The sequence below is a fragment of the Paractinoplanes toevensis genome (assembly GCF_018332695.1).
GTDB classification, from domain to species: Bacteria; Actinomycetota; Actinomycetes; order Mycobacteriales; family Micromonosporaceae; genus Actinoplanes; species Actinoplanes toevensis.
Genome location: NZ_BOQN01000102.1, coordinates 1 through 113446, shown reverse-complemented (window position 1 = coordinate 113446; position 113446 = coordinate 1). Strand labels below are relative to the sequence as shown.

Here is a 113446-nt window from a genome sequence, read left to right as displayed (position 1 = left end):
GCCAACCCTCGCCTGTGCAGTCTCCTCCGGGGTGGCAAGTTCTGCGGCCAGGTCAATGAGGCTGCTGACCAGGGATGTCTCATCCCGTGCGCTGATCCACCAGACCAGGGCGCCGGACCGTCGTGCGGCGTCGGCCGTGGACAACGCCACGGTGGTCTTCCCCGAGCCGCCGAGCCCGCACAACACATGCAACTGAGCCTCATGCGCGACACCCGGGTCGAGCACCGCGGAGAGCGTCCGCAGGACCTCGTCGCGACCGTGCATCTTTGCCGGCAGCAGCCCCCACGGTGGAACTACGGAGCGTCGCTGTGGGGTCGGCGCTCCGGCGGGCGGCGCAGCCGGTCCGCCGGCGTCGTCCCTGCTCGCCCGCCATATCTCGTATCCGACGTAGACGCCGATGAGGACGGCAAAGGCGATCGCCAGCGGCCAGCTCCAGCCGGAGGTCAAGAGATTGGTCAGCAGGCCGGCACCGACCGCAAGCAGGGCGGACAGACCCGCCGGCAAGCCCTGTCGGGTCAACCTCGCCACCGCCCGTCCCTTCCCCGGCGCAGGCCGGCTGTCATCCGTCTCCCGCAACGGCATGAACCGTATCCGTCCGCGCTTCCAGGCTCGCAGCACGCCGCCACCCGCGCCACCTCGTTCAGGCGGAGAGGGCGCCGTCCGGGCCGAGGGCGAGGATGACCATCTCGCCGTGGTGGTCGGTGGCGGTCAGGCGGTGGTCGTCGAGGCGGGTGAGGGCGGCGATGCCGTAGCCGAACTCGCCGATCAGCCGGGGACCGGCCGGCATGCCGGTCCAGTCGAGGGTCCAGGAGAACAGGCGGAAGTCGTGCGAGGCGGCCACCACGACCGGGGCCTCCGGCGCGCCGAGCACGGCCACCGCCTTGACCGGTTCGGGGGCGTGCAGGGTGATGCCGAGCTCGATGACCAGATCGTGGTCGGACAGCAGCATCACCCGGACCGAGCGGTGGGCGGCCGACACGATCACCCGGTCGCCGACGGCGGCCACCGCGGTCACCCGGGTGTCGTGTTCCCACAGCGGATGACGTTCGCCGGCCGGGCCGGCGGTCACGATCCGGCCGGTGGCGGCGACCACGCCGCCGCGGAACGGTGCGCTCGGCTCGGCGGGGGCCTGCCCGGGCCCGGCGCCGAGCGGCTGCCCGGTCGACCGGACCAGCAGGTGCGGGCGGCCGCCGAAGGTCGCGGCGGCCACGGTGCCGCCGGCGGCGGCCAACGAACGGGGCCAGAGGCGTACGTCGGTGTGCCGCCACTGTGGACGGCCGGCGATGTCCAGCGCGACCAGCCCGGGATCGTAGGTGCCGGCGATGATGCTGCTGCCGTCGGTGGACCAGGTGACGCCGCGCAGGGGTGTGTCGCCGACCCGGACCGACCGGATCGGCAGCAGCTCGGCGTTGAGCAACTCCAGCGACCCGTCCGCCCCGGCCAGGGCCAGCGTGGCGCCGTCGGGTGACCAGGCGCAGTCCTCGACCGCGGCGGCCGGCAGGTAGGTGATGCGGCCCGGGTCGCGCCACAGGTCACGGACGGCGACCAGATTGTCGGCACCGACGGTGGCGACCAGGCCGTCGACGCTGACCGCCAGGCGTACGCAATCGGTCAGCTCACCCAGGTAGGTCTCGCCGAAGGCGTTCCACACGGCGGCCCGGCTCTCGGCGATCTGGCAGATCAGGTGCTGGCCGTCCGGCATCCACGCGACCGAGGTGACCGCGCCGGGGTGGCCGCCCAGGACCTTCATCTGCGAGGCCGGCCGGTCGTCGACGACCCGCCAGACGGCCGCCGTCCCGTCGGCCGAGCCGGTCGCGAGCAGGTCGGCGGCGGCCGGGTTGAAGGCCACCGACAGCACCGCGGCATGATGGCCGAACTCGGTCACCATGGCCGGGCGGGCCGGATCGGTGGTGTCCCACACGATGACACTGCGGTCGTGGGAGCCACTGGCCAGGCGCCCACCGTCGGCCCGGAAAGCGACACAACTGACCGGGGCGGCGTGGGCCGGCCCACCTGTTCCGACCGTCACCCGGACAATGCTGGACATCAACTCTGCGTGAGTCAATACAGTCGACAGCAGAGATCATTACGTCAAGCGTCAGGAAACCGGCAGAAGCTTCAGCAGGTCCGGTTTCCGGTGCGGGGCGCGGGCCGGCAGCGAGGTGTCGGCGACCGCCCTCTCGATGGCGGCCCGCAGCCGGGCCTGTTCGCCGGCCCGGTCGCGGTACCAGGCGGTTCCCCACACCCGGTGCAGGGTCCAGCCGAGGCCGCCGAGCACCTCGGCGCGCAGCCGGTCGCGGTCCCGGGCCACCGGGCAGGCGTGGTACATCGCCCCGTCGCACTCGACGCCGATCGCGTACACCGCGCCCTCGTGCGCGGGGTGCAGCACGCCCAGGTCGAGCCGGTAGCCGCCGGAGCCGATCCGGCTGTGCACGGTGTAGCCCCACGACTCGACGGCCTCGCGGACGGACGTCTCCAGGGCACCGAGGGACCCGGCCGCGTCGGTCCGGACGATGCCGTCGTGCTCGGCGAAGTCGAGGTACGCGGCCAGGTGCCGGACGCTCTCGTTGGCACTCTCCGGGATGTCCCGCGCCCGGATGGAGGACACGATCTCCACCCGCTGCCGGGCCCGGGTGATCGCCACGTTGAGCCGCCGCCACCCGTTGGGCCGGCTGAGCGCGCCGAAGTTGGTGCTGATCTTCCCCTGCTCGTCGTGCCCGTAGCCGATCGAGAAGATCATCACGTCGCGTTCGTCGCCCTGCACCGATTCGAGGCTCTTCACGAAGAACCCGTTGAGCCGGTCGGTGTCGAGCAGCCGGATCAGCCCAGGGTGCTGCGCGGCCGCCCGGTCCAGGGCGGCCTCGATCGCCTCGGCCTGGGCCACCGAGAACGTGACGACGCCGAGGGACAGGTCGGGCCGGGCGGTCAGCGACGCGACGACCCGCTCGGCGACGATGCCGGCCTCGACCGGGTTGTCGCGGGTGGTGCCGCGCCGGTAAACACCGCCGGCCGGGATCAGGTGCACCCCGGCGTCGGGGCTGTGCTCGTCGGCGGACGGGAAGGTGACCAGCCGGCCGCCGTAGAAGGCCTGGTTGACGAAGGCGATCAGCGCCTCGTGCCGGCTGCGGTAGTGCCAGGCCAGGGGCATGCTCGGGAACGCGCCGCAGGCCTTGGCCAGCTCCAGGATGGACTGGAAGTCGCTGACGTCGCTGTCGTTCACGGTCTCGAAGAACGACGTGGGCGGCAGCTGCTTGTCGTCGCCGGCCGCGACCAGGGCACTCCCCCGGTAGATGCAGTTGATCGCATCGGCCGGCGTGACCTGCGACGCCTCGTCGAAGATCACCACGTCGAAGCCGATGTCCGGCGGCAGATACTGGCTGACCGCGAGGGGCGACATCAAAAAGCAGGGCTTCATGGCCAGCACGGCGGTCCGGGCCCGGTCGATCAGATCCCGTACGGCGAGGTGGCGGGTCTCCTTCATGCCCTCCCGGCGCAGCAGGGCGGTCTCCTCGGCCGGGAGATTCGCCGCCCGGCGCTCGTTGAGCACGGCCGCGATCCGGGCCGGCGCCGACGCGACGAGTTCCCGGTCCAGCGCGCGGAACTCGTCGACGAGGTGGCTGCGTTCCTCGGCCCGGACCGGGCGCAGTCGCTCGTCGCGATGCAGCACGTCGTCGGCCCAGGCCCGCAGCACGGCCCGCTCGAGAACCGGCCGCAGCTGCTCCGGCGGCACCGCGACGTCGGCGCAGTAGGCGACGGCCGCGTCCAGGCCGAACCCGGTGAGCACCTCCCGGGCCGCCACGTGGCTGAACCATTCGTCCTGGCCGGCGGCGTCCTCGCGCAGTTCCCGCAGCAGCGCCGGCCCGCGCTCGTAGTCCTCGAGGGCCTCGACGAGCCCGGCCCGGCGGGCGGCACCGAACGCGGCGACGACCGCGTCCCGGGCCTGCGTCCAGGCGGCAGCCCGGGCGGCGAGTCCGCCGGCCGGGCGAGCGGCGGCGAGGGCGGCGGCCTGCTTGGCGGTCAGCGGCTTCTCGGCGCTGCCGGTGGCGATCTCCCGGGCCTTGGCGGCCCAGTCGATCGCGCTCTCGTCGATGTCGGCGTCGCCGTCCGCGCCGGCCAGCGCATCGGCGACGGCCTGCCGGAGGCCGGCCAGGCGTTCGGCGCCGGCCAGATCGAGGGTACGGCCGGTGGCCTCGTCGTACGCGCCGATCAGTCGCGCCGCCGCGGTCAGCGGGGCGGCGTTGGCCCGCAGCCAGGCGATCGCGTCCCGCACCCCGGCCTGCGCGAGCTCCGGCCGGGCGGCCGCCTCGGGCGCCGGGCGCAGGGTGGACTGCCAGCGGGCGATCGCCGCGTTCACCCCGGCCGCGGCGCGCAGCAGCCCGTCGTCCGGCACCGGCGCGCAGACGTGGTCGATGACCGCCGGCACGGCCTGCGGCGGGGTCCAGCGCAGCAGTTCGGCCGCCACCTGCAGGGCCTCGTTGAGCGCGGTGAAGTCGGTGGTGGCGCCGCGCCAGAACCGGCCGAGCACGGCGGCGTGCTCCTGTTCCAGGGCGGCCAGTTCGCGGCGGGCGGCCCGCCACGCGACGGCGGTGCCGAGGTGGGCGACCGCGTCCGAGGAGGAGATCGACGGCAGGGCGAACGCGGCGACCGACTCGTAGTCGCGCCGGTACGCGCCGAACAGCTTGCGGAACAGCCCGCGGTGCACCCGGGTGAGCCGGTCGGAGAGCTGCTCGACCGGCTGGTCCAGGATCGACTCGTGGAAGTACCGGCGGGCCTGCCCCTCGGCGGCGGTGAGCGCCTCCACGCCCCGGCGCAGCGCGGCCGTCGCGGCGTTCGCCTTGGCCAGCACGCCGGCGCCGAACCAGTACGGCTCCGGGCGGTTGGCCCGGCCGCCCAGTTCGCAGATCGCCACCGCCCGGGCCACGTCGGCGAAACTGCCGGCCGCGGGCAGGGTCAGCGCCGAGGTGATCCGGGTGACGTCGCGCATCCGCTCCTCGAGCAGGGTGGCGTCGTCGTCGAAGCGGCGGGCCAGCCCGGTCGCGGCCTCCGCGGTGAGCGGGCCGGGGTCGACCGCGGCCGGCCGGGTCTCGGCCCGCCGCACCGGCGGCACGTCACCGGGCGCGGGCAGGTCGTCCCAGGCGACGCCGGCCGCCGCCCGGACCGCCTCGCGGGCCTGCCGCACCGTGGCCAGGTGCCGGCCGCGCTCGGTAGCGGCCTTGCGCACCGGGCGCAGGCTGGCCGTGGTGAGCCAGTCGTCGTCCACCCCGGCCGGGCGGCGGGCCGCGTGTTCGGCGAGGGCGGCGAGCGCGGCCGCACCGGACGGCCGGGCCAGGCCGAACGCGGCGGCCAGCGCGGCGTTGCGACCGGCCGCGCCGGACAGCTCGCGCAGCGCGTGTTCGGCCCGCTGCAACCGGCCGTCGAGCGGCTCGGAGTCGGTGACCTCCCGCCAGGCGAAGTCGTCGCCGAGCGCGGCCGGCCGCCACGAGCGGGCCAGCTGCTCGGCGGCCTCGCGCACCTGCCGCAGCGTGTCCGGGGTCAGGGTGACCGGCTCGGGGGCGGGCGCGGCGGGCACCCCGGCCAGTTCGGCGCAGCGGCCGAGGATGTCGTGCAGGCTGGCGCCGAGCGGCTCCCGTACCTCGTTCATCGCCTCGGCGTACGCGGAAAGGGCCTCGCGGGAAGCACGGGCCGCACCGATCCGCCCGGCCGCCGGCGAGGCCGGTGGCTTGTCCACCGCCGCGGCCAGGCCGCGGGCCACCTCCTTGCGGGTCGCCTTGTGGCTGTGCAGTTCGAGCAGGTAGTCATCAAGGCCGGCATCGGCGAGGCGGTTGCGCACCACCTCGAGCGCGGCCACCTTCTCCGAGACGAAGAGCACCCGCTTCCCGGCGTGCAGCAGGCAGCCGATCATGTTGGCGATGGTCTGCGACTTGCCGGTGCCGGGCGGGCCGTCCAGCACGAAGCTGTGCCCGGCGGTGGCCGCCGCGATGCCGGCCCGCTGGGACGCGTCCGCGTCCAGGACCAGCGGCACCTCCTCGGGCGGGGCCAGCCGGTCCACGTCGGCGGCGGCGATCGGCGCGAAGCCCGGCTCGCCGTCGAGCGACGCGAGGCTCCGGATCACCGGGTGAGCGAGGATGCGGTCCTCGTTGTCGTGCAGGTCCCGGTACATGGCCTCCTTGTGGAAGCTGAACGTGGACAGCAGCACGGTCTCGTCGACCCGCCAGCCCTCCCGGCCCGCGGTCGCCGCGCGCACCCGGGTGAGGAACTCGGCCAGGTCCAGATCGGCCAGGGACGCCACGGCCGGCAGCTCGATGCCGACCAGCCGCAGCCGCAGCACCAGCGCCGGGTTGACCACCGGGTCGTCGTCGCGGCCGGTCAGTTTCGGCAGGTCGGCCGGGCCGGCGGCGGTCAGTTCGACCGGCAGCAGCAGGAGCGGACTGCCCAGCGAGGTGCCCTCCTCGTCCCGCCAGTGCAGCATGCCGATGGCCAGGTGCAGCGCGTCGACGCCCCGGTCGAGGAAATCCTGCCGGGCCTTGCGCATGAGCCGGCGCAGCACCGTGCCGAGGGGCTGGGCGCCCAGGCCGGTGCGGAAGAACTCGCCCTCGCCGGCGAACCCGTGCTCGCCGCCGGAGCGCAGCGCGCCCACGATCACCCCCGGTGGTGGTCCGGCGATCTCCACCATGCCCGTCTCGGACCGCCGGAAGTTGATCATCCGGTTGCCGGCGTCGAGGTTCACCAGGCCGTCGCGCCAGGCCCGCAATGCGGCCCTTGTCGACTCGGTGGCAGTTTCGGGCGTCATATACCGATTCCAGCAAGCGCGGAGGTGATTCCGCTGGCGATTCGCGGGAAAGGAGCAAAGTCATGAGTACGCGACGCTGGCTCACCTATGCCGCAACGACCGCCGCCGTGACCGCCACCGCGGTGGCCGGATCCACCCAGGTGAACACCGGGACCCGCTGGTACCGCACCCTCGACAAGCCGGACTGGCAGCCGCCGTCCTGGGCCTTCGGGGCGGTCTGGACACCGCTCTACGCCAGCATCGCGTGGGCCGGCGGGCATGCCGTGCTGCGCACCCGCGGGGCGGCCCGGCGGGAGGTGGCGGCCGCGTTCGGCGCCAACCTGGCCGCCAACGCCGCCTGGAACTGGCTGTTCTTCGGGCGGCGCAGCGTGCTCGGCGGGCTGGCCGGGACCCTCGCGCTGGACGCGAGCAATCTCGACCTCATCCGGCGTACGGCCCGGCACGACCCGGCGGCGGCGCGGGCCCTCGTCCCGTACGCGGCCTGGTGTCTCTTCGCCACCGCGCTGAACGCCTCGATCGCCCGGCGCAACTCTCAGAAGTAGGTGTCCTCGTCGGTCTTGCGGTAGCGAACGCCGCGGCCGGCCCGGGCGAGCTCGACCCAGTCCGGGTGGGCGAGCAGCACCCGGCCCAGCGCGACCAGGTCGTAATCCTGCGTCGCCAGGTCCGCGAGGCGGTCCCGGTCCAGGCCCACCGAGCCGACCGTGATCGTCGGCAGGCCGGTCAGGCGCTTGGCCCAGCCGGCCAGGTTGGCCGGGTCGCCGTCGAACGCGGGCTCCCAGAACCGGCGCTGCGACGCGTGCAGGACGTCGGCGCCGGCCTCGGCGAAACTCGCCAGGATGTCGCCCAGCTCGCCCGGCGTGTCGGCGATCCGGGCCGCGTAATCTCTCTCCTTGAACTGGGAGAAACGGACGATGAGCGGCATCTCCGCCGGGATGTTTTCGCGCACCGCCCGGATTACGTCGGCGGGGAAGGCAGCGCGCTCCTTCGGGCTTCCGCCGTAACGGTCGGTGCGGTGGTTGGTGCGCGGCCAGAGAAACTCGTCCAGCAGGTAACCGTGCGCGGCATGGATCTCCACGGCGTCGAATCCGGCCCGCACGGCCGTGCGCGCGCTTTCGGCGTACGCCCGGAGCAGTTGATCGAAGCCGTTGCCCTTGATGGTGTCCGGGGTCCAGGCGGTCCCGGCCGGCCGGCGCTCGCCGCCTAGGTGCCAGATCTGCGCGGCGATCCGGCCGCCGGCCGCGTGCACCTCGCCGACGACCAGGCGCCAGCCCTCCTCGGCCGGGCCGGGGGTCAGCCGCGGGACGTCGTCCTCGTGGCTCGCCGACGGGTGGCCGATCAGGGCGCCCTCGGTGATGATCAGCCCGATGCCGTGCTCGGCGCGACGACGGTAGTAGGCGGCGTTCTCCGCGGTGGGCACGCCGCCCGGTGATCGCTTGCGGGTCATCGGCGCCATGACGAAGCGGCTGCTCAGGTCCAGTTTGCCGAGGGAGATGGGCCGGGCGAGGGTGTCCAATGCGGTGCTCATGCCGGTACGGTAAAACCTCACACGGATGTGAGCTTCAAGGGGTTTGTGATGCGGATCGGAGATTTGTCGGCGGCGACCGGGGCATCGGCCCGCTCGCTGCGCTACTACGAGGAGCAGGGGCTGCTGGCCTCCACCCGCACACCCGGCGGGCAGCGGATCTACCCCGCCGGAGCGGTCGAGCGGGTGACGCTCATCCAGTCGCTGCTGGCGGCCGGGCTCAACAGCGTCACCATCGCCGACGTGCTGCCCTGCATCAGCGACGCGACGCTGCGCACGCCGTGGCTGGCCGGGCGGTTACGCGGCGAGCTCGACCGCGTCTCGGCCCAGATCGAGAGTCTCAACCGGACGCGGGACATCCTGGCCGGCCTGGTCGATCAATACACCGTCACGCCCGCGTCAGCCTGATCACCGGGATCTCCCGGTCGGTCTTCTGCTGATAGCCGGCGAACTGGCCGGCCGTACTGGTGATCATCTGCCAGGCCGCCGCGTAGTCCTCACCGTGCAGCTGCTCGGCGGTCACCGCCGTCGTCTCCTCGCCGATCTGCACCCGGACCTTGTCCGGATTGGCCTTGAGGTTGTAATACCAGGCCGGGTTGGCCGAGCCGCCACCCGCCGACGCGACGATCAGCCAGCCCGCCGGGTCGGGGAACCAGCGCAGCGGGCTCTGCCGCTCCTCACCGGACTTGCGGCCGACCGTGGTCAGGATCAGCAGAGCGCCGGGCTTACGCCGGATCTTGCCCATGGTCAGCTTGTTGGCCAGCTTCAACAACAGCCCGCCGGGCTGCCGGGCGCCACGGGTCCCGTTGCGGGAATCGAAGGTCATGTAGCGACTTTCCCAGAAGTCCGGCGGAAATTCTTCCCGGTTCAGGTCGTCGTCGGTCCACAAGGGTGAGGGCGGAGCCTAGTCAGCGTCCGCACCCAGGGCGCGCAGCGCTCGCAGGGTGTTCCAGCGGCTCGGGCGGCCCTCCTCCTCCATCCGGAAGTGGACCTTGCCGGGGTGGGTGTGTTCGAGCAGCCAGGTGCCGTCGGGCTGCCGCTTGTCGCGCAGGAGCTGCCGGGCCTCGTCCAGCCGTGGGTCGTCGCGGCCGGCGAAGTATTCGAGGGCGCGCAGCACGTCGTAATGCCAGCGCACCGGGAACGACAGCCTCAGGTAGCCGGGGCTGACCACCTCGCCGGTGGACAGCCGGCGCAGCAGGCGGCGGTCGAGAAGATATTCCTCGCCACGCCGACGGGCGGCGGTCAGCGATGGGGTCGCGCCGTGCTTTTTCTCGTACGCCCTCAGGCCCTCCAGGACGTTGATCGTGGTGTCGAACGAGGAGCGGGTCGAACCGGACTCGGCGTAGCAGTTCCAGCCGCCGTCGTCGAGTTGCTCGGACAGCAGGCGGGTGATGATCGGGGTGACGTCGCGGTCGAAGTAGACGCCGAGGGCGACGACCCGGCCGTTGATGCACGGCTCGGTCTCGCCGGTGAAGAACGGCTGGTTGTCGTTCTCCCAGCGGCATTCGGTGGCGATCCGGTCGACCAGCCCGGCCGGAAGCTGCGCACCCATCTGCATCAGGAGAGTGAGGGTGGGCTCGGTGGCGGTCCACGGCTGCGGTTCCGTCTCCCGGTCCCAGCCCTCCCGGGGAGTGTGCGCGCCACCCGTCCAGTCCTGCGCGGCCAGCAGGCGCGCGCCCCACCCGGTGGTGGTCACCCGGGCCCGCACGGCCGGGTCGCCGAGCACCTGCCAGCGGATGGCCGGGTCGCCCCCGAGGAGCCAGTCCTGCACGGTCATCGAGTCAGGTTAACCGTCCGGCCGACCGTTTTCGTGGTTGCGGTTGGCTATCGTGTGGTCACTGTGAACTCGTCCGACATCGATATTCGTGTCATCGCGCCCGGGCTTGACGCCGACGCGGTCGCTGAGTTGGGCCAGGGGCTTCGGTCCGAGCTGCTCGACCTCGACGTCGAGGACGTGCGGGCCGCCGACGCCGGGGCCGCGCCCGACGGGGCCAAGTCGGCCGAGGCGATTGCCTGGGGTGCCATGGTGGTGGCGCTCGCGCCGCAGGTCGCGCAGGGGGTCATGGCCGTTGTCGGGTCGTGGCTGAGCCGGCAGCCCTCCGACGTGGAGGTCGAGATCGACGGGCAGCGGTTCAAGGGGAGGTTGACCAAGGACCAGCAGGCCCAGCTTTTCGGCGCCTACCTGCGGCGCATCGAATCGCCTTGACCCGCCATGCGCTGATCATCGCGACGTCGCTGTACGACGATCCGGCGTTCGCGGGGTTGCGCGCGCCCGCCAAGGACGCGGTCGAGATGGCCGATGTGCTGGGCGATCCGGGGATCGGAGGGTTCACGACGGTCACCGTGCAGGACGGGTCGGAGGCGCGGGTGCGCCGGGAGATCGACGCGTTCCTCGACGACCGCCGGCCCGACGACCAGGTCTTGGTCTATCTGTCCTGCCATGGGCTGCGCGACGAGTGGGGCGCGCTGCATTTCGCCGCCACCGACACCGTCAAGAAGCGGCCCAGCTCCACCGCGATAGCGTCGTCGTGGCTCCGGGAACGCATGGAGAAATGCCGGGCCAGCCAGCAGATCCTCATTCTCGACTGCTGTTTCAGCGGCGCTTTCGCCCGGACCAAAGGTGACACCGACGTGGGCGTCACCTCGCTGCTCGCCGGGCGCGGCTGGGTGGTCATGACGGCTTCCGGCTCCGCCGAATATTCGTACGAGGGTGAGCCGTTGCCGGGCGCCGACTCGACCCGTTCCGTCTTCACCGCGGCCCTGGTGGACGGTCTGCGCAGTGGTGAGGCCGACCGGCACGGACGCGGTTACATCACCGTCGACGACGCTTATCAGTACGCCTACCGGCGCATCCGCACGCTCGGCACGGCGCAGACACCCCAGTTGAACGTCACCCAGGGCCAGGGCGAGATCATGCTCGCCCGCAGCCGGTCCGGGCCGGTGACGGCGGCCGAGCTTCCGGCGACGGTGCTCACGGCGTACGCAAGCAAGGACCGTGATGTGCGCCGGGCCGCCATCGCCGCGATGAGCGAATGGATCGACTCGCCGGATCCGGGCCGGCGGCTTGCCGCCGAGACCGCGATCCGGCGCCTGCTGCCGGCGGCCGAGCCACCGCCTGCGTCCGCACCCCCGCTGGCCGGCCTGGCGCCGTCGGAGGCGGAGCCGGTCCTCGCCGCGGCCGAACCGGCCGATGCGGCCGCGATGCTGGGTGACCTGGATCCGCGGCGGGAGTACGCGCGGATCGCCTCGCTCTCGCCGGCCGAGGCCGCACCGATCCTCGCGGCGATGGACCCGGAGGCGGTGATCGCCCTGTTCACGATGCACGGCATGGCACCGCGGCGGGTGGCGGCGATCCTGAACGCGATGCCGGCGGACCGGGCTCCGACCCTGGTCGCCCTGCTGAACATCATGTCCCCGTCGACGGCCGGCGATATGGCCGCGTGGTTGAGCCCTCGGCTGACCGCCGCCCCCGATTTCGAACAGGCCCTCGGCGCCGTTCTCCCGGCGCCCGACTACCTGGCCGGGCACGTCGATCCCGGCACGATGTTGCAGGCGTTCCAGCGCAGATCCCGGGAGTGCCACCGCACCGGACAGCCGGTGCCGAACGTCTTCCACGCCCAGTTCGCCGAGGCCGAGTACGACCACCTCGCGCCGATCGGCAACACCCTGGCCGGAGTGCTCGCCGACTTCCAGGCCGAGTTCACCAGGGCGGAGGGATACGAGGTCGCCGGCGACATCACGGTGGAGCTGTCCGGGACCGCCGACCTGCTGGGCACCCAGTTCCGAGTGTCCACGTCCTCCCGGGCGGCCACCTCGGCCCGGTTGACCTCACCGCAGGGCCTGCTGTTCCCCGTCCCGATCGGCACCACCGTCCTCGGCAGCGGCCCCGACGCCCACCTGCGCCTGGACGGCGTGCGGATCGCGCCGATCCAGGCCCGCATCGAGTACGACGGTGGGAGCGCCCGGCTGACCAACGTGGCTCCCGCGCACCGCCAGATCACCGTGAACAGCAGCCCGGTGGCATCGGCCGACCTGCACAACTACGACCTGATCCGGATCGGCCCGCACACGCTGCACTACCGCGACGACTGAACGTCCCGAACCGCGGCCTCGGCGTCCAGGAACCGGCCGATCGGCTTGTCCGGCTCGGTGATCACCGGCCGCCCGGTGTCGTGCAGGATCTTCCGGATCCGGGCGTGCGTCAGGCCCGGATCGGCGTTCAACATCAGTGCCGCCACGGCCCCGACCTTGGGGGTCGCCCCGGAGGTCCCGCCGAACCCGTTGGTGTACGCGAAGTCGCTCCCGTTGCTGCACGTCAGGTCGTGCTCGCCCGAGCCCGGCGCGCAGACACCGATCCGGCCGCGATGGCGTGGCGGATCGCCGCGTTGAGGGCCGGCATCGCCTCCGAGTTCCACCCGCTGTTCTGCACCTCGACCAGCACGACCTTGCGCCGGCCGCCGCTGCTCGTGGTGCGCACCCAGTCCACGCCGTTGGCCCACGCGTTCCCGGGCAGTTCCGGCCCCCGCCCGTCGTTGGCCTGAACCACCCACAGCGCCGCGCCGAACGCCATCCCGACCATGCCCAGGTCGTTGGCGCTCGCCCCGGCGAGACCCAGCACACCGGTGCCGTGATCCCAGTCCTTGCCGCAGGCCACATCGGTCCCGCCGTCGAAGCTGTTGACCACGCGGTCCGGCTCGATCGCACCGGCCAGGTCGAGGTGGGTGATCCGGCAACCGAAATCCACATCGGCCACGACCACCCCGTCACCGGAGGCGCGCGTGATCGTCGCGCAGGAGGACGTCGGCGCTGACCCGCTTGCGCGCCTGCGTGCGATTACCCTCGGCGAGATGCTCGCGCCAGGCAGCGGGATCGCGCTCGAACAGCGGCACCTCAGACGTCACCGGTCTTGCGTATCACGTCCTGCGCCATCGATGGCCTGGCGATGGACGCGGCGAGGCGATTGACTCGGCGCAGGGCTCGGGGCGGGTGCCGAGTGGGCAACGACGGCTGAACGGCCGCCATTGCCAGCTTCTCCGCCCGCCTCGACGCCCAGCCGAAACGGTCAGCGCTTGCAGCGTGGGGCCAGGTGGGACAGGACTCGGGTCCACATCGGGGTGAGCAGGTCGTGGTCGCCGGCCGGGTTCATCTCCAGGCGGGCGTTCGGCAGGTGCCTCTGCCACCAGGTTCCGTGGCGGGAGCCGGTTCGCGGCTCCTTGGCGCCGAACAGCAGCAGGGCCTTGGCGGTCATCTCGGACAGGTCGAACGCCGGGTCGCCGTCAGGAATCGGGGTCGATACCAGGGCGACGCGGTCGACCGCGCCGGGATGCCGGGCGGCGAAGGCCAGGTCGTCCAGACCCGCGTCCGACCAGCCCACCACCCCGACCGGGCCGGCTCGGTCCCACCCGGCGCCGGTGCCGTCGCCGGCCAGGAGCGTGACCCCGCGGGCTCAGGTCTGCGCGGGCCCGGGATCCTCGCCCGAGCCGAACAGGACCACCGCCCGATCTGCCGTTCCCTCCGCCAGAAGCCGCATCGGCGCAGATTACTCGCCGACCGGGCCGCCGGAGAGCTCCGCGACGATGTCCAGGTGGCCGACGTGCCTCGCGGCTGTCGCCCCACGGTGCAGGGGTCGGGTTGCCCTCGAACCCCCAGGAGATCCAGCGCAGTTCCACGTACCGCAGATGTTTCAGCAGTTCGAGCGGCGTCCAGCCGGACGGGAGACGGCTGCTGTGCTGCGCGGATGCCGGCGGGCCGGACACCTTGGCCAGGGCGGTCTCGCGGAAGTAGTCCAGATAGCCGAGGAAGACTTCGGCGCGGCCGGCGGCCGGGATCGTCGGAGAGGGGAAAGTCATTCCGGCATTGTGCGGGGACCGGCGGGGCGGCGGGGCATCAGCAGCAGGGCGGCGAGGCCCAGGGTGCAGCAGGCGATGATGTACCAGCTGATGCCGGTGCTGGAACCGGTCTCCTGCAGGATCTTGGTAGCGATCAGCGGGGCGGGGCCGCCGGCGATGACCGAGGCCAGTTGGTAGCCGAGCCCGGCGCCGGAGTAGCGCAGGTTGGTGCCGAAGCCCTCGGCGATCAGGGCGGCCTGCGGGCCGTACTGCATGTCGTGGACGATCAGCGAGACCACGACGGCGATCAGGATCAGCGCCGATTCCTTGGTGTTGAGCAGGCCGAAATACGGGAAGGCGAACGCCCCGGTCAGCACGATCCCGGTGCCGTACACCCGCCGGCGGCCGAAGCGGTCGGAGAGGTGGCCGAACAGCGGCACGCTGATCAGGCCGATGGTGGCGGCGATCAGGATGTTGTCGAGCAGGCTGTCCCGGGTCAGGCCGAGCTGTTTCGTGCCGTAGGTCAGCACGAAGCTGGTGAACAGGTAGAACGGCGCCTGCTCGCCGAGCCGCACGAACGCCGAGCTGAGCACGGTGCGCCACTCGGTGCGGATGACCTCGAACAGCGGCCGGCGCACGACCTCGCCGGCGGAGACCACCGAGGCGAACTCGGGGCTCTCCACGACCCGCAACCGAACATAGAGACCGACCCCGATGAGTACGACGCTGAGCAGGAACGGGATGCGCCAGCCCCACGACTCGAAGCTCGCACCGGTCCAGTCGCTGGTCAGGCGCACGACCCCGGTGGAGAGGACCAATCCGAGGGGTACGCCGAGCTGCGGCCAGCTGGCCATCAGGCCACGCCGCTCCCGGGTTCCCCATTCCATCGACATCAGCACCGAGCCGCCCCACTCGCCGCCGACTCCGATGCCCTGGCCGATGCGCAGCAGGGTGAGCAGGATCGGCGCCGCGTAGCCGATCGACGCGTAGGTCGGCAGCACCCCGATCAGCGCGGTGGCGATGCCCATCAGCAGCAGCGTCGCGATCAGCGTGGCCTTGCGGCCGATCCGGTCGCCGTAGTGGCCGAAGATCGCGGCGCCGACCGGCCGGGCCGCGAAGCCGACGAACTGGGTGCCGAACGACAGCAGGATCCCGGTGTAGGCGGCCTGCCCGGGGAAGAACAGGGCCGGAAAGATCAGCGACGCGGCCGTGTTGTAGAGGAAGAAGTCGTACCACTCGATGGTGGTGCCCACCGTGCTGGCGACGACGGCCCGGCGGCGCTGGATATCGACATCCATGACTTCAAGTCTTCACCGACTTGGTGAATCGCGCACGGTAGGTGGACGCACTCAACCCGTAGTGCGATTTGAAGCGGCGGGCGAAGTAGTTCTGGTCGGGCCAGCCGACCGATTCGCCGATCCGGTTGATCGGCTGGTCGGTGTGCAGGAGGCGGGTGGCGGCGAGCTCGACGCGGTGCCGGGACAGGTACGCCATCGGCGGCAACCCGGTCGCGCCCTTGAACAGCCGCACCAGATAGCCCGGGGCGACGTGCAGCTCGGCCGCCAGCTCGGTGAGCGTCCACTGGTAGGCGGGCCGCTCCTCCATCATCCGCATCGCCTCGAGCACGGCCTGGTGGGTGGCGCCGGGCGACACCGAGATCAGGGCGCGGGCGAGGCCGGCCAGGAACAGCGTGAGCCGGCCGACGAGGTCGCCGCGATGGGTGGCGACCGGCGCCCCGCGCAGGTCGTGCAGCGCCTCCAGGTGGGTGAGGCAGGCCGCGAACGCGTCTCCGGAGAGGTGCCCGGTGAGGATGCCGCGGCGCTGTTCGGCGTACGGCCCGGTCCACAGCAGGTGCCCGAGCTGCGGGTCCTCGCGGGTCCAGGCCAGCTCGTTGCGCAGCAGCTCGGGCGAGAAGCAACAGTTGTAAAGATCGAGCGCCCGGCAGTCCTCGTAGCCGTGCCAGACGCCGGGCCGCAGGATCAGCACGTCCCCGACCTTCAGCACCTGACGGCCGGCCAGACTCCGTTGCGCGCCCGACCCACCCATCACCACGGCGATCTCCACGAAGCTGTGCGTGTGGATCGGATGGGTGTCTTCGTGCAGGTAGTGGCCCGCGAACGCCAGTGACCCGTCGATGAAATGGAGCAGCGTGCGGGTGTTCTCGACGGGGAACTCGTCCATGCCTCACCGTACGGCCAAGGTGAATTTCGTGCTAGGTCCGGTGAACCTCGGGCTATTTAGTGGCGTGGGCCACACCGCAGGATCGGGTGCAGGCGAAACGTCTTCGCCATCCAGCCGAAACATTGTGACCCCGCAACCTCGCAACTGTTCTTGAATCGTTTCACCTCGATGGAGTGTCATGCCAGAGCTAGCCGCCCCGTCCGCCCTCCGCTTCGAACACCACCCCGCCGGCCGCCCGGTCCTCGGCATCGGAACCGCCACGCCGCGCCTGTCCTGGCAGGTCACGGCTGCTCCGGACGACTACCGCCAGGCACGGTACGAGCTGGAGCTCACCCGCGGCAACCGGACCGAGGTGCACGCGGCCGCCTCCGGCGAGCAGATCCTGGTGCGCTGGCCGGGTGCGCCGCTCACGGCCCGCGAGTCGGTGAGCGTACGGGTCCGCGTCGGTGACGACACCACCTGGAGCGGGTGGAGCGAACCGGCGGTCGCCGAGGCCGGCCTGCTGGACACCGCCGACTGGACCGCCCGGTTCGTCAGCCCCCGCGACATCGCCGGCCTGGAAGCCCCGGCCCCGATCCTCGCGAACTCGATCGAGCTGCCCGGCGAGGTGGTCAGGGCCCGGCTGTACGCCACCGCGCACGGCCTCTACGTGGCCCGGATCAACGGCGAGCGGGTCGGCGACGAGCAACTCGCCCCGGGCTGGACCGCCTACCGGCACCGGCTGCGCTACCAGACCCACGACGTCACCGCGCTGCTCCACGAGGGCCGCAACGACGTGGAGATCCTGCTCGGCAACGGCTGGTTCCGCGGCCGGCTCGGTTTCCAGGGCCGCCGCGCGATCTACGGCGACCGGCTCGCCGCCCTGGCCCAGCTGGAGGTCACCCTGGCCGACGGCAGCACCCACGTGCTGAACACCGACGGCTCGTGGACCGCCCGGGAGAGCCGGATCGTCGCCGACGACCTCTACGACGGCCAGAGCACCGACCTCACCCGCGCCGAGGGCGGACCGACCCCGGTGGATGTGCTCGACGCCGACCTGTCCCTGCTGGTCGCGCCGGACGGCCCGCCGGTCCGGATCACCGAGGTGGTGCCGGCCCGGACCGTGACCACCTCCCCCAGCGGCAAGACCCTGGTCGACTTCGGCCAGAACGTGGTCGGCTGGGTCCGGCTGCGGACAAAAGCCACCGGAGAGGTAACGATCCGGCACGCCGAGGTCCTTGAGGACGGCGAGCTCGGCGTACGGCCGCTGCGCACCGCCGACGCGACGGACACCTGGATCCTGGACGGCACGGAAACGACCCTGGAACCGGAGCTCACGTTTCACGGCTTCCGCTATGCCGAGGTCACCGGCGCGGAAGTGACAACGGCCGACATCGAGGCCGTCGTCGTCGGCTCGGACCTGCGCCGGACCGGCTGGTTCGACTCCGACCACGAGCTGCTCAACAAGTTCCACGACAACGTCGTCTGGGGCATGCGCGGCAACTTCGTCGACGTGCCCACCGACTGCCCGCAGCGCGACGAGCGGCTCGGCTGGACCGGCGACATCCAGGTCTTCTCCCCCACCGCGAGCTTCCTGTTCGACACCGCCGGCTTCCTCGGCAGCTGGCTCGCCGACCTGGCCGCCGAGCAGTACAAGGACGGCTCGGTCCCGTACGTCATCCCGGACGTGATCCGCCGGCCCGGCCCGGCCACCGCGGCCTGGGGCGACGCCGCCACCATCGTGCCCTGGGTGATCTACCAGCGCACCGGCGACCGCGACCTGCTGGAGCGGCAGCTGCCGAGCATGCGGGGCTGGGTCGACCGGATGGCCGCCCTGGCCGGGGACAACCTGCTGTGGGCGGGCGGCTTCCAGTTCGGCGACTGGCTCGACCCGACCGCACCGCCGGCCGACCCGTTCCGGGCCAAGGCCGACCCGGACGTCATCGCCACCGCCCACCTGGCCCGCTCGGCCGAGGTCGTCGCCCTGGCGGCCGAGGTGACCGGCGACGCCGACACCGCCCGGGAGTACGCCGAGCTGGCCGCGAAGGTCCGGGACGCGTTCGCCCGTGAATACGTCACCCCGGACGGCCGGGTGCTCAGCGACGCGGCAACGACGTACGCCCTGGCCCTGCAGTGGGCTCTGCTGCCCGAGCCGGAGCAGCGCAAGCACGCCGGGGGCCGGCTCGCCGACCTGGTGCGCACGGCCGGCTTCCGGATCAGCACCGGTTTCGTCGGCACCCCGCTGATGACCGACGCCCTGACCGACGCCGGGCATCCCGGTCTCGCCTACCGGCTGCTGCTGCAGACCGGGTGCCCGTCCTGGCTCTACCCGGTGACCATGGGCGCCACCACGGTCTGGGAGCGCTGGGACAGCATGCTCCCGGACGGCAGCATCAACCCGGGCGAGATGACCTCGTTCAACCACTACGCGCTCGGGGCGGTCGCCGACTGGCTGCACCGGCGGGTGGCCGGCCTCGCCCCGGGCGCCCCCGGTTACCAGCTCATCGAGGTGCGGCCGCTGCCCGGCCGGGCCCTGCGGCGCGCGGAAGCGCGGCATCTCACGCCGTACGGCGAGGCGTCCGTCGCCTGGCGGCGCGACGGTGGTGAGCTGCGGGTGGACCTCACCGTTCCGGTGGGTGCCACCGCGGTGGTCACGCTGCCCGGTCAGGACCAGCAGATCGAGGTACGCCATGGGCAGCACCACTGGACGCTTCCCGACCCGTACGCGCACGAGGAGCAACCGGCCGCCGACCCGAGCATCCGGCAGTTGATGGACCACCAGCCCAGCTGGGACCGGGTCGTCTCGGCCGCGGCCGAGGCGGGCGTGGCGGCCGACGAGGCCGCCCTGGCCGACCGGCTCAAGCCTTTCCTCGATGCGCCGGCGACGCAGATCGTCGACGCCGCGACCGCCGACGGGTTCGTTCCCGGCGCCGATCGCTTCCGCACCCTCCTGGAAAACGCATAATCCCTCTCTCCCCTCGGAGGAACCGATGAGAACACGGCACATAGCGATCACCCTGCTCGCCACCGCGTCGATGGCCCTGACCGCGTGCAGCGCGGGCAGCCTCGGCAGCAGCGACGATTCGGGCGGCGACGGCAAGGTCACCATCTCGTTCCTGTACGACAACGGGTCGGAGACCGCGAAGATCGGCGACCAGCTGGTCAAGGACTTCACCGCGAAGAACCCGAACATCACGATCAAGACCGAAACCCGGCCGCAGGGTACGGACGGTGACAACCTGATCAAGACGCGGTTGTCGACCGGCGACATGAGCGACGTGTTCATGTACAACTCGGGCTCGCTGTTCCAGGCCCTGGCGCCGGAGAAGAACCTGGCGCCGCTCGGCGACACCGAGAACATCGGCAACCTGGACAAGAACTTCACCACCACGGTCAGCTCGAACGGCAAGATCTACGGCGTACCGTGGGGCGGCTTCATGGCGGGCGCGATCCTCTACAACAAGGACGTGTACGCCAAGCTCGGCCTGCAGATCCCGAAGACCTGGGACGACTTCATGGCGAACAATGCCCAGATCAAGGCCGGCGGGGTGGATCCGGTGATCCAGACCTACGGCGAGACGTGGACGTCGCAGTTGTTCATCCTGGGCGACTACGCCAACGTGAACACCGCCGACCCGCAGTGGGCCGAGAAGTACACGAAGAACCAGGCCAAGTACGCCACCACCCCGGCAGCGCTGGCCGGCTTCCAGCACCTGCAGGATGTGCACGACAAGGGCTACGAGAACAAGGACTTCGCCTCGGCCAAGCTCACCGACGGCCTGCGCTACCTGGCGACCGGCAAGGGCGCGCAGTACCCGATCCTGTCCGCGATGGTCAGCCAGCTGATCGCCGACAACCCGGGCAGTGAGGACAAGGTCGGCCTGTTCCCGATCCCCGGCACCGACGCGGCGCAGAACAAGCTGACCGTGTGGAGCCCGAACGGCGTCTACATCCCCAGCAGCACCACCGGCGCGAAGCTCGAGGCGGCCAAGAAGTTCCTCGCCTTCATCGCCAGCACCGACGGCTGCAACTCGCAGACCACCGCCTCCACCCCCACCGGGCCGTACGCGGTGAAGGGCTGCACGGTCGGTGACAAGGTGCCGCAGGCGGTCAAGGACATGCAGGGCTTCATCGACTCCGGCCAGTCCAGCCTGGCCCTGGAGTTCCTCTCCCCGGTCAAGGGCCCGGCGCTCGAGCAGATCTGCGTCGAGGTCGGCTCCGGCATCCGCAAGGCCGACGCGGCCGCCAAGCTCTACGACGAGGACGTCAAGAAGCAGGCTCAGCAACTCGGGCTCGAGGGCTGGTAGGAACTGATCGTGGCAACCACCACCGTGCACCGGTCCGCCCGGACGCGCAGCGACGCGTCCGCGGCGGGCCGGGTACGGGCCCACAGCCCGTACACCAACTGGTTCTATCTCCCGGCGGCCGTGATCTACGGCGTGCTCTTCCTGGTCCCGACGGTGATCGCCTTCTACTTCAGCCTCACCCGGTGGAGCATCTTCGACTCCAAGTTCATCGGCTTCGACAACTACAAGACGTTCTTCCAGGAGCCGGCCCTGGTCAGCAGCCTCTGGCACACCCTGGTCTACGCGGTGCTGACGTCCGGCCTCAAGGTCGTCCTCGGTCTGGGCCTGGCCATGCTGCTGACCTCGCAGATCATCGGCCGGGGTTACCTGCGCTCGGTCGTGTTCTTCCCGGTGCTGGTCTCGACGATCGGGGTCGGCCTCACCTTCACGGTGCTGATGAACCCGGAACGCGGCCTGATCAACCAGTCGCTGGACCTGGTCGGCATCAGCGGCCCGGGCTGGCTGACCGACCCGTCCCTGGCACTGATCTCGGTCGGTCTCGTGGACGTCTGGAAGGGCGTCGGCCTGGCCACCCTGATCTACATCGCCGGGATCGTGTCGATCCCGCAGGAGTACTTCGAGGCGGCCCGCGTGGACGGGGCCGGGGCCTGGGACAACTTCCGGCACATCGTGCTGCCGCTGGCCCGGCCGGCCACCGTCACGGTCATCATCCTGTCGCTGATCGGCGGCCTGCGGTCGTTCGACCTGATCTGGGCGATGACCAAGGGCGGGCCCGGTTTTACCTCCGACGTCATCGCCTCGGTGATCTACAAGCAGTACCAGGCCGGCTTCTACGGGCTGTCCACGGCCGGGAACGTCGTGCTGTTCCTGGTGGTCACGGCGATCATCCTGCCGCTGTCGCGGTTCCTCAACCGCAAGGAGGTCGAGCTCTGATGCCGCGCAAGAACTTCGCGCTCAGCGCCGTCGCGATCCTGCTGTCGATCGTGGTGTTCCTGGTGCCGTTCGCCTTCATCCTGCTCACCGCGATGAAGACCCGGCAGGAGGCGTCGCTGCTGGACTTCAGCTGGCCCACCCAGTTCCGGTTCGTGCAGAACTTCATCGACGTCGTGCAGGCCCGCGACTACATGCTGATCATCGCGTTCATCAACAGCACCATCCTCACCGTCGCCAGCGTGACCCTGATGGTGGTGTTCGGGGCGATGGTCGCGTTCACCCTGCAGCGCAAGCGCTCCCGGTGGAACGGCCTGATCAACGGTTTCGTGCTGGCCGGCCTGATCATCCCGCCTGCGGTCGTGCCGACCATCTGGGTGCTGCAGAAGGCCGGACTGTTCCGGACGCTGCCCGGCCTGATCCTGGTCGAGATCGCGTTCGGCCTGGCCTTCGTCATCCTGCTGTTCCGGGCGTTCATCGGCACCATCCCGCGCGAGCTGGACGAGGCCGCGGTGATCGACGGCGCCGGCCCGGCCCGGCTGTTCTTCCGGGTGATCCTGCCGCTGCTCAAGCCGGTGATCGTCACGTCGATCGTGGTGCAGTCGGTGGCCGTCTTCAACGACTTCACCAACCCGCTGTACTTCCTGCCCGGCGACCAGAACGCCACCGTGCAGCTGACCCTCTACAACTTCTCCAGCCAGTACAACACCCAGTACAACCTGCTGTTCATGAACATCCTGCTGATCACGATCCCGCCGCTGATCATGTTCCTGTTCTTCAACCGGCAGATCGTCGCCGGCATGACCTCCGGCGCCGTGAAGGGCTGACACCGCTCGGTCCGGGCACTCGGTGCCCGGACCGCGGGACTTGTGTATACCGAGTATGCTACCGGGCATGAGCATCCGGCACGCACTGCTCGCCCTGCTGAGCGAGGGCCCGAAATACGGTCTGCAACTGCGCGAGGAGTTCGAGGCGCGCACCGGTGAGGTCTGGCCGCTCAACGTCGGCCAGGTCTACACGACCCTGCAACGCCTCGAACGCGACAGCCTCGTCGAGTCCGACGACGACGCCGAGCCCGGCCCGCAGAAGGGTTTCCGGATCACCGCCGGTGGCGCCGAGGAGCTGGCCGCCTGGCTGCGCACGCCACCAGACCTGTCGTCGCCACCGCGCGACGAGCTGGTCATCAAGGTCCTCATCGCGGTGCGCCTGCCCGGCGCCGACGTGCACGAGATCATCCAGGTGCACCGCCGGCACCTGGTCGAGCTGATGCAGCAGTGGACCCGGCTCAAGGAGGACGAGGGCGACCTCGACCTCGGCCTCGCCCTGGTCGTCGACGCCGAGCTGTACCGGCTGGACTCCCTCGTCCGATGGCTGGACACCGCGGACGGCCGGCTCAAGCGGGCGCCGGCGCCGGCCCGGACAGCGGCCCCGCAGATCCGCCGGCGGACCGGAGTGCGCCGATGAGCGCGGCACTGGAAATGCACGGGGTGTCCAAGACCTACCTGGACGGCACCGACGAGGTGCACGCCCTGCGCGAGGTCGACCTGACCGTCGAGCCGGGCCGGATGGTCGCCGTCATGGGGCCGAGCGGCTCGGGCAAGAGCACCCTGCTCACCATCGCGGGCGCACTCGAGACACCGACCGAGGGCGGGGTGCGGATCGCGGGGCAGACGCTCGCCGGGATGACCCGGGACGACCGGGCCCGGCTGCGCCGGCGCACCATCGGCTACGTCTTCCAGGACTTCAACCTGCTGCCCGGGCTCACCGCCGCCGAGAACGTGGCGCTCCCCCTCGAGTTGGACGGGCTCGCGGCCGGAAAGGCGCGCGCCGCCGGCCTGCGCGTGCTCGACGAACTCGGCCTGGCCGACCGGGCGTCCCGGTTCCCCGACCAGCTCTCCGGCGGCGAGCGGCAGCGGGTGGCGATCGCCCGGGCGGTCGTCGGGGACCGCCGGCTGCTGCTCGCCGACGAGCCGACCGGTGCCCTCGACTCGGTGAACGGCGAGGCGGTCATGCGCATGATCCTGAACGCCTGCAAGGGCGGGGTCGCGGCGGTCGTGGTCACCCACGACGCGCAGCTCGCCTCCTGGGCCGACCGGGTCGTGTTCATCCGCGACGGCCGCCTGGTCGACCACACCGCGCCCCGCCCCACCCCCGACACTCTGCTGCCCCGATGAGCCTCGCCCAGTTGGAGAGGCCGGCCGCGCACGGCGGGATGCCCGCCCGGCGGGCCGTGCTGCGGTGGGCGTGGCGGATGTTCCGGCGCGAGTGGCGCCAGCAGTCGATCATCGTCGGCCTGCTGCTGGTCGCGGTGGCGGCCACCACGGCCGGCCTCGGCATCGCCGCCAACGCTCCGTCCGACGCGGCCGCCTTCGGCACCGCCGACCACATCCTGACCACGAACGGCACCGTCGATCTTGCCGTCCTGCGCACGTCGTTCGGCACCATCGACGTGATCACGCACGGGGCGAAGATCCCGTCGCCCGGTTCCGCCGACGGCTTCGACCTGCGCGCTCAGGACCCCGCCGGACCGTACGGCCGGACGATGTTGCGGCTCGACCAGGGTCGATGGCCGCAGGGCCCGGGCGAGGTTGCCGTCACCGACCGGGTCGCGGCGGCCTTCCACCTGGGCGTCGGTTCCCGCTGGGACGCCCGCACCGTGACCGGCCGGGTGGAGAACCCGCTCGACCTGAACGACGAGTTCGCCCTGGTCGCGCCGGGCCGGATCACCGCCGTGGCGAGCACCGACGTCCTGCTGCGGGTGTCGGCGTCCGACCTCGACACGAAACCCCGGCCGGACAACCTCTCGATCCGGGAACGCTTCGGCGACGGCAACACCTCCAGCGTCCTGGTCCTCGCCTTCGCCACGATCGGGCTGGTGTTCGCCGGGCTGATGGCCGCGGCCGGCTTCACCGTGCTGGCCCAGCGCCGGCTCCGCGCGCTCGGCATGCTCGGCGCGATCGGCGCGAGCCACCGGCACGTACGCCTCGTCCTGCTCGCCGACGGCCTGGTCGTCGGCGCGGCCGGCGCAGTCGCCGGTGCCCTCGTGGGCGTCGCCACGTGGATCGCGTTCAGCCCTCGCCTCGAGGAGCCGCTCGCCCACCGCATCGACCGCTACCAGCTGCCCTGGACCGCGGTGCTCGTCGCCGTCGTCCTGGCCACCGGTACGGCCGTCGTCGCCGCCTGGTGGCCGGCCCGCGCCGCCGCCCGCACCCCGGTCGTCGCCGCGCTCTCCGCGCGACCGGCGCCGCCCCGCCCGGCCCACCGGTTCGCGGCCGCCGGCACCGTGCTCCTGGCCGCCGGGCTGGCCGCCGTGGTGCAGTCCAAGCACACCAGCAAGCCGCTGATCCTGGCCGGCGTCGTCGCCACCGCGGTCGCGCTGATGCTGCTCGCCCCGGTCGGCGTCGCCGCCATCGGATGGTTCGCGAGCCGCCTTCGGGTGGCACCCCGACTGGCCCTGCGCGACCTGGCCCGCTACCGCTCCCGCTCCGGCGCGGCCCTCGCCGCGATCGGGCTGGCCATCGGCATCGCCGCCGTGGTGACGCTCAGTGCCGGCGTCACGGTGGCGAAGGCGGCCGCACCGGCCGGCGGCAACCTGCCCGCCGACCAGATCATCGTGTGGCTGTCGGCGGAGAAGCTGAACGGGACGGTCCCGATCCTCACGCCGGCCCAGCTGACCGCGAAACAGGCCCAGGCCGAAGCGATCGCCGCCGGCCTGAACGCCACGGTGCTGCCCCTGACCGGCGCCGCCGCCGCCGACCTGCCGCCCGACCACGGCGGCCGGGCCGCCGTCATGCTCGGCAAGCCCACCGCCGTCCCCGGCCGGCCCGGCATGACCGGCTACCACGACGCGGAATCGATCCCGGTGTACGTCGCGACCCCCGAACTGCTCGCCCACTACGGCATCACCGCGACCGGCGCCGACCTGCTCACCCCGCGCGCCGACATCGACGGGTACGACGTGATCCACCGCAAGCGCAGCACCTGGCAACCCACCCTGCAGCACGTGTCGCTGCCCGGCTACACCTCGGCGCCGAACGTCCTGATCAGCACCGGCGCCATGACCCGGCAGGGGCTGATCCCGATGCCGGTGGGCTGGCTGCTCCAGGCGCCCGGCGCGATCACCGCGGGCGGGATCGATCGGGCGCAGCAGTCCGCGGCCGCCGCCGGGTTCAGCGTCGAATCCCGCCCGACCGGGGCCGACCAGGCCCGGGTGGCCACCTGGTGCACGGCCGGCGGCATCGCCGTCGCCCTCGGCGTCCTCGCCATGACCGTCGGCCTGATCCGCAGCGAGACCGCCCGGGATCTGCGCACGCTGACCGCCGCCGGGGCGCGGCGGCGAACCCGGCGGACCCTGACCGCCGCCACCGCCGCTGCCCTCGCCCTGGGCGGGGCGATCATCGGCACCGCCTGCGCCTACCTCGCACTGCTGGCCTGGTACTGGCGGGAGGCACACTGGCTGGCCCACCCGCCGGTGCCGGAGCTGACCGCGATCCTGGCCGGCCTGCCCCTCGTCGCCTACGCCGGCGGATGGCTGCTGTCCGGCCGGGAGGCCCGGGTGATCGGGCGGCAATCTCTGGACTGAACCGTGGTTGTAGCGGTTGCGCCGATTGGGTACTCCTGAGACATGCGGGCGCTACGGATCGGACTGGTGGTAACGGCGGTGGTCGCGGCCGGGTGTGGGCTCGCGCCCTCCACCCGGCCGGAGGTCGACTCGGCACCCACCGGGTCGTCCGACGATGTGGTGACCAAGTCGCTGCAGGACGTCGAGCGGTTCTGGAAGGCCACCTACCCGGACGTCGCCGGCGGGCAGGCGTTCACGACGATCCAGGGCGGCTTCCACCCGTACACCGAACGGACTCCCCCGCCCGACTGCGGCGGGCAGCCGTTCGAATATCAGCCCAACGCGTTCTACTGCCCCGACGGCGATTTCATCGCCTGGGACGCCCAGCAGCTCATCCCGCAACTGCAGGACAATTTCGGTCCGCTGCTGGTCGGGGTGGTGATGGCCCACGAGTACGGGCATGCCGTCCAGGCCCGGCTGGGCGACACCGACCAGCCCACGGTCGTGCTCGAACAGCAGGCCGACTGCTTCGCCGGCGCCTGGCTGGCCGACGTGCAGGCCGGCCGCTCGACCGCGTTCAAGAAACCGGACGCCGGTCAGGTCGACAACACCGTCGCCGGCATCCTGATGCTGCGCGACCAGCCCGGCACCCCCGCGCTCGCCGAGGGCGCCCACGGCAACGCGTTCGACCGGGTCCGCGCCCTGCAGGAGGGCGTCGAGCAGGGCGCCCGGAAGTGCGCCGGCTACCGGGAGGGCAACCTGCAGGTCACCGAGGTGCCGTTCAGCAGCCGCGAGGAGGCGGCCACCGGCGGCGACCTGCCCTACGACCAGGCGATCGAACTGCTCGCCAAGGACGCCCAGGACTACTGGGCCCGCACCTTCGGGTCGCTGCCCGGCGGCGGCGAATGGCAGCAGCTCCAGGTCCAGGGCTTCGCGGCGGGCTCCCCGCCGGACTGCCAGGACCCGGACGAGTCGGCCGAGGGGGCCGCGCTCTACTGCCCGTCCGGTGACTTCGTCGCCTTCGACAACTCCGACCTCGGGCCGAGGCTCTACCAGCGGATCGGCGACTTCGCCGTCGGCATGCTGCTCGGCGACCTGTTCGCCCGCGCCGCCCAGGACCGCCGCGGCGCCTCCACCAGCGACAGGAACGGCCAGCTCACCGTCGACTGCCTGGCCGGTTCGTGGACCAACGACCTGCTCACCCGGGACGACCAGGAGAACCAGGGGGTCCGCCTCTCCCCCGGCGACCTGGACGAGGCCGTGTCGGCGCTGCTCGCGTTCGGCCGCGCGGGGGACGACAAGGGCCTGTCGGCATTCGACCGCATCGCCGCGTACCGCAAGGGTGTGCTCGAAGGCCTCGGCGTCTGCGTCTAGGCCTCGCCGACGCGGGGTTTCGGGATGGTGGCCGTGGCCGGGACGGCCGCCGTCGCGCGGCCGTTCAGCACGGCCGCGACCAGGCCGAGCAGCACCATCGCGACGATCGCGTCGAGCCAGTAGTGGTTGCCGGTCACCACGACCACGAACAGGGTGATCGCCGGGTGGACCAGCCACAGCCAGCGCCACCGGCTCCGGCTCCGGGTCGCGCCGATCATCGCCAACGCCACGACGACGGCCCAGGCGACGTGCAGCGACGGCATCGCCGCGTACTGGTTGGTCAGGGTGTCCGTCGACGGCGAGCCGTAGACGGCCGGGCCGAACAGGCGGCCGGTGTCGACCATGCCGATCGCGGTGAGCATGCGCGGCGGGGCCAGCGGCATCAGCAGGTGCACGACCAGGGCGCTCGCGGTCAGCCAGGCGAGCAGCCGGCGGGTGGGCACGTAACGGTCCCGGCGCCAGATGTAGAGGAAGATCAGGCAGGCGGCGGTGGCCGGAAAATGGACGTACGCGTAGTAGCAGTTCGCCGTTTTGACGAGCCATTCATGGCTGAGGAACAGGTGCTGCAGGGAGTATTCGCTGGGCAGGTGCAGAATCCGTTCCAGATGCCACACGTGCTGGGCGTTGGCGAGCGCTTCACCGACATGCCCGTCGGCCGCGAGACGCCCGAACTTGTACGCGATGAACAGCACCGCCACCAGCAGAATCTCGCGAGCCGCCCGCTTGGCCTCCGCCCCCCTTTTCCCGATTTTTCGGGATCTCTCGGCGTTTGGAGCTTTCTCCTGCAGCAGGCTCATCCGCGTCTCCCCCTGGTCACGGCAGGCGTCCTGGTAACCCCTTGCCCACCGCCCCGGCGAAGATCGGAATCGGTGACCGGCCTGCGATCTTCGCAGACCCGCGCCACCCACCGGTATGACCCCCTTCACCTGCGATCCGCACGTCGTTAACCAGCACCCGGACGAACCACACCTATCGTCCGAACCGGTCATAGCGCCACGGCTCGCAGCGGCTAGGATCGCCGCGTGCCGGAGATCGTCGAACTGCTGGCCTCGCCGGTCCACCGCCTCCAGGGCCGCCCCTCGGACGGCCCGGCCCCCGCACCACCGGGCGAGCTGGTGCTGTCGGTGCGGATCCGCGCCGGTCTGGGCATCGTCGGTGACCGCTACTTCGGCCGACCGGCCCACCGCGACGCGAACATCACCGTGATCGCCCAGGAGTCCCTGCCACCCGGCGTCGGCCTGACCGAGGTGCGCCGCAACATCTTGGTCGCCGGCATCCCGGTCGACGACCTGGTCGGCGAGATCCTCACCCTGGACTCCGGCGACGGCCCGGTCCGCCTGCGGGTGAACCGCCGGGCGAACCCCTGCGCCTGGATGGACGTGACGATCGGCCCCGGCGCGTGGAAGGCCCTGCGCGGCAAGGGCGGCATCCGCTGCACCCCACTCGACGACGGCATCCTGCGGGTCGGCCCGGTGATCACGACGTCGCGGCCGTGACCAGGGTTGCGAGTCGCGCGGCCAGGCGGCCCAGGCCGTCGTGGGGCGGGCCGCCGGGCTCGGTCATGTAGCCGTCGCGGCGGATCTCGATCATCAGGGACGTGACGCGCGGGTCCTGCTGCCAGTGGTCGCCGGGGACGTAGCAGCCGGCGAACGGGGTGTTCAGGGCCACCTCGCCGAAGGCTGTCGTCGCGGCGGTGATCAGCGGCGGCGGGGTGTGGAACGGGTCGGTGCCCAGGCAGACCGGCGGGCGGGGGCCGGCGCCGTGCAGTTCATACGGGAGCGGGGCGGTGGGGTACGAGTGCACGTCCAGGATCACCGCGCGGCCGGTGGCCTCGACGCGGTCGGTGACCAGCTCGGCCAGCCCCCGGGCGTACGGGTGGTAGTGCGTCCGGAGCGCGGTCTCCGCCCGTACCGGATCGTCGTCTCGCAGCCGGCGCCCCGCGTAGCCGTGGGTATAGACGGCGCCCATGCCCACCGCCCGCATCTCCTCTTCCTCGCCGACGAAGCGTTCCGGATCGACCACCAGCCGGGACCAGAGGTTCTCGAAGATCCATGGGCGTCGCGCGGCGCCCTCGGCCGCTCGTGCGGCCAGGACGTCGGTGTGCGCGTCGGTGAGGTGGTCCAGTTCCTCCGTCAGCTCACTGCCGGTTATCAGCAGACTGTCGCGTGCCGCCGAGGTCAATGCCCGGGAGGCGTGCGGGACGTGCAGGATCACCGGGGACTCCGGGGCGCCCGGGCGGACGTCGAAGATCATCCGAGGAGGGTAGCCGCCGGCGCGCTGCGTGAGCTCGCCGGCGGCCGAGGCTCAGACCTGGGCGAGGGCCGAGCAGCAGGTGTTCACGATCAGGCGGGTGACGACGTACGGGTCGCAGTTGGCGTTCGGCCGGCGGTCCTCGATGTAACCCTTGCCGTCCTTCTCCACCTGCCACGGGATGCGGACCGAGGCGCCGCGGTCGGAGACGCCGTAGCTGTACTTGCTCCACGGCGCGGTCTCGTGCATACCGGTGAGGCGGTGCTCGATGTCGGCGCCGTAGCCGGCGACGTGCTCCTCGACCTTGCCCTCTCCACCGAGCGACTCGGCGGCCGTGATGATCGCGTCGTAGCTCTTGCGCATCGCGTTGGTGGAGAAGTTGGTGTGCGCGCCGGCACCGTTCCAGTCGCCCTTGACCGGCTTCGGGTCGAGGGTGGCGGACACGTTGTAGTCCTCGGCGATGCGGTAGAGCAGCCACCGGGCGATCCACAGCTCGTCGGCGACCTGCGGCGCGGCGACCGGGCCGACCTGGAACTCCCACTGGCCGGGCATGACCTCGGCGTTGATGCCGGACAGGTGCAGGCCGGCCTCGAGGCACAGGTCCATGTGCGCCTCGACGATGGCGCGGCCGAAGACCTCGTCCGAGCCGACGCCGCAGTAGTAGCCGCCCTGCGGGGCCGGGAAGCCGCCACCGATCGGGAAGCCGAGCGGGCGGCCGTCCTTGAAGAACGTGTACTCCTGCTCGATGCCGAAGATCGGCTCCTGGTCGGCGAACTTCTCCGCGACGGCGGCGCAGGCGGCCCGGGTGTTGGTCGGGTGCGGGGTGCCGTCGATCAGCAGGACCTCGCACATGACCAGGACGTTCTTGCCGCCACGGATCGGGTCGGGACAGGTGAAGACCGGCTTGAGCACGCAGTCGGACTTGTCGCCCGGCGCCTGGTTGGTGCTGGACCCGTCGAAGCCCCAGATCGGCAACTCGGCCCCGTCCTCCACGACCTTGGTCTTGGAGCGCAGCTTGGCGGTGGGCTGGGTGCCATCGACCCAGATGTATTCGGCCTTGAACGGCATGCGTCCGACCTCCTGATCGTGGTTTGCACGGAAGTTGCCGGACGGCGCTGGCTCGGCGGCGCCTAGGTTAGCGACTCGCCGATCGAGGCCGGAAACCGTGCACACCCTTTTAACCGCCCCGAAACACCCGTCAGGGATGAGGCCGCCCCGGTAGATCGCCGCTGATGATTCCCCGGACAACCCGCTGAGGGAGGGAGTCCGGCGTGAGCACGAAGGATGTGCCCGCACAACGGTCGCCGGCCGCACCGCGGCCGCGGCCCGTCCACTACATCTCCTGGATCGCGCTGGCGCTGATGACCACCAGCTCGGTGGCCAGCCTGCGTGCCGCACCGACCATGGCCGTCTATGGCCTGGCCTGCATCTTCCTCTACATCGTGCCGGCCATCGTCTTCCTGCTGCCGACCTCGCTGGTCTCCGCCGAGCTGGCGTCCGGCTGGACCGGTGGCGTCTACAACTGGGTCAGCCAGGGTCTGTCGAAGCCGATGGGCTTCCTCGCGGTCTGGTGCCAGTTCGCGATGACGATCTTCTACTACCCGAGCCTGCTGGGCTTCGTCGCCAGCACCCTCGCGTACGTCATCAATCCGGACCTGGCGTCGAGCGGGATCTGGACGGCGATCGTGATCATGGTCTGCTACTGGTCCGGCGTCTGGGTCTCCTCGCGCGGCACCGGCTCGGTGGCCGGGCTCGCCAGCGGCGGCCTGATCATCGGGACGCTGATCCCGGGCGTCGTCCTGGTGCTGCTCGGCACCGTCTTCCTCGGCCAGGGCAACGAGTCGGCGGCGCCGATGACGGCGGGCAATCTGCTGCCGGCCTGGGCCGGGCTGGCCAGTCTCGTGCTGATCGTCAACAACTTCCTGTCGTACTCCGGCATGGAGATGAACGCGGTGCACGTGGGCTCGCTGAAGAACCCGGGCAAGGAGTTCCCGAAGTCGATGTTCCTGTCCATGGGCCTGGTCCTGCTGATCTTCATCCTGCCGGCCCTGGCCATCAGCTGGGTGGTCCCGGCCGATCAGTTGTCGCTGACCGCGGGCGTGATGCAGGCGTTCGACGCCATGTTCGCCCAGTTCGGATCGCAGTGGCTGACCCCGATCGTCGGGATCATGCTGGTCGCGGCGTCGCTCGGCGGCATGCTCACCTGGCTGGCCGGCCCCTCCAAGGGCCTGCTGATGATCTCGCGCCAGGAGGGCTACCTGCCGCCGTTCCTGCAGAAGCTGAACAGGCGGGGCGTGCAGCAGAACATCCTGGTCACTCAGGGCCTGGTCACGACGGTGATCGCGCTGGCGTACGCGTTCATCCCGGACGTGTCCAGTGTGTACTGGATCTTCTCGGTGATCACCACGCAGGTGTACCTGATCGTCTACCTGCTGATGTTCGTGGCGGCCGTTCGGTTGCGGCGCACCCAGCCGGATCATCCGCGCGGTTACCGGGCGCCGATGCTGGTCGGCCTGTGCGGAGTCGGCTTCGCCGCCTCCCTCGCCGCCCTGCTGATCGGCTTCATCCCGCCGTCGCAGTTCGGGAGCGGCGACGTCGGGGTGTACGTGGGGATCGTCGCGGGCGGCGCGCTCGGGCTCGGCCTGCTCGTGCCGTACCTCTTCTTCCGCTTCCGCAAGCCGTCCTGGAAGACCGCTCAACCGGAGGAGGAGGTGGCGGCGTCGTGAGCGTCGTGACGGTGAACGACCCGCATCGTGAGCGCCGGATCACCTACTGGGTGCTGGGCATCATCTTCCTGCTGATGGCCGGCACCGGCGTGGCGATCTTCCACACCAACAAGGAGAGCGACGAATCCCTGGACAAGGCGGCCCAGCTGTCCGCCGCGCTCGCCTCGGCGGGCATCCGGGCGCCGTCCACCAACCAGATCGTGGGGGTGCTCGGCAACGACGGCGGCGCGGTCTGCGCCGACCCGGCGAGCGCGCTCAACAAGGGCATCCTCTACGGGCAGCTGACCAACGGAGCGGCCGGACCGGGACAGCGGCCGGTCATCGCCGACAACAACGTGCTCCACGGACAGCTGCTGATCATGAAGATCTACTGCCCGGACCAGCTGGCGAAACTCCAGGAGATCGCCGACGACCTGAAGCTGGCCGACGTGGCGTGACCCTCAGCACGATGTCGATGAGCCCGGCGTGGACGCCGGGCTCATCGGTATCTGGACCAGCGCGGGCCCACCTCGAGCCACTCCCGCTGCCAGTCCCGCATCCGCCGCCGGTCCAGCAGGAAGCGGCCCAGGAAGCGGATCGCCAGCAGGCCCAGGGCCAGCGCGAGCACCACGGCGACGGCCATCTCCACCGCCGCGGTCACCGGGCTGCGGCGGGTCGGCGGAGCGGCCACCGTCCCCTTCTCGTCCACCCAGATCGTCACCCACGCACCGGTCTGCATCTCCGGGCCGACGATCAGCGCGCCGGTGCGCGGCGTGCCGTCCGGCGCCTTCCACCGGGCGGCCGCCGCCGGCGACGGCGCCGACAGCAGCACGGCCCACACCTCGAAACGGTGCTGCCTCTCCCAGGCGCTCACCCGGGCCTGCTCCCGATAGGAGGTCCGGGCGGCGTGCCCGGCCAGCGAGCTGCCCACCACGGCCAGCAGGAGGAGCAGCACCACGTTGAGCCAGCCCTCGATCCGGTCCTCCCGGCGGCGCAACGGATTCCAGCCCCAGCACAGACGCGCAGCCAAACGTCGCATGAGACCGAGGATCGTGCGCCGGCCGGCCCGGGACTTCATCTCGGCGGAGTGATGTTCGGGCCGGGGGGGCGGGTCACCCCGACCGGATGAGGTGATCAACCGGCATCCGGCGGGACGGTTCGACGGTGGCCCGCCCGGGCCCGCGAAAGGAGCGAGACCGATGGCCATCGGACCCGTCCAGCTCATCGTGCTGGGCTTCACGCACCCCGACTTCCACGGCGAGGTGATCGCCGAGTTGGAGCGGCTTCGCGCGAGCGACGAGATCCGGGTGATCGACGCGCTCGCCGTCTACAAGGACCCGAAGGGTGAGATCGAGGTCGAGCACCTCAGCAACCTGACCCCCGACGAGGCCGTCGAGCTGGGCAGCAAGGTGGGCGCGCTGGTCGGTCTCGGCATCGCGGGTGAGGAGGGGCTGGAGATGGGCGCCGCGCTCGGCGCGGTCGCGGCGGCCGACGGCGTCCGCATCTTCGACGACGGTCAGGCTTGGGACGTGCTCGCCGAGATCCCCGACGACAGTGCCGCCGCCCTGCTGCTGATCGAGCACCAGTGGGCGGTGCCGCTGCGCGACGCCATCGCCCGGGCCGGCGGATTCCGGCTCGCCGACGGCTTCGTGAGCCCGCTCGACCTGGTCGGCATCGGCCTGGTCACGGCGGAGGAGGCGGCCCAGCTCGACGAGCTGGAGAACGCCGCCTCGGCACCGTCGTGAACCAGTTCGGCCGACTACGCGACGCGATGGTGGGCGCCGCCTTCCAGGCCGTCGACGCCACCGATCTGGCCCTGGCCGCGCTGCGGTTCAGCGTCACGCACACGGTGGTCACCTCCACCGCGTCGACCCGGCAGCGGCTGACCGACCTGGCCGGGCGCGGCGCCACCGAACGGGCCAGGGCGCAGCATCGGGCCGCGCAGGCGCTGGACACGGCGGTCGTCGCGCTCGCCACCTCGGCCGTCGTGGACCGGATGGTCGATGCCCAGCTGGAACGGGTGCTGCGGCCCCTGGTCCGGGGCATCCTCGACGACGTGCTGTCGATGCTGGAGCAGGAGCCGGACCGGATCCAGGCCCTCGTCCGCGGTCAGCGCGACACGATGGTCGACGAGCTGATCGGCCGGATCCGCAGCGGCGCAACGGCCGGCGACGAGGCCGTGGACCGGCTGACCGCCCGGGTGCTGCATCGCGAACCGCTCTGACCGGCGGATCCTCCCCCGCGGATGAAAAGTCGCCGCGGGGGTCCGGGCACATTTTCCGTACCGCATACGAATAGAAACATGTCAACGGCTGCGAGCCTGATTGGCTTCGCGTAGTGACAGGGTTACTCAGCGCTTAATCCGTTTCGGACGATGCGAAACGCCGTTGCCCCGGACCACGATGATCCAGTCATTCGAAGCCCGTGCCTGCGGAGGGAGCATTGTGACAGCTGAGCTCGTCATCCCGGCACCGCTCTCGACCCCGGTCGAGTCCCGTGCCACCGGCGGCGATCCGTTGCTGCAATCAAAGTTCGCCATGCCGGAACCACCCAGTTTCCTGGTCGCCCGGCCCCGCCTGACCGAACGCCTGGCTCGTGGGGTCCGTGAGCCGGTGACCCTGGTGGTCGGCCCCGCCGGCGCCGGCAAGACTCAGCTCGTCGCGGCCTGGGCCGCCGACGGCAAACCCGGCTATCCGATCGCGTGGGTGACCCTCGAGGAGGAGGACCGGCAGTCCGACACGATGTGGGCCTACCTCCTCGGAGCGCTCCGGCGGGCCGGCGTGGAGATCTCGGCTTCGCTGACCGCGCCACCCGGCGCGACGGCCGAGCGCTCGTTCCTGGTCCGCCTGGCCGCCGCCCTGGCCGAACAGCCCGCACCCGTCGTGCTGGTGCTCGACGGGGTGTCCAACCTGGCCGGTCAGCAGTGGGCCACCGATCTCGAGTTCGTGCTCCGACATACCGGCCGCATGCTGCGGCTCGTGCTGGTGGGCCGATGGGACCCGCCGCTGCCGCTGCATCGCTATCGACTCGCCGGCCGCCTCGAGGAGATCCGCAGCGAGGACCTCGCCTTCACCGCCGAGGAGGCCACCGAGCTTCTCGCCCTGCACCGTCTGCCGCTGAGCCGGGGCGCGACGGCCTCCCTGCTGCAGCACACCGAGGGCTGGGCCGCCGGGCTGCGGCTGTTCGCCATGGCCCTGAAGGACAGCGGCGACGCCGAGAGCCTGGTCGCCACGATCACCGGCAACGAGGCCACCATCGCCGAGTACTTCGTCGACGAGGTGCTGCGCATCCAGCCTCCGCACGTGCGGACCTTCCTGCTGGAGACCAGCATCCTGGACACCTTCACGCCGGAACTGGCCGGCGCCGTCACGCAGCGGTCCGACGCACAGTGGCTGCTGGCCGCACTGTGCCGGCAGAACGCCTTCGTGCAGCCGGCCGGCGACGGGCTCTCCGCGTACCGATGCCATCGCCTGTTCGCGGAGCTGCTGCAGGCCCAACTCAGCCGGGAAGCGCCGGATCTGATCCCGGAGCTGCACCGGCGCGCGGCCAGCTGGTTCGCCGGCACCGGGCAGGCGATCGAGGCGGTCGCGCACGCCGTCGCCGCCGGCGACGGGGCGATGGCCGCCGCGATCGTGGTGGAGGACTTCGCGGTCGGGCGACTGCTGGTGGAGGGCCGGCGAGGCCGGATCGGCGAGCACCTGTCCATCGCGTCACCCGATGTGGACAGTCCCGAGGGCGCGGTCGCCGCCGCCGCGCTGGCCCTGTCCGTCCGGGACGTCGACACGGCGGCCGCCCACCTGGACCGGGCCGAGGAACTGATGATCAGCCGGACCACCGGGTACACCCCCGCGCTGGCGCTGGCCCATCTGGTCACCGGCGTGGTGCTGGCCCGGCTGCGGGACGACATCGCCGGCGTACTGCACGCGGCCTCCGCCGCCGAGGACCTGCTCTCGCAGATGCCGGCCATCCATGCCGACCGGCACCGCGAGCTGCGGGTGCTGGTCCTCGGAGCCAAGGGCGACGCGCAGAGCCGGCTCGGCGCGGTCGACGCGGCGGCGGTCACCCTCACCGAGGCGGCCAACGCGGCCACCGGCACTTTCGACCAGGTGCACATCGGGGCACTGTCCCACCTGGCCCTGATCGAGGCGCACCGCGGCCGGCTACGGCACGCCGAGAAGCTGGCCGACCAGGCCACCGAGCTGGCCGATCGACTCGGGCTCGACCCGGCCAACCGGCCGGTCGGCGCGGAACTGGCACTCGCCTGGGTGGCGATGGAGCGGTACGACATCGACACCGCCGGCCGCCACCTGCGGGCCGCCGACCCGCGCCGGATCCCGCCGGCCGACGGAATGATCCACGCCGCGTTCGCGCTGATCCGCTCCCGCCGCCTGCAGGCACGCGGCGAGCTGCGCAGCGCACTCACCGCGCTCGGGGACGCGGCGCCGGCGCCCGGCGGTCTGGCCGCACCGGCCTGGCTCACCCGGCAGCTGACCCTGACCAGGGCCCGCCTGCTCATCATCATGGGCCGGCCGGACGAGGCCATCGAGATCCTGGCCGGCCTGGCCGACCCGGGCGCCGACGACGCGGCCGTCGTCACCGCCGCCGCGCTCACCGCCGGTGGCGACACCGACCAGGCCCACGAGATCGTGCAACCGCTGGCCGGCGCGGCGGGGGTCGCCGCACCGGTCAGTCTGGAGGCATGGTTGGTGCTGGCCACGGTCGCGGCCCGGCGGGGCGAGCTCGACGACGCCCGCGCCGCGCTGCGGCAGGCGCTGCGGGCGGCCACCCCGGAATCGCAGCGGCGTGCGGTCCAGCAGGTATGGGCCGATCTGCGCCGGGTGCTGCGCGACGACGACGAGCTGGCCGCGCTGTACCGCCAGTTGCAGGGTGCGCCGGCCATCGACCGGCCGGCCCTGAACTCGGGCGGGGCCATCGTGGTGTTCGAGCAGCTCAGCAAGCGTGAGATGGAGGTGCTGGAGGGAATGGCGGCGATGCTGCCGACCGAGGAGATCGCCGCCACCCTGTACGTCTCGGTGAACACGGTCAAGACGCACGTACGCAGCATCCTGCGGAAACTCTCCGCGTCGCGGCGCAACGAGGCGGTGCGGCGGGCCCGCGCACTCGGCCTCATCTAGGTCCGATGCGGCCCCCCGCCCTGCCCGGGTGGTTGCTGGCGTCGTGGTTCGGCCGAACCGTGCTGCACTGCTTCACCGGTGTGCTGCGGGTGCAGATCTTCGACCGGGCCATGACCCTGGCCGCACAGGCCTTCACCTCTATCTTCCCACTGCTGATCATGCTCGGCACGCTGCTCGGCACCAAGTACAGCGCCGGGCTCGCGGACTCGCTGGACCTGCCGGAGACCTCCCGGCGACTGCTCACCGAGGCACTCACCGATCAGGGGATCAGCCCGTTCGGCGTGGTGAGCGGCCTGATCGTGCTGGTCTCGGCGACCGGGCTGGCCCGGGCCATGGTGCGCACCTACGCCGCGGTGTGGGACGTGGGCAAGGTGCGGTCCGGGGTGGGCGCGGCCGCCCGCTGGGTGGTCACCGTGCTCATGCTGAGCGCGTTCGCGATCATCAGCAAGCTCAGCGGGCACATCCCGCTGCCGCAGGCGGCCCTGCTGGTGGCCGACACCGTGATCGCCGTGACGCTGCCGATGATGCTGCTCGGCGGCGCCGTGCCGGCCCGCCGGCTGATCCCCGGCGGGCTCGTCTTCGGGGTGGCCATGCTGTTCGTACGGCCGGCCGGGCACCTGTACCTGCCGCGCGCCCTGCGCGCCAGCGACGAGCGGTACGGCACGATCGGCTTGGCCTTCACCTACATCGGCTGGCTGTACGTCATCTCGTTCTGCCTGATCGCGGCGGCGGTGATCGGCCAGGTGCTCGCCGCGGACCCCGGGCCGGCCGGCCGGATGATCCGCGGCGAGACCCGGCTGTCAGTGGCGATACGCGGCGGTCAGTTCCTTGCCGTGCACCGCCACCGCGTACAGCGAGACCAGGCTGAAGCCGATGGCGATCACCGACCAGACCGGATAGACCGCCACGAAGGCGAAATTGATCAGCAGGGCCACGAGGGCCAGCCCGATCGCGGTGAACCGGGCCCAGACCCGCCCGAAGATCAGGGCGCCACCGACCACCATCAGGGCGATCCCCAGCAGCAGGTGCACCCACCCCAGAGCGGACAGGCCTACGTCGAGCAGCAGGTCTGAGCGGGTGCCCGCGAGGGCCTCGGGACGGAACAGCGCGAGCGTCCCGACCGTGATGTGCGCGCCGCCGAGCAGCACCATGATCAGCCCACCGAACAGGACCCACGCCACCCAGGCGCTCGCCTCGCTTTTCTCCACAATCATGCGTCCAGCGTCGCCCGCGAGGGTTCGGGAGCGTTCATCCCACTCGGATGAGGTCGGTCCATCGGCATCTCGCGATGCTCGACCCCATGACCACCCCCTACCGGCCCGCGGGGTCTCCCCCGCGGCCAGCACTCAACACCGGCCGGCTGTGGGCCGGCGGCGCCGCCACCGCCGCGGTGGCCGCCCTCATCGCGATCTGCGGCATCCTGTTCGGACGCGGCATCTTCGACGTCGAGATCCTCGCCCCCAAGGGTGAGGGCGTCTGGGGCGATGCCTCCACCGGCTGGTACGCGGTCGGCGCCGGCGTGGCCGCGCTGCTCGCCACCGGCCTCGTCCAGCTGCTCATCCTCACCACGCCCCGGCCGATGCGATTCTTCGGCTGGGTGATCGGGCTGGCGACGGTGGCCGCCATGCTGGCGCCGTTCGTCACCGACGCGTCGCGGGGATCCCGGTTCTACACCGCCGGACTCAACCTCGTGCTGGGTATTGCGATCGGCACGCTGGTCGCCGGTGTCGCGAAGAGCGCACTGCGCCCGGTCCTGGCGGCCCCCTCGATGCGGCCGGCTCCGCCGCCGCCCTACCGGTGATGGCCCAGCACGCGGCGCGCTCCGGCGGCGGCCTCACCAGATGGATCGGGTGGATCTTGTTCATCGGCATCGTGATGATCATCAGCGGACTGATCGGCCTGATCCAGGGCCTGGTGGCCCTGTTCGACGACGACTTCTACCTGGTCACCGCGGCCGGGCTGCCGATCGGCACGGACTACACGATCTGGGGCTGGACCCTCGTCGCGTTCGGCGCGCTGCTGATCGGCGCCGGTTACGCCCTCCTGTTCGGCCACACCTGGGCCCGGCTGATCGCCCTGGTCGTCACCGCCGTCAACGCGTTCATCAACCTCGCCTTCCTGCCCGCGTACCCGATCTGGTCGGTGCTCGCCATCTCGCTCGACCTGATCGCCATCTACGCCATCGCGGTGCACGGCGCCGAGGCCAAGCTGCTCCGGCCCCGGCGGGAGTGACGCCGTGGCCGTGCGGATCCGCCTGACGCACGACACCGCCGAGGGCACCGCGGCCGGCATCTACGGACTCATCGTGAGCTCGTCGGTGCTGGTCACGGCGCACGCCCGGACCGCGGCCGCGCTCGACGCGATCGTGCTGGTGACGCTGGCCATCTACTGGGTGGCCGAACGGTACGCGCGGATCGTCGCCGAGCGGATCCACGAGGGACACCGGCCACGGTGGCACGTGATCCGCGAGCAGCTCACCAGCGGGTGGGAGATCATGAGCGCCTCGGTGCTGCCGCTGATCGTCCTGCTGATCGCGCGGGCCGCCGGCGCCGGGATGAACCTCGCCATCCTGGCCGCCCTGATCTGCAGCACCGTCCTGCTCTGCCTGGCCGGCTGGCGGATGGGCGCCCGGCTGCACCCCGCCGAGCGCGTGGTGGCCACGCTGATCGCCGGCACGTTCGGCGCCGCGATGATCCTCCTCAAGATCCTGCTCCACTGACACCTCACCAGATCAAACGATCAAGGCCTTTCCGGTACGGGCAACACCGTCAACAACCGCAACCGCCTCCGACCGCCGCCACCCCGCGACCAGCCTGCAACACCGGCACGTGCCGCGTCTCTCGCGCAACGAGACACCCACCCCGCAGGGCCGGCCGGTATCCCGCATCGCGGGCCTTTGCTCCCACCTTGCGGGCGACGCTTCCACATCGTGGCCACGGCACCCGGGCATGCCGCTTATATCCGGCAGCAACCGGGCGGCCCGTGGCGACTCTGTCGAGTTTCCACCCGCTGGGTGCCGTACTTCTTCAAGATCTGGACTTGCTGGCGCGCAAAGCTGGCCGCTCGGGTCCGCGCGTATGGGTGAGCAGCGCAACCGGTTGCGCGAGAGGCGCGGCACGTGCCGGTGTTGCACTGCGGTCGCGCCGGCTCGGCGGTCGGGTGCTGGTGCGTTTGTGGACGTTGTCTCGCGTACCGGAAAAAGAGCGCGACCTTCCTCACCCTCCTCGGATGAGGCGGGCTGTGCGCCCGAAGGGTGAGCATCAGCCGAGGTCAAGGAGGTGTGGACATGTTCGGATCCCGCCGGGTGGCCCGGCGCACCAGCAGGAGAACGGCTCGCCGGGTGACCCGGCGCCGCCGCTGATGCAGCCCGCGGGCGCGGCCGGGACGTGCGACCCGGCCGCGCCTTTCGATGAGCAGGAGAAGCCGATGGACACCCTGACCCCACCCTTCCATGTCCTGTCGGTCGACGAGGCGCTACAGGCCGAGCAGGTCGACCAGCAGTCCGGCCTGAGCAGTGCCGAGGCCGATCGAAGACGCGAGAAGCACGGCCCCAACAAGTTCACCGAGGGCCGCAAGGAGCCGTGGTGGCGGTCCTTCGTCCGGCAGTTCGCCGATCCGATGCAGATCGTGCTGCTGGCGGCCGGCATCGGCAGCATGGTCCCGCTCAAGCAGTGGGGCACCGGCATTCTGCTGATCGCGCTCACCCTGCTGAACGCGGCCCTGGGCCTGCACCAGGAGGGCAAGGCGGCGGCCGCGATCGGCGCCCTGCAGAAGATGATGATCGTCAAGGCCAAGGTCCGCCGCGACGGCACCCTCGTCGAGCTGCCCGCCGAGGAACTCGTGCCCGGTGACGTCGTGCTGCTCGAGGCCGGTGACCTGGTGCCGGCGGACGGGCGGCTGCTGCGGGCCGCCACCCTGGAGATCGACGAGTCGGCGCTGACCGGCGAGAGTCTGCCGGTCAGCAAGAGCGTCGAGCCGATCGGCGTCATCGAGACCGACCTGGGCGACCGGGCCGACATGGCCTACATGAACACCAACGTCACCCGGGGCGCCGGCGAACTGCTGGTCACCGCGACCGGGATGGCCACCGAGGTCGGTCACATCTCCGGCATGCTGCAGAGCGAGAAGCAGGACGACACGCCGCTGACCCGGCAGCTCGGCAAGCTCACCAACCAGATCCTGGTGATCTCCGGCATCGCCCTGCTCGCGTCGGTGATCATCAACCTGGCCCGGGGCAACGAGTTCAACGTGGTCTTCACGGCGGCCATCGCGTTCGCCATCTCGGCCATCCCGACCGGCCTGCCCGCGGTGGTCACCACGATCCTGTCGCTCGGCACCACCACGCTGGCCAAGGCCAACGCGATCGTGAAGCGGCTGCGCTCCACCGAGACGCTCGGGTCCACCTCGGCGATCAACTCCGACAAGACCGGCACGCTGACGCTCAATCAGATGACCGCCACCGAGATGACCATCCCGGGCCGGCGGTACGTCGTCTCGGGCAGCGGCTACTCCACCGACGGGACCATCAAGCGGGTGGCCGGGCAGCCGGACGTGCCGCTCGACGACTTCCTGCTGCCGATGGCCCTGGCCGCCGACGCTGTGGTGCGCGACGGCACGATGATCGGCGACCCGACCGAGGGTGCCCTGGTGGTGCTGGCCGAGAAGGGCGGCATCGACGTGGCCGCCACCCGGGAACGCTACCCGCGGGTGGCCGAGCTGCCGTTCGACGCCGCGTACAAGATGATGGCGACCTTCCACCGGATGACCACGACGGACGGCCGGGAGGTGGTCCGGGCGTACGTCAAGGGCGCGCCCGACCAGCTGCTCGCCCGCGCCGCCCGGGTGCCCGGCCCCGACCTCGCGCTGCGCACGGTCGACGAGGATTTCCGCGCCCGCTATCTCGACGAGAACGAGCGGCTCGCCGCGCAGGGCCTGCGGGTGATGGCCACCGGCAGCAAGGACTTCGACCCGGCGGCCTTCGACGCCGGCGGTGACCTGCTCGCCGCGCTCGACGGCCTGACCGTGCTCGCCCTGGTCGGCATCGTCGACCCGCCCCGGACGCAGGCGAAGGCCGCGATCGTCGAGGCACACGCGGCCGGCATCCAGGTCCGCATGATCACCGGGGACCACGCGGTCACCGCCGCCGCGATCGCCGGCAAGCTCGGCATCCGCGGCCGGGTCATCACCGGCGCCGACTTCGCGGCGATGACCGACGCGCAGGCCGACGAGCAGATCGACGACATCGGCGTGATCGCCCGGGTCACCCCGGAGCACAAGGTGCGCCTCGTCGAGGTGCTCAAGCGCAAGGGCCACATCGTCGCGATGACCGGCGACGGGGTGAACGACGCGCCGGCGCTGAAGAAGGCCGACATCGGCATCGCGATGGGGATCACCGGCACCGAGGTGAGCAAGGAAGCCGCCGCGATGATCCTCACCGACGACGACTTCGCGACCATCGTGAAGGCCGTGCGGCTCGGCCGCGAGCTCTACGACAACCTGAAGAAGTACATCTTCTTCCAGATGGGCGTGCTCGTCGGCATGGTGGTCACGTTCCTGAGCGCCAGCATCTTCAACATCGCGGCCGGCGTGCCGTTCGTGCCGCTGCAGACGCTGTGGCTGAACTTCACCACGCAGGTGTTCCAGTCGGTCGGCCTCGGCTACGGCAAGGGCGACCCGGACATCATGGAACGGCGGCCGCGCCGCTCGGACGAGCCGCTGCTCAGCCGGTCCGCGCTCGGCTGGCTCAGCATCGTCGGCCTGGTCATGGGCATCAGCACGCTGCTGGTGATCTGGTGGGCCGACCGGGAGTGGAACCTCGACACCGGCCGCACCATGGGCGTCACCGCGTTCGCCTTCATGAACCTGTTCTTCTCGTTCACCGTCCGCAGCGACACCCGCTCGGTGTTCAGCCTGGAGACGTTCAACGACCGCCGCTTCGTGATCACCAGCGGGATGTCGCTCGTCGCCATCTTCCTGGCCACCCAGCTCGACCTGCTGCAGCGGCTGCTCGGCACGACCAGCCTCAACGCCGGGCAGTGGCTGATCTGCCTCGGCTCGGCCCTGACCGTCATCGTCGCCACCGAGCTCCGCAAGGTCGTCCTGCGCCGCCGGCTCACGGCGTGACCGGCGGCCCGGTCAGCCGGACGCTCGCCTACGTGCTGGACGCCCTGGTCGTGGCGGTGGCCGCGGCCGCCGTCGTAACCGGGCTCGGCATGGTGGCGTCGGTGGTCGGCAGCGAGGCACGTGACCTGGCCCGGGCGGTGACCGCCGCGTACCTGGTGGTCCTGCCCGGGCTGTTCGCGCTGTACTGCGCGGCGTTCTGGGCGCTCGCCGGGCGTACCCCGGGAATGGCCGTCCTCGGCCTGCGGGTGGTCGGCCTCGGCAACCGGCGGATCCGCTGGTCCGCCGCGCTGCTGCGGGCCGTGCTGCTGGCGTACTTCCCGATCGGCGCCCTGTGGCTGCTCGTCGACCGCCGCCACCAGGCCATCCACGACAAACTGGCCCGGACCTTGGTGGTCCGGGCCAGTCATTGAGCGGTCACCAGGTCGGTCACGACGGGTCCTTCGGGTGGAAGGCGCCGAGCTCGTCGGCTCCTTTCTGAACGACACCCCAGCTGGACTCGGGCAACGGCTGCCAGGCGCCCTTGAGCTCGCCCAGTGGTTCGGAGACGACGATGCGGGTCTCGTCGGACACCCGGCTCAGCTGCTCGTTCTCGGGGTAGAGGGCGCGCAGGGCGCTCACCGCCGTGCTGACGTACAGCGTGCGGCTGTGGCGTTCGCTGGAGTAGCGGAACGCCCACACCCGGTCCCCGTCGGTGGTGCCGACGGTCATCTGCAACGGGTCTGCGATCCCGTGGGTGCGGGCCACCGCCTCGACGAAGCCGGCCATCCGCTCGACCGCGTTCACCGGGTCGTCGCGCAGGCCGAAGGTCAGTGCGAGGTGGAACATCAGCTCGGAGTCGGTGGAACCGGCCACGCCCGGGAACAGCTCCGGGTCGACTGCGAACAGCAGGTCCCGCCGCAGCCGGCGGAAGCCGCGGATCGCCCCGTTGTGGCACCACAGCCAGCGGCCGTAGCGGAACGGGTGGCAGTTGGTCTGCTGCACCGGAGTGCCGGTGCTGGCCCGGATGTGCGCGAGGAACAGCCCCGACGTGGTGACCCGGGCGAGTTCGCGCAGGTTGACGTCACCCCAGGCCGGCCCGACCCCGCGGAACAGGGCGGGAGCGGGCTGGTCGTCGGGGCCGTACCAGCCGACGCCGACCCCGTCGCCGTTGGTGGTCTCCACCCCCATCCGGGAGTGCATGCTCTGGTCGATCAGCGAATAGCGGGGCTTGTAGAGCAGTTCGTCCAGCCCGATCGGCGTTCCGGAATAGGCCAGCCACCGGCACACGGCGGTCCCCTTTGCTCGGAGTCCAGGTCAGGGTGCGCGCCGAGGGTCCGGGTGCTCCTCATCCCGGGAGAATGAACGCCACTGGCGCAACTGGGCGTGCACGGCGTCGGCGCTGTTCAGCTCCACGCCGACCGGCCAGGCCCGGGGGTGGATGAGGACGGGACGGTTCTGCGGCCCGCCGAGGCCGCCGTGGCAGCCGACAAGCTCCTCGAACGCGGCGACCTCGCCGGTGACCGGGTCGTACACGCTGTTCACCAGGATGTCCGGGGTGTGCTCGAGACGGTCGTGCCGGCGCAGGTCGCCGGCGGCGCGGTCGCCGAAGCCCAGCAGCGGGTCGGCGCCCTCGACGCGGTCGTCATCGAGGTAGTGCCGGCCATGCCGGCCGAGGACGACCGGGCCGTCCGCCCCGGAGCGTACGGCGATCCAGCCGATGCCGGGGTGGGCGACGAGCCGGTCGAGCAGCCCGGGGTCGTTCTCCTCGATCTGTTCCATGCTCTGCCGGCCGGGCCGCCGGGCCAGGTAGATCAGGCCGAGGTTGCCGGAGGCGAGCACCACGTGCTCCGGCCGCAGCTCGCCATCGCCGTGGCCGGGCGAGTCGGCGGCGGACGGCAGCAGACCGGCCCGCAGCGCTTCGGCCCGCCCCTTCTGCTCGTCGTCGACGGTGCCCGTGGCCGGTGCGACGACCGTGCCGCGGACCAGATCGTCCAGGCCGATGCCGTACCGCTGGCGGAACGTGGCGCCCTGACTCTGGCCGTGGTCGGAGAGCACCACGAACTCGTACGGCCGGGGCGCGGCCGCCGCGACCTCTTCCAGGTTGGCGAGCACGCCGTCGATGCCCTCGAGCGCCGCCAGGGACTCCGGCCGGGCCGGGCCGGCGTGGTGGGCGATCTCGTCGTAGTCGACGAAGTCGCAGTAGATCACCGGGGCGCCGCGCATCAGGTGCTCCGCCATGATCGCCAGGTTCAGGTGCCGGAGCAGCACGTTGGTGACGCCGCGCAGCAGCACGTAGGAGGGTGCCCGGCGGATCCGCGGCTCGATCCGGCGCAGCCGTTGCCGGCGGGCCTGGTAGAGCTCCTTGACCACCTCGCCGAGGGTCAGCACCAGCGAGCGGGTCAGCCCGAACGGGTCGAGCAGGTAGGCGCTCACATAGCGGGCCGGCCCGCGCCGCGCCCGGGCGGTGCTCATGGTGAGCAGGCTGGTCGGCGCGTCGCCGGAGAACACGTTGCTGACGCTCACCCCGCCGTCGGCCAGCAGCCCCTTGCCGTCCGAGAACCGGGCCTCGACCTCGGCGGCGTCGGCGGGCCGGTTCGTCACGATCAGCCGGCCGGCCGGTTTCTCGTACCATCGGAACGCCGGAACCCGGTCGCTCGCGCCGTGCAGCAGGCCCGCCTGGCTGGCCGGCGTGGTCGCCGGCAGCTGCGCGTGCCACTCGGTGAGGAGGTGGCTCCCGGAGCGCAGCCACCGGCCCAGCGTGGGCAGGTTCCCGGCCTCGACCGCCCAGTGCGCGAGGGGCGCGGAGAGCCCGTCGATCTGCACGATCACCAGGCCGGGCACGGCGGTGGGCGACACCTCGCGGCGGAACCGGCGGTTGACCCAGAGCAGGTGCCGGGTGACCGCCTCGGTGCGCCCGGCGGTGATCAGCCAGAGTGCCGCGCTCATCAGCCCCGAGTAGATCCAGGACGCCCAGAACGCGGTCCAGAACCCGTCCACGTGCATCCCCGGGGTGATCGCCAGGGCCGCGTACACCAGCGCGGCCTGCGCCAGCAGCCAGCCGGCCAGCACACCCGCCCAGCCGATCCGCGCCATCAGGCCGGCGATGGCCGGCCGCAGCACCATGCCGAGCAGGCCCAGCAGCAGGGCCGCGGCGAGGACCGCCCAGCCGTCGTCCGCGGACAGGCCGGGCAGCAGGGCAACGGTCAGGGCGAACGCCACCCAGCCGAGCGGCAGCAGTTTCATGTCAGGCCGGGCGCCGGCGCAGCATGAAGGCGAGGACGACCTCGGAGGCACCCACCACGAGGCTGCTGACCCCGGCCAGGATCACCAGGGTGGCCAGCGACAGGCCCGGGGTGAAGACGAAGACGGTGCCGGCCAGCAGCGACAGCACACCGAGCAGGATCAGGGCGATCCGCTCGCCGCCGTCGCGCTGCACCCCGATGAGCACCGCGCTGAGTCCGGTGAGGATCCAGGTGATCGCGAAGAGCAGCGCCAGCAGCACCAGCCGGGTGACCACGTTGCGGAGACAGATGATCCCGGCGACCAGCACGATGATGCCGACGATGCCGGACAGGACCCGGCCCACGATGCTGACGCCGGTGCCGGGCAGGAACGCCCCGATGATCCGGGCGGCACCGGCGACGAAGAGCCAGATCCCGGCCAGCGCGGCCATGATCCGCAGGCTGATGTCCGGCCAGACCAGCACGGCGACCCCGAACGCGACACCGAGCAGGCCGGTGATCAGCACCGTCCACCAGGGAAACGGCTGTTCTCGGGTCTCGGCGACCGCGGTGTTCCACAGGCTGGGTGCGGAGGTGTCGGCCATCGGCCTCCCCTTTCCGGTACGAGGTGAGCACCAGCAAACGCCTCGGCGGCGCCCGTGGTCGTCATCCCGGTCGGGTGAGGGCTTTCTAGATGAGGCCGATCTGGCGGGCCCGGACCACCGCCTCCCGCCGCCGGGCCGCGCCCAGCTTGCGGTAGATCGAGCGCATGTGCGCCTTCACCGTGTTGATCGAGATGCTGAGATGGCCGGCGATCTCCCCCGCGGTGAGCACGGTCGGGAGGTATCGCAGCACATCCCGCTCCCGTTCGCTGAGCACCTCGGACGGCGCCGGCTCGGACGTCTCCTCGGCCAGCACGCCGACCGTGGGCAGGTCCTGCTCGTCGAGCCAGCGCCGCCGGTCCAGCAGGGCGTTCATCCGGCGCGCGTCGAACCGGCGGAACGGGCGGCGGATGCCCTCCCGCTCGGCGGCCTGCACCGCCCGCGACAGCGCGTCGATCGATCGATTGCCGTGCCCCTCGGCGTCGGCCGCGAACGCGGTGGCGATCCAGGCCGTCACCGCCGCGACGTGGTTGGTGCCCTCCCGCACCCGGGCCAGCAGCACCTCGGCCTCCTGATGGTTGCTCACCGCGAGGTGGGCCCGGGCGGTGCAGACCTGCTCGGCCTGGGTGAGCGTGCCGCGCGGCGGCGCCGGCCGGTAGCGGGCGATGATCTCGCGCGGGCTGCCGAGAGCCAGGTCGGTCTCCGACTCGGCCAGGCTCAGCCAGCGGTCGAGCAGCGGTGCGACCAGGGTCGGCGGCGCCTCCTCCCGCGCCTGCTGCAACTGCGAGCGGGCCGCGGCCGGCTCGCCCGACGACAGCAGCAGATAGGCGCGCACCAGCGCGGTGACGACCGCCATCACGGCGGACGGTTCCTCGCCGCCGGCGTGCTGGCCGCGCCGCAGCGCCTCCTGTGCCTCGGCCACCCGGTCGTACTCGAGCTCGATCAGGGCCAGGGTGAGATTGGCCAGTCCGGCCTGGGCGGAGCTCTCGAAGCCGTGCCGGCGAGCCAACTCCAGGGCGGCGACCACGAAGCCGGCCGCCTCGCGCAGCGAGCCCTGCAGAAAGACCAGCAGCGCGAGATGCGCCAGGGCGCTGATCTCGATGAGCGTGACCCCGACGCTGCGGGCGGCGGTCGCGGCCGCCCACAGGTAGCGGTCGGCGTGGTCGGGTTCGTCCAGCCAGAGCAGGCCGGACCCCTTCTCGTCGAGCGCGATGGCCCGGTAGTGCAGCAGCGACGGCAGCTGATCGAGGCGGAGCGCGCTGAGCTCCTTGAGGGTGTCGGTGGCCGCGCCGACCAGCCGGGGCATGTTGCCGGGCCGCCAGAACCGCAGGCCGGCGTCCATGAGCTGCAGCGTCAGGCCGGTGGCGACGCTCAACCCGGCCGGCGACCGGACCAGGGCGAGCATGCCGGCCGCACCGGTGCGGTCGCCGCTGTCGTAGCGCACGGCCGCCGCGCACAGGGCCAGTTCCGGGGTGTCCGCATACCGCTCGACGGGGACCTGGCGCAGCACGTCGATCAACCGGGCGCGCTCGCCGGAGAGGACGGTGACGATGACGTGGTCGACACACAGCCGGCCGAGCAGGTGCCAGGCACGGGCGGCGGCGGCATGCCGCAGGGAGTCCATGATCGACTGTTCCCGGGCGTACCACTGGGCGGCGATCAGGTGCAGTTCCGCTTCGGCACCGGGCCGGTCGAGGGCGAGCTGGTGGTGCAGTGCCTCGCGCAGCAGCGGGTGGTAGCGGAACCAGCCGGGCCGCGCCGGGTCGCGGGCGACGAACGCATTGGCGTTCTCCAGCCCTTCGAGGATGCGACGGCTGTGCGTCTCGCCGGTCAGCGCGTCGGCGAGCGGGCCGCAGACCGTCTCGGTGATGCTGGTGTGCAGCAGGAACGTCCGCGTCTTCGCCGGCAGCGCGGACACCACCTCTCGAAACAGGTAATCGGTGATGGCCCGGACCTCGCCGTGCGTCTGTCCGGCCAGCATCTGCAGGCCGACCACCCAGCCGTCGCTGCGGTCGAGCAGCTCGGCCAGCTGCTCGGCGGGCAGCCCCTGGTGGCGCACGACCGGCAGTTCGGCCGCTTCGGAAGCACGGAACGCGAGATGCCGGGCTCGTATCTCGGTGAGGTCACCGGCGGCGCGGAACCGGTGCAGCGGGAGGCTCGGCTCGCTGCGGCTCACCAGGACCAGGCGCAGCGACGACGGCGGGTCGTGCAGCAGCATCGACAGTCCGCCGATCACCCGCACGTCGTCCACCTCGTGGAAGTCGTCCAGCACCAGCACGACCGGCACGTCCAGCGCGTCCAGGCCGGACCGGAGCGCTCCCGCCTGATCCCCGGTCCGCAGGTCCAGCCGGTCGAGCGGGGAGCCGCAGGGCACCGCACCGGCCTGGCGCAGGGCCTCGACGACGTCGGACCAGAACACCCGCGGGTCGTTGTGCCGGGAGTTGAGCGCCAGCCACCCGACCCGCCCGGTTGCGGCCCGGTCCTCGGCCCAGGCGGCGACCAGAGTGCTCTTGCCCCAGCCCGGCCCGGCACAGACCAGCGTCACGGCCCGGCTGACGCCGGCGTCCAGCATCTCCCCCAGCCGGCGACGTGGCACCAGGGACTGCCGGACCGCAGGGCGGCCCGTCCGGCTCGGTGACGTGATCCATCCGGTCTCTCTCACGCAATAACCACCCCCGCGGTCGCGACCCGCCGGCGGCCATGAGCAAAACTCCGAGCGACGACGATCGCCTTCACGGACTGCCACGCGCGCCGCCGATTTCGCCGTGGTCCTCTGTGGAATCGCCACGGCTCGCGAGTGACAATGCATTCTCGTCGTCCTGCGTGAATTGCGTACCCGCCCGACAGCCCAGCACATTACCTATCGGGAACGCAACCGTGTGTCATAGCTTGGCTGCCGGGCGTCGCTGCCGACTCATCCCACCGGTATGAAGCCGCGAGCACGCACGGCGGGCGATCCTCACGACGATGCTCACTCTGTGTCCACCCGCAAGGAGGAGTCGTGACGAGGTCCACCGGTGCCCCACCACTGCCCGAGCGACGGCTGCGCCACCCGGTCGAGGTGCCGCTGTTCGTCTTCATGGTGGTGCTCAACGTCCTCATCATCCTGGCGATCCTGAACGCCGCGGCGACCCTGCCGTTCGTACCGGAATCGGTCCGCGAGTCGGACTGGGGCACCGCGATCCGCTCGGCCTTCATCGGATTGCTCCTGCTCATTCCCGGTCTGGTCATCGTGCGCGAGACCCAGCGGGCGGCGGTCCGCGGCGGCGCGGTCGAGCTGTCGCCGCGGCAGTTCCCGGACATCTACCGGACCGCGGACGAGTTCGCACACCGGCTCGGCCTGCGCCGCCGCCCGGTGATCTATCTGGGTAACGGCAACGGCGCGCTGAACGCGTTCGCAGCCCAGGCGACCGGCCACGACTACGTGGTGCTCTCCAACGAGCTGTTCGCGAACCTGTACAACAACAACCGGGACGGGCTGCGGTTCATCCTCGGCCACGAGCTCGCCCACATCCGGCTGCACCACGTCTCGCTGTGGTACCAGCTCTCGGTGGGGTACTCGCAGCGCATCCCGCTGCTCGGCCCGGCGCTGTCCCGGCTGCGCGAGTACTCCTGCGACCGGCACGGCGCCCACCTCTGCCCGACCGGCGCCAACGGACTGATCGTGCTGACCGCGGGCCGGTACGTCGAGAACGACGTCGACGTGGACGAGCTTCTCCGGCAGGGGCAGCGGCTGCACGGGTTCTGGACCGGGATGGCGCAACTGCCGATGTCGCACCCGTTCACCGTGCGCCGGCTCGAGCACCTGTTCCGGCTCGGCCTGCTGCACCGGCAGGTGAGCGAGGCCAAGGCGCAGGCCTGAACCACGGGAACAACGCCGGCCGCCGATGGTCTCCCTCCATCGGCGGCCGACGCCTCCTACCCCCGGAATCAGGTCTGCAGAATCCTCGACTTCTCCTGCTGGAACTCGGCCTCGCTGAGCACGCCCTGCGCCTTCAGCTCACCGAGCTGCTGCAACGCGGCCATCCGGGCCTGCGGGTCGTCCGCCGGCGGCTCGGGCGGCGGCTGCTGCTCGTACGCGTCGGCCTCCTCCTGCCGGGCCCAGCGGCCGGCCTGGCGGCGGGACACCCGGTTCGACACCGCGGTGGCGGTACCCGCGATCATCGCGGTCCGGGCCACTCCCCTGAGCAGTCCCATCATCAGCTCCTCACGTAGTCGGGCTCGGAGGCGTCCAGCGCCGCGAGCATCGCCTGTACCGGAATCCGGCCGCCGGCCACCAGCTGAGCGCCGGCCCGGCGCAGCGTGGTCGCGAGCGGCGCCGCCCAGGTGTTCTCGTAGACCAGCAGCACCGCGGCGCTGCCCGGCACGAGGGCTTCGGCCGCCTCGCCGAGGTCGTCGTTGCCGAGCATCCCCGAGGACGCGCCCTGGAACAGGGCCAGCCCGTCCCCGATCTGGGTGCCGTCCAGTTCGCTCACCGTGCCGTTCAGGCCCTTGCGCAGGAAGCGCAGGTCGAGGATGCGGATGATGTGCCGGTCGACCAGGTCGGCCAGCATCGGCAGGCCCTCACCGGTGCGGCTGCCCGGTGGGAACTCCACACACAGGTAGTCGACCGGGCCCATCTCCCGAATGTCGTCCATCGACCCTCTCCTTCATGTTCCGGCGATGCCGGCCAGCGCGTTCGCGCGTACCTCCTGGACCGACGGGATGTGCAGCAGGGCCAGGAGGGTGCCATCGGTACTGGAGACCTCTTCGGCGAGGTCGCTCACCCACAGGTGCTGGACGAGGACGGCGAGGGCGTCGGTCTCGTGGTCGACCAGCGCACCGACCTCGTCGATGTCGGTATCGGTGATCAGCCCGGTGGCCAGGCTGGCCAGGGCCACCGGGTCGCCGCCCAGGCCGGGCAGCTCGTTGAGCTCCACCCCGCAGGCGCCACCGACCGCGTCGGTGCGGACGACGAGCACGTCGACCACCCGTACGCCGGGCGCGCTCCCCAGTCGATCCAGCGTCGCGATGACGCCGTCGTTGAGGCGGGGCGCGGGGAAGGACAGGACGATGAGTTCCAGCGGACCCAGTGCCATGTCCTCAGCATGGGCCGCGCTCACTCACCGGGAATCACCCGCGACGGATGAGCGGGAAGGAACGCGGCGGCCAGCAGGCCGAGCAGCGAGATCCCAGCGAGCAGGCCGAGGGCGATCGCGAACGGCGCGCCGCCCGGGTCGGCCGCGGCCACCAGGACCGATCCGGCGATCGCCACGCCCAGCGAGGAGCCGAGGTTGGACACGCTGCGGGACAGCCCGGAGATGTCGGCCTGGTCCTCGTCGCCGAAGCTGGACTGCACGACGTTGACCGAGGCGGTCAGCATCACGCCGACGCCGAAGCCCATCAGGAACAGGCCGGGCAGGAACGTCCACACCGGCGAGTCGGCCCGGACCAGCAGCGGGACCAGGATCATCCCGATCGTGGTGATCATGAAGCCCCAGCGGACCAGCAGCGCCTGCGGCCGCCGCCGGGCCATCCGCCCGGCCACCGCCGAGGCCAGCAGCACGCCCACGGTGGCCGGGGTGAGCAGCAGACCGGTACGGACGGCGTCGTAGCCGCGCACCTGCTGGATGAAGACCGAGATCACGAAGAACGAGCCCTGCAGGATCAGCCACTGCACCAGCTGGGTGGCCAGGCCGAGGTTGGAGACGCGGTTGCGGAACAGCCGGGGCGACAGCAGCGGCTCCCGGCCGGACCGTTCCCGCCGGCCGAGGTAGGCCAGGAACAGGGCCAGCACGGCCAGGCCGGCCAGCACCGGCAGGAAGACCTGCCAGGAGAACATGCCGTACGTCGAGGCGAACAGGATCCCGGAGACCAGCAGGATCAGGCCGGCCGCGGACAGCACGGCCCCGCCCGGGTCGAACGCCGGCACCGGCCCGGTCCGCGCCGGTTCGACGATGCGGCGGCCCAGCAGCAGGATCACCGCGACCACCGCGAACTGGAGCAGGAACGAGGCCCGCCAGCCGAACGCGCTGGTGACCAGGCCACCGATCAGCGGACCGGACGCCGAGCCCAGCCCGGCCGCGCCACTGACCAGCCCGAAGTACCTACCCCGGGAGGCCACGTCCTCGAAGGCGACCGTGATCAGGATGTAGATGGGCGGGATCATCAGGGCCGAGCCGATGCCCTCGAGGATCGAGTAGCCGACGAACATCACGCCGAGGCCCGGCGCCACCGCGGCCAGCAGGGCGCCCGAGCCGTACACGATCAGGCCGAGGTTGAAGCAGAACTTGCGCCCCCAGATGTCGGTCAGCTTGCTCCCGGGGATCATCAGGGCGGCCATGGTGAGCGTGAAGAACGTGATGGTGGTCTGGATGCCGCCGACGGTGGTGCCGAGGTCGTCGGCGATCGTGCTGATCGCGACGTTCATGTTGCTCGCCGCGTAGCTGGCGATGAACTGGGCGAGGGCCAGCGGCAGCACCATGGTGCGCGCCGCGGCCCCCGTGGACCTGGTTCCGGTCACGGGGTCACCTCGGAGTTCGGGATCAGGCGGGGGCGACCGCCAACAGGTGCCCGCCCCACGGGGGCAGGTCGACGTAGAGCCCGTCGCGGGCCAGCTCGTCGCCGGCCCGGTCGAAGCCGCGGCCGTCGAGCAGGTCGATCAGCCGCCACCCGCGGCCCGCCAGGTCCGGCCAGGGCAGGGTGACGCGGCACTGGCTGGGGTGGGCGGCCAGGTTGACCACGGCGATGTGGTGCGGCAGGTCGTCGTGCCACGCCCAGGCCAGGACGTCGTGATGGGTGGGATTGTCCGGCCACCCGCGGGCGTCCAGCTGGGACCAGTCGCCACGGCGCGAGCCGGCGACCACGGCCAGCAGACGGTGGTGGAAGGTGCGCAGGTCCTCGTCGACCGGTTCGTCGGGGAAACGGCCCAGGAAGACCGGCAGACGCGTACGCCGGCCCTCGAATTCGCCGTCGTGCCAGAGGGTCGCGCCGGGCAGCGTGGCGATCGCCAGCGCGGCGGCGCGGTCCCGGCCGCCCGGCAGGGCGGCCGCGGCGCGCGGCTCGTCATGGTTCTCGATGAAGCGGAGGAGCTTGTCCTGGTAGTCGCGGCCGGCCGACAGGTGCTTGCGGACCGACTCGGCGTCCTCATGGGCCAGCCGGTCGTAGAGCCGCTTGTCGTAGCAGAAGTCGAAGCCCTGCTGCTGGAGGGTCCATTCCATGTCCCAGTACGCCTCGGCGATCAGCACCACGTCCGGGTGCTCGCGGCGCAGCTCGCCGATCACCTCGGGCCAGAACTCCCCGTCCGGTGCCGGACCCGCGTGCGCACCCCAGGTGCGGGCGAAGACCTCGGTGGTGAGCAGCATCGCCATGTCGCAGCGGATGCCGTCGCACTGGGCGGCGATCCCGGACAGGGCCCGGACCGTCGCCGCACGCAGGCCGGGTGCGAACGCGTTCAGCTGGGCGACGTCCGGCCAGGGCGGGAAGTACGGGTCCCGGCCGTGCGCGATGATCCGGCCGGCCACCTCGAACCACGCGGCCGGTTCACGGGCCTGGTCGGCCTCGTCACCGGTGATGAACCACTCCGGGTTCTCGGCGATCGCCGGGTGGTCGGGCGCCACGTGGTTGGGCACGTAGTCGAGGATCAGGCGGACCCCGCGGCGGGCCAGCTCGGCCCGGCAGGCGCCGAGCGCGGCCGGGCCGCCCAGGTGCTCGTCGACGACGTACCGGCGGACGCAGTACGGGGAGCCGACCAGGTCCGCCGGCCGCATGTCCGGCAGCGCCTCGCGGAAGGACCGTTGCAGGTCCGGGTTGGCCCGGGCCACGACGAGTCCGGCGGGGCTGCGCTCCCAGACACCCATCAGCCAGACCGCGTCGGCGCCGGCCGGGATGCTCTCGTCCCAGACCTCACCCGGGATGTCGGCCAGGGTGATGTCCTGACCCCACCGGCGGCGCACGTCGGTCAGCCAGGGCCAGGTGTCGATCTCGTACACCACCGGGGCGGCCATCATTGCGACTCCTCGTCGTCGATCTTCTGGAAGATCCCGGTCATGCCGTGCTCCAGCAGGTCGGGGCCGGTGACCCGGGCGAACAGCAGCGGGAAGACGGCGGCCAGCCCGGTCCAGCCGGTCTGGTGGGCGGCGCCGAGGCCGGCGCCGTTGTCGCCGTGGAAGTACTCGGAGAACTGGATCAGGTCGCGCCAGTGCTCGCCGGCGAACGTCTCCTGGCCTCCGTAACAGGGGCGGTGGCCGTCCTCGCCCGGCAGGAACAGCCGGGTCAGCCGGTCGGAGAGTTCCTTCGCCACGTCGTACAGGGTCATCTTCACGCCGGAGCCGGTCGGGCACTCCACGGTGAACTCGTCGCCGTAACCGACGTACAGGTTGAGCAGGGCCCGGATCATCAGCGCGTTGACCGGGAACCAGACCGGGCCGCGCCAGTTGGAGTTGCCGCCGAACATGCCGCTGTCCGATTCGGCGGGCGTGTAGGCGACCCGGTACCGCTGCCCGTTCACGTCGAACTCGAACGGGTGGCCGGCGTGGAAGCGGGACAGCGAGCGGAGGCCGTAGGGGCTGAGGAACTCGTCCTCGTCGAGCATCCGGGCCAGAATGCGGCGCAGCCGGGTCTCGTCGAACAGGGCGAGCAGGTGGCTGCCGGGCCGCCCGGCAAAGCGGCCCGGCGGGAACACGGCTCCGACGCTCGGGTGGTTCCGGAGGAAGCGGTTGGCCTCCTCGATCAGCTGCGGATAGCGGGCACTGACCGAGGCGTCGAAGACGGTCGCGGCGGCGAGCGGCAGCAGGCCCACCATGGACCGCACCTTGAGCCGCACCCCGCTCCCGTCGGGCAGCCGCAGCAGGTCGTAGAAGAAGCCGTCCTCCTCGTCCCACATCGACGCCAGGGCCGGGGCGTTGACCGCGGCCGCGATCCAGGCGAAGTGCTCGACGTACGCCTGCGCCGACTCCAGGTAGGCCGGGTCGTCCCGAGCGAGTTCGAGGGCGAGCTGCAGCATGTTCTGGCAGTACAGGGCCATCCACGCGGTGCCGTCGGCCTGATCGAGGTGGCCGCCGGTGGGCAGTGGTGCGCTGCGGTCGAACACCCCGATGTTGTCCAGCCCGAGGAAGCCGCCCTGGAAGACGTTGCGCCCGTCGAGGTCCTTGCGGTTGACCCACCAGGTGAAGTTCCGGGCCAGCTTCTGGAAGGCGGTGGCCAGCCAGACCCGGTCGCCGCCGTCGCCGCGGTGCGCCTTGTCCAGCTCGTAGACCAGGTAGGTGGCCCAGGCGTGCACCGGCGGGTTGACGTCACCGAAGTTCCACTCGTACGCCGGGATCTGGCCGTTGGGATGCAGGTAGCGGCGGCTGAGCAGCAGGTCGAGCTGGCGCTTGGCGAAGTCGAGGTCGATGACGCTGAACGCGACGGTGTGGAACGCCAGGTCCCAGGCGGCGAACCAGGGGTACTCCCAGGCGTCCGGCATCGAGATGATGTCGTCCGCGCGCAGGTGGTTCCAGTCGCCGTTGCGGATGTCGCCGGCGTCGAGCGGGTCGCGGCCGTGCTGGGTGAGCCAGCGTTCCACGTCGTAGCCGAAGTACTGCTTGCTCCACAGCATCCCGGCCAGGGCCTGGCGGGCGACCTGCCGTTCGCCGTCGGTAAGGCCGGGCCCGAGCCGCTCGGCGTAGAAGTCGTCGGCCTGCTGCCGGCGCCGCCTGATCACCTCGTCGAAGCTGGGCGGGGAGAGGCGTTCGCGGACGGCCTCGGCCGACACCGGCTCGTCGGTGAGCCGTACCCGCACCACCGCTTCCCCGCCGGCCGGAACCTCGAGCCGCACCCACTGCGCGGCTTTCGTCCCGGCCGCCGAGGTGTGCACGGCGTCCCGGGCGCCGTCGACCACGTACCGGCCGATGGCGTCCTTCTGGCCGTCCTCGTTGTCGGTGAACAGCAACGGGTGGTCGCCCTGGCAGAGCAGCCAGCGGCGGCCGAGCTCCGGGTGCCGCGCCTCGATCACGGCCGCGTCCCGCACCCCCGGCACCTGGAAGAGGCTGGGCCGCCCCTCCCCCGATCCGTTCCAGGTGTTGCGGAACCACAGGGTCGGCAGCAGGTGCAGGGTCGCGGCGTCGGGGCCACGGTTGTGCACTTTGATCCGGCACAGGATGTCCTCGGGCGCCGCCTTCGCGTACTCGACCTCGACGTCGAAGTAGCGATCCTCGGCGAAGACCCCGGTGTCGAGCAGTTCGTACTCGAAATCGTCGCGGCCGCGGTTGCGGTTGGTGGCGACCAGATCCTCGTACGGGAAGGCGGCCTGCGGGTATTTGTAGATCATCCGCTGGTACGCGTGCGACGGGACGCCGTCGACGTAGAAGTAGTACTCCTTGACGTCCTCGCCGTGGTTGCCCTCGGAGTTCGTCACCCCGAAGAAGCGTTCCTTGAGGATCGGGTCCCGCCCGTTCCACATGGCCAGGGCCAGGCAGAGCAGCTGGTGGTCGTCGCTGAAGCCGGCGATGCCGTCCTCACCCCAACGGTAGGCCCGGCTGCGGGCCGCATCGTGGCTCAGATAGTTCCAGGCGTCGCCGCCCGGGCTGTAGTCCTCGCGAACCGAACCCCACTGCCGTTCGCTGAGGTAAGGGCCCCATCGCCGCCAGGGGAACACGTCGGCGAGACGCTGCTGCTCGACGTTCGTCATGCCCTCATCGTCGGCCCGGTGCCCCTGGCCTGCGTCATTCGAGACGGATGAACGACGCAGGCCGCGAATCGATCAGACCGTCGCGGTCTTCTCGGTGCCGTGCAGTGCCTCCTGCAGCTCTTCCTCGTCCTCCTTGGAGAGCGAGGACTTGAGCACGGTGCCGCCGAACCTCTTCAGCGCGTCGACGGCCTTGTCCGGGGTGACCTTCTCGACGATCAGGAACAGCGCCGACGTGCCCGGCTGAAGCATGTCGCGCACCTGCTCCTGGAACTGCTTGTCGACCGAGTTCTTGGTCAGCTTGCCCATCAGTGCCCCCAGGCCGGCACCGACCGCCATGCCGATCACCGGGATGAAGAACAGCAGACCGAACAGCAGACCCCAGAACATGCCCCAGGTGGCACCGCCACCGACGGCACCGTGGTTGGTGGTCACGTGGAACTTGCCCTCGCGGTCACGGATGATGACGGCGATCGCATCCGGCTGGATGATCAGGTCCTTGGCCAGCCGATTGGCCTCCAGTGACGCGGCCGTCGCCGTGGTCTCGTCGGGATACCCGATGGCGACCAGTGTTGACATGATTCACGCCCTTTCTCGGTGTGTCGCGATGCCAGCCCAGTCAGCCACACCGCACCGCCGCCCTCCTCATACCGGGGGAATGAACTGCGGCGTTCACTCGTCCCGGATGACGCCCCCGCCGCCGGTCGCGACGAGCCTGGTAGCGCCAAGTCCAGGGAGCGGTGATGACCCATACAGAAGAGCCTTTTACCGACGTACGCCCGCAGGAGCCGGACCACGACGAGGTCGCTCGCCTGCGCGCCGAGCTCGCCACCCTCCAAGGCCGTCTGGAGGACCGGCGGCGCCGGGAGTTCGCACTGCTCTCCCTGCGTCGCGTCGCCGCGGCCGTCTTCATCACCATCGCCGCGTTCGCCCTCGTCGCCGGCGTCACCGGGCTGTGGGCCGCGACGACCGTGCTGAACACCGACCGCTGGGTCGCCACGGTCGCGCCCCTGCCGAAGGACCCGCAGGTGTCGGCGGCAGTCGCGCAGTACGCGACGACCGAGGTGTTCGAGGTGCTCGACGTGCAGCAGCGGATCGAGTCGGTGCTGCCGCAGCAGGCCGGGTTCGTGGCCGGGCCGATCACCGGGCAGCTGCGCGAGGCGGTCGACCGGACGGTGACGAACGTCCTGCGGAGCGACCGGTTCCAGGCGATCTGGACCGAGCTGAACCGGCGTGCCCACCAGCGGATCCTGACCATCGTGGAGGGCCGCAGCGAGGTGATCACGGCGGCCGCCGACCACGTGGACATCGACCTGCTGCCGCTGATCAACCAGGTGCTGCGCGAGCTCAGCGCCCAGCTGCCCACCCTGTTCGGCAAGCAGATCACGCTGCCCGACCTGAGCAGCGGCGCGATACCGGACAACCTGCGAGCGCGGGTGCAGGACGCGCTCGGGGTCACCCTGCCGGCGAACTTCGCCCAGTTCACCATCTACGACTCGGGGCAGCTGTGGGCGCTGCAGGAGAGCGTGGCGACCGCCAAGCGGTCCCTCGCCCTGTTCGTGACCGCGACGGTCGTGCTGCTGGCCCTCGCCCTGATCATCTCGCCGGCCCGCCGCCGGACGATCCTGCAGCTGGGCCTGTGGCTGGTGGTCGCCGCGGTCGCGGTGACCGTGGTGCTGCGCGGGGTCCGCGACCAGGTGCTCGCGGGCGTGCCCGAGGGCGTCTACCGGGACGGCGTGGCCGCGGCCATGACCAGCGTGTTCAGCCTCCTGCGGCTGCGCGGGCAGCAACTGCTGTGGATCGGCGTGGTGCTCGCCGTGGTGGCCTACCTCTGCGGACCCGGACGGGGCGCGGTGTGGCTGCGGCATCAGGTGCGGCGCGGTGCCGCCGGCGCCGCCCACGGAGCCTCGCGGGCCGGGACGCACGCGCCCGGCTGGATCGCGGCGCACGCCGACGTACTGCGGGTGGGCGGCCTGGTGGCCGCGGCGATCGCGGTGCTGCTGCTGTCGTCGTGGACGTCACTGTTCGTCGTGGTCGTCCTTCTCGCGGCGTACGAGGTGGGCGTCACCCTGGTTGCCCGCGGCCGTTCACTCCCGCCGCATGACGCGCCGACCGCACCCACCGCGGCAGGGTGACGGGATGAGGGAGCGCTACGAGATCCGGATCCGTGGCCTGATCGGGCCGCTGGTGCGGCGCATCTTCGGCGACCTGAGGGTCGAGACGCTCCCCTGCCAGAGCACGATCCGGGGCCGCCTCTCCCCCGAGGAACTCGACCATCTCCTGCAACGCCTGCAGGAATCCGGCGTGGAGCTCGTCTTCCTGGAAGGGAAAGGATCATGACCGCGACCAACTACCAGGTGAGGGTGTCCGGCACGATCCCGAGCGATCTCCTGGACGAGCTGTCCGACATGACGATCTCGGTCGAGCCGCCGGAGACCGTGCTGTACGGCGAACTACCCGACCAGTCGGCGCTGTTCGGCCTGATCTCCCGGATGCACGGGATGGGCCTGCGGCTGATCGAGATCCGCCGGCTGCCCTGAGATGCGCGTCCCGCCGATCTGGTCCGCGGACAGTTACGGCCCGGCGATCCTGCTGATCGCGGCGACCTATGTGATCGGAACCACGGCCACCAGCCGCTGGGCCGTGTCGCTGCTGCTGTTCGCCCAGATCGGCACCGTCTTCTACGCGTTGCGGGTCTCCCGGGCCCGGCCGTCGATCCGGCTCGCCGCCGCCCTCGTCTTCGTGCTGGCCGTGCTGGCCAGCGTGTGGAACCTGTTCGCCCACGGCCGCACCCTGGTCGGCATCACGTTCCTGGCCGGCAGCCTGCTCTACCTGCTCGCGCCGCTGTCCATCCTCGGCGACCTGGGCCGCCGGCTCGACGTGGACCGGGAACTGCTGATGGGGGCGCTCTCGACGTACCTGATGCTGGGGATGGCGTTCGCGTTCGCGTACAAGTGCATCGCCGCCTTCCAGCCCGGGCCGTTCTTCGGCTCGCACGGCGACGGGACGCTCGCCGACACCCTCTTCTACAGCTTCGTCACGCTCACCACCACCGGCTACGGCGACCTGGTGCCGGCCGGCGCGCCCGGCCGCACCCTCGCCGTCCTGGAGGCCCTTCTCGGCCAGCTGTTCCTGGTCACGGCGGTGGCGAAGGTGGTCAACGTGTGGAGGCCCCGGGGCTGGCGCGACATTCATTCGCCGGGGATGGCGCCCGGCGATCCGGACTCGGCGAGCGTGAGGCCGACCGACCGCTCTAATGAGGAGTAGGAATGTCCGAGACACAGCAGAGGCCGACGGCCTCCGATGAACCGTACGTCCCGGCGCGGCGCCCGGAGCCGACCGGGTGGGCCGGCTATGTCGTGTTCGCCGGTGTCATGCTGATGATGCTGGGCGGCTTCCAGGCGATCGAGGGGCTCGTCGCCATCTTCCGGGACGAGTACTACCTGGTCACCCGGAGCGGGCTGCTGCTCACGATGGACTTCACCACGTGGGGCTGGGTCCATCTGGTCCTCGGCCTGATCGCCGTCGGCACCGGTATCGGAGTGCTGCTCGGGCAGACCTGGGCCCGGGTCGTCGGCATCATCATCGCGGTGTTCAGCGCGCTGGCGAACCTGGCGTTCCTGCCCGCGTACCCGATCTGGTCGACCATCATCATCGCGCTCGACGTCCTGGCCATCTACGCCCTCGCCGTGCACGGCCGTGAGGTCCGGTACTGAGCCGGCCCCGGCGGGCCTGCCGCGCGGGGTCGTAGTCCTGCTCGGCACGGCCTGCCTGGTGGTCGTGGTCGGCGGCATGCGGATCACGGCCGAACTGCTCGGGCCGGTCTTCCTGGCGCTGATGCTGATCGTGACGATCAGCCCGATCGCGGTGTGGATGCGCAGCCGGGGGGTTCCGCTGTGGCTGGCCATGGTGACCAACGTGCTCGCCGTCTATCTGCTGCTGGTGTCGCTGGGCGCGGCCATGGCTCTGTCCCTGGCCCGCCTGGTCGATCTGATGCCGGAGTACCAGCAGCAATTCACCGACCTGCGGGCCGACCTCACGAGCACGCTGGCCGGCCTCGGGGTCGATCAGGGGCAGGTGCTGCAGGCCCTGCACGAGGTCACCGACCCGGGGTCGGTGGCGCACCTGGTCGGATTCATCTTCGGCGGGGTCACCGCGGCCCTGTCCAACACGGTGTTCCTGCTGGCCGTGCTGCTGTTCATGTGCATCGACGCGGTGGACTTCCCGGCCCGGCTGCGGGTCAGCGCGACCCAGCGGCCGGAGGTGGTGGGTGCGCTGCGCTCGTTCGCCACCGGCACCCGGCGCTACCTGTGGGTGACCACCGTCTTCGGCCTGATCGTGGCCGTGATCGACACCCTGGTCCTGTGGGCGATGGGCATCCCGCTGCCGTTCCTGTGGGGGCTGCTGTCGTTCATCACCAACTACATCCCGAACATCGGCTTCATCGTCGGCGTCATCCCGCCCGCGCTGCTCGGGCTGCTGCAGGGCGGTGTGCCGGGGATGCTCTGGGTCATCGTGCTGTACTGCGGGATCAACTTCTTGATCCAGTCGGTGATCCAGCCGAAGATCGTCGGCGACGCGGTGGGCCTGTCGGCCAGCGTGTCGTTCCTGTCCCTGGTCTTCTGGGGGTGGGTGCTCGGCCCGCTCGGGGCGCTGCTGGCGATCCCGCTGAGCCTGCTGGCCAAGGGATTGCTGGTGGACATCGACCCGGCCACCCGCTGGATCAATCCGCTGCTGTCGGGTGGCCCGGGCGAACCGGCGGCTACGCCGACAACTGCCGCAGAGCCTGGTTGATCTTTCCGGCGGCCGAGACGAGCCGGGCCGTGCCGACGAGCGGAGCCAGCTCGACGAGCACGGCCTCGATCGCCTCGGCCTTCATCCCGGCCTCGTCGGCCAGGCCGAGGTGGACGACGTAGGAGGCGGGTGCCGCGTCCAGCGCGATCAGTGCGGCGATCCGGACGAGCAGGGCGGTCCGGGGTTCGATCCCGGCGTTCCGCAGCGCGCCCTGGGACTGGCGCGCGATGGCCTCGAGCACCGGTCCCCCGCCGTCGGCCAGTTCGCGCAGGATGTCATCGAAGCTGGTGTTCTCAGTCTTTTCCATGAACGTAGCCAACGCGCCCACCGCCCACTCGGGCCTCATCCCGCGCGGATAGTACGCACGTGCCCCTCCCACTGTCCCTGTTTATGCGATTTATCCCTCGAATGCTGATCCGAATCTAAAGTTGATCGCGTTCGGCGGTGCGCCGAAAGGGACGGGCCATCGGGGGGACACACCATGCCTAAGGCGCTTCAGGAGGGCGATTCGCCGATCACCGTGCAGCGGAACGTGTTCGAGGCCCTTCTCGGCGACCGCAGCCTCACCATCAAGACCGTCATCGCGGCGGCCTGCGTGGCGGTGGTCGCGCTGCTGGTGGCAATCCTGTCGATCAACCGGATGTCGCACCTCAACAGCGACCTGCGGGACATGAAGACGAACCACGTGGACACCCTCCAGGAGGTCGCCAACATGCGCGGCCAGGTGGGCTTCATCTTCCGCGGCATGCTGATCTACTTCGTGGGCAACAGCAGCACCGGCGCCGCGAAGACCGCCCAGCTGAAGCAGGGCCGCGACCAGGCCGCCTCCGCCGACGCCGCCCTGGACAGCGCCATCACCAACTACGGAGCCCTCACCACCGGTTCCGCCACCCGGCAGGCCGCCCTCACCAAGTTCACCGACGCGCTGCACTACTACCAGGCGCTGCGCGACACCGTCATCTTCGGCGAGCCGCTCGCGGCGGGCTACACGATGCCGGCCGCCGACCAGATCCTCGTCGAGTTCAACAAGGCCGAGGACGGGATGAGCGAAGGGGTCGCCACCATGCAGCAGGTGGAGGACACCGAGTCGGACGCCATGGCGAAACGCGGCACCGAGGCCTACAACCGGGCCAAGATGGTCACCCTGATCGCCCTGATCGCCGGCTTCGTCATCGCCGCCGCGGTGTGCGTCCTGGTCATCCGCCTGATCCGCAACCAGCTCACCACCGTCTCCACCGCACTCGACGCGGTCGCCGCCGGCGACCTCACCGTCGCCGCCCAGGTCCGCTCCCGCGACGAGCTGGGCGCCATGGCCGGCGCGGTCAACCGGGCCCGGGAGGGCCTGCGCACCTCGGTGCTGGCGCTCACCCACGGCGCCGAGACTCTCGGGGCCGGCACCCAGCGGCTGACCAGCGTCACCGCCCGGCTCTCCGACCAGGCCCGGCAGGCCGCCGACCAGGCCGGCGTGGTGGCCGGCAGTGCCGGCGACGTCTCCTCCAGCGTGCAGTCGGTGGCAGCCGGCAGCGACCAGATGGGCGCGTCGATCCGCGAGATCGCCGAGAACGCCAACAACGCCGCCCAGGTCGCGTCCAGCGCCGTCGGCGTCGCGCAGAGCACCAACGACACCGTCGCCAAGCTCGGCACCTCGTCCGAGGAGATCGGCAACGTGGTCAAGGTGATCACCCAGATCGCCGAGCAGACCAACCTGCTCGCGCTGAATGCGACGATCGAGGCGGCCCGGGCCGGCGAGGCGGGAAAGGGCTTCGCCGTGGTCGCCACCGAGGTCAAGGACCTCGCCCAGGAGACCGCGAAGGCCACCGAGGACATCTCCCGGCGGGTCGAGGCCATCCAGGCCGACACCAGCAACGCCGTCGAGGCCATCGCCGAGATCTCCCGGATCATCTCGGAGATCAACGACTACCAGGTCACCATCGCGTCGGCCGTCGAGGAACAGACCGCCACCACCAACGAGATGAGCCGCAGCATCGGTGACGCCGCCAGCGGCAGCTCCGCCATCGCCGGCAACATCAACTCGGTGGCCGCGGCCGTGCAGGCCCAGACCGGTGCCCTGCAGGAGGCCGATCAGTCGGTGACCGAGCTGACCCAGGTCGCCGATGAGCTCCGGGGTGTCGTCGCCCGTTTCCGCGTCTAGTTTCCAGGAGTCCCGATGCGCCTGTTCGGCAACATCAGGATCGGGGCGCGGCTGGCCGGCGCGTTCACCGGTGTCTGCGTCTGCATGGTGATCGCCCTCGGCGTCGGCCTGTGGGGACAGAACGCGGCCGACGACGCCACCGGCCGGCTCTCGGCCGCCGCCGACCTGCGGAGCACCGCCCTCACCGCGAAGTTCCGCACCGCGGACCTCAACGGCTGGCAGAACGCGTACGCCTTCGACGTCCAGCGCGGCATCAGCGGCGCCACCTCCGACACCGCCGAATCCCGGAAGACCTTCCTGGCCTCCACCGCGTCGTTCAAGGACGACATCGCCACCCTGGAGGGCAAGGAGCTGACCGCCGACGAGCAGTCCGCCCTGACCGACGCGTCCACCGCGTTCGACAAGTACATGGACGTCGACGACCAGATCATCGCCGCCTTCCGGCTGGGCACGAAGGCCGGCCTGGCCACCGCCGGCGACCTGGTCAGCGGTGCGGCCAACACCTACATGAACGAGATCTTCGACGGCATCGACAAGCTCACCGACCTCACCGACGCCGCGGCCACCGCCGCCCAGGCCGACGCCGCCTCGACCGCCTCGACCTCGCGCACCCTCATGCTGATCGCCGGTGGCCTCAGCCTCTGCCTCGCCGCGGCGCTGGCCGTGCTGGTCACCCGCAGCATCACCGGGCCGCTCGGGATGACGGTGGCCACCCTGCGCGCGGTCGCCGCCAAGAACCTCACCGTGCAGGCGCCCGCCGAGGGCCGCGACGAGCTGGGCACCATGGGCCGGGCGGTCAACAGCACCCTCGAGGTGCTGGTCACCGCGTTCGGCCGGATCAGCGACCACAGCCGTACGCTGGCCGGCGCCTCGCACGAGCTCACGATGGCCTCCGGCCGGATCGCCGAAGCCGCCGGCAATGCCACGGGCCAGTCCGAGCGGGTCTCCTCGGCGGCCGAGGAGGTCTCGCACAGCGTGCAGACCGTCGCCGCCGGCACCGAGCAGATGAACGCCGCGATCCGCGAGATCGCCGACAGCGCGAGCCTGGCCGCCGGGGTCGCCGCGACCGGTGTGGACAGTGCCCGCGAGGCCGGCGAGACGATCGGCCAGCTGGGCCGGTCCAGCGCCGAGATCGGCGAGGTGATCAAGCTGATCACGTCGATCGCCGAGCAGACCAATCTGCTGGCCCTGAACGCCACCATCGAGGCCGCCCGGGCCGGCGAGCAGGGCAAGGGCTTCGCGGTGGTCGCCTCCGAGGTCAAGGATCTGGCCCAGGAGACGGCCAAGGCCACCGACGACATCTCCCGGCGGGTCGAGGCCATCCAGCACGACACCACCGCCGCGATCGGCGCCATCGACCGGATCACCGAGATCATCGGCCAGGTCAACGAGCACTCCACGACGATCGCCGCGGCCGTGGAACAGCAGACCGCGACGACCGCCGAGATGGGCCGCAACATCGTGGAGGCCGCCACCGGCTCGAACGAGATCGCCGAGGGCATCCACGGGGTGGCGACCTCCGCGCAGATCACCTCCGCCGGCGTGGGCGAGGCCCAGGAGACCGCAGAGAACCTGGAGGTGATGTCCCGCGAACTGCAGGAGATCGTCGACCAGTTCCAGATGGCCCGCTAACCGCGCCGGCCCTCCAGCACCAGGGCGGTGAGCAGCAGGGCGGCACCGGCGATGCCGGCCGGGCCGAGCCGGTCACCCAGAACCAGCACCGACAGGGCCGTGCCCACCAGCGGTTCCAGCAGGGCCATCAGCGCGGCCGTACCGGCTCGGGCGGTGCGCAGGCCACGGAAGTACGCGGCGTAGGCGATCGCGGTCGGCCCGGCCCCCAGCAGCAGCAACAGGCCCAGCGCCGGACGGTCCGGGGTGAAGCCCAGGCCCCCGCCGAGCGCGCTCGTCCCGGCCGCCAGCACCGCGGCGCCGAGGGTGAAGGCGAAACCCGTCGACGCCATCTCGTCGAGGCCCGGCACCGGCCGGCTGCCGATCACCGTCATGGCGGCGAAGCCGCCCGCCGCCAGCAGGGCAAACCCGGCGCCGGACAGCACGGTGGTCAGGTCCTGCCCGCTTGACGGTACGCCGATCAGCAGCGTCAACCCGATCACCGCGAGGCCGGCCGTCCCGAGTGCGCCCCGGTCGGCCTTTCGCCGGCCGGTCAGGCTCTCCACGGCCAGCACCAGCACCGGTGACGCGCCGATCGTGATCAGCGTGGCCAGGCTGACCGACACCTTCGACACCGCGGCGAAGTAGCAGGCCTGGAACTCGGCCGCGAGCAGGCCGAGCACGACGATCCGGGTCCAGGCGGCCCGGCCGCGCGGCCGGTTCCGGACGAAAAGGAGGAGGATGAGGCCGCCCACGGCGAGCCGGTAGGCGGCGATCGACGGGGCGGCGAGCCCGGTGTGCCGGGCGAGAAGGCTGCCGGTGAGACCGCCGGTGCCCCACAGGCAGCCGGCGAGAACGAGGAGCCAGGTCTTCCGGCCCTCCAGAGTTTGTGTGGTCACGTGCTGGTGCTCCTGCTTCTGCGATGTCGTGGTCAGATCGCGGAAGCGGGCCGGGTGTTCGCATTTGGTGCGCGTCAGCGCGCGCCGAGGCGTCAGCCGGTCGGCGCGGTGGTCCCCGTCCCGCTCAGGAGAGCGGCGGGGAGATGCTGGATCGGCGCATCCGGCGATGGTACCGGAGTTTCGGCCGGCCCCGGACGATAGCCTCACCGGTATGAGTGACGAGGAGGCCGGCCGGCGCAGAGCCCGCGGCGAGCTCGAGTCCGAGGTGATGACGGCCCTGTGGGCGGCCGGGGAGCCGCTGACCCCGGCCGGCGTGCAGGCCGCGCTGGACAGCGGTCTCGCCTACAACACGGTGCAGACCATCCTGATCCGCCTGCTGGAGAAAGACCTGGTCCACCGGGGCCCGGCCGACCGGGGCCGGGGCCACGCCTACTGGCCGGCGCAGGACGCCGCCACGCTCACCGCCACCCGTATGCGGGCCGCACTCGACGAGCGCCCCGACCGCCAGGCCGTCCTGCAGCAGTTCGCCGCCGGTCTCCAGGCCGATGACGTGGAAACCCTGCGCGCGCTCCTGGCGGAGCGCGACTCATGACCGTCGCCGTCTACCTGCCGCTGCTCCTGCCGGTGCTGGTCGCCCTGGCGGCCCGTCACCTGGCCGACCGCGCCCGCCCCCGGACCGCCGTCCTGGCCCTGGTCAGCGCCTCGGTGCTGACCGCCGCCGCGTCCCTGTGGTCGCTGCTGCTGCTGGTCCTGACGTTGTTCGACGACCTTCCCGCGATGGAGGCGCTCAACAGTCGCTCCGGCATGCACCTGCCCGAGCCGGTCCCCGACTGGGTGGCGGTCACCGCGGCGGTGATCCTGGCCGCCTGCCTGATCAACCTGGCCCGCGACGTCCACCTGCGCCACGGCACGGCCCGCCGGCTGCGCTCGGCCGGCCCCACCGCCGACGGCGTGGTGGTGGCCGACTGGTCCGAGCCGCTGGCCGTCGCGGTCCCCGGCCGGCCCGGCCAGGTGCTGCTGACCACCGGCATGCTGCGGGTCCTCGACGCGGACGAGCGCCGGGCGGTGCTGGCCCACGAGCGCGCTCACCTGGCCCACCGCCACCACCTGGCGGTCCTGCTGAGCAGCGCGGCCGCCTCGGTCAACCCGCTGCTGCGCCCGGCCCGCGACGCGGTCACCTACCAGGTGGAGCGCTGGGCCGACGAGGAGGCCGCGGCCGGCCTCGGCAACCGCGATCTGGTGGCCCGGGCCGTCGCCCGGGCGGCCCTGGCCACGGCCGACTACCGCACGCCCGCGCCCGCGCTGGGCGTGCACGGCGGCGTCATCGTCCGCCGGGTCAAGGCCCTGCACCGTCCCGAGCCGGCCGGTGCCCGCTGGCAGCTGGCCCTGCCGGCGGCCGCCGTGATCGCCTGCATCGTCCTGGAGGCGACCGCCACCCTGAGCTTCTTCGAGCTGCTGAACGCCTGGCTGATCGGCTGACCCGGCCACCCGCCGTCATCCGCCGTCATCCGCCGGGAGTGATGACCGGCCGGCGGGGTGTCCCCCAGACTTCGGCGAACGGGCGAACCACGCCCGCACGCCGCGGAGGAGCGGGACATGGGACTGTTCGCGCACGGGCGGCCGATCGCGCTCGCCGTCGCCCTGGCCGGCCTGCTCTGCGGCGCCGCGGCCTGCGAGGACGGCGGCGCGGTGGCCCTCCCGTCGACCCTCCCGTCGATCGAGCGGGCCACCGGCCGCGCGACCACCGAGGCCACCACCAGCTCGACGCCGCGCGTCTCGCGCAGCACCGGCACGGCCCCGGCGGCCGCACCCGAACCCACCACGAGGGAAGCCGCCGGGGATCCCGACCCCACGACCGAAGGCACCACCAAGGCCGCCGAACCGATCCGGACCACCGCTCCGGAAACCACCAAGGCCGCCGAGCCGACCCGGACCACCGCTCCGGAAACCACCGAGGCCGAAGCTCCGCCCATCGCGCCCACCCCGTCGGCGAACCCGTCGGAGGTGGCGGCGACCAGCGCCGACACCGGGATCGGGACGCTCGGGTGGCTTCTGGTGCTCCTGGTCGTCGGCCTGGCGGCGCTGCTGGGAGTGGTCCTGGTCAACCGCTCACGGCGTACGGCGGAATGGGAATCGGAGGCCGTGCGGCTCGCCGCCGGAACCCGCGCGGTGACCGCGACCCGTCTCCCGCCGGTCCTGGCCGCCCGCACCGCCCAGCAGCGCTCCCTGGCCTGGACGCCGGTGCGCGCCGACCTGACCGAGCTCGACGGCCGGTGGGCGCTGCTGGCCGGCGGCACCGGCGACGAGTACCGCCGGATGTCGGCCGGACAGATCAGCACCATGCTGCAGGACCTGGTGGCGGCGGTCGACACCGAGAACCAGGCGCTCGCCACCGGCCAGGATCCGAGGCCGTGGGCCGACCGGATCCAGCAGATCGACGAGGCGCTCGACTCGGCACTCGCCGCCTTCGTGGCCCAGCCCGAACCGGACCCCGGCCCGGATCCCTACCCGGCCTGATCGGGAGGCCCGGCCGGCCGGCGCTCCAGCCACACGGTCGCCGGCCAGCCGGCCCGCTCGCCCGGCTCCCGGGCGCAGTTCGGTGAAGCCCCGGCCCGCGTAGAACCGGGCCGCGCGGGCGTTCCCTTCCACGTATTCGAGCCGTACCGCGAGTCCCGGTGCCCGCACCAGCAGACCGGCCATCAGCGCCGACCCGGCGCCCGTGCCCTGCGCCTCGGGAAGCACGTACAGCTTCCAGATGATCGGCACGTCCCCGCGCAGATCGATGTTGCCCACTCCGGCGAGCACGCCACCGTCCTCGGCGACCAGCACCGTGGTGTCCCGCAGACTCCGCGCGATCGCGGCCGCCGACCACCACCGGTCGAGGCCGTCGCGCACATAGTCGTGGCCGGCGAACGCGTAGGTCGCCGGCCAGGTCCGATGCCCGATATCCATGATCGCCTCGACGTCGCCGTCCCCGGCCGCCCTGATCCGCATCCGCCGATTCTGCCCGCCCGGCGCGGACCGGTGGGGTGCGGTCTCAGGGGGTGAAGGCGGCGGCCTGCGAGGCCGGTGCCGGCGACTCCTCGGTGGGTGCCTCCTCGGCCCGGTGCCCGAAGAAGCGCTCCGCGGCGAGAGCGGCCAGCGCCCCGCCGAGCGTGGCGACCACCGCGGTGAGGGCGATCGCGCGCCGGCTCCGCCGGCGGACCCGCTGCCCGAGCATCACCTGGTAGGCCAGGCCCATCCGGTCCCCGTACATCGGGGCCAGCCGGACGAACCGGCCGCCGGTCACCCGAGCCGCCGTCCAGGCGTCGCTCATCGCATCCCGCAGTTCGTAGTCCCGTCGTCCCATGGTTCATCCCCTTCGGCGTGGTCCCGGATCACATCCTCACAGTCGCGTCTGCCCGCACGTCCTGCCTCACCCCGGCCGGATGAACCGAAGTCAGTAAGATCGCGGTCGATGAGTCTGCTCCGTGACCACGGCTTCCGGAACCTCTTCCTCGCCGACGCGGTGAGCCAGATCGGCACGCAGGTCAGCATGCTCGCCCTGCCGCTGGTCGCGGTGATCGTCCTGCGCGCCTCGAACTTCGAGGTCGGCCTGCTGAGCGCCTGCGAGACCCTGGCCTTCCTGCTGGTCGGGCTGCCGGCCGGCGCCTGGGTCGACCGGGTGCGCCGGCGCCGGGTGCTGATCGTGAGCGACCTCGCCCGGGCCGCGCTGCTGGCCTCGGTGCCGGCCGCCTGGGCGCTGGGCGGGCTCACCCTGGTTCAGCTCTGCCTGGTCGCGGTGGCGACCGGGGTGTTCACGGTCTTCTTCGACGTGGCCTACCAGAGCTACCTGCCGCACCTGGTCGGGCCGGACCGGCTGGTGGAGGGCAACGCCAAGCTGGAGGGGGTGCGGGCGTCGAGTCAGATCGTCGGCCCGACCCTGGCCGGTTTCGTCATCCAGTTGATCACCGCACCGTTCGCGCTGGTCCTGGACGCGCTGAGCTTCGCCGGGTCGGCCCTTTTCGTGGGCCGGATCGCCGCCCGCGAGGCGCGTCCGGAGCGGCGGCCGGACCGGCACCTCGGCCGGGAGATCCTCGAGGGTCTGCGGTTCGTGTTCGCCAATCGGGTGCTGCGGGCGATCGCCATGTGCACCTCCACCTACAACCTGCTGTCCGCGGCGCAGACGGCGATGCTGGTGGTGCTACTCGCCCGGGACCTGGAGGTGCGGCCCGGCCTGATCGGCGTGTTCTACTCGATCGCCTCGGTGGGCGGCCTGGCCGGCGCGCTGGTGGCCCGCCGGGTCGCGGCCCGGATCGGGCAGGGCCCGGCGATCTGGGTGCCGATGGCGATCTGCGTGCCCGTGCAGCTGGTCATCCCGCTGGCTCAGCGAGGCTGGCTGCTCTGGGCGGCCGCGGTCGCCTATCTGGTGATCTGGGCCTGCGGGTCGGTCTACAACATCACCCAGGTCAGTTTCCGCCAGGGCCTGACGCCGCCGCCGCTGCTGGGCCGGATGAACGCCACGATGCGCTTCCTGGTCTGGGGCACCATGCCGATCGGCGCGTTCGCCGGCGGCCTGCTCGGCGAGGCGATCGGTGCCCGGAACACGCTGTGGATCGTCGCCGCCGCCGGCGTCGTCCCGCTGATCCCGCTCCTGGCGTCGCCCCTGCGCACCGCTCGCGAACTGCCCGTCAGTTGAGGGCGCGGACCGCCGTCAGGATCGTGGCCGGGTCGGGGTGCGGGGCACCGTCGGCACGGACGTCGGCGAAGCGGACCGTGCCGGCCCGGTCGGCGATCACCACGGCCGGGAACGGCAGCACCGAGCGGCGGGCGCCCAGCACGGCGTCGGCGCCGGGCTCGTGGAAGCCGAGGTTGAAGGCGTCGATGAGGCTGTGCCGGACGTCGGCCGCGACGAAGTAGGTCAGCTCGTGGCGGCGCTTGATCTCGGCCAGGCGCAGCGGGATCTGCGGGCTCACCGCGACCAGGTGGGCGTCGGTGCCGGCCAGGGCGGGGACCAGCTCGTGCTGGTAGGCGGCGAGGGCGGTGTTGCACGGGTCGGACGACGCGTACCGGAAGAAGACCAGCACGATCGGGCCGGTGAGGCGCAGCCGGTCGAGGTGGATGGGACCGAGGTCGGCTTCCAGCAGCGGCTGCGACGGCAACCGGTGACCGGGTTTGACCATGCGGTGCCAGATGGCGTCGCGGTCGAACTGGCGGCGCAGCGCTTCGTCGTCGGCGGGCCGCCGGGCCGACGGCACACGCCGGTGCACGGCTGTACTCATCAGTGCCCTCCCCGTCTCCTGTAATGCCCATCTTACCTATAGGAATGATAAGCATAGCGCAGCCATGCAAATCACCCTTCCACAGTGCTCGGTCGAGTTACCCGGCACCAAGTCCACGCACCGAGACGCGCGTCACCAAGCATCGCCGTCCGCCTCTCATGGAATGAGACGGTCCCGGTCAGAGCTCTCCGAATGTCCCAGCAGGCGAGATCGAGGCTTCGCGGGGCGCAGGACGATCGCCGCCACGGCGGCGATCACGGTGGTGAGCACGGCGGCGGTCAGCGCCATGACGGCGAAGGCACTGGTGTACGCCGGGACCGCGTACCCCAGAAGCGATTCCCCCGCCCGCGCCGGGAGCGAGGCCGCGGTGGCGACCGCCTCGCCGAAGGTCGCGTCGGGCGGCAGTCCGAAATCGGCCAGGGCCGGGCCGGCCACGCCCCGGTACACCGCGACCATCAACGACCCCAGCACCGCGATGCCGAGCGCCCCGCCCAGCTCACAACCCGTCTCGGCGAGGGCCGCCACCATCCCGGCCCGGGCCGGCGGCGCGGTCGACACGACCAGGTCGGTGGTCAGGATGTAGGCCGGGGCCAGCCCGACGGAGAACACGATCGCTCCGGCGATCACGGCGGTCAGCCCGCCCACCGCCATGATCCCGAGGCCGGCCGCGATCGCCCCGAGCCCAGCCGCGATGACGTAACCGGCCGGGATCCACCGGGCCAGGGCCGGCCCGAGGAACGACGCCACGAGGTAGGCGATCACCGACGGCAGCGTCCACAGTCCGGCCTGCAATGCCGACAGACCGAGCGCGAGCTGCAGGTACTGGGCGACCGCGATCTGGGTGCCGTAGTGCACGAAGAACGACAGCGCGTTGCAGGCCAGCGCCACCGAGGTGCGGGCGTTGCGGAAGATCGTGAGGTCGAGCAGCGGATGCGGGATCCGGCGTTGCCGGCGCAGGAACAGCCCGAACAGCAGGACCGAGGCGCCGATCGTCAGTACCGGCACGGCCTGCCAGCCGGAGGCGGCCAGCCGCTTCACGCCGTACACGAAAAGAAGGACGGCGGCGAGGCTCTGCAGCGCCCCGGCCACGTCGAAGGCCGAGGGCGCGCGGTCGCGCGACTCGGGCAGCAGAACCGGGCCGAGCGCGAGGAGCAGCAGCACCGCGGGAACGGCGATCACGAAGACCGAACCCCACCAGAAGTACGCGAGGAGCGTCCCGCCGACGAGCGGGGCCGCGATGCCGCCGAGCGAGAAGCTGGCGCTCCACACGCCGAGGGCGACCGTGCGGGCGCGCGGATCGGGGAACATCGTGCGGATCAGCGCGAGCGTCGAGGGCATCAGCGACGCACCGGCCAGCCCCATCAGCACCCGGGCGGCGATCAGTTGGCCCGGCGTGGTGGCGAACGCGGCCAGCAGCGACGCGCCCCCGAAGCCGGCGGCGCCGGCGAGCAGCAGCCGCCGCCGGCCGATTTGATCGCCGAGCACGCCCATCGCGATCAGCGCACCGGCCACCACGAACACGTAGCTGTCCATGATCCACAACAGCTGGACGCTGGTGGGCCGCAAGGCCGCGGTGAGCTGCGGCGTGGCCAGGTAGAGCACCTCGGCGTCGAGGGACACCAGCAGGCAGGGCAGCGCGAGGACGGCCAGTCCGGCCCAGCTGCGCGCGGTCGCGGTCATGTCCACTCCCCTTTGATCTGTGTCACGCGATGAAGGCGCTCATGACGTTACGCAGATCGTTCCTCCCGCGCAACGCGAAGAACGGAACTAATGCGTTATGCTCGGGTCGTGGCGACAAGGATCGCGGCGATGGCGATGCCGGAGTTGGTGGCCCTCATCAACGAGTGGGGCACGATGCCGCGCACCCTCGACCCGGCCAAGACCGGCGACGATCCCGTCCGGACGGCCCTGGCCGACGATTTCCACCCGGTCTTCGCGGCCGGCGGGGTCGCCGAGCGGGCCCGCCTGATCACCGACCTGCTGACCGGCACCGGCGTCCGCCCGGTGCTGACCGCCGACGACAACGGCACCCTCACCGAGGAGTGGACGGTCGACGACCCGGCCCAGTCCGCCCGGGCCGCCGCCGCGCTGGCGCTCCGGCACCACCTGGCCGAGCACCCGGGCCGCATCGGCGTCTGCGCCGACGACCAGTGCGCCGACGTCTACGTCGACAACTCCCCCGCCGGCCGTCGCCGCTTCTGTTGCCTGACCTGCCAGAACAGGGCCCGGGCGGCCGCTTTCCGACGCCGCGGCAGAGCCGGCTGACCCGCTAGCGGAGGTAGGACAGCGACGGCAGCCGGGAGACGTAGCCGTCGATCAGGCGGCGGGCGACCGGCACCGAGTCCACCAGCGGGTGCGACGCCATCGCGCGCACCGCGACGGCCCGCGATTGTTCGGCCGCCGCGGTGAGCACCGCCCGCTCGGTCGCCTTGATCCGCCGCACGAGTTCGACGCCGTGCGACGGCAGCACGGCGCCCGGATATGGATGCGCGCCCGCGGAATCGGCCCGGCACGGCACCTCGACCACCGCGTCGTCGTCCAGCTCAGCGATCGTTCCGCGGTTGCGCACGTTGAGGATCAGGTCGGCCGGCTCGTCCCGTGCGATGGCCATCATCAGTGCCAGCGCGATCCGCTCATATCCGCCGCCCTCGGCGTCGTCGCGCTCCCCCAGGCCTTCGAGGGCCATGTAGGTCGCGTCCCGCTGCCGCAGCGCCGCCTGCCACGCACGGAGCGGATCGTCCGACGCCATCTCCCGATAGCACTCCTCCTGCTGCCGCAGCAGGAACTCGCCCCGGGTCTCCGGCGCCTTCAACTCGGCCCGGACCGTCTCCTCGGTGTCGTAGTAGTAGTGCAGATATTCGTTCGGCACGGCGCCGAGCTCGCGCAGCCGCGCGGCCCCGAAAAGCCGCCCTTCTTCGAAGGACGCCACCCCGCCGTCATCTCCCAGCAGGCGGGGCAACAGGTTTTCCGACCCCAGGCGTACGCCGGTGAGCCAGCCCAGATGGTTCAGCCCGGCGTACTCGATCCGAGCCGCCGCCGGGTCGCCGAGGGCGCGCACCACCCGGCGGGCCAGGGCGGACGGGGAGTCGCAGATGCCGATCACCCGGTCGCCCAGGTGGCCGGCCATCGCCTCGGTCACCAGGCCGGCCGGGTTGGTGAAGTTGATGACCCACGCCGACGGGGCCACCAGGGCGATCCGGCGGGCGATGGCCGTGGCCACCGGGACCGTCCGCAGCCCGTACGCGACGCCGCCGGCCCCGGTCGTCTCCTGGCCGAGCACCCCCTCGCCGAGGGCGACCCGCTCGTCGACGACCCGCCCGGCCAGCCCCTCCACCCGGATGGCGCTGAAGACGAAGTCGGCGCCGGTCAGAGCTTCGGTCAGGTCGGTGGTCGCCTCGACCACCGGCGGGTTCGGCACCGACCCGGCCTGCGCGGCCAGGACCCGGCGGATGGCGGCCAGCCGCCCGTGGTCGACGTCGTGCAGCACCACCCGGCCGATCGGCGAGTCCTCGCCGAGCAGGGCGCCGTAGACGAGCGGCACCCGGAATCCGCCGCCGCCGAGGATGGTGAGCTGAAGCCGGTCAGTCGTGGGCATGGGCATCCGAGAGGCGTGCGATGGTGGCCCCGGCGCGGCGAACGGAACGCTGCTCACCGCTGGGGATGACGTCGTCGAGGAAGTCGTAGCGAGGATCGGGCCGGGCCGCCCGCCACCAGTCGGCGATGTCGCCCCAGCCGGGCGCCGACAGCGACCCGCCGAAGTGCTGCACCGACAGCGACGCGATCAGGTTGGCGAAGGCGAGCCGCTGTTCGAGGGGCCAGCCGTCGAGGGTGCCGAGGATGAACCCGGCCATGAAGACGTCCCCGGCCCCGGTCGGGTCGAGCGCCTCCACCGGTACGGCCGGCGAGTGCACCATCTCCCCGGTGGCCGAGTCGATGGCGATCGCGCCGTCCGACCCGCAGGTGACCACGACGACCGGCACCAGGCCGGCGAGCCGCCGCGCCGCCTCCTCCGGGGTGGAGGCGCGGGTGTAGCGCATCGCCTCGACCGAGTTCGGCAGGAAGGCGTAGCAGTCGGAGAGCATGCCGAGCGCCTCGGCCGGCCATTCGGCGCTGGCGTCCCAGCCGACGTCGGCGAAGACCAGCGTGCCGGCCTCCGTGGCCTTGCGCACCCAGGGCAGCCGGTCCTTGGTGAGGCTCACCGAGGCGGCGCGGGCGGGCGGCAACTCCCCGACGAGGCCGTCCGCGTTCAGCGGCGGAGGATGATCGTGGGTGATCATGCTGCGGTCCCGGTCGTAGGAGAGCGACACGGTGACCGGCGAGTGCCCGGCGATCCGCCGCGACGCGCTCAGGTCGACATTTTCCTGGGCGCAGAGGATGTCGGCGCAGAAGTCCCCGTACGCGTCGGTGGCCAGCGCCGTGCCCAGCCCGGTCTCGAGGCCGAGACGCGCGGCCGCGACCGCCAGGTTGGCCACCCCGCCCGGGCACGAGCCCATGCCGGTGGCCCACACCTCGGTGCCCGGCCGGGGCAGTTCCCGCAGGCCGGTGAAGACGATGTCGAGGTAGACGACTCCCGGGACGAAGAGGTCCATCCGATGATCGTAATTCCTACTCACCGCCGGGATACGGGTGATGGCCTCCGCACCGGGGTGATCCTGCTTCCAGTTCGCGGGTACGGTCGATGTCATGGCAGAGGACTTCGTCGGTGCCAGGGTCCGCTCCTGGCGGCTGAAGCGCGGCGTAAGCCAGCGAACGCTGGCCGGCCTGGCCGGCATCAGCCAGGGCTATGTCTCCCAGATCGAGGCCGGCCTCAAGGAGATCGACAAGCGCTCGACCCTGATCCGCCTGGCCGACGCCCTCCAGGTCTCGGTCGCCGACCTCACCGGCCAGCCCTACGCGCCCGGCGACGCGACCCATGCCCGCGCCCTCGCCTTCGTGCCGGCCATCCGCGCCGCGCTGATCTCGCTGGTCTACCTCGACCTCGCCGACGCCCCGGCGCGCCCGATGGAGGAATTGGCCGACCACACGCGGCGACTCATGGCCGCGCGGCAGGCCTGCGACTACGCGGAGGCGGCCGGCCTCATCGCCCCGCTGCTGCTCGACCTCGGCGCCGCCGCCTACTCGCCCGCCTCGACCCATCGGCCGGACGGGCTGCGACTGCTGACGCTGGCCACCTATCACGCGTCCTTCCTGCTGAAATACCTCGGCTTCGTCGATCTGCCGCTGGCCGCGGCGGAGCGATGCAGCGACGCCGCGCGCGAGCTCGGCGCGCCCGAGTTCATCGGCCTGTCCGACTATGCCCGGCTGCATCACCTGCCGCCGGAGAGCCGCGGCGTGGGCCGCAAACTGGCGGCCGCGGCAACCGAGCGCCTTGCGCACGAGTCCTCGCCGGAGGCCCTGCAGACCTACGGCATGCTGCATCTGACCTGCGCCTGGACGGACGCACTGGCCGATCGGCCCGGCGACGCGCAGACCCATCTCGGCGAGGCGGCCGCGGTGGCGGCCCGGCTGGGCGGCGACCCCGCGGACGGCGGCTTCGCGGAACTGCAGTTCGGCCCGACCAACATCGCCCAGTGGCGGGTGAGCCTCGAGCTGGAGACCGGCTCGCCGGGCCGAGCGGTCGAGCTGGCCCGCGCCGTGGATCCGAAGCAGATCCTGTCCCGCTCCCGCCGCACGCAGTTCCACATCGAGCACGGTGCCGCGCTGGCCGCCACCCGCCGCGCGGACGGCGAAGCCCTGACCCAGTTCATCACGGCCGAACGCATCGCCCCGCAGCGCGTCCGCCTCTCCCCCATCGTGCGCGACAACGTGGGCGTGCTGCTGCGGCGAGCCAGGGCGAACGCCGGCGTAGACCATCTTCGTGAGCTGGCGGCACGCGTCGGGGTGGCCTGATCACGAGGCATCGGCGGGACGCAGGGACGGTGACCAAACCGTCCCTGCGTCTCCGCGCTCCCTCTCCCCAGAGGCTCAGTCGGTCACCCAGGAGGCCTCGCCGGCACCGAGGTCGGCGGACGGGCCACCGGCCACCTCGACGCGCCAGGGCAGGGCCGGGCCGTCCCGGTCGACGCGGATCGCCGGGCCGTCGCGGGTGACGGTGAACGTGCTGTTGCCGACCGGCACCGTCGTACTCCCCTCGGCCGGATCGAAGAGCCGGAGGGTGACCCCGTCGGCGTGGTCGTAGTCGGGGCGGTCGGTGCGGTTGCCGATGGCCAGGACCGCGCCGGGGCGCACGAGCAGCGGCACGCTGTCGAAGCCGTGGGTCTCGGTGACCCAGCCCGGGCCCTCGACGATCTCGCCGTTCTCGAAGCGGGTCCAGCGGCCGGCCGGCACGTAGTAGGTGACCTCCCCGGTGGCCGAGAGCACCGGCGCGACCAGCAGGTCACCGCCGAGCAGGTACTGCCGGTCGAGGTGGGTGACCGCGGGATCGCCGGGGAAGCCGACGATCATCGGCCGCATCACCGGCAGCCCTTCCTCGTGGGCCTGCCGGGCGGCGCCCAGCAGGTACGGCATCAGCCGGTACTTGAGGTGGGTGTACTTGCGCAGCACCTCGACCGACTCCTCGTCGAACAGCCACGGCACCCGGTAGGAGTGGTTGCCGTGCAGCCGGCTGTGCGAGGAGAGCAGGCCGAACGCGATCCACCGCTTGAACACGGCCGGGTCGGGCCGGCCCTCGAAGCCGCCGATGTCGTGGCTCCAGAAGCCGAAGCCGGACGACATCAGGGAGAGTCCACCGCGCAGCGACTCGGCCATCGACTCGTAGGTGGCCGAGTTGTCGCCGCCCCAGTGCACCGGGAACTGCTGGCCGCCGACGGTGGCCGAGCGGGCGAACAGCACGGCCTCACCCTCGCCCCGGGCCTCCTTGAGCACGTCGAAGACGACCTGGTTGTAGAGCTGAGTGTAGTAGTTGTGCATCCGTTCCGGGTCGGAACCGTCGTGCCAGACGATGCCGTCGACCGGGATGCGCTCGCCGAAGTCCGACTTGAACGCGTCGACGCCCATGTCCACCAAAGCCCGCAATTTCCCGGCATACCATTCCCGCGCGGCCGGATTGGTGAAGTCGACCAGGCCCATCCCGGCCTGCCAGCGGTCCCACTGCCAGACGTCCCCGTTGGCATAGGTGACGAGGTAACCGTTGGCCACGCCCTCGGCGAACATCGAGGACCGCTGCGCGATGTACGGGTTGATCCACAGGCAGGTGCGCAGGCCCCGGTCGGAGAGCCGCTTCAACATGCCCGGCGGGTCCGGGAAGATCCGCGGGTCCCACTCGAAGTCGCACCAGTGGAACTCGCGCATCCAGAACGTGTCGAAGTGGAACACGCTCAGCGGCAGGTCCCGCTGCGCCATCCCGTCGACGAACTGGGTGACCGTTTCCTCGTCATAGGGGGTGGTGAACGAGGTCGTCAGCCAGAGACCGAAGGACCAGGCCGGCGGCAGCGCGGCCCGCCCGGTCAGGGCGGTGTACTTGCGCAGCACGTCGGCCGGGGTCGGCCCGTAGATGACCACGTAGGAGAGGGTCTGCCCGGCCACGCTGAACTGGGTGCGGGACACCATCTCGCTGGCGACCTCGAACGACACCTTGCCGGGATGGTCGACGAGAACGCCGTACCCCTTGTTCGTGAAGTAGAACGGCACGTTCTTGTAGGCCTGTTCGCTGCTGGTGCCGCCGTCCTCGTTCCAGATGTCGACGCTCTGCCCGTTCTTCACGAACGGCCCGAAGCGTTCGCCGAGGCCGTAAACGGCCTCACCCACCCCAAGATCCAATTGCTCGTGTACGAAGTGGGAGCCGTCGGCGCCGTCGACGATGCCGATGCCCTTCCAGCCGCTGCCGGTGAGTCGCTTGCCGTCGGCCAGGAAGTCGAGTCCCCACTCGTCGCCGGGCCGGAAGCGGGCGGTCAGCGAGCCGGACGTGATCTCGTTGTCCGAAATCGAGACCTCGTGCTCTTCACGGTTTAGCGCGAAATTTGGTCCTTTGGCGACGCCGCCGAGGAAGTGCCCGATGGTCACCCGGATGACGTCCGGCGCCGGCGCCTCCGCCGTGATCGTGATGATCGGGGCGTCCAGGGTGTCGCTGCGCGTCTTGACCTTCTTGGCGGCGGCGTACGCGGTCAGCGTCGCGCCGTCCGAGGAGGTGTCGTGCAGCTGGGCCGGGTGCAGCACCGTGAACCCGTCGCGCTTGCGCCAGTAGCCGTCGGTGAACTTCATGTGTGTCCCTTTACTTGATGGCGCCGGCGGTGATGCCGCGGGTGAGGGTGCGCTGGAAGATCACGAAGAACAACATCGCGGGCAGGATGCCGATCAGCGCGCTCGCACTGGTCGTGGTGGCATCCATCAGGCGATCCCCCTGCAGCACGCCGAGCGCGACCGGCACCGTCTGGTTGTCGTTCGAGACCAGGAAGACCAGGGGCAGGAAGAACTCGTTCCAGGTCCAGATGAAGAAGAACGTGAACAGCACGCCGAGGGTGGGCCGGCTGACCGGCACCACGACGCTCCACAGGGTTCGCCACTTCCCGGCGCCATCGACGGAGGCGGCGTCCAGCAATTCGGTCGGGAACTCCGTGTACACGCTGGTCAGCAGGTAGGTGCCGAACGCGCTCTGGATGACCGTGAAGATGATGATGATCGACCACAGGCTGTCGTACAGGCCGACCTGCTTGGACAGGTAGTACAGCGGGTAGACCAGCACCTCCTGCGGCAACAGGTTCGCCACCAGGAAGAACACCAGGAACCAGATCCGGCCTTTGACCCGGCCGATGCCCAGAGCGTACGCGTTGAGAATGCTCAGCAGCACGCCGAGGACGGCCACGACCAGGCTGGTGAAGAAGCTGTTCCACAGTTTCTGGCCGAAGTTGACCCGGTTCCAGAAGTTGACGATTCCGTCCCAGTACAGGTGCCCGGGAATCGACAGCGGGCCGTTGCCGGCGTAGTCGGCCGGGCTCTTGACCGCGTTGATCGCGACCACGAGCAGCGGCGCGAGCATGAGCAGCAGCAGAACCAGCAGCGCGATCAGAATGGCGAAGCGGAGCGGGTTGCGGCGCTTGGCCGCCTTGACCGGCTCATCGCTGGCCGGGGCCTGCTTTTCCACAGCGGTAACGGTCATATCAGGCTCCGGCCTTCTCGGCCCGGTTCTGCAGCCGCAGGAACACGAACGCCAGCACGATGATGATCACGGTGAGCACCGTCGAGATTGCCGACCCGTACCCGACCTGGGCTTTTTCAAAGAAGTTCTTATAAGCGAAGTACGACGGTACGAGGGTGGAGTTGCTCGGTCCCCCGCGCGTCAGCACGAAGATCTGCCCGAAGATCTTCAGCGCGGCGATCGTGGTGGTCACCAGGACCACATAGAACTCCGGCCGGATCATGTAGATCGTGATCTTGCGGAACCGCTGCCACCAGGACGCGCCGTCCAGGTCAGCCGCCTCGTAGAGGGACGGGTCGACGCGCTGCAGGCCGGACATGAACATGACGATCGGATAGCCCAGCTGGAACCAGATCATCACGCCCATCACGCTGTAGAGCGCGTAGTTCGGGTCACCCAGCCAGTTCTGGGCGAGCCCGCTCAGCCCGATCGTGTCGAGGATCTTGTTGAGCGCGCCGTAGTCGGGGTGCAGGATCCAGCCCCAGACGATGCCCGTAACGGCAACCGGAATGACCTGCGGGATATAGAAACCGCTGCGGAACACCGAGGCCCAGCGGTTGTTGAAGGTCTTCGCGATGTAGTCGAACAGCACCGCCGCGAGCACCAGGCCCAGCAGCGTCGGCACCACGGCCATCGCGATGATCAGCAGGAAGATGTGCCCGAACGACGACCAGAACAGCGTGTCCTCGAAGAGCCGGGTGTAGTTGTCGAACCCGATCCACTTCTGGTCGCCGACGCCGTTCCATTTCGTGAAGCTCGTGTAGACCGTCATGATCAGCGGCACGACGATGATCGCCACCGACAGGATCACGCCCGGGATCAGGTAGACCGCGTAACCGCCGGTCCGGCTCGTACCCTTGCCGGCCATGGTCACGTCCTTTCGGGGGGAGTTCCGCGGGCGGCGCTGTTCACGCCGCCCGCGAAGGGACGTCGATGAGGTTTATTCAGGGCGGTGGAGACGTCCGTGCGAACCCTCGGCAAATCACCGGTCAAGGTGGGCCCTGAATAAACCTCACTTGCCGAGGTCGGCCAGGTTCTCGTTGTACGGCTTGGCGATCTCGTCGAGGAACGCGTCCGGCTTCTTCGAGCCGTTGATCAGGCCCTGCACGCCGGAGACCAGCACGTCGTAGTAGCCGGGGGCCGGCCAGTCCGGGTAGAACGCCAGACCGTCCTCCGACGACACCTTGTTGAAGGTCTCGATCAGTTCCTTGTTCTTCGGGTCGGTGATCGCGGTGGGGTCGGCCGCGATCGGGAGACCACCGCTGTTGCCGAGCAGGTTCTGCACCTCGGGCTGCATGGTGATGTCGATGAAGTCGTACGCCAGGCTCTTGGCCTTGCTCTTCTCCGGGACGACCCAGAGGTTGCCGCTCGAGCCCGGGTGCAGCTTGTTGCCCGGGAAGAGGAAGGTGCCCCACTGGAAGTTCTTGACCTCGGTGGCGAACCGGCCGTACCACCAGCTACCCGAGATCAGGATCGGCGACTTGCCCTGCTCCCAGGCCACGCCCATGTCCTCGGCCTTGATGCCGGCCGAGTTCTTGGCGATGTAACCCTTGCTCACCCAGTCGGCGAACGTGTTGGCCGCGTACGTCAGCTTGGCGTCGTGGAAGTCGATCTTGTTCTTGTAGAGCTGGTAGTCGTCCACCCAGGCACGGTCGGCCTGCGACAGGGCCAACTCGTAGAAGATCTGCTGGGCCGGGTACTCGGCGCCACCGACCGCGAGCGGGGTGATGCCCTTGGACTTGAAGGTGTCCATCACCTTGGTGAAGTCGTCGAGCGTGGTCGGGACCTGCAAGTTGTACTTCTTGAACAGGTCCTGGTTGTAGTAGACCTCGACGAACTCGCCGTAGTTGGGGATGCCGAAGGTCTTGCCCGAGCCCATGATGCCGTCGTCGTCGTACTTGGCGGTGGTCGCCAGGCTGGAGCTCAGTTTCTTGTCCCAGCCCCGCTTCGACGCCTCGTCGGTCAGGTCGGTGAGCAGGCCCTGCTTGGAGAGCAGACCGGCGGTCGCGTTGCCCTTGTTGTATTCGAGAATGTCGGGTGCGCTGTCGGAGTTGAGGATCATCTGGGCGTTCTGCTGGATCTGCTCGAAGGACTTCTCCTCGAACTTCACCTCGACGCCCGGGTGCGACGCCTTGAACAGCTCGATCGCCTTGTTCCAGGCGACGCCCATGGCGCTGGTCGGACCCTCGTAGTGCCACAGGGTGAGCGTCTTGGCGTCACTCCCCTGATCGCTGTCGGAGTCCGAACCGCTGCATGCGGTCAGGGCAAGCGACGTAGCCAGCAACATTGCACCGGCAGCGACGCCGGCTCGTGATCGGAACATGCCGTCCTCCGGATGGGGGTCGTCGAAGCGCTTCGACGATAGAGTGTCGAAGCGCTTCGACGCGGGACTTTCCGGGGACGTTAGGCTTCGCGGCGCTCGCATGTCAACGGTATGACGAACAGATTTCGCAACGATCGTTAACCGGTTCAGGTCTAGGCCTGACGAGCCGGGCTCCCGCAGCTGTCGCGCTCCACCAGGGTGGGTGGGAGGAGTCGGATCGACTCCGTGTGGCGGCCGTCCAGCAGCTTCATGACGGTTTCGACGGCGAGACCGCCAACGTCGTGGGAGGGGATGTCCACCGACGTCAAGGGGATCGGCATGCCCAGGGCTACATCGCGCGGGCAGACCGCGACGACCGAGATGTCCTCGGGAACCCGGCGGCCGGTCGCCCGCAACTGGTCGAGCAGGGGGCGCAGGGCCTCCTCGTTGTGCACCACCAGGGCGGTGACGCCAGGCAGCTCGGCGTCGATGTCGGCCAGGCAGGACTTCACGCCCTCCTGACCCGGCTCGCACGGGTGGGTCATGGTTTCCAGGCCCAGTTCGGCCGACGCCTCGGTGAAGCCGGCCAGGAACCGCTCGGCGTAGCTGGTGCCGCGGCGGTAGACCGCGGGCGACGGGCCGACCAGGGCGATCTTTCGGTGGCCGTGCCAGGCCAGGTGGCGCAGGGTCTCGGCCGCGGCGGCCGCGAAGTCGAGGTCGACGCAGACGATGCCGGACGGGTCGCCGGGCAGGCCGATCAGCACCGTCGGCTGCTTGAGGCGGCGCAGTGCCGGGATGCGCACGTCGTCCTTCTCCACGTCCATGACGATGAGCGCGTCGACCATCGTGCTGTGCGCGACGCGTTCCAGGCCGCTCGTGCCCTCGTCCTTGGTCAGCAGCAGCACGTCGTGGTTGTGCGTGCGGGCCGCGGTGACCACCGCGGTCGCGAACTGCATGATGACCGGCACGTTGACGTCCACCCGCAGCGGCACCACGAGCGCCAGCACGTTCGTCTTGCTGCTGGCCAGCGCCCGGGCCCCGGCGTGCGGGTGGAACCCGAGCTCGGCGATGGCGGCCTGGACCCGTGCCCGGGTCTGTGCCGAGATCGGACGCCGGCCGCTCAGCACGTACGACACCGTGCTCGGCGACACCCCCGCGGCCCGGGCGACGTCGTTGATCGTCGGCACTGGCCCTCCCCACGTGACCCGTTCGCGTTCCATGACGTTCCCTGACTAGAAGGGATCCTAGCTACCGGCGTGATCACGGCGGTCCGGTGCGGGAACGTCCCGCACCCGCACTCCGCCCCATTGACTGCCCGCGACGACCAGGTGCGGAGTCGTGACCGTCGACGGCCGCGCGGCGATGACCGCCACGGCCAGGGTGTTCGTCCCGTTCTGGTGCAGCACTCCGGCCGGCAGCACGAAGTCGGTCTGCGGCCCGATCTCGGCGCCGTATTGACCCACGTTCCAGCCGTTCAGGTACAGAATCGCCCGGTATCCGGCGGGGACGGCCCCGTCGAAGCGAAGCGCCACCGAGGTGTCCTGCCCGGCCGGCAGGTCGACCCGGAAGTCGTCGCGCAGCCAGGCGACCCCGGCCGCCACCGTCTTCGAGGCCGCCGGCCAGCGTCCGTCGGCGAAGCCGGGCAGCGACCAGCCCGCCCGCTCGCCGTAGAGGCCGCCGTTGTTCAGGCCGCCCCGGATCGGATCGATCCGGGCCGTGCCCTGGATCCGCCAGTCGATGTCGGCGGTGCCGATGCGGGCTCCGACCAGGCCGCGCGGCTGGCGGAAGCGGTTGTCGTCGGCGGTCCAGTCGTCGTTGTGGCCCATGTTCTGGACGAGCACCGAGAGCACGGCCGGTGAACCCGGCTCGAGCAGGCCGGCCGGCACCACGAACGAGCCGGGGCCCGGTGCCGGGTTGGCCGGCGGCTCCGAGTCGGCCTCCACGCCGCCCGCGGCGGCGCCCAGGTAGCGGCCGTTGAGCCAGACCAGGTAGTTGCCCCGCTTACCGGTGATCGCGTTGAGGTCGACCGTCGTCTCGGCGCCGGTGGCGGTGAACCGGCCCCGGTACCAGACGCTTCCGGTGTGGAAGCCGTACTCGTCGCTGAACAGCACCGGCTGCGTCAGGGGCTGGAACGGGCTCAGGCTCGTCGTCCGGTCGGCGGCCGTCCAGCGCGAGTCGTCGAAGCCGGGTTGCGCCTCCGGTGCCTCGGTCCTCTGCCGCCAGCCGGACAGCGCCGGCAGCGCGACCGTGCGCGGGCCGGGCAGGTTGCCGACCAGCGAGCCGCTGGGTGACGTCCGGGTCGGGACGAGTCTGCCGTTGACCGTTACCGATCGAGCTCCGGCAAAGACCTCGATCGATCCGGCGGCGGCGGTGTCGGCCCGCAGCGCCGCGGTGCCGTGCGCGACGGCGGCGGACCGCAGCAGGTCGGTGCCGTGAACGAGCACCGGCCCGCCGGCGGTGTCGTAGCGCCAGAACGAGGCGGTGGTCTCGTCGGTGCCGAGCAGGAGCAGCAGCGGCCGGCGTCCGCCACCGCTGATCAGCACCCGGGCCAGGCCGCCGTGGGTGTAGTCGAGCCGCAGCCGACCACCGTCATAGCCGGCGCGGACCTGCCCATCCAGGACCTTCACCGCCGGCCGGGACGAGTAGGAGAGAACCGTGGTACCGGGCGTTCCGTCCGTACCGTAAAAGATCCCGACGTCGCGGCCGGCGAGAGTCGCCGTCGTCAGCAGTTCCGAGCTGGAGGCCGCGAGTTCCTGCCCGCCGAAGGCGAAATCGGTCAGCAGGATCTTGGCGTCGTGCCCGGGCAACCGCAGCGGCAGCGGGTAACCGGCCAGGTCGATGGTGGACGTCACCGGCGTGACACCACTGTTGCGCACAAGGACGAACGACGTGCGAGTGTCCGGGTTGGATCGGGCCGCCGTCTCCAGGCCGGGCGCGGCCGGCGCCACCACGGCATCGGTCCTGGTGAACTGCGGGACGGCTCGCAGGAAATAGCCCTGCCGTTTGTACTCGAAGTACTTGTCGGTGAGCTGCCGATCCTCGGAGATGGCGGCGCCGTAGTCATAGGACGTATAGACGTCGTTCGGTTGCGCGAGCCAGCCCCAGTTGGTGCCGCCGAAGCCCATGTAGTAGTTGAACGCGGTGGCCCCGGAAAGGATCATGTTCCCTTTCTGGAAGTACTTCGTGTACTGCACGCCGGTCAGATCCCGGCACGCGTCGTAGCCCGCGTTGTTCAGGTCGATCGCACCGGCCTGGTATTCGGCGGCGAAAACCGGCGCGTCGTCGCGTACCTTCTCGGTGACGCCGGCCCCCCACGGACCCCACACCGTCGCGGCATTGCCGCAATCGAAGGATTGCGGGTAATCGTCGACCCCGGGAATCTGCACGGCCCCGAGCCCACTCCCCCACGTCGACGACCAGGAACCGGCGTCACAGCAGTTGTTCGTGGTGATCGGCACGTCGATGCCGTCGGCCCGCGCGGTGTCCTGCAGGTCCTGCATGTAGGCGGCGTCGGTGTTCACCGCGTACTCGTTCTCGACGTTGTAGAGCAGCACCGATCCGCCCCGGGTCACCTGGTGCCGCGCGATGATCGGATTGATCCGCGCGAGCCACTCGTGATAGGCGGCGGTGTATCCGGGCGCGCTGCTGCGCGCCCGGCCCGGCACCGTTTTGAGCCAGCCGGGGAATCCGCCACCGGTGGTCTCGGCATTGATGTACGGGCCGGGCCGCGCGATCACGTAGAGGCCGACCTCGGCGGCGATCCGCAGCAGCCGGTCGACGTCGCGAACGCCGGTGAAGTCGTACTGCCCGGGCGCCGGCGAGTGGAACGCCCAGGAGAAGTAGACACTGATGCCGTTGAATCCGGCGGCTTTCTCCTTCTCCAGGATGTCGCGCCACAGATCGGGGCTGGGCAGCCGGAAGTAGTGGAATTCGGCGGCCTGCAGAAGAACGCGCTCACCGTCGACCATCACCGAATACTTGTCGTAGGTGACGGTGTGCTTGCCCGCGGCGGACACCGGGCCGGCGAACCCGGAGATGATCAGGGCCAGGACGAGCAGGATCTTCATACGACCTCCCGAGGACGGTGTGACCCGCCCGCCGGCTGACCAGGCCGGCGGGCGGGTTCCCCTCTCACCGAATGGAGAATGTGGACACCCGCAGTGCGTCGCCGAACACCAGGTAGACGTCCTGATGCCCGCTCGCCCGGCCGAGCGGAACGGTCGCCGCGGCGTACTTGTAGACGTCACCGGTCGCGGCGACCGGGGCGGTGCCGAGCAGCTTGCCGGTGGGCGATCCCAGCCGTACCTGAATGGTCGTGGCCTTGAGCGAAGCGACCTGCGCCGTGAAGGTGGCGCCCAGGCGGGCGTCCTTGAAGGCGATCCACTGGCCGGCCGCGGACGAACCGACCGAGGTGCCGGCCGCCTTGCTCTCGTCGAGAAGTTTCACCCCCGGCGCGTAGTCGTCGAACGTCTCCGCCCGGGTCGGCCGGGCCAGATCGCGGGCCGGGATCGTCTCGCCGCGCACGGCGATCGAGGTGCGCTGCCGGATGTCGCCGGACGAGGCGCCGATCAGGATGTCGTAGACCGACGATTCGACGACCCACCTGCTGCGGGTCTGATCCCAGCGTTTCAGGTCGGCCGGGCTGAGCGCGAGGCTCACGGTCTTCGTCTGGCCGGCTTTGAGGTGTACGCGCTGGAAGGCGCGCAACTGCTTGACGGCCGTCGTGTCCCGGGAGGTGCGCTGGTGGGTGTAGAGCTGGACCACCTCGTCCCCGTCCCGCTTCCCGGTGTTGGTCACCGTCAGGGTCACCTTGCCGTGGCCGACACCGGGCTTGCCGTACCGGAAGTTGGTGTACGACAGGCCGTAGCCGAACGGGTAGAGCGGCGTCTGCCGGCTGTAGAGGTAGGTCTGCCGCGACTTGATGATGTCGTACTCCAGCAGATCGGCCGGCAGCTGACTGTCGGACCGGTACCAGGTCTGGGTGAGCCGCCCGGCCGGGTTGTAGGAGCCGTAGAGCACGTCGGCGATCGCGTGCCCGGTCTCGGCGCCGGCGTGCGTGGTCCAGATGATGCCCGGCACGTTCTGCTGCTCCCAGCCGATGCTGTCCGGGTAACTGGTCTGCAGCACCACGATCGTCCTCGGGTTGGCCGCCTTCACGGCCTTGACCAGGGCGGCCTGGCCGGCGCCGAGCGCGGTGGTGGTGCGGTCGTGCGCCTCCCGGCCGTTGATGAACGGCTGGCTGCCCACCACCAGCACGGCGGTGTCGGCCGTCCGGGCCGCGGCGACCGCCTCGTCGATGCCGCTGCGCAGCACCTCCTTGGTGAACCGGGCCGCGCCCGCCACGTCCGGCGAGCCCAGGGCCAGCTTCCCGTCCGGGTCGATGGTCAGGTACCGGTTCGGCCCGAACCAGCTCTCGGTGGTCTCGTAGCCGGCGTACCGGATCGCGACCGTGCCGTCGGCCTGCGGTTCCAGCTTGAACTGCTGCTGCACGAACCAGCCGTTGGGCTGGTCGTCCCGGGTGACGAACGGTCCCCAGTTGTAGCCGAGGTACTTGCCGTTGGCGACGTTCTTGAGGGTCAGCACGTCCTGACCCCAGTCGTCGGCGTCGAACTGGGCAGCAGCGCCGGCGCTGTCGGCTATCACCGAGGCCGCGTCGTCGGTCGCGGCGAGGTATTTGCCGGTGGCCACCGAACGCAGGGCGATCCGGTCGGAGCCGGTCGCGCTCACCACGCTGCCGGCCCGCTCGGCGATCCCGTCGACCGCGGTCACCTGGTACGGGAGCTTCCCGCCGTACCAATCGGTGTAAAGGGTGTCGGCCAAGGGGCCGACCACCGCGACCTTGCCGCCCGGCTTCAGTGGCAGCGCGTTGTTCTGGTTCTTCAGCAGCACGATCGCCTTGTCGGCGGTCTCCCGCGCGAGCTTCCGGTTGGCCGCGCTGTTGATCACCGAAGGACCGATCCCGGCGTACGGGCCGCCGTCCGGGTCGAACTCGCCGAGCCGGAAGCGGACGCTCAGGGCCTGCCCGACCGCCACGTCGATGTCGTGGACGGTGAGCAGGCCGTGAGCGAGGGCGGCCTGGATCGCGGTGACCGTGGGTGTGCCGTTGGCGTCGTCCACCGTGAAACTGTTCAGGCCGGCCTTGATGACCGCGGCGTCCGCCTCGGCCTGGGTGCTGAAGTACTTCTGCGAGCCGGTCAGGTTGGTCGGTGCCCACGCGTCGGAGACGTTGAACAGCGGGTAGTCCGACCAGCCGCGCTCGAGCGTGGCGAGGTCCGGGTCGACGGTCGCCGGGCGGCCGTTGACCAGGTTGTAGGAGGCCATCACGCCGGTGGCGGCGTTGGCCTCGAGGGCGGGCCGGAACGCGGCGCGGTCGTACTCGTTGAGCACCCGCGGCGGCACGTTCGACGAGGTCACGTCGCGGCCGGCCTCGTTGTTGTAGGCCAGGTAGTGCTTGAGGGTGGGCGCCGACTTGAGGTGGTCGGGGTCGCCGCCCTGCAGCCCGTCGCCGTAGGCGGTGGAGATCGCCCCGGTGAGCAGCGGGTCCTCCGAGTAGCCCTCCTCGTTGCGGCCCCAGCGCGGGTCCCGCAGCAGGTTGACCACCGGCGCCCACAGGTTCAGGCCCCAGACCCGCGGGTTGGTGGCGTGGAAGCCGCGGGCCTCGTCGCCGACCGCGGAGCCGACCCGCTCGATCAGCGCGGTGTCCCAGGTGCTGGCCAGCCCGACCGGCTGGGCGAACGAGGTGCCGTCGGCGGTGACGACCGCGCCGCCGTTGTCGATGTCGCTGGACCAGGCGACACCGTGCAGGGCCTCGGTGCCGGCCTTGAACAGGCTGATGCCCAGCCGAGGGATGGCCGGCTGGTACTGGTGCAGCAGGGAGACCTTCTCGTCCAGGGTGAGCCGCCCGACGAGATCGTCGACCCGCGCCTGCAGCGACAGATGTGGATCACGGAAAGGGTAGGACGGATCCGCGTGCGCGGCGCCGGGAATGGCCGGTACGACCAGTAATGCGGCGGCCAGCAGCGGCAGTAAACGCCGTCGCATGGGCGTTTCTCCTCATTTATGGGAACGACGAATCACCTGCTCAGCGCGGGTGGATCGACCGAGCAGGCCATCTCTCGAAGTGTTTGTCGAAGCGCTTCGATTCAGCGGTATCGCCCACGATAGATGCCCTCCTATCTCGTGTCCACAGTCTCCCGGAAATCGCCCGGTAACATCGACCGAAGTCATCCTCCGGCCCTGGTGGCGGCATGATCACGGGCTATCCGGTGCCGCAGGCGCTCGTGCCGGAACTGGTAGCTCTCGCCGTTGCTGCGCAGCACCCCGCGGTTCACGTGGGCGTCGTGCAGGAAACGCATGAGTCGCCACGGCAGGTCGCCGCGGGCGGCGGACATGGCCACGGTTACCGCGAAGACGCCGTACCGGGTCGTGGCCGCGGCGATGACCAGGCCGGTTGTCGTCCCGAAGGTCAGCGTCGTGGTCACTGCGGCCAGGACGCCGGCGGTCCACGGGCCGCCGCCGGCAATCGTGCGGCTGCCCAGGGAAAAGCCCAGAGCGGTCGCCACCACGGCGGAGATGGTGAAGAACGCGCGCCGGTCGCGCCGGAACAGCGTGCGCGGGGAAGCCACCAGGTCCTCGGGGCCGCTCTCCATGCGGATGCCGAACGTTAGCGACAGGGCGATCGCGCTGGTGAGACCGGTGATGACGAGCCATGGCAGCGCCATGCCGTTGAAGGCGGCGGCCAGCGCGGTAACGGTGCCGACGGCCGCGCCACCGACAGCGCCGCCCCAGGACGGGACGACTCCGCGGGACGGCTGTCCGCGCTGCCAGATCGCCCGGGACACCCGGCTGCCGAGCCCGGCCGCCAGGCCGAACAGCAGGCCGTAGCCGAAACCGGCCACGATCCCGACCACGACCAGGGCGAAGACACCGGCTCCTGCCGGGCCCGGCATTTCGGCGCCGGGACGGTGTCGCCGGCACAGAGCGAAGAGGACGACCGTGCCGATGCCGAGGCCGGTGGCGATCCCCCGGGCCACCCCGCTGGACAACCCGTGCACCACAGCGACCGCCCCCGCAGTTCCGGCGGCCGGAGCGGCGATCCGCAGCCAGGTCGTCAACGGTGTTCGCATCATCCTGGTCGCCGGGGCGCGTCGATCGGTGAGGGCGATCCACAGCAGCACCCCGAGGCACAGGCCCTCGGCCGCCGCCCGGGCCAGATCGGCGGAGATGTCGGTCTGGGCGCGGTAGCTCACGAAGTTCAAGCCCGTGCCGAGGCAGGCCAGCAGAGCACCGGCCAGGACCGGGCGGGCGGTTCCGCGGGAGTGCGGCCGGTCGCGAAATTGGGCTGCCCAGAAGGTGACGTACCAGACGGCGAAACCGGCGGCCAGGCCGTCGGCCGGACCGAGCAGCCACGCGTCGGTGACGCCGGCTCGGAATCCGTCGGCCCAGCAGTCGATCCCGGCCACCGACCCGCCGACGGCCAGGGCCGGTAGGAGCGGCTTCGGGGAGCTGTTCGCGCTCACGGCGGTCCACACGATGATGCCGGCGACCAGCCCGGTTGCCAGCCACCCGTTGACGTCCTCGTCCCAGCGGTTGACGAAACCGTCGAGCGCGCCGGCCGCGAACCCCCGCGTCAACCCGGGCGTGAACAGCGTGGACCACAGCCGGCTCGCCGCACGGATCGCCACGGGAACTGCCACCACCAGCAGCGTCACGAGAACCGCCGACCGCGGCCCGGAACGCTTCAGCGGGAGTGGACGCCAGGAGAAACCGGTGATCAGGCCGACCCCGACGCCGAGGTCGTAACTGCCGCTCAGCGTCCCCGCGACGTACGCTCCCACCGCGCCCATAACGGCCGCACCGTAGGTCGTCGTGAGAATTCGCATGGCGAGGTAACAGACCAGCGCGGCTCCGCTGATCCGTACCCCGTCGGTGAAGCCGTACCGCGGGTCGAGGGAGAGCCACCCGTTCAGCAGTCCGGCGGACAGGGCGGTCCACACCAGCACCGCGATCGACATGACCGCGTCGGCGACGGCCGGCCTGCTCCACGCCGAGGCCCGGCCGTCCAGCTCCCACCAGCGCAGGTCGGCGCGGCCACCGGCCATCCGGGCGAGGTTGCTCAGCCAGTGCCCGGCCTCGGTGGCGGTCCAGGCCGTACCGACCACGGCGGGATACCGGGCGGGCAGGAACCCGGCCAGGAGGAACTCCTCCAACTCGGCCCTGGTGCCGAAACGCCGCAGCTCATCCGGGTCGGGCGCGGCCCGGCCGTCATGGTTGTACATCGAGTTGACCAGCATCACCATCAGTGGCGTCCGCACCGTGCGGGCCAGCACCGGGGACTCCGTCAGCAGGCGGGACCAACGGCCGGGCTCGTCCGACCGGCAGGCCAGGTATCTGGTCACCGCCGGCAGCGGCTGCGGCAGGAGAACGATCCCCCGGGCGCCTCGCATCGGGTTCGCCCGGGCCCGCGTGTCGACCGCAGCCCGGTATTCGGCGGGCCGGCTGCTCAGCAACGTCCGGGTGCAGCCCGGGAGTTCGTTGATCTGCCGGAGCGCCTCCGTCCGGAATTCCGGGGCTATCTCGTCGAACCCGTCCAGCATCAGCGCCAGTCGGCCTTCCGCGAGGACCGCCTCGGCCAGGTTGCGCCCGGGATGTTCCGGCGAGGCACGGGCCAGGAATCGATAGTTGGCCCGTATCCAGTCCACCAGCCACGGTCGCAACCGCTGCCGCGGATCCCACGAAGCCAGCGGCACCAGCACGGGCACCGGGTCACCCGGCCGCCCGTTGGTGAGCAGGAATCGCAGGGTCTCCACCAGCAGCTCGGTCTTCCCGGAGCCGCCGTCGCCGAGGACGACCAGTTTGCTGCCGGCTTCGCCCGGCACCCAGAGTCCGGCCAGTGCCTCTCCCGGAGCCGTTGTTGCCTTGCCGGTCGCGGCATCCAGGGAAGCGTTGGCCTCGAACCAACCGGACCCCGCCGGCCGCCACGCGGTCGGCAGGCGTCCGGCCTCTTGGACACTCCGCCAGATCGGATCGTTCTCCCACCGCAGACCCACGGCATTGCGCAGGCGCTCCGCCACCTCGTCCAAGCTCGAGCCGGTCCGCGGCCAGTTCTTGGCGGCCAGGGCACCGGCCACACCGGTCAGCGCGGTGACGGTGGTCCACACGGCGATCTGCGCCGGGGTGGACAACGCCGTGACCAGGTTCGAGGCCAGGTTGGTGGCGAAGCTCAGCGCCGTCCCGACGACGGCGCTGAGCAGACCCCAGTGCAGAACAGTCCGATCCGGGAATCTCATGCGAGTGACCACCTAGATCGGCACGCCCCACCAGGTGAGAGAAGTTTGCTTCACCGCCTGATGAGCGGCGTGGGCGGCGGTTTCACACGACACGGCCGGAAGCTTCCCGTTCTTCACCTTCGGATTGCCGAGCTTGGTGCAGATCGACAGCATGTCGTCCAGGAAGACCTTGTTCACCCGGTTGAGACTGTCCGTCCGCGGGTCGAGTCTCAGCGCCTTGGCACCGAAGTTCCGGGCGCCGAAATCGTGGCGCACACAGGCGTCGTAAAAGACCTGGTCGAGTTGGCCGTAGGTGGGGCCGGAGCAACCGTCGGTGGTCATTCGCAGATACCTCTTCAACCAGTCCGAACCACGAGACACGGCCATGAAATCGCTGAGTTTGATCGCCTGCAGTGTTCGAGCCTGGGCGTAGAGGTCGTCGCGGGAGGGTTGTCCGACGTGGGCCGTTGCGCCGTTCCAGATGATGGTGCCGCCGACGAAGAACGAATACCGTCCGCCGGCACCGGCCAACTCGTCGGTGAGGGGCAGGCCGAGGCGGCCCTCGGCGTAGTTGTTCTCGGCGTAGACACGGTGGATGTCGCCGTGCACCTCGTGCACGTAGGTGGCGCTCGAGAAATAGATGGAACCGTTGGCGAACCGGCTGCCGAACCGGTCGTTGGCGAAGAACTCCCCGCTGGTCGGCATCCCCAGAACACCCCGCTCGGCGCCGAGAGCGAAATACTTGTCGCGAATCACGCCGCGGACATCCCAGGCACCCGTCCGCGCCGACCAGTAGATCGAGCCCCGCTCGAAGTGCTGGCCGAGGCCGCCGTCGATCACACCGAACTCGTCGCTGGTCGGCTGCCCGAGCGGGCCACCCGGCCCGCCGGTCGTCAGGAAGCGGGCCCGGATGTCACGGCAGACCGGCCGGCCGGAGTACGTCGTGCACCCGGAGTCGCCATTGCCGTAGTACCGCGCGGTTCCGTAGGCGTAGACCTGCCCGGTGCTGGACAGAGCGACCACACCACGCCCGTCCCCGGTCAGGTCGAGCGCGACCATCTCGCCGGAGAAGTTACTCGGATTCGACTGGGCGGTGGCCGTACCGTAGGCGTAGAACTGCCCGGCCGAGCTGAGTGCCATCGCACCCCGGCCGTCGCCGGTGATCGACAGACCGACGATCCGGCCGCTGAACCCGGCTGGATTCCGCTGAGCGGTCGCCGTGCCGTAGGCATAGAACTGCCCGGCCGAACTGACCGCCATCGCACCCTGTCCGTCCGCGGTCAGCGCCACATCGACGATCTCACCACTGAAACCGCTCGGATTCGGCTGGGCTTTCGCCGTTCCGTACGCGTAGAACTGCCCGGCCGAACTGACCGCCATCGCGCCTTTTCCATCGGCGGTCAGTGCCACGCCGACGATGCGGCCGCTGAAACCCCTCGGATTCGGCTGGGCCTTCGCCGTACCGGAAGCGTAGAACTGCCCGGCCGAGCTGACCGCCATCGCACCCTGTCCGTCGGCGGTCAGCGCCACATCGACGATGTCCCCGGTGAATCCGGCCGGATTACGGACGGCCGCGGCGCCGCCCAGGGCGTACATCTCGCCCCGAGCCGAACTGAGCAGGTAGCCGTCGCCGCCGGACCGGGCGTCGATCCCGGTGAAGACGCGGGTCGCGGCCGCGTCGGCGGTCGGTACGACCAAGGGGACCAGCGCGGCGGCGAACAGGCCGAGGCCGATCGTCCGCCACCCCCGGCGAGAAACAGAAATGCGAGACACAGTCATTGGAGCGCCTCTCGGAAATGGGCATTAATACGCCGGCCCGAGCACCATATCCACATCACCATTCGCCTCGAAAACAGAAAACCCCCGAACAGGGTCAGTCGAAATGGTGGAGCTTTCTGCCCGCATTCGAACCTCCGCGCCGCCGTTCAGACCGCCGCACTAAGATCCCGGGATGCCGTCTCGCCGTAAGCCCGTCATCTTCATGGCCGTGCTCAGTGCGCTCGTGCTGTTCGTCGCGGCCGGGTCGATCGCGTACTTCGCCGGCGTGTTCGACGAGAAGTCGAGGTTCACGGCGGCGCCGGCCGGCTGCGCGCCGGTCGAGCCGGCCCTGCCCCGGCTCGGCACCGGGTTCAAGGCCGTCGCCGGTGAGGGCAGCGGCTGCAAAGTGGTGCGGGCCGACTCCGAGACCCACACCGTGCTGCTGATCAACTACAAGGTGGCGTCCTCGCCCGCCGAGGCCGGCACGCTCCTGCGCAAGGCCGCGACCGGGATGGCCGCGGAGGTGTCCGGCCTCGGCGACGAGGCGTACCGACAGGGCGAGCTCACCGCCTTCCGGATCAGCAACCTGATGGTGCTCTGCGTGGTGATCACCGACTCGACCGGCTACGCGAGCACCGGCACCACCGAGCCCCAGGTGAAGGTGTTCGAGGCCGACCTCGCGTCACGCCTGGCCGAGTAACTCCCGGTACTGGTCGAGGTAGAAGCCGGCCTTGATCGCGGCGGTCTGCTCGGGGCCGAGCACCCCCGCCTCCGGGGCGTAGCTGACGCCACCGTACGGGCCGAGCGGCAGGACGATCGCGTCCGGCTGCGGCTGGTAGGCGGTCAGCCCCGTACGACCCTCGATCAGCGCGCGGATGTTGTCCGCCGCCACCCGCGCGTGCATCTGGGCGAGGCGGGCCATCTTCAGTTCGGGCAGGGCGGTGATGTCGCCGATCGCGAAGATGTTCTCCGTGCCGCAGACCCGCAGGTCGGCCTCGACCGCGAGGCGACCGTCCGGGCGGCGGGCCGGCAGATCGGCGTACCCGGTCTCCGGTCGCGCGCCGAAGCAGTCGAACCGCAGGTCCGCGTCGACCGGCGCGGTCACGACCGCGATCTCCATCCGGTAGAGCTGGTCGCGCAACAGGTCCCGGAACTCGGCCGGGTAGTCGCCCGGCATCAGGTCGTCGGCCCGGTCGACGACCGTGATCCGCTTGTCCGGCCAGGCCGCCCGGATCTCCCCGGCGAACTCCAGGCCGACCGGCCCGGCCCCCACCAGCAGCACGTGCGACGCCTTCTCCAGTTCCCGGTGGGTTTCCGCGAGCCGGTCCCGCTCACCGATGCCGATCTTCGCCGGGTACGGGTAGGACGAGCCGGTCGCCAGCACCACGTAGTCGCCGGTCTCGACGTCGCCGCCACCGAGCTCGACTCTCGCGTCGGCCGTGACCCGTTCGGCCCACGCCCGGCGGATACGGCCGTTGGCGAGCAACCCGTCGTACGGGATGAAGATCCGCTCGGCCCAGGACGGGTCGACGACCGCGCGCAGGGCGGCCACGTTGTGCACGAACGCCTCCCGCGGCTCGATCAGGACCACCTCGGCCACGTCGTCGAGCGCCTTCGCCACCGTGATACCGCCGTAGCCGCCGCCGACCACCAGCACTTTTGTCATGCGTCCTTTCTCGCCCCGTCCACCGGCCGGAGGGAGGCCGCGCCCAGGGTGGTAGTAGCAGGGACACGATTCGGACCCACCCGGTTGTTACCGTCGACGCCATGGCGGACAACGAGCTGGGGATGTTCCTGCGCAGCCGGCGCGAGACGATCACCCCCGCCGCGAGCGGCCTGCCGACCGGCCCGCGCCGCCGCACGCCCGGTCTGCGCCGCTCCGAGGTCGCCGCCCTGGCCGGGGTGAGCGTGGAATATGTGACCCGCCTCGAACAGGGCCGCGACCGGCACCCGTCCGCGCCGGTGCTCGGCGCCCTGGCCTCGGCCCTGCGGCTGAGCGCGAGCGAACGCGTCCACCTCTACCGGTTGTCCAAGGGCGCCGACCGGGGTTTCACCTGCCGGGGCGACGCCGGCCCCGGCCGCGACGTGCGCCCCTCGGTGCGGGCGATCCTGTCCCGCCTGGAACCGGCCGCCGCGGTGCTGCTCAACCAGCAGGGCGACCTGCTCGCCTGGACGAGCGGCTTCCAGCGGCTGGCCGGCGCGACCGGCCTGCTCGACGGCGACCCGCCCAACCTGAACCGGTACGTCTTCACCGACCGGCGGGCGCGCACCACCTTCCCCGACTGGGACCGGGTCGCCGACGACCGGGTGGCCGACCTGAAACAGGGCCCGTTCCGCGCCGACCAGCACCTGGCCGCCCTGGCCGACGAGCTGACGGTGCTGGCCGGCGAGACCTTCGACGAACGCACCCGCACGGTCCCCGGCCTGCCCGCGGCCAACGGCGTCCAGCGCTGGATGCACCCCGCCGCGGGCGAGCTGCGGGTGGCGTACGAAACCCTCGACCTCCCCGCCGACGACGGCCAGCGACTGGTCATCCACCTGCCCGCCGACGCGCACACCGAGGAGGCGCTGTCCGCCTTCGAAACCCCGCTGCGCCTGATCGCCGGAATTCTCTGACACTTCACCGGGCTGCCAGCCGGTGGGTCAGCAGGCCGGCCATGGCGCGCACGCCGTGAGCGATCGCCCGTTCGTCGGCGGCGAAGTCGAGGGTGTGCGGTGCGCCGTTCATCCCCGTATCGGCGTCCGCGACGCCGAGGTAGAACATCGCGCCCGGCGCCTCGTTGAGGAACAGCGCGAAATCCTCGCAGTTGTGAGGCCAGGACGCGCGGCCCCACAGGACGGACTCCGGCCCCAGCGCCGAACCGAGGTACCGCCCGGCCGCCGCGCTGAGCTCCACCGAGTTCACCATGGCGGGGAACGGATCACTGTAGGGGTATTCGACGTGGGCACCCGCCTGTGCCGCGAGCCGCTCGACCCGAGTGCGCAGCTCCGGGAAACGCTCCTGCGGCCAGACCTTCAGCATGATGTTGGTGACACGCTGCCCGTCCGGCATGCGCTCCGTCCACTGGGTGACACTCACGGATTCCTGGAGCGAAGCGGCGATCTCAGGGTCCAGCACCGCGCGGAAGCGCGCGTGATAGTCGGCGACGCTCTGCGGAACCTCGACGGTGTTGATCTTCTCCACCTCGGACGCGATGGCGGCGGCTGACGCATCGTCCCCGCCCGGCAGCACGATCCGGATGTTGTCGACCCCGGGCAGGCCGTACCCCGGAGATACGGTGATGGTCCCGGCCGGGAACGGAGCGCAGTGAAGTGCGTAGCTCTCGCGGGGTGCGAGCTTCTGCACCAGACCGGTTTTCAGCATTGCCCGCGCGCCCTGCAGAGGTTCCTCAGCCGGCTGGAAGACGAACGCCAGCCGGCCCCGCACCCCCGCGGAGTCCTGAGCGAGGGTCCGGGCCACGCCCACCCCGATCGCGGTGTGCAGGTCGTGCCCGCACAGGTGCGCGACGTCGGGGACGCGCGAGGCGAAGCCCTCGTCGAAAACCCGGTCCGACCGCGGGAAGGACAGCGCGTTGTATCGCACGTCGACGGCGTCCATGTCCGCCCGGTACACCACCGCCGGGCCGTCTGCGGAACCGTCGAGCACCGCGAGGACCCCGTGCCCGCCGACCCCGGTCGTCACCTCCAGCCCAGCCGCGCGTAGCTGTTCCGCGACCAACCCGGCCGTCTCCCGCTCCTCGCCGGCCAGCTCGGGGTGACGGTGGATCGCCCGGCGGAGCTGGATCAGGTCGTCCTCAAGAATCGTCACCGGTGAATCCTGTGCCCACCCGCCGATCCTCCGCACCACATTTTCGGTCCGCCGCCCCGGGACGTCAGGAACCTGTTAGGCGCACGCAACGATCCGGACGGCGACATTGCTCGCCCCGCCTACTTATAGTGCCCCCGTGTGCGCATACGTGCTGATCGCCGAGGACGACGAGCGCCAGGCCGAGGTGCTTCGGCAGTACCTGGAGGCCGACGGTCACCGGGCGGCCGTGGTGCACGACGGCCAGGCGGCACTCGACCACGCGCTGCATACCGCGCCGGACCTGGTCGTGCTCGACGTGATGCTGCCGGTCCTGAACGGGCTGCAGGTGTGCCGGCGGCTGCGACAGGAGTCGGCGGTGCCGGTGCTGATGCTCACCGCGCGCACCGAGGAGGAAGACCAACTGGTCGGGCTGGAGCTGGGCGCTGACGACTACCTGACGAAGCCGTACAGTCCGCGGGTTCTCGCGGCCCGGGTCCGTGGCCTGCTGCGCCGCGCCGCGGCGGCGCCGGATCCGCGCGGCATCCGCCGGATCGGACCGCTGGCGGTCGACCTGGGACGGCATGAGGTCACCGTGGCGGGACGGCGGGTCGAATGCACGCGGGGCGAGTTCGCGATCATGGAGGCGATGAGCGGGCAGCCCGAGCGGGTGTTCACCCGCAACCAGCTGCTGGAGGTCAGCAACGGGCTGGACCGGTCCTCCACCGGCCGGGCCATCGACGTGCACATCCTCAACCTGCGCCGGAAGATCGAGGCGGATCCACAGCAGCCCGAACTGCTGGTCACCGTGTACGGCGTCGGGTACAAGCTCACCGGCGGCAGGTGATGGCCGGCCGCGGCGTACCGATGCACCGCAGCATCGTCGTGCGGTTGCTGGCCACCTCGATCCTCGTGGCGATCTGCGCGGTCGTAGGCACGGCGTGGCTCGCGGTCCAGACCACGACCCAGGCGATCCGTCAGGAGCAGGGCCGGTCACTCGCCGATGACCGGTACCTGTACGACGTCCTGACCGAATTCGCGGCCACCCACCGCGGATGGGACGGGGTCGCTCCGGTACTGGACCGGCTGGCGCAGCGGACCGGGCAGCGGATCACGCTGCTGACCGCGGACCGGCAGCCGATCGCGGACACCCACCCCGGACCGTCACCGACGGACCGCCGGCCCACCGCGACGATCGATCCGCTGGACGGCCCGGACCCCCGCGCCGTCGGCCCCTACCGCCTGACCAAGGACGAGCGCGCGCTCGTGCGCAAGTGGGCCGACGGCGTGCTCGGCTGCATGACGCACAACGGCGCGCCCGGCGAGGCCGTCGAGGAGCCGACCGGCCGGTTGACGGTGCGGGCACGGTCCGCCGCCATCGGGGACGTCGCCGCCTTGAACTGCGGCGGCGTCCGTTACCCGTACGCCACCAAGACCGAGGACAGGGCGCTGTCCGACCTCGAGCGTCGCGTGGCCCGGTGCCTGGGCTCGAAGCGAACGATCGCCATCGGGCCCGGCTTCTTCACGAAGGAGGGCCCCTCGCCCAAGGTCGACGCGTGCATCACCAGCTCGCGCCGGGACCAACTGCGACCGTACGTGGCACCGCCCGCCCTGCTGTACGTCGGCGACCCGGCGGCGACGGGCGAGCCCGAGGTGTTCAGCCTGTCCGGCGACAACCTCGTCAGCATCGCCTGGGTCACCGGCGCCGTACTCGCCTTGACCGTCGCGTCCACCGTCCTGGTAGGGCTGCGCCTGGTCCGGCCGCTGCGCGCGCTCGCCGCCGCGGCGGGTGCCCGGGAACCGATGCCGGTCGCCGGCCGGGACGAGATCGGCCACCTCGCCACGGTCCTCAACGACCTGTCCGAGCGCCGCGACCGCTCCGAGCGCCAGCGCAAGGCGATGATCAGCGACATCGCCCACGAACTGCGCAATCCCACGACGAACATCCAGAGCTGGCTGGAGGCGGCCGAGGACGGTGTGACGCCCACCGACCGGCACCTGCTCGCGCTGCTGCTCGACGAGACCTCGCAGCTCTCCCGCATCCTCGACGACCTGCGCGACCTGGCCGCCGCGGACGCGGGCACGCTGCGTATCCACCCGGAACCGATCCGGCTGGGCAGCGTACTGGGGGTCGCGGCCGAGGCCCACCGGGGCGCCGCGGAAGCCGGCGGTGTGCGGCTGACGACCCTCTTCGACCCGCGGGCGACGGTGGTGGCCGACCCGGTCCGGTTACGTCAGGTCGCCGGCAACCTGCTGTCCAACGCGGTCCGGCACACACCGCCCGGCGGCACGGTCACGCTGCGGGCCGGCCTGACCGGCCGGGACCTGGTCCTCGAGGTCTCCGACACGGGTACGGGCATAGCGCCGGACGACCTGCCGTACATCTTCGACCGGTTCTGGCGGGCGGACCGCTCCCGCGGACGCAACACCGGCGGTAGCGGTCTGGGCCTGGCCATCGTGCGCGACCTCGCGGGGGCGCACGACGGCACGGTGGACGCGGTGAGCACGCTCGGTGCCGGAACCACCGTCACCGTACGCGTCCCCACCGGGCCCGTCAGCGGTACGTCTTGATCCGGGCGGCGAATGCCTGATCGATGCACTTCGCCTCGGTGTCGCCGGCCCGCATGAACTCACCACTGTCCCGATACGCGAGCCGCCACTCGGGTTCCTGGACCACTCGTGCCTGGAATCCTTTCTTCTTGAGGCACTTGGCCGCGGCCCGCAGCAGGTCGGGGAACTCCGGATTGGTCCGCCGCTCCACGTCGAGCCAGCTCACCGGCTGCTTGTCGGCGCAGGCGGCGTTCGCGGCCCGGACCTTCTCGGGCGCGGGCGAGGGCTGCCCCGGTTTGCTGAGGCCGTCCTTCGACGACGGCGCGCCGTTGTCCCGCAGGCATGTGAAGTAGACGCGTTCGAGGTCTTGGATGTCCGCGCTGCTGGCGTCCGGACGGATGACCGCACCCACGCCGGTTGCCGACGGGGCCGCCGAGGCCGCCGGGGCGCTCTGGAGCGTCGCGACCTCGGCGTCGGCGGTTCGCGGTTTGGCCTCACTCCCGCACGCCGTGACAGCCAGGACGACGACGGTTGCCGCGAGGCGAAGAGGCACTTTGCTGAAAGACATACGAACGAAGGTCCCAAGACCATGTCAGCGAGTGGTTAGCGTTGTCGAACGGTGCAGCTGCGGATCCCAGGCGTGCGGCAGCTCCGGCCTCGAGCTCAGCGGAACGCCCCGTCCGATCACCGCCAGACAGCTGAGGCGACATCGACCAGGCTCTTCTTCATGAACAAAGCACTCGATGGCAAGGTAGCGCTGGTCACCGGCGGAGGCCGCGGCATCGGCGCCGCCGTGGCGCTGCGTCTGGCCGAGGACGGCGCCGACGTGGCACTTACGTTCCAGCAGAACCAAGAACGCGCCGACGACATGGTGGACCAGATCAAGGCCGCGGGACGGCGCGCGATCGCCATCCAGGCGGACAGTGCCGACCCGGCCGCGGTTGTCGAGGCGGTCGACCGGGCTTTCGATGGGTTGGGCCGGTTGGACATCTTGGTCAACAACGCCGGCTCGTTCCTTCTCGGACCGATCGAGCACCTGAGCCGGGAGCAACTCGAGGAGACGATCGCGGTCAACGTTCGGGCGCCGTTCGTCGCCTCGCAGACCGCAGTGCGCCACATGCCGGCCGGCGGCCGGATCATCAACATCGGCAGCAACATGGCTGAGCGAGCGGTCTTCCCCGGCTTCTCGCTGTACGCGATGAGCAAGACCGCGTTGATCGGCCTCACGAAGGCGCTTGGACGCGAACTCGGCCCCCGAAAAATCACCGTGAACCTGGTGAATCCGGGGCCCACGGACACCGAGCTCAACCCAGCCGACGGTCCGAACGCGGACACCATCAACGGATTTACCGCCCTCGGTCACTACGCAGCGCCAGCCGACGTAGCGGCCGCAGTGGTATTCCTGGCCGGCCCGGACGGCCGCTACATCACCGGGGCCACCGTCAACGTCGACGGTGGTTTCACCATCTGATCATCGGCTCATTGCCGTTATCCACAGGACGAGCTTGTTTGCCGTTGTTTGGCACCGTGCGGATATGGGAGCCAAGCGGTGGACGCCGCTGATCGTCGGGGTGTCCGTGGCGGGAGCGTTCTGGGTGGTTGGCGGGTCGCTGCTGCTGGCGTCCTGGCGCAGTGGCGTGGCCGCGGAGCGGGCGCGGGATGCTCCGATCTGCGCGCACAGTGACATGTTTTCCGGGGCTGACTGTCAGGCCACGGTGGCCGGGGAACTGACCAAGTTCACCAGCAGCGAGATGGACGTGACCGTCGACGGGCGGAGCATCAGCTCGGGCGTCACGATCAGCGGGCAATTGCCGCGCACCTCACCTGCCCTTCCGGTGAAGGTGACGATCTACCAGGGCCGGATGATCCACATCGAGGGCGAGACGAACCTGAGCGTGGACACCGATGCGGCGCCGGGCACCAGATCTGGGAACTACCGTAACTTCGGCATCTGCTTCATGGTCTTCGGGGCCTCAGCCGGGGTCTACAGCGCGGTCAAGACAGTTCAAGACCGGGATGGGCAGGTCCAGGACGTGCCGTGGCCCGGTCACGACGACTGAACAACGGTCCCGCCAAGAACCGGTCGGGAACTCGGCCGTCGCTACGGTCATATAGGGGTATGAGCGAAACGGCGGACGACGGCGAGCTGTGGCAGCGGGCCCGCACGGGCGAGCCCGAGTGCTTCGGCGTGCTCTTCGATCGGCATGGCGAGGCCATCCGCACGTTCTGCGCGCGCCGCACGGGATCGCTGGACGCGGCCGACGACCTGGTCTCCATCGTGTTCCTCGAAGCCTGGCGGCGCCGCGACCACGTCGAGCTGATCGACGGAAACGCGCTGCCGTGGCTGTACGGGATCGCCCGGCTGACCATCCAGCACCGCTGGCGCACGGCGTTGCGGCACCGGCGGGCGCTGAGCCGGCTGGCATCGGCCACGCCTGCGCCCGACCACGCCGACGAGGTCGCCGGGCGGCTCGACGACGCGCGGCACCTCGCCCGCCTACGGGCGGCGTTCCAACGGCTCAGGTCCGCCGACCGGGACGTGCTGACCCTCTGCGTGTGGCAGGGCCTGAGCTACGCAGAGGCCGCGGTCGCGCTGGACATCCCCGTTGGCACCGTCCGGTCGCGGCTTTCCCGGGCCCGCAGCCGCCTCGAAGCAGAGTCGGCGATCGAAGCATCCAGTCCGCGCCCGGCGACACCGCGAGAGGAACTGTCATGAGCGACCTGCAGACCCGCCTCGACCCGCACCGTCGGGCGGATATCCGGCAGATGCTGGTCCGGCAGGCGGCGCCACCGCCCGCGCCGGCGCTGACCCGTGGCCACCGCGTCGCTCTCGCCGCCGGCCTGGCCACGGTGGTCATCGCCACCGGCGCCGCGGTGCTTGCCGCCTATCCCGACCCGCCGCCCACGAACTACGGAGCCTGGACCGCCGAGCCGCAGGGCGCACCGCCGCTCACCGCGCCGCGGCAGGACCTCGAGCGGTGGGCATCGAAGTGCAGCGACCTGGGCGTCGGCGGTGTGGCTGTCGGCGGTGTCCCGGCCCGGCCTAAGGCTGCCGCCCGGCGGCAGGTCCTGGTCGACCGACGCGGCGGCTTCACCTATTGCGTCGACGTCTCGATCGGCGCCGGCACGGCCTCGAACCCGCTGATCGCGCTCTCCGGTCTCAAGGCGGGTGGGCGGGACGGTCTGAACAGCATGGAGGCGACCGTCTCCGACAAGCCGTTCGACCTGCCCCGGGCCGGCGACGTGCTGGTGCTGGGCGGCGGCCGAGATCTACCGGCGCCCGATGACAACACCGAGTCGATCCGGGTCGTCCAGTTGTACGGCCTGAGCGGAACCGACGTGACCGGCATCGACCTGAAACTTGCCAACGGCCTGCGGATCGCCGCGACCATGCGCGCCGGCATCTGGGGTTTGTGGTGGCCCAGCGACCGCGGTTCGGCGGTCGGCTGCCGACTCGAGATCCACACCGCCACCGGCACGACGACCGTCGACCCCGACGCGGTCCGCCTGCCAATCTAAACGAACAGGCCCGGAGCGACCCGGACTCGTCGGCGGCCACCCGTCTGCGCTCTGTTCGACATGGTCGCCGCCGGTGCTTCACCCGGCCCGCAGCGCGCCTGCCTGCTCGCGAAGGCAACCGCGGAGCTGGCCGCGACGAACACCGAGGTCGCCGTCCGGGCACGGCAGACGCCGCCGACACCGCCTCGCGGCGGCCGGCCTCCATCAGGCCTGACCGCCACGCCGACACGGGTTCCTCGAACTGGTCGCAACCTGCACCGTCACGATGAAAATGGCTCCATGGTGCAGCGGCAGGTTCGTCGCGGGTGGGCTACCAGGGGACGGTGCCGTGGTCGTCGAAGAAACCGCCCGGTGGGTCCGTCGTTGTCCAGGGTCGCGAGCTTGACAACGATGCGTGCGCCGTCGGCAGCGGTACGGGAAACCGAGAGTCCTTCGGTGAAGTCGGTGGCGCATCCGCCAGGGGCGGCCGCGTTGACGAGGATGCCTTCGCCCCGCAGTTCTTTGGCGTATTGGACGGTCATCGCGTTGCGGTGATCAGGGCGATCGGCCGTTCGACGGTATCGCTGTCAGTCATGACACCATTCCCTCCCAGTCCGTCACTCCTCGACGATCCGGGTGCGTCACCGATGTCGATCGCGCACTCAATAGAGATATCAGGACAACCCTCGCCGTTGCGCCGACGGGGCCGGTTCGACGATCGGCATGGCCAGAACTCCGGTGCCGCACTTCCCTGAAGCAGCACACGGGTCGCTCCTCATCGAGCTGAACTGACCACCTTCGCCGCGCTCCACATCCCCGCTCGCTGATCCGGCCAGGACCAGCGCCGCCCCGGCCTGATGTCCGCCGGCCACCGCGCACACCCGGCGGCTGGATGAGGACGTCGAGTTGGTGCCTCGAAGCGGCGCCCGTGTGGCTTCGTGGTTCGATTCAGCGGTGACGACGATTGAGCAGATGCTCGGGAGCGCCGGGGCCGACCCATATTCAGATTCGTGGGACCAGTTGTTTGAGCAGGTTCGTCATGTCGGCATCTCCGACGCAGACCGGACGCTTCTCATTGAGCGTCTGCCCGGGATCGCCGCCGGATGTTCAGCGGCCGACCGGGACAACGTCCTGTTCCTCGCCGGCCATATCGCAGCCGATCTGGACGAAGCGTCCTGGCCCCAATTTTCCAACGAGTTGGAAACCCTGCATGCGCTGGCCGGCGACTGGCTCACCTCTCCGAAAGATCCCGAGCTCTTCCTGTACCGGCTGCAGGCGGTGGCGGCGCTCGAGGGCGATGAACTATGGGGCGCGGAACTCCACCGCATCGATGAGGACGAGATCGAGATAGAGTGCCCCGGCTGTGGGACGACACTTCTCGTGGTCTTCGGCGATGCGGGCCATTTCGCGACCCACGACGACTCCGCGACCAAGCCGGGCATCGAGAAGACACCGTTGCTCCCAGCCGGCCCCACCGAGCTTGACGGTGCTGGTCAGCGGCTCTACCAGACCAGCTTGCGAGCGGGCCGGACGACTGTCGCCACCGCGTTGACGTACCTGTTCGGACGAGCTGAATGCACGCAGTGCAATACCATCTTCCGAGTTTCCGATCAGGTGTTCCGATACTGATCCTGAGCGTCTCTTCTTGGCCTGGGGCGGGAGTGCCTGTGGTTCAGCGAGCGCGGCGGTAGTGCATGGCCACCACGCCGTTGCGGAGCGGTTTCGCCGACAGCAGCTCGAGCCGGCGCGTGCCGGGCAGGCCGCCCTGGTACAGCGTCGGCCCGTGGCCGGCGATCCTGGGATGGACGAGCAGGTTGTACTCGTCGATCAGGTCCAGCCGGTCGAGCTCGGTCGCGAGTTTGCCGCTTCCGAGCAGGACCCCGGCCGGGGTCTCGTCCTTGAGCTTCTGCACGCCCTCACGCAGATCGCCGGCGATGTGGTGGCTGTTGGTCCACGGGAAGTCCGTGCGCGTCGACGACACCACGTACTTAGGTTTGGCCTCCAGCTTGGCCGCCCACTCGCGCATGGCCGGCGGAGCCTCCTCGTCGCCGCGGGCGACGGCCGGCCAGTAGCTCTCCATCATCTCGTAGGTGACGCGACCCCACAGCATTGCCCCGGCCTCGTCCATGAGACGGGTGAAGAACGCGTGCGTCTCGTCGTCGGCGATCCCCTCCTGGTGGTCGACGCAACCGTCCAGGGTGAGATTGAGGCTGAAGATGAGCGGTCCCATGACCGGCGAGTCTAAGGACGCTACGGCGTCGCCCAGGCGGGCATCGCGGCTCGGGCCAAGGCTAGGGTGACGGTCGATGAAGGCCAACGACTGGCACGACCCCGCCTGGGTGACGGCCGCCCATGAATGGATCAGCGCCCACCTCGACGCTCCCGCGACCGGCCCGATCGTCGAGGTCCGGGTGCGGCCGTGGTCGGTCACCCACCGGGTGCCGACCGAGGCGGGGCCGCGCTGGTTCAAGGCCAACACGGCCGCCTGCGCCTACGAGGCACCCCTCGCCGCGGCCCTGGCCGGCTGGGTCCCCGACGCCGTGCTGCCGCCGCTCGCGGCCGACCCGCGCGGCTGGCTCCTGACCGCCGATGCCGGCCCCACCCTGCGCGACGAGATCGGCAGCGACCCTCCGCTGGAGACCTGGGAGCGGATGCTGCGGGCGTACGCGGTGCTGCAGCGCGAGACCGCCGCCCACGCCGACGACATGGTCGCCCTGGGCGTGCCCGACCTGCGGCTCCCGCTGCTGCCCGGCCTCCTGAAGACGTTCCCGGAAGCGGACCCGAGCGTTCCCTTCGACGACTGGTGCGCGGAACTGGCCGCCGACGGCCTCCCCGCCACCATCCAGCACGACGACCTGACCGACGCCAACGTCTTCCCGGTCGGGCCGCGCGGCTTCCGCTTCTTCGACTGGGGCGACGCGAGCGTGTCCCACCCCTTCGGATCGATGCTGGTCGCCCTCGGATTCGCCGCCCACCTGCTGAAACTGGAACCGGGCGCGCCCGAGCTGGCCCGCCTGCGGGACGCCTACCTGGAGCCCTGGACCGACCTGGCCCCGGCCGCCACGCTACGGCGTTCGGTGTCGCTGGCCTACCGGATCGACCGGTTGCCCCGGGCCCTGGCCTGGCAGCGGGCGGTGCAGGACGCCGCCCTCCCGGTCGACGAGGACTTCCGCACCGCCGCCGCCTACTGGCTCGGCGAACTCCCCGCCCCGGCGGTGATCTGATGCCGGACACCGGCGGCGACCTGTGGGTGAGCGACCCACGCGTTCGGTGCGCATCATGGCGTAGCAGCCTCGCGCGAGACGCGCGCTACGGCCGTTCGGCCGTCGTGACCTCGCGCCCGGTAGGCGGGACGCGATGGTGCGGTTGTGGACCGGGAGATGCGTACGCGTCAATGGGTTTGACGTAGGTTTGTCGCGTGGGCGAGCGCGTGCGGGTCGAATTGCGGCGGACCGGCGGTTTCACCGGGCGGCCGGTTCATGTCGTGCTGGATTCCGCGCGGCTGCCGCCGGCCGACGCGGCCGAGCTGGTGCGGCTCGTCTCGGCGATCGATCCCGGCATGCTGAAATCCACCGCGACATCGGCAGGCGCCGATCTCATGCGTTACGACCTGACCATCGAGCGCGGCCCGCAACGCTGGCAGGGCACGGTGTCGGACCCGGCGATCCCGGCGCGGCTGCGGCCGCTCCTGCAATTCCTGACCAACCATTCATGAGTACACGCACCCCCGCCACAACCGCGACACCACCTCCCGCCGAGCAGCGCGAGGCAGCGCCGGCCGAACGGCCGTAGCGCGCCTCTCGCGCGGGGCCGCGCTCACCCATCCGGTCGAGTGCCGTTCGCCGTCGTAGTTGATCTCTGACCGACCCGTTAAGGATTCCTCCGGATGCATCTGCTCGTCCTGGGTGGCACCCGCTTCGTCGGCCGTGCCGTCGTCGATCACGCACTGGCTCTCGGCGCCGAGGTGACTCTCTTCAACCGGGGACAGACGGCGCCCGGCCTCTATCCCCAGCTGGAGACGGTTCTCGGCGACCGCACCGTCGACCTGTCGGCCCTCGCCGGCCGGCGTTTCGACGCGGTCGTCGACTGCGCCGGCTACGACCCGGCGGTGGTGGCCCGGTCGGCATCCGCGTTGCGCGACGCCGTCGACCGGTACGCGTTCGTGTCGTCCGTCTCGGTGTACGCCGACCAGAGCGTCCCGCCTGTCGAGGGCGCCCCGGTCCTCGACGGCGACTCGTACGACGGGCGCAAGGCCGCCTGTGAGGAGGTCGTGCTCGCCGAGTTCGGGGAGCGTGCGCTGATCGCCCGCCCCGGCCTGATCGTCGGCCCGCACGACCAGACCGAGCGCTTCCCGTACTGGCCGCGGCGTTTCCGGCGCCCCGGTCCGGTCCTGGCCCCGGGCGACCCGGCCGATCCCGCGCAGTTCATCGACGTCCGCGACCTGGCCGGCTGGCTGGTCGGCAGCCCGGCGACCGGCGTGTTCAACGTGGTCGCACCGACTCTGCAAATGGACGAACTGCTCGAGACCTGCCGCGCGGTGGCCGGCGGGGACCAGGAGCTGGTCTGGGTGCCGACCGCGGAGCTGCTGGCCGCGGGCGTCGACCCGTGGATGGGCGTGCCGCTGTGGATCGGCGATCCGGAGTGGAGTGCGGCGAACCTGGTCGACGCCGGCCGTGCCCAGGCCGCCGGGCTGACCACCCGGCCGGTCGCGGCGACGGTCGCCGACGTCGCCGCGTGGGACATCGCCCGCGGCCCGGTCGGCGAACCGTTGTCGCCGGAGGACGAGAAGAGGCTGCTGATCCGGTAACGGCTACCGGTCGAGGGTCACGAGGTATTCGTAAGGGCCCAGACGCCGGTCGCCGATCGTCACCGCGGTCGGGTTGTGGTTGATCACGGTGAGCATGCCGCCGCGGGCGCAGGCCTCGACGTTCGGCGGCAGGCCGGGCATCACCGGGGTGATGCCGAGGCTGCCGGCCAGGCGCAGCCGGTCCGCCTCGCCGGCCAGGGTGGCCAGGTGCCAGGTCTCACCGCGGCCGTGGCGGTGGCGGGTCAGGGCCGGGGTGCCGTCGGCGAAGGACTCCACGACCTCGGCGCCGTGCAGGCGGATCTCCTCGCGCAGCGTCTCGCCCAGGCTGCCGTCGCCGTAGGCGGCTTCCGCGCCCAGGACACCGGCGAAGTCGGTCACGGTGAGGCCGAGGGCTTCGCCCAGGCGCTGGGTGAAACCGCCCGGCAGGAAGCCGTCGTTCTCGTCCACCACGTCGGTGTAGGCGGTGGTGAACAGGCGGCCACCGTCTTCCACGTAGCGGACCAGCGGCGCCGCGTCCCGGATCAGGTAGAGGCTGGGCGCTACCACCACCGCGTACCCGTCGAAGGGTCCGTCGGGGTGGACGATGTCGACCTGGATGTTCAGCGCGTGGAAGGCGGCGTGCCAGCCCTGGACCTCGGCGAGGTAGTCGAGCCGGGCCGGGTGGTTGGGCTGGTCGAGGGCCCAGTGGCAGTTCCAGTCGAGGACGAGCGCGACCTGAGCGTCCCGGCCCGGGCGCGGAAGGTCGCCGAGCGCGGCCAGCGAAGCGCCGAGGGCTTCGATCTCACGGTAGGTGCGGGTGTCCGGGCCGGCGTGCGGCAGCATCGCCGAGTGGAACTTCTCCGAGCCGCGGGCCGCCTGTCGCCACTGGAAGAACAGCACTCCGTCGGCGCCGCGGCCGACCGCCTGCATGCTCAGCGCGGCCATCTGGCCGGGCGCCTTGGCCGCGTTGTTGGGCCGCCAGTTGACCTGGTTGGCGGCCTGCTCCATGAGGATCCACGGGGTGCCGGGCTTGAGCGAGCGCATCAGGTCACGGCCGAACGCGGCCTGCCGGAAGGACAGCGGGTCGCGCGGGTCGGGGTAACTGTCGTCGGAGATCACGTCGAGTTCGCCGGCCCAGGACCAGTAGTCGGCGTTCGGGAAGGCGCCCATCATGTTGGTGGTGATCGGCTGGGTGGCGCCGGACGCCCGGATGATCCGCTTCTCCATCCGCAGCAGTTCCAGCAGCATGTCGGAGCTGAAGCGCCGGAAGTCGAGCAGCCCGGCCGGGTTGACCGAGGTCGGGGCGAGCCGGGGCGGAAGGATCTGATCGAAATCGGTGTAGCGCTGCGACCAGAACATCGTGCCCCAGGAATCGTTCAAAGCCTCTATATCGGTGTATTTCCGAATCAACCATTTCCGAAAGGCCACCGCGGCCTGGTCCGAGTAGTCATACGTGGTGTGACAGCCCAGTTCGTTGTTGATGTGCCACATCACCACCGCGGGATGGTCGCGATAACGGGCGACCAGCGCGGACACCAGGTCGGAGGCGAGCCGCCGGTACTCCGGTGAGGTCGGCGCGTAGTGCTGGCGGCTGCCCGGCCAGCGGGTGGCGCCCGCCCGGTCGGTGGTGAGAATCGGCGGGTACTTCGCGGTGGCCCACGGCGGCGTCGACGCGGTGCCGGTGGCCAGGTCGACCGCCACTCCCCCGGCGTGCAGCAGGTCGAGCACCCGGTCGAGCCAGCCGAAGTCGAAGACACCCTCGTCCGGCTGGATGCGGGCCCACGAGAAGACGCCGACCGTGGCCAGGTTGACCCCGGCCCGGCGCATCAGCTCGACGTCCTCCCGCCACACGTCCTCGGGCCACTGCTCGGGGTTGTAGTCACCGCCGTAGAAGATCGCCATGCGACCATCGTGCCCTCAACGACGCGGAAGCGCCTCGCCGAGGGAGCCGAGAGCCGCCAGACCGCGTGCAGTGGCTCACCTTCGGTGTGCAGCGCGGGTGGAAGCGGCAGCCGGGCGGCAGCGAGGCCGGGTGGGGACGTCACCAGGCAACTCGTCGGGGAGTCGGTGCAGGCCGTCGGGGCGCGGCACCGCACCGTTCAGCGCCGAACTGTACGGGTGCGCGGGCGTGTCCCACAGCTCGGCGGTGGGGCCGGTCTCGACGACGCGGCCGAGGTACATGACCGCGATACGGTCGGCGATCTGCCGGACGATGGCCAGGTCGTGGGAGATGAACAGCGGCGCTGGGCGACCGGCCGGGCCCGCCGTCCTAGCGGGGTGACCGGGGCGCCGCCGAGGTGCACGGTGGGGCGCAGCAGGCCGAAATCGGTCAGCAGGCCCATTACCCGACCACCGCGACTACATCATGGTCAACTGCCCACCCCACCGCCTGACGCCCAGCCTGACCGGCGAGCCTGGCCGGCGCGAGCGCATCGTCGGCCCGCACGCGAACTCGTCCACGGTGAACCACGCCGAGTTGGACGAGGGCGACCCGGCCGAGCCGGCACGTGCCGCGACTCTC

The 113446-nt window shown here is 71.0% G+C and carries 102 protein-coding genes and 2 pseudogenes (1 of these 104 cut by a window edge); 51 read left to right on the top strand and 53 right to left on the bottom strand.

All coding sequences use genetic code 11. From position 1 onward, the window contains the following. The 3 genes from fxsT to Ato02nite_RS38710 all read right to left on the bottom strand — a co-directional run. Positions 1 to 582, bottom strand: partial view of an FxSxx-COOH system tetratricopeptide repeat protein gene (gene fxsT, locus Ato02nite_RS38720; RefSeq protein ID WP_213011663.1) — the 5' end (the start) only. The gene continues 2151 nt to the left of window position 1, outside the view; 582 of the gene's 2733 nt are visible here — the first part of the coding sequence; it begins with the start codon at positions 580 to 582; its stop codon lies beyond the left edge, outside the window. A 58-nt stretch (positions 583 to 640) separates the two neighbouring features. After that, on the bottom strand, positions 641 to 2029 hold the full coding sequence (locus Ato02nite_RS38715) for a WD40 repeat domain-containing protein (RefSeq protein WP_213011662.1): 1389 nt from the start codon (positions 2027 to 2029) through the stop codon (positions 641 to 643). Positions 2030 to 2098: 69 nt separating this feature from the next. Beyond that, positions 2099 to 6790, bottom strand: coding sequence for a PDDEXK-like endonuclease domain-containing protein (locus tag Ato02nite_RS38710; protein WP_213011661.1), 4692 nt, complete (start codon positions 6788 to 6790; stop codon positions 2099 to 2101). A 62-nt stretch (positions 6791 to 6852) separates the two neighbouring features. On the opposite strand from Ato02nite_RS38710, the gene Ato02nite_RS38705 reads away from it, so the two are divergent. Continuing rightward, positions 6853 to 7332, top strand: coding sequence for a TspO/MBR family protein (locus Ato02nite_RS38705; protein ID WP_213011660.1), 480 nt, complete (start codon positions 6853 to 6855; stop codon positions 7330 to 7332). On the opposite strand, the gene Ato02nite_RS38700 is transcribed toward Ato02nite_RS38705, so the two are convergent. Then, the gene (locus Ato02nite_RS38700) at positions 7323 to 8315 is read right to left on the bottom strand and encodes an oxidoreductase (RefSeq protein WP_213011659.1); all 993 of its coding nucleotides are present in this window, start codon (positions 8313 to 8315) and stop codon (positions 7323 to 7325) included. The two genes, Ato02nite_RS38705 and Ato02nite_RS38700, sit on opposite strands and share 10 nt — an antisense overlap. A 48-nt stretch (positions 8316 to 8363) precedes the next feature. Between Ato02nite_RS38700 and Ato02nite_RS38695 the strand changes: the two genes are divergently transcribed. Then, positions 8364 to 8720 carry a MerR family transcriptional regulator gene (locus Ato02nite_RS38695; RefSeq protein ID WP_213011658.1) on the top strand — a complete coding sequence of 119 codons (357 nt, stop codon included), beginning with the start codon at positions 8364 to 8366 and terminating at the stop codon, positions 8718 to 8720. Here Ato02nite_RS38695 and Ato02nite_RS38690 read toward each other — a convergent pair. Continuing rightward, on the bottom strand, positions 8701 to 9138 hold the full coding sequence (locus Ato02nite_RS38690; RefSeq protein WP_246607949.1) for a nitroreductase family deazaflavin-dependent oxidoreductase: 438 nt from the start codon (positions 9136 to 9138) through the stop codon (positions 8701 to 8703). The genes Ato02nite_RS38695 and Ato02nite_RS38690 overlap by 20 nt on opposite strands. Positions 9139 to 9216: 78 nt before the next feature. Then, on the bottom strand, positions 9217 to 10089 hold the full coding sequence (locus Ato02nite_RS38685; RefSeq protein WP_213011657.1) for a hypothetical protein: 873 nt from the start codon (positions 10087 to 10089) through the stop codon (positions 9217 to 9219). Positions 10090 to 10152: 63 nt separating this feature from the next. On the opposite strand from Ato02nite_RS38685, the gene Ato02nite_RS38680 reads away from it, so the two are divergent. Beyond that, complete coding sequence (locus Ato02nite_RS38680; protein ID WP_213011656.1) at positions 10153 to 10518, top strand: hypothetical protein; 366 nt, start codon at positions 10153 to 10155, stop codon at positions 10516 to 10518. Further along, complete coding sequence (locus Ato02nite_RS38675; RefSeq protein ID WP_213011655.1) at positions 10515 to 12404, top strand: caspase, EACC1-associated type; 1890 nt, start codon at positions 10515 to 10517, stop codon at positions 12402 to 12404. Before Ato02nite_RS38680 ends, Ato02nite_RS38675 begins: the two co-directional genes overlap by 4 nt. Here the strand turns inward: Ato02nite_RS38675 and Ato02nite_RS52135 are convergent. The 7 genes from Ato02nite_RS52135 to Ato02nite_RS38645 all read right to left on the bottom strand — a co-directional run bounded on the left by Ato02nite_RS52135 (position 12389) and on the right by Ato02nite_RS38645 (position 16321). Next, positions 12389 to 12727, bottom strand: coding sequence for a S8 family serine peptidase (locus Ato02nite_RS52135; RefSeq protein WP_246607948.1), 339 nt, complete (start codon positions 12725 to 12727; stop codon positions 12389 to 12391). The two genes, Ato02nite_RS38675 and Ato02nite_RS52135, sit on opposite strands and share 16 nt — an antisense overlap. Beyond that, a complete protein-coding gene (locus Ato02nite_RS52130) occupies positions 12628 to 13065 on the bottom strand; it encodes a S8 family serine peptidase (protein ID WP_246607947.1) in 438 nt (145 codons plus the stop codon). The genes Ato02nite_RS52135 and Ato02nite_RS52130 overlap by 100 nt, the downstream gene beginning before the upstream one ends. Positions 13066 to 13075: 10 nt before the next feature. Then, positions 13076 to 13213: a hypothetical protein gene (locus Ato02nite_RS38665; RefSeq protein WP_246607946.1), complete on the bottom strand. Its 138-nt coding sequence runs from the start codon at positions 13211 to 13213 to the stop codon at positions 13076 to 13078. 161 nt (positions 13214 to 13374) lie between these two features. After that, positions 13375 to 13686, bottom strand: coding sequence for an alpha/beta fold hydrolase (locus Ato02nite_RS38660; protein ID WP_213011679.1), 312 nt, complete (start codon positions 13684 to 13686; stop codon positions 13375 to 13377). Beyond that, positions 13589 to 14161, bottom strand: a complete 573-nt coding sequence (locus Ato02nite_RS38655) for a mycothiol transferase (protein WP_213011653.1) — start codon at positions 14159 to 14161, stop codon at positions 13589 to 13591. The genes Ato02nite_RS38660 and Ato02nite_RS38655 overlap by 98 nt, the downstream gene beginning before the upstream one ends. Beyond that, on the bottom strand, positions 14158 to 15438 hold the full coding sequence (locus Ato02nite_RS38650; protein ID WP_213011652.1) for an MFS transporter: 1281 nt from the start codon (positions 15436 to 15438) through the stop codon (positions 14158 to 14160). Before Ato02nite_RS38650 ends, Ato02nite_RS38655 begins: the two co-directional genes overlap by 4 nt. Before the next feature lie 4 nt (positions 15439 to 15442). Continuing rightward, on the bottom strand, positions 15443 to 16321 hold the full coding sequence (locus Ato02nite_RS38645; protein WP_213011651.1) for an AraC family transcriptional regulator: 879 nt from the start codon (positions 16319 to 16321) through the stop codon (positions 15443 to 15445). 178 nt (positions 16322 to 16499) lie between these two features. Between Ato02nite_RS38645 and Ato02nite_RS38640 the strand changes: the two genes are divergently transcribed. The 8 genes from Ato02nite_RS38640 (at position 16500) to Ato02nite_RS38605 (ending at position 27472) form a co-directional block, all read left to right on the top strand. Next, positions 16500 to 19265 carry an alpha-L-rhamnosidase gene (locus Ato02nite_RS38640; RefSeq protein ID WP_213011650.1) on the top strand — a complete coding sequence of 922 codons (2766 nt, stop codon included), beginning with the start codon at positions 16500 to 16502 and terminating at the stop codon, positions 19263 to 19265. 25 nt (positions 19266 to 19290) lie between these two features. Then, positions 19291 to 20607 carry an ABC transporter substrate-binding protein gene (locus Ato02nite_RS38635; RefSeq protein ID WP_213011649.1) on the top strand — a complete coding sequence of 439 codons (1317 nt, stop codon included), beginning with the start codon at positions 19291 to 19293 and terminating at the stop codon, positions 20605 to 20607. A gap of 9 nt (positions 20608 to 20616) precedes the next feature. Beyond that, positions 20617 to 21540, top strand: a complete 924-nt coding sequence (locus Ato02nite_RS38630; RefSeq protein WP_213011648.1) for a carbohydrate ABC transporter permease — start codon at positions 20617 to 20619, stop codon at positions 21538 to 21540. After that, positions 21540 to 22364 carry a carbohydrate ABC transporter permease gene (locus Ato02nite_RS38625; protein WP_213011647.1) on the top strand — a complete coding sequence of 275 codons (825 nt, stop codon included), beginning with the start codon at positions 21540 to 21542 and terminating at the stop codon, positions 22362 to 22364. Before Ato02nite_RS38630 ends, Ato02nite_RS38625 begins: the two co-directional genes overlap by 1 nt. Before the next feature lie 67 nt (positions 22365 to 22431). Then, positions 22432 to 23001 carry a PadR family transcriptional regulator gene (locus Ato02nite_RS38620; protein ID WP_213011646.1) on the top strand — a complete coding sequence of 190 codons (570 nt, stop codon included), beginning with the start codon at positions 22432 to 22434 and terminating at the stop codon, positions 22999 to 23001. Beyond that, on the top strand, positions 22998 to 23711 hold the full coding sequence (locus Ato02nite_RS38615) for an ABC transporter ATP-binding protein (protein WP_213011645.1): 714 nt from the start codon (positions 22998 to 23000) through the stop codon (positions 23709 to 23711). The genes Ato02nite_RS38620 and Ato02nite_RS38615 overlap by 4 nt, the downstream gene beginning before the upstream one ends. After that, positions 23708 to 26119, top strand: a complete 2412-nt coding sequence (locus Ato02nite_RS52690; RefSeq protein WP_213011644.1) for an FtsX-like permease family protein — start codon at positions 23708 to 23710, stop codon at positions 26117 to 26119. The genes Ato02nite_RS38615 and Ato02nite_RS52690 overlap by 4 nt, the downstream gene beginning before the upstream one ends. Positions 26120 to 26161: 42 nt before the next feature. Beyond that, positions 26162 to 27472 carry a neutral zinc metallopeptidase gene (locus Ato02nite_RS38605; protein WP_213011643.1) on the top strand — a complete coding sequence of 437 codons (1311 nt, stop codon included), beginning with the start codon at positions 26162 to 26164 and terminating at the stop codon, positions 27470 to 27472. Here the strand turns inward: Ato02nite_RS38605 and Ato02nite_RS38600 are convergent. After that, positions 27469 to 28269, bottom strand: a complete 801-nt coding sequence (locus Ato02nite_RS38600; RefSeq protein WP_213011642.1) for a phosphatase PAP2 family protein — start codon at positions 28267 to 28269, stop codon at positions 27469 to 27471. The genes Ato02nite_RS38605 and Ato02nite_RS38600 overlap by 4 nt on opposite strands. A gap of 225 nt (positions 28270 to 28494) precedes the next feature. On the opposite strand from Ato02nite_RS38600, the gene Ato02nite_RS38595 reads away from it, so the two are divergent. After that, the gene (locus Ato02nite_RS38595) at positions 28495 to 28968 is read left to right on the top strand and encodes a molybdenum cofactor biosysynthesis protein (RefSeq protein ID WP_213011641.1); all 474 of its coding nucleotides are present in this window, start codon (positions 28495 to 28497) and stop codon (positions 28966 to 28968) included. On the opposite strand, the gene Ato02nite_RS38590 is transcribed toward Ato02nite_RS38595, so the two are convergent. After that, a complete protein-coding gene (locus tag Ato02nite_RS38590; RefSeq protein WP_213011640.1) occupies positions 28949 to 29725 on the bottom strand; it encodes an N-formylglutamate amidohydrolase in 777 nt (258 codons plus the stop codon). The genes Ato02nite_RS38595 and Ato02nite_RS38590 overlap by 20 nt on opposite strands. A 51-nt stretch (positions 29726 to 29776) precedes the next feature. Next, positions 29777 to 30790, bottom strand: coding sequence for a glutamine synthetase (gene glnII / locus Ato02nite_RS38585; RefSeq protein WP_213011639.1), 1014 nt, complete (start codon positions 30788 to 30790; stop codon positions 29777 to 29779). 203 nt (positions 30791 to 30993) lie between these two features. On the opposite strand from glnII, the gene gadC reads away from it, so the two are divergent. Both gadC and Ato02nite_RS38575 read left to right on the top strand, forming a co-directional pair. Beyond that, the gene (gene gadC, locus Ato02nite_RS38580; protein WP_246607945.1) at positions 30994 to 32448 is read left to right on the top strand and encodes a glutamate/gamma-aminobutyrate antiporter GadC; all 1455 of its coding nucleotides are present in this window, start codon (positions 30994 to 30996) and stop codon (positions 32446 to 32448) included. Further along, positions 32445 to 32885 carry a hypothetical protein gene (locus Ato02nite_RS38575; RefSeq protein WP_246607944.1) on the top strand — a complete coding sequence of 147 codons (441 nt, stop codon included), beginning with the start codon at positions 32445 to 32447 and terminating at the stop codon, positions 32883 to 32885. Before gadC ends, Ato02nite_RS38575 begins: the two co-directional genes overlap by 4 nt. 41 nt (positions 32886 to 32926) lie before the next feature. Here the strand turns inward: Ato02nite_RS38575 and Ato02nite_RS38570 are convergent, their stop codons facing one another. Further along, entirely contained in the window at positions 32927 to 33466 is a 540-nt protein-coding gene (locus Ato02nite_RS38570; protein ID WP_213011638.1) for an Rv1733c family protein, read from the bottom strand. Between the two features lie 160 nt (positions 33467 to 33626). On the opposite strand from Ato02nite_RS38570, the gene Ato02nite_RS38565 reads away from it, so the two are divergent. From Ato02nite_RS38565 to Ato02nite_RS38550, 4 genes and pseudogenes are all read left to right on the top strand, one after another. After that, positions 33627 to 34172 carry a hypothetical protein gene (locus Ato02nite_RS38565; protein ID WP_213011637.1) on the top strand — a complete coding sequence of 182 codons (546 nt, stop codon included), beginning with the start codon at positions 33627 to 33629 and terminating at the stop codon, positions 34170 to 34172. Then, on the top strand, positions 34169 to 34651 hold the full coding sequence (locus tag Ato02nite_RS38560) for a hypothetical protein (RefSeq protein ID WP_213011636.1): 483 nt from the start codon (positions 34169 to 34171) through the stop codon (positions 34649 to 34651). Before Ato02nite_RS38565 ends, Ato02nite_RS38560 begins: the two co-directional genes overlap by 4 nt. Positions 34652 to 34871: 220 nt before the next feature. After that, positions 34872 to 37562 (top strand): winged helix-turn-helix domain-containing protein, encoded by a 2691-nt coding sequence (locus Ato02nite_RS38555; protein WP_246607943.1) that lies wholly within the window; start codon positions 34872 to 34874, stop codon positions 37560 to 37562. Positions 37563 to 37567: 5 nt separating this feature from the next. Further along, positions 37568 to 38302 (top strand): annotated as a pseudogene (locus Ato02nite_RS38550) (YhjD/YihY/BrkB family envelope integrity protein); the annotation flags it as partial. 60 nt (positions 38303 to 38362) lie between these two features. Here Ato02nite_RS38550 and Ato02nite_RS53365 read toward each other — a convergent pair. Further along, positions 38363 to 38713, bottom strand: a complete 351-nt coding sequence (locus Ato02nite_RS53365) for a DUF7144 family membrane protein (RefSeq protein ID WP_438873104.1) — start codon at positions 38711 to 38713, stop codon at positions 38363 to 38365. Positions 38714 to 38862: 149 nt separating this feature from the next. On the opposite strand from Ato02nite_RS53365, the gene Ato02nite_RS38545 reads away from it, so the two are divergent. The 5 genes from Ato02nite_RS38545 (at position 38863) to Ato02nite_RS38525 (ending at position 44095) form a co-directional block, all read left to right on the top strand. Continuing rightward, the gene (locus Ato02nite_RS38545) at positions 38863 to 39363 is read left to right on the top strand and encodes a DUF6069 family protein (protein WP_213011633.1); all 501 of its coding nucleotides are present in this window, start codon (positions 38863 to 38865) and stop codon (positions 39361 to 39363) included. Next, positions 39363 to 39794 carry a DUF7144 family membrane protein gene (locus Ato02nite_RS38540; RefSeq protein ID WP_213011632.1) on the top strand — a complete coding sequence of 144 codons (432 nt, stop codon included), beginning with the start codon at positions 39363 to 39365 and terminating at the stop codon, positions 39792 to 39794. Before Ato02nite_RS38545 ends, Ato02nite_RS38540 begins: the two co-directional genes overlap by 1 nt. A gap of 4 nt (positions 39795 to 39798) precedes the next feature. Beyond that, positions 39799 to 40281, top strand: a complete 483-nt coding sequence (locus tag Ato02nite_RS38535; RefSeq protein ID WP_213011631.1) for a hypothetical protein — start codon at positions 39799 to 39801, stop codon at positions 40279 to 40281. Positions 40282 to 40988: 707 nt separating this feature from the next. Further along, positions 40989 to 43685, top strand: a complete 2697-nt coding sequence (locus tag Ato02nite_RS38530; protein ID WP_213011630.1) for a cation-translocating P-type ATPase — start codon at positions 40989 to 40991, stop codon at positions 43683 to 43685. Next, entirely contained in the window at positions 43682 to 44095 is a 414-nt protein-coding gene (locus tag Ato02nite_RS38525; protein WP_213011629.1) for an RDD family protein, read from the top strand. The genes Ato02nite_RS38530 and Ato02nite_RS38525 overlap by 4 nt, the downstream gene beginning before the upstream one ends. A 16-nt stretch (positions 44096 to 44111) precedes the next feature. Here the strand turns inward: Ato02nite_RS38525 and Ato02nite_RS38520 are convergent, their stop codons facing one another. The 4 genes from Ato02nite_RS38520 to Ato02nite_RS38505 all read right to left on the bottom strand — a co-directional run bounded on the left by Ato02nite_RS38520 (position 44112) and on the right by Ato02nite_RS38505 (position 50149). Then, positions 44112 to 44951 (bottom strand): class II glutamine amidotransferase, encoded by an 840-nt coding sequence (locus Ato02nite_RS38520; RefSeq protein WP_213011628.1) that lies wholly within the window; start codon positions 44949 to 44951, stop codon positions 44112 to 44114. Positions 44952 to 44978: 27 nt separating this feature from the next. Beyond that, complete coding sequence (locus Ato02nite_RS38515) at positions 44979 to 46907, bottom strand: phage holin family protein (RefSeq protein WP_213011627.1); 1929 nt, start codon at positions 46905 to 46907, stop codon at positions 44979 to 44981. A 1-nt stretch (position 46908) separates the two neighbouring features. Then, on the bottom strand, positions 46909 to 47490 hold the full coding sequence (locus tag Ato02nite_RS38510; RefSeq protein ID WP_213011626.1) for an HdeD family acid-resistance protein: 582 nt from the start codon (positions 47488 to 47490) through the stop codon (positions 46909 to 46911). 85 nt (positions 47491 to 47575) lie between these two features. Beyond that, positions 47576 to 50149, bottom strand: coding sequence for a winged helix-turn-helix domain-containing protein (locus tag Ato02nite_RS38505; RefSeq protein ID WP_246607942.1), 2574 nt, complete (start codon positions 50147 to 50149; stop codon positions 47576 to 47578). A gap of 339 nt (positions 50150 to 50488) precedes the next feature. Between Ato02nite_RS38505 and Ato02nite_RS38500 the strand changes: the two genes are divergently transcribed. Continuing rightward, positions 50489 to 51349 carry a M48 family metallopeptidase gene (locus tag Ato02nite_RS38500; protein WP_246607941.1) on the top strand — a complete coding sequence of 287 codons (861 nt, stop codon included), beginning with the start codon at positions 50489 to 50491 and terminating at the stop codon, positions 51347 to 51349. Between the two features lie 68 nt (positions 51350 to 51417). Here the strand turns inward: Ato02nite_RS38500 and Ato02nite_RS38495 are convergent, their stop codons facing one another. The 7 genes from Ato02nite_RS38495 to Ato02nite_RS38465 all read right to left on the bottom strand — a co-directional run bounded on the left by Ato02nite_RS38495 (position 51418) and on the right by Ato02nite_RS38465 (position 58711). Next, on the bottom strand, positions 51418 to 51684 hold the full coding sequence (locus Ato02nite_RS38495) for an SHOCT domain-containing protein (protein WP_213011625.1): 267 nt from the start codon (positions 51682 to 51684) through the stop codon (positions 51418 to 51420). 2 nt (positions 51685 to 51686) lie between these two features. Further along, entirely contained in the window at positions 51687 to 52124 is a 438-nt protein-coding gene (locus Ato02nite_RS38490) for a DUF6325 family protein (RefSeq protein WP_213011624.1), read from the bottom strand. Between the two features lie 12 nt (positions 52125 to 52136). Further along, the gene (locus tag Ato02nite_RS38485) at positions 52137 to 52565 is read right to left on the bottom strand and encodes a DUF6325 family protein (RefSeq protein WP_213011623.1); all 429 of its coding nucleotides are present in this window, start codon (positions 52563 to 52565) and stop codon (positions 52137 to 52139) included. Between the two features lie 20 nt (positions 52566 to 52585). Beyond that, a complete protein-coding gene (locus Ato02nite_RS38480; RefSeq protein ID WP_246607940.1) occupies positions 52586 to 53989 on the bottom strand; it encodes an MFS transporter in 1404 nt (467 codons plus the stop codon). Positions 53990 to 54011: 22 nt separating this feature from the next. After that, positions 54012 to 55475, bottom strand: a complete 1464-nt coding sequence (locus tag Ato02nite_RS38475) for an alpha-amylase family protein (protein ID WP_213011622.1) — start codon at positions 55473 to 55475, stop codon at positions 54012 to 54014. Next, positions 55472 to 58135, bottom strand: a complete 2664-nt coding sequence (locus tag Ato02nite_RS38470; protein ID WP_213011621.1) for an MGH1-like glycoside hydrolase domain-containing protein — start codon at positions 58133 to 58135, stop codon at positions 55472 to 55474. Before Ato02nite_RS38470 ends, Ato02nite_RS38475 begins: the two co-directional genes overlap by 4 nt. Positions 58136 to 58207: 72 nt before the next feature. After that, positions 58208 to 58711 carry a DUF1269 domain-containing protein gene (locus tag Ato02nite_RS38465; protein ID WP_213011620.1) on the bottom strand — a complete coding sequence of 168 codons (504 nt, stop codon included), beginning with the start codon at positions 58709 to 58711 and terminating at the stop codon, positions 58208 to 58210. Positions 58712 to 58875: 164 nt separating this feature from the next. On the opposite strand from Ato02nite_RS38465, the gene Ato02nite_RS38460 reads away from it, so the two are divergent. The 6 genes from Ato02nite_RS38460 to Ato02nite_RS38435 are packed head-to-tail and all read left to right on the top strand — an operon-like array spanning position 58876 to position 62926. Then, a complete protein-coding gene (locus Ato02nite_RS38460; RefSeq protein WP_213011619.1) occupies positions 58876 to 60267 on the top strand; it encodes a hypothetical protein in 1392 nt (463 codons plus the stop codon). A 4-nt stretch (positions 60268 to 60271) separates the two neighbouring features. After that, positions 60272 to 60472: a DUF8691 family protein gene (locus Ato02nite_RS38455; protein ID WP_213011618.1), complete on the top strand. Its 201-nt coding sequence runs from the start codon at positions 60272 to 60274 to the stop codon at positions 60470 to 60472. After that, positions 60469 to 60672, top strand: coding sequence for a DUF8691 family protein (locus Ato02nite_RS38450; RefSeq protein ID WP_213011617.1), 204 nt, complete (start codon positions 60469 to 60471; stop codon positions 60670 to 60672). The genes Ato02nite_RS38455 and Ato02nite_RS38450 overlap by 4 nt, the downstream gene beginning before the upstream one ends. Position 60673: 1 nt before the next feature. Next, entirely contained in the window at positions 60674 to 61399 is a 726-nt protein-coding gene (locus Ato02nite_RS38445; protein WP_213011616.1) for a potassium channel family protein, read from the top strand. Between the two features lie 2 nt (positions 61400 to 61401). Further along, on the top strand, positions 61402 to 61848 hold the full coding sequence (locus Ato02nite_RS38440; RefSeq protein ID WP_213011615.1) for a DUF7144 family membrane protein: 447 nt from the start codon (positions 61402 to 61404) through the stop codon (positions 61846 to 61848). Beyond that, a complete protein-coding gene (locus tag Ato02nite_RS38435) occupies positions 61832 to 62926 on the top strand; it encodes an AI-2E family transporter (RefSeq protein WP_246607939.1) in 1095 nt (364 codons plus the stop codon). Before Ato02nite_RS38440 ends, Ato02nite_RS38435 begins: the two co-directional genes overlap by 17 nt. Here Ato02nite_RS38435 and Ato02nite_RS38430 read toward each other — a convergent pair. Beyond that, positions 62895 to 63233: a carboxymuconolactone decarboxylase family protein gene (locus tag Ato02nite_RS38430; RefSeq protein ID WP_213011614.1), complete on the bottom strand. Its 339-nt coding sequence runs from the start codon at positions 63231 to 63233 to the stop codon at positions 62895 to 62897. The two genes, Ato02nite_RS38435 and Ato02nite_RS38430, sit on opposite strands and share 32 nt — an antisense overlap. Positions 63234 to 63407: 174 nt before the next feature. On the opposite strand from Ato02nite_RS38430, the gene Ato02nite_RS38425 reads away from it, so the two are divergent. Together Ato02nite_RS38425 and Ato02nite_RS38420 are read left to right on the top strand one after the other, a co-directional pair. Further along, a complete protein-coding gene (locus Ato02nite_RS38425; protein ID WP_213011613.1) occupies positions 63408 to 65078 on the top strand; it encodes a methyl-accepting chemotaxis protein in 1671 nt (556 codons plus the stop codon). A gap of 15 nt (positions 65079 to 65093) precedes the next feature. Next, entirely contained in the window at positions 65094 to 66710 is a 1617-nt protein-coding gene (locus tag Ato02nite_RS38420) for a methyl-accepting chemotaxis protein (RefSeq protein ID WP_213011612.1), read from the top strand. Here the strand turns inward: Ato02nite_RS38420 and Ato02nite_RS38415 are convergent. Further along, a complete protein-coding gene (locus Ato02nite_RS38415; protein ID WP_213011611.1) occupies positions 66707 to 67585 on the bottom strand; it encodes an EamA family transporter in 879 nt (292 codons plus the stop codon). The genes Ato02nite_RS38420 and Ato02nite_RS38415 overlap by 4 nt on opposite strands. Positions 67586 to 67796: 211 nt before the next feature. Between Ato02nite_RS38415 and Ato02nite_RS38410 the strand changes: the two genes are divergently transcribed. From Ato02nite_RS38410 to Ato02nite_RS52110, 3 genes are all read left to right on the top strand, one after another. Next, positions 67797 to 68177: a BlaI/MecI/CopY family transcriptional regulator gene (locus Ato02nite_RS38410; protein WP_213011610.1), complete on the top strand. Its 381-nt coding sequence runs from the start codon at positions 67797 to 67799 to the stop codon at positions 68175 to 68177. Then, a complete protein-coding gene (locus Ato02nite_RS52685) occupies positions 68174 to 69064 on the top strand; it encodes a M56 family metallopeptidase (protein ID WP_213011609.1) in 891 nt (296 codons plus the stop codon). Before Ato02nite_RS38410 ends, Ato02nite_RS52685 begins: the two co-directional genes overlap by 4 nt. Before the next feature lie 117 nt (positions 69065 to 69181). Next, positions 69182 to 70102, top strand: a complete 921-nt coding sequence (locus tag Ato02nite_RS52110) for a hypothetical protein (protein ID WP_246607938.1) — start codon at positions 69182 to 69184, stop codon at positions 70100 to 70102. An 81-nt stretch (positions 70103 to 70183) separates the two neighbouring features. Here the strand turns inward: Ato02nite_RS52110 and Ato02nite_RS53105 are convergent. Together Ato02nite_RS53105 and Ato02nite_RS38395 are read right to left on the bottom strand one after the other, a co-directional pair. Then, positions 70184 to 70537 (bottom strand): annotated as a pseudogene (locus tag Ato02nite_RS53105) (GNAT family N-acetyltransferase); the annotation flags it as partial. Between the two features lie 85 nt (positions 70538 to 70622). Then, positions 70623 to 70934, bottom strand: a complete 312-nt coding sequence (locus tag Ato02nite_RS38395) for a hypothetical protein (RefSeq protein ID WP_213011607.1) — start codon at positions 70932 to 70934, stop codon at positions 70623 to 70625. 108 nt (positions 70935 to 71042) lie between these two features. On the opposite strand from Ato02nite_RS38395, the gene Ato02nite_RS38390 reads away from it, so the two are divergent. Then, on the top strand, positions 71043 to 72263 hold the full coding sequence (locus tag Ato02nite_RS38390; RefSeq protein ID WP_213011606.1) for an MFS transporter: 1221 nt from the start codon (positions 71043 to 71045) through the stop codon (positions 72261 to 72263). Here the strand turns inward: Ato02nite_RS38390 and Ato02nite_RS38385 are convergent. After that, positions 72256 to 72846 carry a redoxin domain-containing protein gene (locus Ato02nite_RS38385; RefSeq protein ID WP_213011605.1) on the bottom strand — a complete coding sequence of 197 codons (591 nt, stop codon included), beginning with the start codon at positions 72844 to 72846 and terminating at the stop codon, positions 72256 to 72258. The genes Ato02nite_RS38390 and Ato02nite_RS38385 overlap by 8 nt on opposite strands. 156 nt (positions 72847 to 73002) lie before the next feature. After that, on the bottom strand, positions 73003 to 74526 hold the full coding sequence (locus Ato02nite_RS38380) for an MFS transporter (RefSeq protein ID WP_213011604.1): 1524 nt from the start codon (positions 74524 to 74526) through the stop codon (positions 73003 to 73005). 108 nt (positions 74527 to 74634) lie between these two features. On the opposite strand from Ato02nite_RS38380, the gene Ato02nite_RS38375 reads away from it, so the two are divergent. Next, positions 74635 to 75111, top strand: coding sequence for a CGNR zinc finger domain-containing protein (locus Ato02nite_RS38375; protein ID WP_213011603.1), 477 nt, complete (start codon positions 74635 to 74637; stop codon positions 75109 to 75111). A 4-nt stretch (positions 75112 to 75115) separates the two neighbouring features. On the opposite strand, the gene Ato02nite_RS38370 is transcribed toward Ato02nite_RS38375, so the two are convergent. Further along, positions 75116 to 76441 (bottom strand): 6-phospho-beta-glucosidase, encoded by a 1326-nt coding sequence (locus Ato02nite_RS38370; protein ID WP_213011602.1) that lies wholly within the window; start codon positions 76439 to 76441, stop codon positions 75116 to 75118. Further along, entirely contained in the window at positions 76428 to 77435 is a 1008-nt protein-coding gene (locus Ato02nite_RS38365; protein WP_213011601.1) for a carbohydrate kinase family protein, read from the bottom strand. The genes Ato02nite_RS38370 and Ato02nite_RS38365 overlap by 14 nt, the downstream gene beginning before the upstream one ends. Before the next feature lie 94 nt (positions 77436 to 77529). Between Ato02nite_RS38365 and Ato02nite_RS38360 the strand changes: the two genes are divergently transcribed. Further along, complete coding sequence (locus Ato02nite_RS38360; protein WP_213011600.1) at positions 77530 to 78735, top strand: helix-turn-helix domain-containing protein; 1206 nt, start codon at positions 77530 to 77532, stop codon at positions 78733 to 78735. Positions 78736 to 78810: 75 nt separating this feature from the next. On the opposite strand, the gene yicI is transcribed toward Ato02nite_RS38360, so the two are convergent. The 9 genes from yicI to Ato02nite_RS38315 all read right to left on the bottom strand — a co-directional run bounded on the left by yicI (position 78811) and on the right by Ato02nite_RS38315 (position 96328). Beyond that, positions 78811 to 81045, bottom strand: a complete 2235-nt coding sequence (yicI, locus tag Ato02nite_RS38355) for an alpha-xylosidase (RefSeq protein WP_213011599.1) — start codon at positions 81043 to 81045, stop codon at positions 78811 to 78813. A 10-nt stretch (positions 81046 to 81055) separates the two neighbouring features. Beyond that, the gene (locus Ato02nite_RS38350) at positions 81056 to 81940 is read right to left on the bottom strand and encodes a carbohydrate ABC transporter permease (protein WP_213011598.1); all 885 of its coding nucleotides are present in this window, start codon (positions 81938 to 81940) and stop codon (positions 81056 to 81058) included. A 1-nt stretch (position 81941) separates the two neighbouring features. Beyond that, positions 81942 to 82847, bottom strand: coding sequence for a carbohydrate ABC transporter permease (locus Ato02nite_RS38345; RefSeq protein ID WP_213011597.1), 906 nt, complete (start codon positions 82845 to 82847; stop codon positions 81942 to 81944). A 144-nt stretch (positions 82848 to 82991) separates the two neighbouring features. Further along, positions 82992 to 84302, bottom strand: a complete 1311-nt coding sequence (locus Ato02nite_RS38340) for an ABC transporter substrate-binding protein (protein WP_213011596.1) — start codon at positions 84300 to 84302, stop codon at positions 82992 to 82994. A gap of 152 nt (positions 84303 to 84454) precedes the next feature. Beyond that, positions 84455 to 85468 carry a LacI family DNA-binding transcriptional regulator gene (locus Ato02nite_RS38335; protein ID WP_213011595.1) on the bottom strand — a complete coding sequence of 338 codons (1014 nt, stop codon included), beginning with the start codon at positions 85466 to 85468 and terminating at the stop codon, positions 84455 to 84457. A gap of 57 nt (positions 85469 to 85525) precedes the next feature. Then, positions 85526 to 88348: a beta-galactosidase gene (locus Ato02nite_RS38330; protein WP_213011594.1), complete on the bottom strand. Its 2823-nt coding sequence runs from the start codon at positions 88346 to 88348 to the stop codon at positions 85526 to 85528. Positions 88349 to 88412: 64 nt separating this feature from the next. After that, positions 88413 to 91322: a glycoside hydrolase family 3 protein gene (locus Ato02nite_RS38325; RefSeq protein WP_213011593.1), complete on the bottom strand. Its 2910-nt coding sequence runs from the start codon at positions 91320 to 91322 to the stop codon at positions 88413 to 88415. A gap of 182 nt (positions 91323 to 91504) precedes the next feature. Further along, positions 91505 to 94570: an NACHT domain-containing protein gene (locus Ato02nite_RS38320; protein WP_213011592.1), complete on the bottom strand. Its 3066-nt coding sequence runs from the start codon at positions 94568 to 94570 to the stop codon at positions 91505 to 91507. 12 nt (positions 94571 to 94582) lie between these two features. Further along, positions 94583 to 96328 (bottom strand): phospholipase A2, encoded by a 1746-nt coding sequence (locus Ato02nite_RS38315; RefSeq protein WP_213011591.1) that lies wholly within the window; start codon positions 96326 to 96328, stop codon positions 94583 to 94585. 172 nt (positions 96329 to 96500) lie between these two features. Here Ato02nite_RS38315 and Ato02nite_RS38310 point away from each other — a divergent pair, with 172 nt between their 5' ends. Continuing rightward, positions 96501 to 97007, top strand: a complete 507-nt coding sequence (locus Ato02nite_RS38310; RefSeq protein ID WP_213011590.1) for a hypothetical protein — start codon at positions 96501 to 96503, stop codon at positions 97005 to 97007. Here Ato02nite_RS38310 and Ato02nite_RS38305 read toward each other — a convergent pair. Continuing rightward, the gene (locus tag Ato02nite_RS38305; RefSeq protein WP_246607937.1) at positions 96990 to 97973 is read right to left on the bottom strand and encodes an FAD-dependent oxidoreductase; all 984 of its coding nucleotides are present in this window, start codon (positions 97971 to 97973) and stop codon (positions 96990 to 96992) included. The two genes, Ato02nite_RS38310 and Ato02nite_RS38305, sit on opposite strands and share 18 nt — an antisense overlap. 101 nt (positions 97974 to 98074) lie before the next feature. Here Ato02nite_RS38305 and Ato02nite_RS38300 point away from each other — a divergent pair, with 101 nt between their 5' ends. Further along, entirely contained in the window at positions 98075 to 98923 is an 849-nt protein-coding gene (locus Ato02nite_RS38300) for a helix-turn-helix domain-containing protein (protein ID WP_213011589.1), read from the top strand. Between the two features lie 4 nt (positions 98924 to 98927). On the opposite strand, the gene Ato02nite_RS38295 is transcribed toward Ato02nite_RS38300, so the two are convergent. Then, on the bottom strand, positions 98928 to 100115 hold the full coding sequence (locus Ato02nite_RS38295) for a M20 metallopeptidase family protein (protein ID WP_213011588.1): 1188 nt from the start codon (positions 100113 to 100115) through the stop codon (positions 98928 to 98930). 136 nt (positions 100116 to 100251) lie between these two features. On the opposite strand from Ato02nite_RS38295, the gene Ato02nite_RS38290 reads away from it, so the two are divergent. Beyond that, on the top strand, positions 100252 to 100938 hold the full coding sequence (locus Ato02nite_RS38290) for a response regulator transcription factor (RefSeq protein ID WP_213011587.1): 687 nt from the start codon (positions 100252 to 100254) through the stop codon (positions 100936 to 100938). Positions 100939 to 100958: 20 nt separating this feature from the next. Beyond that, positions 100959 to 102662, top strand: coding sequence for a sensor histidine kinase (locus tag Ato02nite_RS38285; RefSeq protein WP_213011586.1), 1704 nt, complete (start codon positions 100959 to 100961; stop codon positions 102660 to 102662). Here the strand turns inward: Ato02nite_RS38285 and Ato02nite_RS38280 are convergent. Then, entirely contained in the window at positions 102646 to 103209 is a 564-nt protein-coding gene (locus Ato02nite_RS38280; RefSeq protein ID WP_213011585.1) for a hypothetical protein, read from the bottom strand. The two genes, Ato02nite_RS38285 and Ato02nite_RS38280, sit on opposite strands and share 17 nt — an antisense overlap. Before the next feature lie 159 nt (positions 103210 to 103368). Between Ato02nite_RS38280 and Ato02nite_RS38275 the strand changes: the two genes are divergently transcribed. The 4 genes from Ato02nite_RS38275 (at position 103369) to Ato02nite_RS38260 (ending at position 106160) form a co-directional block, all read left to right on the top strand. After that, a complete protein-coding gene (locus tag Ato02nite_RS38275; protein ID WP_213011670.1) occupies positions 103369 to 104112 on the top strand; it encodes an SDR family NAD(P)-dependent oxidoreductase in 744 nt (247 codons plus the stop codon). A gap of 64 nt (positions 104113 to 104176) precedes the next feature. After that, complete coding sequence (locus Ato02nite_RS38270) at positions 104177 to 104701, top strand: hypothetical protein (protein ID WP_213011584.1); 525 nt, start codon at positions 104177 to 104179, stop codon at positions 104699 to 104701. 59 nt (positions 104702 to 104760) lie between these two features. Continuing rightward, complete coding sequence (locus Ato02nite_RS38265; protein ID WP_246607936.1) at positions 104761 to 105357, top strand: RNA polymerase sigma factor; 597 nt, start codon at positions 104761 to 104763, stop codon at positions 105355 to 105357. Continuing rightward, positions 105354 to 106160, top strand: a complete 807-nt coding sequence (locus Ato02nite_RS38260; RefSeq protein ID WP_213011583.1) for a hypothetical protein — start codon at positions 105354 to 105356, stop codon at positions 106158 to 106160. Before Ato02nite_RS38265 ends, Ato02nite_RS38260 begins: the two co-directional genes overlap by 4 nt. Positions 106161 to 106420: 260 nt before the next feature. Here the strand turns inward: Ato02nite_RS38260 and Ato02nite_RS38255 are convergent, their stop codons facing one another. After that, positions 106421 to 106681 carry a Rossmann-fold NAD(P)-binding domain-containing protein gene (locus tag Ato02nite_RS38255; RefSeq protein ID WP_213011582.1) on the bottom strand — a complete coding sequence of 87 codons (261 nt, stop codon included), beginning with the start codon at positions 106679 to 106681 and terminating at the stop codon, positions 106421 to 106423. A gap of 412 nt (positions 106682 to 107093) precedes the next feature. Between Ato02nite_RS38255 and Ato02nite_RS38250 the strand changes: the two genes are divergently transcribed. Further along, complete coding sequence (locus Ato02nite_RS38250) at positions 107094 to 107768, top strand: hypothetical protein (protein ID WP_213011581.1); 675 nt, start codon at positions 107094 to 107096, stop codon at positions 107766 to 107768. Positions 107769 to 107811: 43 nt separating this feature from the next. Here the strand turns inward: Ato02nite_RS38250 and Ato02nite_RS38245 are convergent, their stop codons facing one another. Beyond that, positions 107812 to 108369, bottom strand: a complete 558-nt coding sequence (locus Ato02nite_RS38245) for a dihydrofolate reductase family protein (protein ID WP_213011580.1) — start codon at positions 108367 to 108369, stop codon at positions 107812 to 107814. Positions 108370 to 108445: 76 nt separating this feature from the next. On the opposite strand from Ato02nite_RS38245, the gene Ato02nite_RS38240 reads away from it, so the two are divergent. The 3 genes from Ato02nite_RS38240 (at position 108446) to Ato02nite_RS38230 (ending at position 110946) form a co-directional block, all read left to right on the top strand. Further along, positions 108446 to 109363: a hypothetical protein gene (locus Ato02nite_RS38240; RefSeq protein WP_213011579.1), complete on the top strand. Its 918-nt coding sequence runs from the start codon at positions 108446 to 108448 to the stop codon at positions 109361 to 109363. A gap of 194 nt (positions 109364 to 109557) precedes the next feature. Further along, positions 109558 to 109854: a protealysin inhibitor emfourin gene (locus Ato02nite_RS38235; protein ID WP_213011578.1), complete on the top strand. Its 297-nt coding sequence runs from the start codon at positions 109558 to 109560 to the stop codon at positions 109852 to 109854. A gap of 171 nt (positions 109855 to 110025) precedes the next feature. After that, entirely contained in the window at positions 110026 to 110946 is a 921-nt protein-coding gene (locus tag Ato02nite_RS38230) for an NAD-dependent epimerase/dehydratase family protein (protein WP_213011577.1), read from the top strand. 3 nt (positions 110947 to 110949) lie between these two features. On the opposite strand, the gene Ato02nite_RS38225 is transcribed toward Ato02nite_RS38230, so the two are convergent. Continuing rightward, entirely contained in the window at positions 110950 to 112827 is a 1878-nt protein-coding gene (locus tag Ato02nite_RS38225; RefSeq protein WP_213011576.1) for a beta-galactosidase, read from the bottom strand. 75 nt (positions 112828 to 112902) lie between these two features. Next, positions 112903 to 113106: an ABC transporter ATP-binding protein gene (locus Ato02nite_RS52105; RefSeq protein ID WP_246607935.1), complete on the bottom strand. Its 204-nt coding sequence runs from the start codon at positions 113104 to 113106 to the stop codon at positions 112903 to 112905. Positions 113107 to 113446: the final 340 nt, after the last annotated feature.

Bases quoted from the DNA above. Each gene is read 5' to 3' on its own strand.
- Ato02nite_RS52690 (WP_213011644.1), top strand. From the start codon at position 23,708: ATGAGCCTCGCCCAGTTGGAGAGGCCGGCCGCGCACGGCGGGATGCCC.
- Ato02nite_RS38410 (WP_213011610.1), top strand. From the start codon at position 67,797: ATGAGTGACGAGGAGGCCGGCCGGCGCAGAGCCCGCGGCGAGCTCGAG.
- Ato02nite_RS38255 (WP_213011582.1), bottom strand. From the start codon at position 106,681: ATGACCGTCCAATACGCCAAAGAACTGCGGGGCGAAGGCATCCTCGTC.
- Ato02nite_RS38260 (WP_213011583.1), top strand. From the start codon at position 105,354: ATGAGCGACCTGCAGACCCGCCTCGACCCGCACCGTCGGGCGGATATC.
- Ato02nite_RS38510 (WP_213011626.1), bottom strand. From the start codon at position 47,490: ATGGCCGACACCTCCGCACCCAGCCTGTGGAACACCGCGGTCGCCGAG.
- Ato02nite_RS38315 (WP_213011591.1), bottom strand. From the start codon at position 96,328: ATGACTGTGTCTCGCATTTCTGTTTCTCGCCGGGGGTGGCGGACGATC.
- Ato02nite_RS38280 (WP_213011585.1), bottom strand. From the start codon at position 103,209: ATGTCTTTCAGCAAAGTGCCTCTTCGCCTCGCGGCAACCGTCGTCGTC.
- Ato02nite_RS38590 (WP_213011640.1), bottom strand. From the start codon at position 29,725: ATGATCTTCGACGTCCGCCCGGGCGCCCCGGAGTCCCCGGTGATCCTG.
- Ato02nite_RS38230 (WP_213011577.1), top strand. From the start codon at position 110,026: ATGCATCTGCTCGTCCTGGGTGGCACCCGCTTCGTCGGCCGTGCCGTC.
- Ato02nite_RS38545 (WP_213011633.1), top strand. From the start codon at position 38,863: ATGACCACCCCCTACCGGCCCGCGGGGTCTCCCCCGCGGCCAGCACTC.
- Ato02nite_RS38460 (WP_213011619.1), top strand. From the start codon at position 58,876: ATGACCCATACAGAAGAGCCTTTTACCGACGTACGCCCGCAGGAGCCG.
- Ato02nite_RS38245 (WP_213011580.1), bottom strand. From the start codon at position 108,369: ATGGGACCGCTCATCTTCAGCCTCAATCTCACCCTGGACGGTTGCGTC.
- Ato02nite_RS38570 (WP_213011638.1), bottom strand. From the start codon at position 33,466: ATGCGACGTTTGGCTGCGCGTCTGTGCTGGGGCTGGAATCCGTTGCGC.
- Ato02nite_RS38395 (WP_213011607.1), bottom strand. From the start codon at position 70,934: ATGGGACGACGGGACTACGAACTGCGGGATGCGATGAGCGACGCCTGG.
- Ato02nite_RS38365 (WP_213011601.1), bottom strand. From the start codon at position 77,435: ATGGACCTCTTCGTCCCGGGAGTCGTCTACCTCGACATCGTCTTCACC.
- Ato02nite_RS38345 (WP_213011597.1), bottom strand. From the start codon at position 82,847: ATGGCCGGCAAGGGTACGAGCCGGACCGGCGGTTACGCGGTCTACCTG.
- Ato02nite_RS38320 (WP_213011592.1), bottom strand. From the start codon at position 94,570: ATGAGATTCCCGGATCGGACTGTTCTGCACTGGGGTCTGCTCAGCGCC.
- Ato02nite_RS38330 (WP_213011594.1), bottom strand. From the start codon at position 88,348: ATGAAGATCCTGCTCGTCCTGGCCCTGATCATCTCCGGGTTCGCCGGC.
- yicI (WP_213011599.1), bottom strand. From the start codon at position 81,045: ATGAAGTTCACCGACGGCTACTGGCGCAAGCGCGACGGGTTCACGGTG.
- Ato02nite_RS38655 (WP_213011653.1), bottom strand. From the start codon at position 14,161: ATGACTTTCCCCTCTCCGACGATCCCGGCCGCCGGCCGCGCCGAAGTC.
- Ato02nite_RS52110 (WP_246607938.1), top strand. From the start codon at position 69,182: ATGGGACTGTTCGCGCACGGGCGGCCGATCGCGCTCGCCGTCGCCCTG.
- Ato02nite_RS38420 (WP_213011612.1), top strand. From the start codon at position 65,094: ATGCGCCTGTTCGGCAACATCAGGATCGGGGCGCGGCTGGCCGGCGCG.
- Ato02nite_RS52105 (WP_246607935.1), bottom strand. From the start codon at position 113,106: ATGTACCTCGGCCGCGTCGTCGAGACCGGCCCCACCGCCGAGCTGTGG.
- Ato02nite_RS38515 (WP_213011627.1), bottom strand. From the start codon at position 46,907: ATGAAACTGCTGCCGCTCGGCTGGGTGGCGTTCGCCCTGACCGTTGCC.
- Ato02nite_RS38710 (WP_213011661.1), bottom strand. From the start codon at position 6,790: ATGACGCCCGAAACTGCCACCGAGTCGACAAGGGCCGCATTGCGGGCC.
- Ato02nite_RS38385 (WP_213011605.1), bottom strand. From the start codon at position 72,846: ATGAGTACAGCCGTGCACCGGCGTGTGCCGTCGGCCCGGCGGCCCGCC.
- Ato02nite_RS38455 (WP_213011618.1), top strand. From the start codon at position 60,272: ATGAGGGAGCGCTACGAGATCCGGATCCGTGGCCTGATCGGGCCGCTG.
- Ato02nite_RS38265 (WP_246607936.1), top strand. From the start codon at position 104,761: ATGAGCGAAACGGCGGACGACGGCGAGCTGTGGCAGCGGGCCCGCACG.
- Ato02nite_RS38645 (WP_213011651.1), bottom strand. From the start codon at position 16,321: ATGGACGAGTTCCCCGTCGAGAACACCCGCACGCTGCTCCATTTCATC.
- Ato02nite_RS38270 (WP_213011584.1), top strand. From the start codon at position 104,177: ATGGGAGCCAAGCGGTGGACGCCGCTGATCGTCGGGGTGTCCGTGGCG.
- Ato02nite_RS38565 (WP_213011637.1), top strand. From the start codon at position 33,627: ATGGCCATCGGACCCGTCCAGCTCATCGTGCTGGGCTTCACGCACCCC.
- Ato02nite_RS38620 (WP_213011646.1), top strand. From the start codon at position 22,432: ATGAGCATCCGGCACGCACTGCTCGCCCTGCTGAGCGAGGGCCCGAAA.
- Ato02nite_RS38225 (WP_213011576.1), bottom strand. From the start codon at position 112,827: ATGGCGATCTTCTACGGCGGTGACTACAACCCCGAGCAGTGGCCCGAG.
- Ato02nite_RS38475 (WP_213011622.1), bottom strand. From the start codon at position 55,475: ATGATGGCCGCCCCGGTGGTGTACGAGATCGACACCTGGCCCTGGCTG.
- Ato02nite_RS38425 (WP_213011613.1), top strand. From the start codon at position 63,408: ATGCCTAAGGCGCTTCAGGAGGGCGATTCGCCGATCACCGTGCAGCGG.
- Ato02nite_RS38705 (WP_213011660.1), top strand. From the start codon at position 6,853: ATGAGTACGCGACGCTGGCTCACCTATGCCGCAACGACCGCCGCCGTG.
- Ato02nite_RS38450 (WP_213011617.1), top strand. From the start codon at position 60,469: ATGACCGCGACCAACTACCAGGTGAGGGTGTCCGGCACGATCCCGAGC.
- Ato02nite_RS38640 (WP_213011650.1), top strand. From the start codon at position 16,500: ATGCCAGAGCTAGCCGCCCCGTCCGCCCTCCGCTTCGAACACCACCCC.
- glnII (WP_213011639.1), bottom strand. From the start codon at position 30,790: ATGCCGTTCAAGGCCGAATACATCTGGGTCGATGGCACCCAGCCCACC.
- Ato02nite_RS38325 (WP_213011593.1), bottom strand. From the start codon at position 91,322: ATGCGACGGCGTTTACTGCCGCTGCTGGCCGCCGCATTACTGGTCGTA.
- Ato02nite_RS38370 (WP_213011602.1), bottom strand. From the start codon at position 76,441: ATGCCCACGACTGACCGGCTTCAGCTCACCATCCTCGGCGGCGGCGGA.
- Ato02nite_RS38240 (WP_213011579.1), top strand. From the start codon at position 108,446: ATGAAGGCCAACGACTGGCACGACCCCGCCTGGGTGACGGCCGCCCAT.
- Ato02nite_RS38685 (WP_213011657.1), bottom strand. From the start codon at position 10,089: ATGACCGTGCAGGACTGGCTCCTCGGGGGCGACCCGGCCATCCGCTGG.
- Ato02nite_RS38530 (WP_213011630.1), top strand. From the start codon at position 40,989: ATGGACACCCTGACCCCACCCTTCCATGTCCTGTCGGTCGACGAGGCG.
- Ato02nite_RS38350 (WP_213011598.1), bottom strand. From the start codon at position 81,940: ATGACCGTTACCGCTGTGGAAAAGCAGGCCCCGGCCAGCGATGAGCCG.
- Ato02nite_RS38465 (WP_213011620.1), bottom strand. From the start codon at position 58,711: ATGTCAACACTGGTCGCCATCGGGTATCCCGACGAGACCACGGCGACG.
- Ato02nite_RS38605 (WP_213011643.1), top strand. From the start codon at position 26,162: ATGCGGGCGCTACGGATCGGACTGGTGGTAACGGCGGTGGTCGCGGCC.
- Ato02nite_RS38635 (WP_213011649.1), top strand. From the start codon at position 19,291: ATGAGAACACGGCACATAGCGATCACCCTGCTCGCCACCGCGTCGATG.
- Ato02nite_RS38340 (WP_213011596.1), bottom strand. From the start codon at position 84,302: ATGTTCCGATCACGAGCCGGCGTCGCTGCCGGTGCAATGTTGCTGGCT.
- Ato02nite_RS38695 (WP_213011658.1), top strand. From the start codon at position 8,364: ATGCGGATCGGAGATTTGTCGGCGGCGACCGGGGCATCGGCCCGCTCG.
- Ato02nite_RS38690 (WP_246607949.1), bottom strand. From the start codon at position 9,138: ATGACCTTCGATTCCCGCAACGGGACCCGTGGCGCCCGGCAGCCCGGC.
- Ato02nite_RS38380 (WP_213011604.1), bottom strand. From the start codon at position 74,526: ATGACCGCGACCGCGCGCAGCTGGGCCGGACTGGCCGTCCTCGCGCTG.
- Ato02nite_RS52685 (WP_213011609.1), top strand. From the start codon at position 68,174: ATGACCGTCGCCGTCTACCTGCCGCTGCTCCTGCCGGTGCTGGTCGCC.
- Ato02nite_RS38540 (WP_213011632.1), top strand. From the start codon at position 39,363: ATGGCCCAGCACGCGGCGCGCTCCGGCGGCGGCCTCACCAGATGGATC.
- Ato02nite_RS38305 (WP_246607937.1), bottom strand. From the start codon at position 97,973: ATGACAAAAGTGCTGGTGGTCGGCGGCGGCTACGGCGGTATCACGGTG.
- Ato02nite_RS38275 (WP_213011670.1), top strand. From the start codon at position 103,369: ATGAACAAAGCACTCGATGGCAAGGTAGCGCTGGTCACCGGCGGAGGC.
- Ato02nite_RS38390 (WP_213011606.1), top strand. From the start codon at position 71,043: ATGAGTCTGCTCCGTGACCACGGCTTCCGGAACCTCTTCCTCGCCGAC.
- Ato02nite_RS38470 (WP_213011621.1), bottom strand. From the start codon at position 58,135: ATGACGAACGTCGAGCAGCAGCGTCTCGCCGACGTGTTCCCCTGGCGG.
- Ato02nite_RS38485 (WP_213011623.1), bottom strand. From the start codon at position 52,565: ATGGCACTGGGTCCGCTGGAACTCATCGTCCTGTCCTTCCCCGCGCCC.
- Ato02nite_RS38600 (WP_213011642.1), bottom strand. From the start codon at position 28,269: ATGAGCCTGCTGCAGGAGAAAGCTCCAAACGCCGAGAGATCCCGAAAA.
- Ato02nite_RS38650 (WP_213011652.1), bottom strand. From the start codon at position 15,438: ATGGATGTCGATATCCAGCGCCGCCGGGCCGTCGTCGCCAGCACGGTG.
- Ato02nite_RS38495 (WP_213011625.1), bottom strand. From the start codon at position 51,684: ATGGGACTGCTCAGGGGAGTGGCCCGGACCGCGATGATCGCGGGTACC.
- Ato02nite_RS38430 (WP_213011614.1), bottom strand. From the start codon at position 63,233: ATGGAAAAGACTGAGAACACCAGCTTCGATGACATCCTGCGCGAACTG.
- Ato02nite_RS38445 (WP_213011616.1), top strand. From the start codon at position 60,674: ATGCGCGTCCCGCCGATCTGGTCCGCGGACAGTTACGGCCCGGCGATC.
- Ato02nite_RS38360 (WP_213011600.1), top strand. From the start codon at position 77,530: ATGGCAGAGGACTTCGTCGGTGCCAGGGTCCGCTCCTGGCGGCTGAAG.
- Ato02nite_RS38615 (WP_213011645.1), top strand. From the start codon at position 22,998: ATGAGCGCGGCACTGGAAATGCACGGGGTGTCCAAGACCTACCTGGAC.
- Ato02nite_RS38490 (WP_213011624.1), bottom strand. From the start codon at position 52,124: ATGGACGACATTCGGGAGATGGGCCCGGTCGACTACCTGTGTGTGGAG.
- Ato02nite_RS53365 (WP_438873104.1), bottom strand. From the start codon at position 38,713: ATGGTGCTGCTCGGCGGCGCGCACATCACGGTCGGGACGCTCGCGCTG.
- Ato02nite_RS38310 (WP_213011590.1), top strand. From the start codon at position 96,501: ATGCCGTCTCGCCGTAAGCCCGTCATCTTCATGGCCGTGCTCAGTGCG.
- Ato02nite_RS38300 (WP_213011589.1), top strand. From the start codon at position 98,075: ATGGCGGACAACGAGCTGGGGATGTTCCTGCGCAGCCGGCGCGAGACG.
- Ato02nite_RS38440 (WP_213011615.1), top strand. From the start codon at position 61,402: ATGTCCGAGACACAGCAGAGGCCGACGGCCTCCGATGAACCGTACGTC.
- Ato02nite_RS38625 (WP_213011647.1), top strand. From the start codon at position 21,540: ATGCCGCGCAAGAACTTCGCGCTCAGCGCCGTCGCGATCCTGCTGTCG.
- Ato02nite_RS38700 (WP_213011659.1), bottom strand. From the start codon at position 8,315: ATGAGCACCGCATTGGACACCCTCGCCCGGCCCATCTCCCTCGGCAAA.
- Ato02nite_RS38285 (WP_213011586.1), top strand. From the start codon at position 100,959: ATGCACCGCAGCATCGTCGTGCGGTTGCTGGCCACCTCGATCCTCGTG.